This is a genomic window from Chryseobacterium metallicongregator (genome assembly GCF_031324065.1).
GTDB lineage: Bacteria > Bacteroidota > Bacteroidia > Flavobacteriales > Weeksellaceae > Chryseobacterium > Chryseobacterium metallicongregator.
This window is the reverse complement of record NZ_JAVIXS010000009.1, coordinates 1-115,343: the sequence shown is the minus strand read 5'-3', so window position 1 is coordinate 115,343 and position 115,343 is coordinate 1. Positions and strand designations below refer to the sequence as shown.

Annotated in this window: 102 protein-coding genes and 2 riboswitches (1 of these 104 running past the window's edge); of the genes, 63 read left to right on the top strand and 39 right to left on the bottom strand. The window is 36.1% G+C overall.

Translation table 11 applies throughout. The annotated features are described in order from the left end of the window. The 9 genes from REB14_RS12870 to REB14_RS12830 all read left to right on the top strand — a co-directional run. A protein-coding gene (locus REB14_RS12870; RefSeq protein WP_309522374.1) for a hypothetical protein crosses the window boundary here: on the top strand, nucleotides 1–60 show its 3' end. It extends 783 nt beyond the left edge of the window; the window shows 60 of its 843 coding nt (coding positions 784–843); its start codon lies beyond the left edge, outside the window; its stop codon occupies nucleotides 58–60. 105 nt (nucleotides 61–165) lie between these two features. After that, nucleotides 166–261, top strand: a riboswitch (TPP riboswitch). 57 nt (nucleotides 262–318) lie between these two features. Further along, a complete protein-coding gene (gene thiS, locus REB14_RS12865; protein ID WP_309522373.1) occupies nucleotides 319–525 on the top strand; it encodes a sulfur carrier protein ThiS in 207 nt (68 codons plus the stop codon). 24 nt (nucleotides 526–549) lie between these two features. Continuing rightward, nucleotides 550–2,361: a phosphomethylpyrimidine synthase ThiC gene (gene thiC / locus REB14_RS12860; RefSeq protein ID WP_309522372.1), complete on the top strand. Its 1,812-nt coding sequence runs from the start codon at nucleotides 550–552 to the stop codon at nucleotides 2,359–2,361. Next, a complete protein-coding gene (locus REB14_RS12855; RefSeq protein WP_079243479.1) occupies nucleotides 2,358–2,945 on the top strand; it encodes a thiamine phosphate synthase in 588 nt (195 codons plus the stop codon). The genes thiC and REB14_RS12855 overlap by 4 nt, the downstream gene beginning before the upstream one ends. After that, nucleotides 2,921–3,658 carry a hydroxymethylpyrimidine/phosphomethylpyrimidine kinase gene (locus REB14_RS12850; RefSeq protein WP_079243478.1) on the top strand — a complete coding sequence of 246 codons (738 nt, stop codon included), beginning with the start codon at nucleotides 2,921–2,923 and terminating at the stop codon, nucleotides 3,656–3,658. Before REB14_RS12855 ends, REB14_RS12850 begins: the two co-directional genes overlap by 25 nt. Before the next feature lie 5 nt (nucleotides 3,659–3,663). Then, complete coding sequence (locus tag REB14_RS12845; RefSeq protein ID WP_309522371.1) at nucleotides 3,664–4,278, top strand: thiamine phosphate synthase; 615 nt, start codon at nucleotides 3,664–3,666, stop codon at nucleotides 4,276–4,278. After that, complete coding sequence (locus REB14_RS12840) at nucleotides 4,275–5,051, top strand: thiazole synthase (protein WP_309522370.1); 777 nt, start codon at nucleotides 4,275–4,277, stop codon at nucleotides 5,049–5,051. The genes REB14_RS12845 and REB14_RS12840 overlap by 4 nt, the downstream gene beginning before the upstream one ends. A 9-nt stretch (nucleotides 5,052–5,060) precedes the next feature. Continuing rightward, the gene (gene thiH / locus REB14_RS12835; RefSeq protein ID WP_309522369.1) at nucleotides 5,061–6,179 is read left to right on the top strand and encodes a 2-iminoacetate synthase ThiH; all 1,119 of its coding nucleotides are present in this window, start codon (nucleotides 5,061–5,063) and stop codon (nucleotides 6,177–6,179) included. A gap of 137 nt (nucleotides 6,180–6,316) precedes the next feature. Next, on the top strand, nucleotides 6,317–7,027 hold the full coding sequence (locus REB14_RS12830; protein WP_079243474.1) for a HesA/MoeB/ThiF family protein: 711 nt from the start codon (nucleotides 6,317–6,319) through the stop codon (nucleotides 7,025–7,027). A gap of 207 nt (nucleotides 7,028–7,234) precedes the next feature. On the opposite strand, the gene REB14_RS12825 is transcribed toward REB14_RS12830, so the two are convergent. After that, complete coding sequence (locus REB14_RS12825; RefSeq protein WP_079243473.1) at nucleotides 7,235–9,463, bottom strand: TonB-dependent receptor domain-containing protein; 2,229 nt, start codon at nucleotides 9,461–9,463, stop codon at nucleotides 7,235–7,237. Nucleotides 9,464–9,582: 119 nt separating this feature from the next. Beyond that, nucleotides 9,583–9,680: riboswitch (SAM-I-IV-variant riboswitch) on the top strand. Nucleotides 9,681–9,977: 297 nt separating this feature from the next. Here REB14_RS12825 and REB14_RS12820 point away from each other — a divergent pair. Continuing rightward, the gene (locus REB14_RS12820; protein WP_309522368.1) at nucleotides 9,978–12,722 is read left to right on the top strand and encodes a TonB-dependent receptor plug domain-containing protein; all 2,745 of its coding nucleotides are present in this window, start codon (nucleotides 9,978–9,980) and stop codon (nucleotides 12,720–12,722) included. A 100-nt stretch (nucleotides 12,723–12,822) separates the two neighbouring features. Here the strand turns inward: REB14_RS12820 and REB14_RS12815 are convergent, their stop codons facing one another. Then, entirely contained in the window at nucleotides 12,823–13,038 is a 216-nt protein-coding gene (locus tag REB14_RS12815; protein WP_309522367.1) for an outer membrane beta-barrel protein, read from the bottom strand. A gap of 148 nt (nucleotides 13,039–13,186) precedes the next feature. Between REB14_RS12815 and REB14_RS12810 the strand changes: the two genes are divergently transcribed. Further along, a complete protein-coding gene (locus REB14_RS12810) occupies nucleotides 13,187–13,474 on the top strand; it encodes a LytR/AlgR family response regulator transcription factor (protein WP_309522366.1) in 288 nt (95 codons plus the stop codon). A gap of 157 nt (nucleotides 13,475–13,631) precedes the next feature. On the opposite strand, the gene REB14_RS12805 is transcribed toward REB14_RS12810, so the two are convergent. Then, nucleotides 13,632–15,899 carry an aconitate hydratase gene (locus tag REB14_RS12805; RefSeq protein ID WP_079244008.1) on the bottom strand — a complete coding sequence of 756 codons (2,268 nt, stop codon included), beginning with the start codon at nucleotides 15,897–15,899 and terminating at the stop codon, nucleotides 13,632–13,634. Between the two features lie 319 nt (nucleotides 15,900–16,218). Continuing rightward, nucleotides 16,219–19,002: a bifunctional aconitate hydratase 2/2-methylisocitrate dehydratase gene (locus REB14_RS12800; protein WP_309522365.1), complete on the bottom strand. Its 2,784-nt coding sequence runs from the start codon at nucleotides 19,000–19,002 to the stop codon at nucleotides 16,219–16,221. A 287-nt stretch (nucleotides 19,003–19,289) separates the two neighbouring features. Between REB14_RS12800 and REB14_RS12795 the strand changes: the two genes are divergently transcribed. The 10 genes from REB14_RS12795 (at nucleotide 19,290) to REB14_RS12750 (ending at nucleotide 29,642) form a co-directional block, all read left to right on the top strand. Next, nucleotides 19,290–20,060, top strand: a complete 771-nt coding sequence (locus REB14_RS12795; protein ID WP_309522364.1) for a WG repeat-containing protein — start codon at nucleotides 19,290–19,292, stop codon at nucleotides 20,058–20,060. A 359-nt stretch (nucleotides 20,061–20,419) separates the two neighbouring features. Then, a complete protein-coding gene (locus tag REB14_RS12790; RefSeq protein ID WP_309522363.1) occupies nucleotides 20,420–22,537 on the top strand; it encodes a TonB-dependent receptor in 2,118 nt (705 codons plus the stop codon). Between the two features lie 222 nt (nucleotides 22,538–22,759). Beyond that, complete coding sequence (locus REB14_RS12785; protein ID WP_079243469.1) at nucleotides 22,760–23,512, top strand: hypothetical protein; 753 nt, start codon at nucleotides 22,760–22,762, stop codon at nucleotides 23,510–23,512. Beyond that, complete coding sequence (locus tag REB14_RS12780; RefSeq protein WP_034692538.1) at nucleotides 23,500–24,042, top strand: acyl-CoA thioesterase; 543 nt, start codon at nucleotides 23,500–23,502, stop codon at nucleotides 24,040–24,042. The genes REB14_RS12785 and REB14_RS12780 overlap by 13 nt, the downstream gene beginning before the upstream one ends. Before the next feature lie 76 nt (nucleotides 24,043–24,118). Next, entirely contained in the window at nucleotides 24,119–24,505 is a 387-nt protein-coding gene (locus tag REB14_RS12775; protein WP_079244006.1) for a GxxExxY protein, read from the top strand. 45 nt (nucleotides 24,506–24,550) lie between these two features. Then, nucleotides 24,551–25,480, top strand: coding sequence for a 2-hydroxyacid dehydrogenase (locus tag REB14_RS12770; RefSeq protein WP_309522362.1), 930 nt, complete (start codon nucleotides 24,551–24,553; stop codon nucleotides 25,478–25,480). Between the two features lie 92 nt (nucleotides 25,481–25,572). After that, a complete protein-coding gene (locus tag REB14_RS12765; protein WP_079243467.1) occupies nucleotides 25,573–25,929 on the top strand; it encodes a hypothetical protein in 357 nt (118 codons plus the stop codon). Between the two features lie 180 nt (nucleotides 25,930–26,109). Next, entirely contained in the window at nucleotides 26,110–27,372 is a 1,263-nt protein-coding gene (locus REB14_RS12760; RefSeq protein WP_309522361.1) for a serine hydrolase domain-containing protein, read from the top strand. Between the two features lie 25 nt (nucleotides 27,373–27,397). Continuing rightward, nucleotides 27,398–29,179 carry an Ig-like domain-containing domain gene (locus REB14_RS12755; RefSeq protein WP_309522360.1) on the top strand — a complete coding sequence of 594 codons (1,782 nt, stop codon included), beginning with the start codon at nucleotides 27,398–27,400 and terminating at the stop codon, nucleotides 29,177–29,179. A 4-nt stretch (nucleotides 29,180–29,183) separates the two neighbouring features. Next, on the top strand, nucleotides 29,184–29,642 hold the full coding sequence (locus REB14_RS12750; RefSeq protein ID WP_309522359.1) for a heme-binding domain-containing protein: 459 nt from the start codon (nucleotides 29,184–29,186) through the stop codon (nucleotides 29,640–29,642). 103 nt (nucleotides 29,643–29,745) lie between these two features. On the opposite strand, the gene REB14_RS12745 is transcribed toward REB14_RS12750, so the two are convergent. From REB14_RS12745 to REB14_RS12725, 5 genes are all read right to left on the bottom strand, one after another. Then, complete coding sequence (locus tag REB14_RS12745; RefSeq protein WP_309522358.1) at nucleotides 29,746–30,258, bottom strand: NUDIX hydrolase; 513 nt, start codon at nucleotides 30,256–30,258, stop codon at nucleotides 29,746–29,748. Next, nucleotides 30,255–31,169, bottom strand: a complete 915-nt coding sequence (gene xerD / locus REB14_RS12740) for a site-specific tyrosine recombinase XerD (protein WP_034692523.1) — start codon at nucleotides 31,167–31,169, stop codon at nucleotides 30,255–30,257. The genes REB14_RS12745 and xerD overlap by 4 nt, the downstream gene beginning before the upstream one ends. A 6-nt stretch (nucleotides 31,170–31,175) precedes the next feature. Continuing rightward, nucleotides 31,176–31,598: a deoxycytidylate deaminase gene (locus REB14_RS12735; RefSeq protein WP_034692520.1), complete on the bottom strand. Its 423-nt coding sequence runs from the start codon at nucleotides 31,596–31,598 to the stop codon at nucleotides 31,176–31,178. Between the two features lie 54 nt (nucleotides 31,599–31,652). After that, nucleotides 31,653–32,420 (bottom strand): enoyl-CoA hydratase/isomerase family protein, encoded by a 768-nt coding sequence (locus REB14_RS12730; protein ID WP_079243462.1) that lies wholly within the window; start codon nucleotides 32,418–32,420, stop codon nucleotides 31,653–31,655. Nucleotides 32,421–32,525: 105 nt separating this feature from the next. Next, a complete protein-coding gene (locus REB14_RS12725) occupies nucleotides 32,526–34,013 on the bottom strand; it encodes a catalase (protein ID WP_079244005.1) in 1,488 nt (495 codons plus the stop codon). 134 nt (nucleotides 34,014–34,147) lie between these two features. Between REB14_RS12725 and REB14_RS12720 the strand changes: the two genes are divergently transcribed. From REB14_RS12720 to REB14_RS12680, 9 genes are all read left to right on the top strand, one after another. Then, nucleotides 34,148–35,098, top strand: coding sequence for a LysR substrate-binding domain-containing protein (locus REB14_RS12720; protein WP_034692517.1), 951 nt, complete (start codon nucleotides 34,148–34,150; stop codon nucleotides 35,096–35,098). A 237-nt stretch (nucleotides 35,099–35,335) separates the two neighbouring features. Further along, complete coding sequence (gene metK, locus REB14_RS12715) at nucleotides 35,336–36,616, top strand: methionine adenosyltransferase (protein ID WP_034692515.1); 1,281 nt, start codon at nucleotides 35,336–35,338, stop codon at nucleotides 36,614–36,616. An 84-nt stretch (nucleotides 36,617–36,700) separates the two neighbouring features. Continuing rightward, nucleotides 36,701–37,192 carry a hypothetical protein gene (locus REB14_RS12710; RefSeq protein ID WP_079243461.1) on the top strand — a complete coding sequence of 164 codons (492 nt, stop codon included), beginning with the start codon at nucleotides 36,701–36,703 and terminating at the stop codon, nucleotides 37,190–37,192. 195 nt (nucleotides 37,193–37,387) lie between these two features. Next, entirely contained in the window at nucleotides 37,388–37,978 is a 591-nt protein-coding gene (locus tag REB14_RS12705; RefSeq protein WP_034692511.1) for an RNA polymerase sigma factor, read from the top strand. Nucleotides 37,979–38,180: 202 nt separating this feature from the next. After that, a complete protein-coding gene (locus tag REB14_RS12700) occupies nucleotides 38,181–38,876 on the top strand; it encodes a YjjG family noncanonical pyrimidine nucleotidase (protein WP_034692509.1) in 696 nt (231 codons plus the stop codon). A 214-nt stretch (nucleotides 38,877–39,090) separates the two neighbouring features. After that, a complete protein-coding gene (locus tag REB14_RS12695) occupies nucleotides 39,091–39,540 on the top strand; it encodes a PepSY-like domain-containing protein (protein ID WP_079243460.1) in 450 nt (149 codons plus the stop codon). 35 nt (nucleotides 39,541–39,575) lie between these two features. Further along, entirely contained in the window at nucleotides 39,576–39,782 is a 207-nt protein-coding gene (locus tag REB14_RS12690) for a PepSY-like domain-containing protein (protein ID WP_079243459.1), read from the top strand. A gap of 163 nt (nucleotides 39,783–39,945) precedes the next feature. Further along, nucleotides 39,946–40,617 carry a response regulator transcription factor gene (locus REB14_RS12685; protein ID WP_079243458.1) on the top strand — a complete coding sequence of 224 codons (672 nt, stop codon included), beginning with the start codon at nucleotides 39,946–39,948 and terminating at the stop codon, nucleotides 40,615–40,617. Beyond that, nucleotides 40,617–41,903, top strand: coding sequence for a sensor histidine kinase (locus REB14_RS12680; protein ID WP_309522357.1), 1,287 nt, complete (start codon nucleotides 40,617–40,619; stop codon nucleotides 41,901–41,903). The genes REB14_RS12685 and REB14_RS12680 overlap by 1 nt, the downstream gene beginning before the upstream one ends. 64 nt (nucleotides 41,904–41,967) lie before the next feature. On the opposite strand, the gene trpS is transcribed toward REB14_RS12680, so the two are convergent. The 7 genes from trpS to ileS form a co-directional block, all read right to left on the bottom strand. Continuing rightward, nucleotides 41,968–42,936, bottom strand: coding sequence for a tryptophan--tRNA ligase (gene trpS / locus REB14_RS12675; protein ID WP_309522356.1), 969 nt, complete (start codon nucleotides 42,934–42,936; stop codon nucleotides 41,968–41,970). Between the two features lie 287 nt (nucleotides 42,937–43,223). Further along, nucleotides 43,224–43,868, bottom strand: coding sequence for a SanA/YdcF family protein (locus REB14_RS12670; protein ID WP_079243455.1), 645 nt, complete (start codon nucleotides 43,866–43,868; stop codon nucleotides 43,224–43,226). Between the two features lie 15 nt (nucleotides 43,869–43,883). After that, nucleotides 43,884–44,525 carry a lipoprotein signal peptidase gene (locus REB14_RS12665; protein ID WP_079243453.1) on the bottom strand — a complete coding sequence of 214 codons (642 nt, stop codon included), beginning with the start codon at nucleotides 44,523–44,525 and terminating at the stop codon, nucleotides 43,884–43,886. Then, on the bottom strand, nucleotides 44,525–44,719 hold the full coding sequence (locus REB14_RS12660; protein WP_062675973.1) for a DUF2683 family protein: 195 nt from the start codon (nucleotides 44,717–44,719) through the stop codon (nucleotides 44,525–44,527). Before REB14_RS12660 ends, REB14_RS12665 begins: the two co-directional genes overlap by 1 nt. A 16-nt stretch (nucleotides 44,720–44,735) precedes the next feature. Further along, nucleotides 44,736–44,981, bottom strand: a complete 246-nt coding sequence (locus REB14_RS12655; protein ID WP_079243452.1) for a DUF6576 domain-containing protein — start codon at nucleotides 44,979–44,981, stop codon at nucleotides 44,736–44,738. A gap of 78 nt (nucleotides 44,982–45,059) precedes the next feature. After that, the gene (locus tag REB14_RS12650; RefSeq protein WP_002983772.1) at nucleotides 45,060–45,440 is read right to left on the bottom strand and encodes a TraR/DksA family transcriptional regulator; all 381 of its coding nucleotides are present in this window, start codon (nucleotides 45,438–45,440) and stop codon (nucleotides 45,060–45,062) included. A 58-nt stretch (nucleotides 45,441–45,498) separates the two neighbouring features. Then, complete coding sequence (gene ileS / locus REB14_RS12645; RefSeq protein WP_309522355.1) at nucleotides 45,499–48,894, bottom strand: isoleucine--tRNA ligase; 3,396 nt, start codon at nucleotides 48,892–48,894, stop codon at nucleotides 45,499–45,501. A gap of 479 nt (nucleotides 48,895–49,373) precedes the next feature. On the opposite strand from ileS, the gene REB14_RS12640 reads away from it, so the two are divergent. From REB14_RS12640 to REB14_RS12630, 3 genes are all read left to right on the top strand, one after another. After that, entirely contained in the window at nucleotides 49,374–51,035 is a 1,662-nt protein-coding gene (locus tag REB14_RS12640; protein WP_309522354.1) for a M23 family metallopeptidase, read from the top strand. 91 nt (nucleotides 51,036–51,126) lie between these two features. Then, complete coding sequence (gene flxY, locus REB14_RS12635; protein ID WP_079243449.1) at nucleotides 51,127–52,419, top strand: flexirubin biosynthesis putative acyl-CoA ligase FlxY; 1,293 nt, start codon at nucleotides 51,127–51,129, stop codon at nucleotides 52,417–52,419. 75 nt (nucleotides 52,420–52,494) lie between these two features. After that, complete coding sequence (locus tag REB14_RS12630) at nucleotides 52,495–53,094, top strand: hypothetical protein (RefSeq protein ID WP_079243448.1); 600 nt, start codon at nucleotides 52,495–52,497, stop codon at nucleotides 53,092–53,094. Between the two features lie 34 nt (nucleotides 53,095–53,128). On the opposite strand, the gene REB14_RS12625 is transcribed toward REB14_RS12630, so the two are convergent. Further along, nucleotides 53,129–54,385 carry an NAD(P)/FAD-dependent oxidoreductase gene (locus REB14_RS12625; protein WP_309522353.1) on the bottom strand — a complete coding sequence of 419 codons (1,257 nt, stop codon included), beginning with the start codon at nucleotides 54,383–54,385 and terminating at the stop codon, nucleotides 53,129–53,131. A gap of 98 nt (nucleotides 54,386–54,483) precedes the next feature. Here REB14_RS12625 and flxA point away from each other — a divergent pair, with 98 nt between their 5' ends. The 9 genes from flxA (at nucleotide 54,484) to REB14_RS12580 (ending at nucleotide 64,318) form a co-directional block, all read left to right on the top strand. Then, nucleotides 54,484–56,004, top strand: coding sequence for a flexirubin biosynthesis tyrosine ammonia-lyase FlxA (gene flxA / locus REB14_RS12620; protein WP_079243446.1), 1,521 nt, complete (start codon nucleotides 54,484–54,486; stop codon nucleotides 56,002–56,004). Nucleotides 56,005–56,087: 83 nt separating this feature from the next. After that, complete coding sequence (gene flxB / locus REB14_RS12615; protein ID WP_079243445.1) at nucleotides 56,088–56,819, top strand: flexirubin biosynthesis SDR family reductase FlxB; 732 nt, start codon at nucleotides 56,088–56,090, stop codon at nucleotides 56,817–56,819. Between the two features lies 1 nt (nucleotide 56,820). After that, entirely contained in the window at nucleotides 56,821–58,041 is a 1,221-nt protein-coding gene (locus REB14_RS12610) for a beta-ketoacyl-[acyl-carrier-protein] synthase family protein (protein ID WP_309522352.1), read from the top strand. 4 nt (nucleotides 58,042–58,045) lie between these two features. Continuing rightward, nucleotides 58,046–58,300: an acyl carrier protein gene (locus tag REB14_RS12605; protein ID WP_047377388.1), complete on the top strand. Its 255-nt coding sequence runs from the start codon at nucleotides 58,046–58,048 to the stop codon at nucleotides 58,298–58,300. 119 nt (nucleotides 58,301–58,419) lie between these two features. Further along, nucleotides 58,420–59,304: an LpxL/LpxP family acyltransferase gene (locus REB14_RS12600; protein WP_309522351.1), complete on the top strand. Its 885-nt coding sequence runs from the start codon at nucleotides 58,420–58,422 to the stop codon at nucleotides 59,302–59,304. 175 nt (nucleotides 59,305–59,479) lie between these two features. Beyond that, nucleotides 59,480–61,006, top strand: coding sequence for a phytoene desaturase family protein (locus REB14_RS12595; RefSeq protein ID WP_309522350.1), 1,527 nt, complete (start codon nucleotides 59,480–59,482; stop codon nucleotides 61,004–61,006). Nucleotide 61,007: 1 nt separating this feature from the next. Continuing rightward, entirely contained in the window at nucleotides 61,008–62,696 is a 1,689-nt protein-coding gene (locus REB14_RS12590) for a C45 family peptidase (RefSeq protein ID WP_309522349.1), read from the top strand. Further along, on the top strand, nucleotides 62,693–63,058 hold the full coding sequence (locus tag REB14_RS12585) for a hypothetical protein (RefSeq protein ID WP_079243441.1): 366 nt from the start codon (nucleotides 62,693–62,695) through the stop codon (nucleotides 63,056–63,058). Before REB14_RS12590 ends, REB14_RS12585 begins: the two co-directional genes overlap by 4 nt. A 6-nt stretch (nucleotides 63,059–63,064) precedes the next feature. After that, nucleotides 63,065–64,318, top strand: a complete 1,254-nt coding sequence (locus tag REB14_RS12580) for an alpha/beta hydrolase (protein ID WP_309522348.1) — start codon at nucleotides 63,065–63,067, stop codon at nucleotides 64,316–64,318. Between the two features lie 52 nt (nucleotides 64,319–64,370). Here REB14_RS12580 and REB14_RS12575 read toward each other — a convergent pair whose 3' ends face one another. The 11 genes from REB14_RS12575 to REB14_RS12525 all read right to left on the bottom strand — a co-directional run bounded on the left by REB14_RS12575 (nucleotide 64,371) and on the right by REB14_RS12525 (nucleotide 72,208). Beyond that, nucleotides 64,371–65,543: a DUF2062 domain-containing protein gene (locus REB14_RS12575; protein WP_309522347.1), complete on the bottom strand. Its 1,173-nt coding sequence runs from the start codon at nucleotides 65,541–65,543 to the stop codon at nucleotides 64,371–64,373. Between the two features lie 4 nt (nucleotides 65,544–65,547). Then, nucleotides 65,548–66,024: a hypothetical protein gene (locus REB14_RS12570; RefSeq protein ID WP_309522346.1), complete on the bottom strand. Its 477-nt coding sequence runs from the start codon at nucleotides 66,022–66,024 to the stop codon at nucleotides 65,548–65,550. Continuing rightward, complete coding sequence (locus REB14_RS12565; RefSeq protein WP_079243437.1) at nucleotides 66,021–66,401, bottom strand: ApeI family dehydratase; 381 nt, start codon at nucleotides 66,399–66,401, stop codon at nucleotides 66,021–66,023. The genes REB14_RS12570 and REB14_RS12565 overlap by 4 nt, the downstream gene beginning before the upstream one ends. Nucleotides 66,402–66,483: 82 nt before the next feature. Beyond that, the gene (gene lolB2 / locus REB14_RS12560; protein ID WP_309522345.1) at nucleotides 66,484–67,119 is read right to left on the bottom strand and encodes a flexirubin biosynthesis protein LolB2; all 636 of its coding nucleotides are present in this window, start codon (nucleotides 67,117–67,119) and stop codon (nucleotides 66,484–66,486) included. Continuing rightward, nucleotides 67,085–67,711: a flexirubin biosynthesis/transport protein LolA2 gene (gene lolA2 / locus REB14_RS12555; protein WP_309522344.1), complete on the bottom strand. Its 627-nt coding sequence runs from the start codon at nucleotides 67,709–67,711 to the stop codon at nucleotides 67,085–67,087. The genes lolB2 and lolA2 overlap by 35 nt, the downstream gene beginning before the upstream one ends. Further along, nucleotides 67,704–68,459, bottom strand: a complete 756-nt coding sequence (locus tag REB14_RS12550; RefSeq protein ID WP_309522343.1) for a polysaccharide deacetylase family protein — start codon at nucleotides 68,457–68,459, stop codon at nucleotides 67,704–67,706. Before REB14_RS12550 ends, lolA2 begins: the two co-directional genes overlap by 8 nt. Nucleotides 68,460–68,611: 152 nt before the next feature. Then, nucleotides 68,612–69,673 (bottom strand): beta-ketoacyl synthase N-terminal-like domain-containing protein, encoded by a 1,062-nt coding sequence (locus REB14_RS12545; protein ID WP_309522342.1) that lies wholly within the window; start codon nucleotides 69,671–69,673, stop codon nucleotides 68,612–68,614. Further along, nucleotides 69,670–70,869, bottom strand: a complete 1,200-nt coding sequence (locus REB14_RS12540) for a beta-ketoacyl-[acyl-carrier-protein] synthase family protein (RefSeq protein ID WP_309522341.1) — start codon at nucleotides 70,867–70,869, stop codon at nucleotides 69,670–69,672. The genes REB14_RS12545 and REB14_RS12540 overlap by 4 nt, the downstream gene beginning before the upstream one ends. Nucleotides 70,870–70,949: 80 nt before the next feature. Further along, the gene (locus REB14_RS12535) at nucleotides 70,950–71,207 is read right to left on the bottom strand and encodes a phosphopantetheine-binding protein (RefSeq protein WP_034692439.1); all 258 of its coding nucleotides are present in this window, start codon (nucleotides 71,205–71,207) and stop codon (nucleotides 70,950–70,952) included. Between the two features lie 75 nt (nucleotides 71,208–71,282). Then, nucleotides 71,283–71,822, bottom strand: coding sequence for a 3-oxoacyl-ACP synthase (locus REB14_RS12530; protein WP_309522340.1), 540 nt, complete (start codon nucleotides 71,820–71,822; stop codon nucleotides 71,283–71,285). A gap of 14 nt (nucleotides 71,823–71,836) precedes the next feature. Continuing rightward, nucleotides 71,837–72,208, bottom strand: coding sequence for a helix-turn-helix domain-containing protein (locus REB14_RS12525; RefSeq protein ID WP_309522339.1), 372 nt, complete (start codon nucleotides 72,206–72,208; stop codon nucleotides 71,837–71,839). A 167-nt stretch (nucleotides 72,209–72,375) separates the two neighbouring features. Here REB14_RS12525 and REB14_RS12520 point away from each other — a divergent pair, with 167 nt between their 5' ends. Next, nucleotides 72,376–73,779, top strand: a complete 1,404-nt coding sequence (locus tag REB14_RS12520) for a hypothetical protein (RefSeq protein WP_309522338.1) — start codon at nucleotides 72,376–72,378, stop codon at nucleotides 73,777–73,779. Nucleotides 73,780–73,801: 22 nt separating this feature from the next. Then, nucleotides 73,802–74,302, top strand: coding sequence for a hypothetical protein (locus tag REB14_RS12515; protein WP_156121371.1), 501 nt, complete (start codon nucleotides 73,802–73,804; stop codon nucleotides 74,300–74,302). Between the two features lie 58 nt (nucleotides 74,303–74,360). Here the strand turns inward: REB14_RS12515 and REB14_RS12510 are convergent, their stop codons facing one another. From REB14_RS12510 to DarG, 6 genes are read right to left on the bottom strand one after another with little or no spacing between them, the layout of a single operon-like run. Further along, on the bottom strand, nucleotides 74,361–75,509 hold the full coding sequence (locus REB14_RS12510) for a beta-ketoacyl synthase N-terminal-like domain-containing protein (RefSeq protein WP_309522337.1): 1,149 nt from the start codon (nucleotides 75,507–75,509) through the stop codon (nucleotides 74,361–74,363). Next, on the bottom strand, nucleotides 75,506–75,934 hold the full coding sequence (locus tag REB14_RS12505; protein ID WP_309522336.1) for an acyl-CoA thioesterase: 429 nt from the start codon (nucleotides 75,932–75,934) through the stop codon (nucleotides 75,506–75,508). The genes REB14_RS12510 and REB14_RS12505 overlap by 4 nt, the downstream gene beginning before the upstream one ends. After that, the gene (locus REB14_RS12500) at nucleotides 75,924–77,192 is read right to left on the bottom strand and encodes an ABC transporter permease (protein WP_079243429.1); all 1,269 of its coding nucleotides are present in this window, start codon (nucleotides 77,190–77,192) and stop codon (nucleotides 75,924–75,926) included. Before REB14_RS12500 ends, REB14_RS12505 begins: the two co-directional genes overlap by 11 nt. Continuing rightward, complete coding sequence (locus REB14_RS12495) at nucleotides 77,179–77,937, bottom strand: ABC transporter ATP-binding protein (RefSeq protein WP_079243428.1); 759 nt, start codon at nucleotides 77,935–77,937, stop codon at nucleotides 77,179–77,181. Before REB14_RS12495 ends, REB14_RS12500 begins: the two co-directional genes overlap by 14 nt. Before the next feature lies 1 nt (nucleotide 77,938). Next, nucleotides 77,939–78,934 carry a BtrH-related acyltransferase DarH gene (gene darH, locus REB14_RS12490; RefSeq protein ID WP_079244002.1) on the bottom strand — a complete coding sequence of 332 codons (996 nt, stop codon included), beginning with the start codon at nucleotides 78,932–78,934 and terminating at the stop codon, nucleotides 77,939–77,941. A gap of 60 nt (nucleotides 78,935–78,994) precedes the next feature. Next, complete coding sequence (gene DarG, locus REB14_RS12485) at nucleotides 78,995–79,399, bottom strand: flexirubin biosynthesis protein DarG (protein ID WP_129040648.1); 405 nt, start codon at nucleotides 79,397–79,399, stop codon at nucleotides 78,995–78,997. A 359-nt stretch (nucleotides 79,400–79,758) separates the two neighbouring features. Here DarG and REB14_RS12480 point away from each other — a divergent pair, with 359 nt between their 5' ends. Continuing rightward, nucleotides 79,759–82,671: a M16 family metallopeptidase gene (locus REB14_RS12480; protein WP_309522335.1), complete on the top strand. Its 2,913-nt coding sequence runs from the start codon at nucleotides 79,759–79,761 to the stop codon at nucleotides 82,669–82,671. A 461-nt stretch (nucleotides 82,672–83,132) separates the two neighbouring features. Here the strand turns inward: REB14_RS12480 and REB14_RS12475 are convergent, their stop codons facing one another. From REB14_RS12475 to REB14_RS12455, 5 genes are read right to left on the bottom strand one after another with little or no spacing between them, the layout of a single operon-like run. After that, nucleotides 83,133–83,576: a hotdog family protein gene (locus REB14_RS12475; protein ID WP_079243425.1), complete on the bottom strand. Its 444-nt coding sequence runs from the start codon at nucleotides 83,574–83,576 to the stop codon at nucleotides 83,133–83,135. Nucleotides 83,577–83,583: 7 nt separating this feature from the next. Further along, entirely contained in the window at nucleotides 83,584–84,015 is a 432-nt protein-coding gene (locus REB14_RS12470) for a hotdog family protein (RefSeq protein WP_079243424.1), read from the bottom strand. Further along, entirely contained in the window at nucleotides 84,015–85,154 is a 1,140-nt protein-coding gene (darB, locus tag REB14_RS12465; protein ID WP_079243423.1) for a dialkylresorcinol biosynthesis protein DarB, read from the bottom strand. The genes REB14_RS12470 and darB overlap by 1 nt, the downstream gene beginning before the upstream one ends. A gap of 1 nt (nucleotide 85,155) precedes the next feature. Further along, nucleotides 85,156–86,070 (bottom strand): hypothetical protein, encoded by a 915-nt coding sequence (locus REB14_RS12460; RefSeq protein ID WP_079243422.1) that lies wholly within the window; start codon nucleotides 86,068–86,070, stop codon nucleotides 85,156–85,158. Between the two features lie 42 nt (nucleotides 86,071–86,112). Then, nucleotides 86,113–89,709: an MMPL family transporter gene (locus REB14_RS12455; RefSeq protein WP_309522334.1), complete on the bottom strand. Its 3,597-nt coding sequence runs from the start codon at nucleotides 89,707–89,709 to the stop codon at nucleotides 86,113–86,115. 250 nt (nucleotides 89,710–89,959) lie between these two features. Between REB14_RS12455 and REB14_RS12450 the strand changes: the two genes are divergently transcribed. The 18 genes from REB14_RS12450 (at nucleotide 89,960) to REB14_RS12365 (ending at nucleotide 114,724) form a co-directional block, all read left to right on the top strand. After that, entirely contained in the window at nucleotides 89,960–90,967 is a 1,008-nt protein-coding gene (locus tag REB14_RS12450) for a hypothetical protein (protein ID WP_079243420.1), read from the top strand. Nucleotide 90,968: 1 nt separating this feature from the next. Next, complete coding sequence (locus tag REB14_RS12445) at nucleotides 90,969–92,108, top strand: EpsG family protein (protein ID WP_238594306.1); 1,140 nt, start codon at nucleotides 90,969–90,971, stop codon at nucleotides 92,106–92,108. A 205-nt stretch (nucleotides 92,109–92,313) separates the two neighbouring features. Next, the gene (locus REB14_RS12440; RefSeq protein WP_309522333.1) at nucleotides 92,314–95,706 is read left to right on the top strand and encodes a T9SS type A sorting domain-containing protein; all 3,393 of its coding nucleotides are present in this window, start codon (nucleotides 92,314–92,316) and stop codon (nucleotides 95,704–95,706) included. A gap of 274 nt (nucleotides 95,707–95,980) precedes the next feature. Then, nucleotides 95,981–98,542 carry a type I DNA topoisomerase gene (gene topA, locus REB14_RS12435; RefSeq protein ID WP_309522332.1) on the top strand — a complete coding sequence of 854 codons (2,562 nt, stop codon included), beginning with the start codon at nucleotides 95,981–95,983 and terminating at the stop codon, nucleotides 98,540–98,542. 167 nt (nucleotides 98,543–98,709) lie between these two features. Next, entirely contained in the window at nucleotides 98,710–100,170 is a 1,461-nt protein-coding gene (locus REB14_RS12430) for a T9SS type A sorting domain-containing protein (protein ID WP_309522331.1), read from the top strand. 106 nt (nucleotides 100,171–100,276) lie between these two features. Further along, nucleotides 100,277–101,347 carry a formimidoylglutamase gene (locus tag REB14_RS12425; protein ID WP_079243415.1) on the top strand — a complete coding sequence of 357 codons (1,071 nt, stop codon included), beginning with the start codon at nucleotides 100,277–100,279 and terminating at the stop codon, nucleotides 101,345–101,347. 3 nt (nucleotides 101,348–101,350) lie between these two features. After that, nucleotides 101,351–102,352: a glycosyltransferase family 2 protein gene (locus REB14_RS12420; RefSeq protein ID WP_079243414.1), complete on the top strand. Its 1,002-nt coding sequence runs from the start codon at nucleotides 101,351–101,353 to the stop codon at nucleotides 102,350–102,352. Between the two features lie 116 nt (nucleotides 102,353–102,468). Continuing rightward, on the top strand, nucleotides 102,469–103,587 hold the full coding sequence (locus tag REB14_RS12415; RefSeq protein WP_079243413.1) for a glycosyltransferase family 4 protein: 1,119 nt from the start codon (nucleotides 102,469–102,471) through the stop codon (nucleotides 103,585–103,587). Nucleotides 103,588–103,621: 34 nt separating this feature from the next. Next, on the top strand, nucleotides 103,622–104,512 hold the full coding sequence (locus tag REB14_RS12410) for a polysaccharide biosynthesis/export family protein (RefSeq protein ID WP_079243412.1): 891 nt from the start codon (nucleotides 103,622–103,624) through the stop codon (nucleotides 104,510–104,512). A gap of 2 nt (nucleotides 104,513–104,514) precedes the next feature. Further along, on the top strand, nucleotides 104,515–107,019 hold the full coding sequence (locus tag REB14_RS12405; protein WP_079243411.1) for an exopolysaccharide transport family protein: 2,505 nt from the start codon (nucleotides 104,515–104,517) through the stop codon (nucleotides 107,017–107,019). A gap of 213 nt (nucleotides 107,020–107,232) precedes the next feature. Further along, the gene (gene porG, locus REB14_RS12400; protein ID WP_062675931.1) at nucleotides 107,233–108,123 is read left to right on the top strand and encodes a type IX secretion system protein PorG; all 891 of its coding nucleotides are present in this window, start codon (nucleotides 107,233–107,235) and stop codon (nucleotides 108,121–108,123) included. A gap of 1 nt (nucleotide 108,124) precedes the next feature. Next, complete coding sequence (locus REB14_RS12395) at nucleotides 108,125–108,874, top strand: isoprenyl transferase (RefSeq protein WP_034692407.1); 750 nt, start codon at nucleotides 108,125–108,127, stop codon at nucleotides 108,872–108,874. Nucleotides 108,875–108,902: 28 nt separating this feature from the next. After that, on the top strand, nucleotides 108,903–111,437 hold the full coding sequence (gene bamA, locus REB14_RS12390; RefSeq protein WP_079243410.1) for an outer membrane protein assembly factor BamA: 2,535 nt from the start codon (nucleotides 108,903–108,905) through the stop codon (nucleotides 111,435–111,437). Between the two features lie 8 nt (nucleotides 111,438–111,445). Then, the gene (locus REB14_RS12385; RefSeq protein ID WP_079244001.1) at nucleotides 111,446–112,000 is read left to right on the top strand and encodes an OmpH/Skp family outer membrane protein; all 555 of its coding nucleotides are present in this window, start codon (nucleotides 111,446–111,448) and stop codon (nucleotides 111,998–112,000) included. Nucleotides 112,001–112,065: 65 nt separating this feature from the next. Then, a complete protein-coding gene (locus REB14_RS12380; RefSeq protein ID WP_034692403.1) occupies nucleotides 112,066–112,569 on the top strand; it encodes an OmpH/Skp family outer membrane protein in 504 nt (167 codons plus the stop codon). A gap of 70 nt (nucleotides 112,570–112,639) precedes the next feature. Then, nucleotides 112,640–113,125, top strand: a complete 486-nt coding sequence (locus REB14_RS12375) for an acyl-CoA thioesterase (RefSeq protein ID WP_062675928.1) — start codon at nucleotides 112,640–112,642, stop codon at nucleotides 113,123–113,125. Between the two features lie 47 nt (nucleotides 113,126–113,172). Then, the gene (gene rfbD, locus REB14_RS12370; RefSeq protein ID WP_309522330.1) at nucleotides 113,173–114,033 is read left to right on the top strand and encodes a dTDP-4-dehydrorhamnose reductase; all 861 of its coding nucleotides are present in this window, start codon (nucleotides 113,173–113,175) and stop codon (nucleotides 114,031–114,033) included. Between the two features lie 10 nt (nucleotides 114,034–114,043). Then, nucleotides 114,044–114,724 (top strand): hypothetical protein, encoded by a 681-nt coding sequence (locus REB14_RS12365; RefSeq protein ID WP_309522329.1) that lies wholly within the window; start codon nucleotides 114,044–114,046, stop codon nucleotides 114,722–114,724. Nucleotides 114,725–115,343 lie beyond the last annotated feature (619 nt).

The following is a 115,343-nucleotide window of genomic DNA, read 5'->3' as shown; positions in this document are numbered from 1 at the left end:
AGCCAATCAAATTGGACTAATCAATATAATTCTGATGGAAGCCTGAAGCTTTTTTACTAAAGAACTATTTAGAATAAAAATGAAGACTGTCTCAAAATTGAGATGGTCTTTTTTCTTTCATGTCATTTAAGATTTTGCTCATTCTAAAAAAATGTCTAACTTCGTTGCAAACTTTAGGGGTGTCTGTACCAACAGACTGAGACTTTACCCTTTGAACCTGATCTGGATCATACCAGCGTAGGGAAAAGTAGATGACTTTTGCTGTACATTCTATTGTACAATAATGGCCATTCCTAAAGTATATTAAAAATATTAGGAATGGAACTTATAATCAACCACACCCGAAAAACATTTGATGTACTTCCTGAAAATCTGGAAGCATTACTGGCTATTGAGTTACCTGGAAAAAAGAAAGGTATTGCTGTAGCTCTTAACAATCGCATTATTCCCCTGTCAATCTGGGAGGAAACCATCCTTAACAACAACGATTCAGTTTTAATCATTACTGCCACTCAGGGCGGTTAATTCTCATATTTAATACCAATACTTATGGCTCACTCCATTACATGTTCGCCATTTCCGAACTCAAAGAAAATCTATGTTGAAGGAACATTACATCCGATCAATGTAGCAATGCGTGAAATACAGCTTAGCCCAACCAAACTTAGCAATGGTGGCTTTGAACATAATGCTCCGGTAACGATCTACGATACTTCAGGACCTTATACCGATGAAAATGCAGTTATTGACATTCAGAAAGGGCTTCCAAGAATCAGAGAACAATGGATTCTGGACAGAAATGATGTGAATATCCTGGACGGAATTACTTCTGAATACGGAAAAGCCCGTCTGGCAGATCAACGTTTGGATGAATTGAGGTTTTCTTACGATCATAAACCTAAAGTTGCACAGGAAGGAAAAGAAGTTACACAGCTTTACTATGCCAAGCAGGGAATCATTACTCCGGAAATGGAATATGTGGCGATCCGGGAAAACCAAAGAATAGAACAGCTTGATTCTGTGTCTAAAGAAATGGCTTTTCAACATCCGGGACATAGTTTTGGTGCCAATACTCCAAAAAGCAAGATCACTCCGGAATTTGTAAGAGACGAAATTGCAGCGGGAAGAGCTATCATCCCTAATAATATCAACCACCCGGAAAGTGAGCCGATGATCATCGGAAGAAATTTCCTTGTGAAAATCAATGCCAATATCGGAAACAGTGCTGTTTCATCCAGTATTGAAGAAGAAGTAGAAAAAGCAGTATGGGCTTGCCGATGGGGAGGCGATACTATTATGGATCTTTCTACCGGGAAAAATATTCATGAAACAAGAGAATGGATCATCAGAAACAGCCCGGTTCCTATTGGTACTGTTCCCATCTATCAGGCATTGGAAAAAGTAAAAGGAGTTCCTGAAGATCTTACATGGGAAATTTTCAGAGATACGCTGATTGAACAGGCTGAACAAGGTGTTTCCTATTTCACTATTCACGCAGGAGTTTTACTAAGATACATTCATTTAACAGCGAAAAGAGTCACTGGAATTGTTTCCAGAGGAGGATCCATCATGGCAAAATGGTGTTTGTTCCATCATAAAGAAAGTTTCCTGTATACTCATTTTGAGGAGATTTGTGAGATCATGAAGAAATACGACGTTGCTTTCTCTCTGGGAGATGGTCTTCGTCCGGGATCTATTGCAGATGCCAATGATGCCGCTCAGTTTGCAGAACTGGAAACTTTAGGTGAACTGACCAAAATTGCCTGGAAGCACAATGTACAGGTAATGATTGAAGGTCCCGGACACGTTCCGATGCATATGATCAAAGAAAACATGGAAAAGCAACTGGAAGAATGCCATGAAGCTCCATTCTATACTTTAGGTCCTTTAACTACAGATATTGCACCAGGTTATGATCACATTACTTCCGGAATCGGTGCAGCAATGATCGGATGGTTTGGTTGTGCGATGCTTTGCTATGTAACACCAAAGGAACACTTAGGACTTCCAAATAAAGATGATGTAAAAGTTGGGGTAATTACTTATAAACTGGCAGCTCACGCAGCAGATTTGGCAAAAGGGCATCCGGGAGCACAATATAGAGACAATGCATTAAGTAAGGCAAGATTTGAATTCAGATGGGAAGACCAGTTCAATCTTTCATTAGACCCAGAGACAGCAAGAGCTTATCACGATGAAACACTTCCGGCAGAAGGAGCAAAAATTGCTCATTTCTGTTCTATGTGCGGTCCGAAATTCTGTTCCATGAAAATTACTCAGGAAATTCGTGAATCTGCAGAACAGGGAATGCTGGATAAATCACAGGAGTTTATTGAAAAAGGAAAAGAAATCTATATATGATCATTGTCATCACTCCTGAATTGATTGTCCCGAATGAAACAGATACTATTCATCAGATGTTTCAGGAAGGACTTGATTTGCTTCATATCCGTAAACCGTGGATCAGCCGGAATGAAATGATTGAATTCATCACTCAGATTGATGAAACTTTCTATACACAGCTGGTTTTGCATACGCATTACGATCTTGGGAAAGAATTTAATATTTCAAGGTTTCATTTCAGGGAAGTTGACAGGAAAGAAGAAGTATATAAATCTTTTGCAAAAGAAAATACCATTTCAACATCGGTACATGATATTAAGACATACAATACTTTGGAAAAAGAATGGGAATATGCTTTCATAAGCCCGTTCTTTCCCAGTATATCCAAAAAAGGCTATGGACTGAATTCTACTATTAAGCACGAAATGGCACAGCGGAACAATCCGGATGTAAAATTGATTGCTCTTGGTGGAATTGACCAGAATAATATTCATGAAGTTTTCGAATCAGAAGCAGATGGAGCAGCACTACTGGGTGCGATCTGGGAAAGTGAAGAACCTTTAAAAGTATTCAAAAAATGCAGAAACGTCCTTATGTTATAAGCATTGCAGGCTTCGATCCCAGTGGCGGAGCAGGCTTATTATCAGATAGTAAAACCTTTGAAAAATCAAAAGTAATGGGACTTGGAGTATGTACAGCATTAACATTGCAAACTGCTTCAAAATGTCTGAGTTTAGAATGGCGTCCTATAAACGAAGTAACTGAAGCCATTCAGGTGATGATGGAAAGTTATCCCGTTTCAGCCGTGAAAATCGGGATAGTGAAGGATGCCGAATTTCTGGGTAATATTGTGGAAACAGTTCAAAAAGGAAATCCTGAAGTGAAAATCGTATGGGATCCCGTTCTTAAAAGCACTTCCGAATTCAGTTTTTTTGACCTTGAAACACTTCATCAATTAAAAAGTATGGTTGATAAACTTAGTTTAATAACTCCTAATTATAACGAATACAGTGTTTTAAAAGAAAATCATCTTTTGCCGGATACGAATCAATGCTCTTTACTGATTAAAGGAGGACATCGGAAAGATCATCTGGGAACGGATGTTTTAGTTGAAAGTGAAAAAGAAACGCTTTTAGCTCCGGTCGAAGGTAGTACAACCTATTTTCCCAAACACGGTTCCGGCTGTGTTTTATCCTCAGCAATTACGGCAGAGCTTGCAAAAGGAGAAAATATGGAAAATGCCTGCCGAACTGGAAAACGATACATCGAAAAATTTTTAAAAAGCAATCCCTCTTTACTGGGAACGCATTCATAGAAAACATGGAAAAATTACAATACATATCACAGGGAAATACCCGACAAGAGCAGGAACTTTACATCCGGAAAGCACTGGATAACGGCATCAAATGGGTACAGGTTCGATGGAAAAATGCTCCTGAAAACGAATTGATCCAACTCTGTGAAATTTCAAAACAACTTTGTTCAGAATATCAGGCGGTTTGTATCATCAATGACCATGTACAAATAGCTAAAGAAATAGATGCAGATGGCGTTCATTTAGGATTAAACGACAGTGCTATTGAAGAAGCAAGACTGATCTTAGGTGAAAATAAGATGATTGGTGGAACCGCTAATACCTTTTCAGATGTTATTCAGAGAATCAAAGAATCTTGTGATTATATCGGTCTAGGACCATTAAGATTTACTATAACCAAAGAAAAATTAAGCCCGATTCTTGGGTTTGAAGGCTATCAGTCTATCATTGATGGATTAAAAGAGAAATCAATAGATATTCCTAGAATATTTGCCATCGGAAGTGTTACGCTTGAAGATATTTTACCGTTACAGGAGATCGGGATTTATGGTGTTGCTGTATCCGGACTTATTACCAGACAGCCGACAATTATTAACGAACTAAAAAAAGTAATGATATGAACAATCAGAAATTAGAAATAGCAGGAAGAACTTTTGAATCAAGATTGTTCCTAGGAACAGGAAAATTCGGAAGCATGAGTGATATGGTACAATCTGTCATCGCATCCGAAACAAACATGGTGACCATGGCTTTGAAAAGAATTGATGCCCGGTCTCATGAAGATAATCTGCTTGATTCATTAAGGGAAACCAATGTTCATCTTCTGCCTAATAGTTCCGGAGCACGAACTGCCAAAGAAGCTGTATTGGCTGCACAATTAGCCAGAGAAGCATTGGAAACAAACTGGGTAAAGCTCGAAATTCATCCGGATCCTAAATATTTACTGCCGGATCCTATTGAAACATTATATGCCACTGAAGAATTGGCAAAATTAGGATTTATTGTAATGCCTTACATTCATGCCGATCCTGTTTTATGTAAACGTCTTGAAGATGCAGGAACAGCTGTAGTAATGCCTTTGGGAGCACCTATCGGAACGAATAAAGGATTAAGAACACAGGATTTCCTGGAAATAATCATCAGCCAGAGTAATGTTCCTGTAGTGGTAGATGCGGGAATCGGGGCACCGTCAGATGCTGCAAAAGCAATGGAAATGGGAGCAGATGCCGTTTTGGTGAATACTGCCATTGCTGTTGCCGGAAATCCACTGAAAATGGCTTTGGCTTTTAAAGAAGGGGTGATTGCCGGAAGAAGAGCCTTTGAATCAGGGCTAGGTGCTATTGCCAACCATGCTGAAGCTTCAAGCCCACTCACTTCGTTTTTATTTGAATAAGTCAGACTCATGAAAAGCTTTAAAGATGTTTTTGAAAACTACCAGTGGGATGAGGTAAAGAATAAGCTTGAAAAAGTAAGTCTGGCCGATGTAAGATGCAGTCTTCAGAAAAAGAATAAAACTCTTGACGATTTTTTGAATCTCTTGTCGCCAGCCGCTTCTCAGGAACTGGAGCTGATGGCAAGAATGACGCAAATGCTCACTCAAAAACGGTTTGGAAAAACCATTCAGCTGTATGCACCGCTGTATCTCAGCAATGAATGTCAGAATATCTGCACTTATTGCGGATTCAGTCTTGATAATAATTTGAAAAGGAAAACCCTTTCTGATATGGAGCTGATGATTGAAGCCTCAGTACTGAAATCTATGGGAGTGAATCATGTCTTGCTGGTAAGTGGAGAAGCCAATAAAATAGTAGGTGTGCCTTATTTTCAGAATGCTGTGCGTAAGCTAAAACCTCATTTTTCCAATATTTCCATTGAAGTTCAGCCATTGATGGAAGAAGAATACAAACTGCTTCATGAAGAAGGGGTACATTCTGTTTTGGTGTATCAGGAAACTTATCATCAGGATGTATACAGAGAATATCACCCGAAGGGTAAAAAATCTAATTTCCATTTCCGTCTCGAAACTCCCGACAGGATAGGAAGAGCAGGCATTCATAAAATTGGACTCGGAGTTCTCCTTGGACTTGAAGATTGGAGGGTGGATAGTTTTTTCAATGCATTACACATCGATTATCTTCAGAAGCATTACTGGAAAAGTAAATTTTCCGTTTCCTTTCCAAGACTCAGACCTGCTGAAGGAATCATCGAACCTAATTTTATTATGGAAGACAAGGACCTTCTTCAATTGATCTGTGCCTACAGAATCTGGAATGAAGACCTTGAAATCTCCATTTCTACCAGGGAAAATGAAGTCTTCAGAAATAATATTGTATCTCTGGGAGCCACTGCCATGAGTGCTGGTTCAAAAACCAATCCGGGAGGGTATGCGGTGGATAAAGAATCTCTGGAACAGTTTGAAACCAGTGACGAGAGAAGTATGGATGAAATCAGAGTCATGATCAAAAAAGCAGGCTATGATCCTGTAATGAAAGACTGGGATTCTGTATACAGTGGATTTTAAATTTTTAAACCATTAAGGATTTTGAAGAAGTGAAGGTTATTTAAGAAAAATTGAAGATATTATCTTTTTTGAAGCGAAGCTCAACTTAACTTTCCTTACAAACTTAAAAGAATCTTAATGGTTAATTATCATAAAATATGAAAAAAGAAGATCATTTTTCACGGTACAGCCGGCAGATATTTATTGAAGAAATAGGATTGGAAGGACAAAAGAAAATAAGGTCTTCCAAAGTTCTTGTCATTGGGGCAGGAGGTTTGGGAAGTCCGGTTATTCAATATCTGACTGCAGCAGGAATAGGAACTTTAGGTGTTATCGATTTTGATCATGTAGAAATTCATAATCTGAACCGGCAGATCATTCATACTGAAAACAGAGTAGGACTATCCAAAGTGAAAAGTGCTGAAATATTTGTAGAAGAACTCAATCATCAGGTTAAATTGACAGGAATTGAGGAAAGACTCAATGAAAACAATGCCGAAGAAATCATTTCCCACTACGATGTTATTGTTGACGGTTCAGACAACTTTTCCACAAGATATCTGGTGAACGATACCTGTGTAAAACTGAATAAAACTTTAGTTTACGGGAGTATTTTAGGGTTTTCAGGACAGGTTGCAGTATTTAATCGTAACGGAAGCAAAAACTTAAGAGATCTATTCCCTGAACCACCTTTCGATGAGGATGTACCGGATTGTGACAGTCTTGGCGTATTGGGAGCTCTTCCCGGAATCATAGGCAGCATGATGGCTCTTCAGGCATTAAAAATTATCACAGATCTTCCGGTTATTGTTAATCAACTGACATTGGCAGATACGCTGAATTGGAGATTTCAAACGATTGATTTTTGATGTAAATGTAAACACAAATGTCACCCATATTTTCACGAATAACACGAATTCAATATCAATAGGAACGGGCTCTGATCCTGAGCGTAGACGAAGGAAGCCCGTTTTACTTTTATAAAACCATCCACTGGCTTCAGCCAAAACTTACCAACAAATAAAAAATAGGCGCAAATCATTTTACGCCTATTTTTATTTTATTGTCAAGAAGAATTATTGTGCCTGTTGCATTACTCCTCCGTTATCTTCTTTTTTAGTCTGGTTTAGGATATTCGGATCCTCTTTTGCCAGTTTATTTCTTGTCGGAATTTTATAATTGATAGAAAATCCGAAATTTCTCGTGTCATATTTGCTACTGATCAACACCGGCGTTCCTGATGGTGGATTAGAACGTACCTGCATCATCTGTCCGTTGAAAATATCATTCGCAAAAACAGAAAGTGTCAGGCGGTTGTTCATAAACTTTTTCGTCAACGTAATATCAAGAGAGTTGTTGAATGGTTTCTCTGCTGTAAAGTAGAAATATCCCGCCTTTGGAGTCAGATAGCTATAGTTAGCTGTCAGTTTGATATCCTTAGGTAAAATAACCTGGGTCATGATATTGAAAATCCAGAAGCCTTTATTATTCAGGTTATCGATTTCATGTTTCTGATATCCTGCATATAAGTACATGAAATTAATTTTATCAGGATTGAAATTAAATTTCATGATTTCACTAAATGGCTTACTGAAAATCATAAAAGGAATCGGTAATCCCACATTGAAATTGTGAATTTTCATATTCGAAATATTCACCTGCTCGTTGTAAAGCTTTCTTCCGTCCTTTCGGATGATCTGTGCCACCTGGTTGCTTGCCGAACTTACACTATATCCGATAAATGCATAATCAAAAGCTGAAATTTTCAATTCATAATTATCAAAAATAGTAGGCTGTAGGTTAGGATTACCATTTACTTCGGTACTTGGCCCGGAGAAAGTTACGTTATTTGGGTTCAAAGCAGAAATACTCGGTAAGCTGATTTTTCTGTTGTAATTTGCCGCAATATTAACCTGGTTCATCATATTATATTGTACGCTTGCATTCGGGAAAAATTTAAACTTATTGAAAGGAATCAAATTAGCCTCCACCAGTTTCGCATCTTTATCAAAATATCTTGTTACCCCGGAAATATCATAGTTTTCAGCACGGGAACCCAATGTGAAGTCAAACTTTTTCAGTTTAGCCTGAAACTCCAAATAGGTAGAAGCGGTTTGTCTTTGATACTCTAAGTTAGTCAGTCCAAAACTTTCTGTATCATAATCCTGTCTTTCATATAATCCTCCAAAACTTACCTTTCCACCATCAAGAAGTTTGATAGGTTGGGCATAATCTACTTTGAAGTTGGCAATATTCATTACAGATTTATTGTTCAGAATATCTTTTAAACCATTGGTAGGACTGTTGATTGGTAGGTTTGGAGCGGCTGCAAATGTACCATCCTGAAAGAAATTGTCTTGAGAAAATTTACTGTCTGATCTTGTATAGCCAAACTGGAAGTCTAATTTTTGAGATTTATCTGCAAAACGTTTCTGATAGGTTACAACTGCTTCCTGTCTGAGACTATTGGTATGGGCAACATCTGAAGATGTATAAAAAGCTTCCCTTAAATCTTTTGGATTATTCTGGAAAGGCAAATCACCATGACCATTACTTAAAGTATAGTTGTCATTATTATTGTGATAAATATCGTAGTTTAATAATAATCTGTCCTGCCCCAAATCAAAAGTCAATCCGGATTTTGCAAAATATCCACGTGCGTATCTATCGGTATGGCTGCTCAAAAGTTCATCTTGTTGACCATTCAGCATACTTTCACGGTAGTTTTGACCTACGTTCAGCTGCCATCCGAAATATTTATTCCTTGCATTTAAATTAACAGAATTGGTTGTCCTGTTTCTGTATTTATCATAATTCGTGAAAGAATAATTTCCTGAATACGTAGCAGTTAAATATTTGTTGGCATTTTTATTAGTGATGATGTTCATGATGGCACCTCCGGAAGTAGCCGGAAACTCAGCACCGGGCTGGGTAATTACTTCAATTCTTTCTACAGAATTGGCAGGCATTCCTTCAAGGAAAGAGTTCAATTCATTGGACGTAATATTCAGGGGTCTTCCGTTAAGATACACTTCCAGCATTTTCCCCTGATACATCATCCCCGCGATATCGGTAGAAACAAGTCCAGGAAGTTTTTTAATTCCTTCCAGAACGTTTCCGTTATTCAGCTGAGGTTGTTCAGAAAAGTCAAAAATGGTACGGTCTGCCTTTTGCTCAACGGCTTTTTTAGTTTTGGTGATGACTACACCTTCTATTTGTTTTTCTTTAGCACCCGTAGTATTCTTTTCTTGTGAGAAAACAAAAACAGAACTTACCAGTGATAAAGCGAAAATCGTTTTTTTCATAATGTTTTAATGATATCCGGTTAGACGCTGAAAAACAGAATTTGTTACGGTAAAATGTTGAAAATCGAAAATTTAGGCTGAATTTTTTTTTTATTTATGAAATAATTATATCTTTGCCAGGTAATTATCAAGAATCTCTAGATGGGATAGCAACCTGCAAAAACAAGCAAGGTGCTGCAATCGATAAGCCGGATCTTCCGGAAAAAATGTTTATCATTCTATCATTATCCCCATCTTGAATTTTTGTTTTAAAGTTAAAATCAATGTTTAAAGACAAGGGAAATCACATTCCATCAGTAATTTTTTATTCTTCAGATCATGAAGTGAGTCTTCATTATTCTGATATGTTTTCATGCCATTTCTATATGCGCATGTGTTGTTGCTGCTAGCATTTTCTATTTCTAAAAAATAATACAAACATTCCGAACATCAATGGTAACCTTACATTTTAGGGTTACAGGATTTGTATTGCTCAAAAACAATTTTTTAATAACAAAAAGTAACAACAAACAACATGCATAATTTCAAAACAAAAATATTTGTTCCTTCTATTGCGCTTATTTCTACATTTTACTACGCCCAGACGGATACTTTACAATCAAAAAAAATAGATGATGTAGTCATCCTTGGTTCAAGAGGCTCAGGAAGATCACTGACAGATACGCCTGTTCCGGTAGATATTATTAACATATCAAAAATTTTAAAACAAAGCCCCACTAACAATATCAGTCAGGCTTTAAATTATATTGTCCCTTCGTTTTCATCCACCTCACACACCGTTAATGATGGAACTGATTTTGTAGATCCTGCTCTTTTAAGAGGGTTGGGCCCGGATCAGGTTTTGGTTTTACTCAATGGAAAAAGAAGATATCAGTCTTCATTGATTAATGTTACCCTTACACCGGGAAGAGGATCTGTAGGAACTGATCTAAATGCTATTCCGGCATTTGCTTTAGAAAAAATTGAGGTTTTAAGAGACGGTGCTTCCGCTCAATATGGTTCTGATGCCATTGCAGGAGTCGTTAACCTTGGGTTGAAAAAAAGGCTGGGACTTTCGGGACAGGTATTTTTAGGTGGATACGCTTCCTCCGTTGCCAATAATTTCTCCGGTGGAGTAGATGGACAGACTATTTCCGTAGATCTCAATTATGGAGCTAAAATAGGAAAAACAGGATTTATTAATATTACAGGTTCTACACAATATCGTGATCCCTATTCCAGAGCCGGAGTAAGAGAAGGTGATATTTTCAATGCTTATAATGCAATTAATTACAGAGCATTGCAGGATGGTATTAATATCGATGGTTTGTATAAAAATATTACGAATACGTCAAACACTCAACAGATTATTAGTACCATTAAACAATATGCAGCCAAGGTAAATTATTTCGGAACTGATTTTCAATCTCAAATTTCAGGAGCCAACAGCATTTCCGATCTTCAAAAATTATTAGGTAAAGATTTTACATCCCAGGAGCTTAATTACAGAGGATTAGAGAGAAAAGATTTCAGTTTGAGAGCCGGACAGTCTAAATTACAAGCCGGGCAGCTATTTTTCAACTCTGAAATTCCTGTGAATGATGATTGGAAATTCTACTCATTTGGTGGTTATAGTTACCGTCTTGGAAATGCCGGAGGATTTTACAGGCTGCCGAATACTGAAAGAAATATCAATGCAGTGACTCCCAATGGATATCTCCCTCAGATTGAAGCAACTGTAAATGATTATTCTCTTGCTGCCGGAATTAAAGGAAAATGGAATGGCTGGAATGTGGATTTCAGTAATACATTTGGGAAAAATACCTTTGGTTTTGGGGTTGTAAATACATTTAATACATCGCTTACAGACGGATCTCCAAGAACTTTTGATGCCGGAGGATCTGAGTTTTCACAAAATACTGTCAACCTTGATTTCTCCAAAAAGTATGATGTGCTGAAAGGATTAAATGTTGCATTCGGAGCTGAATACCGACACGAAAATTATAAAGTGAATGCAGGAAAAGAAAATTCTTACGCTTCTTACGATATCTATGGGCGTTTAGTAACTGCTAAAACTCCTGAAAATGAAAAAGTAACCGACTTCTTCGGATCTATAAGGCCAGCCGGAGCACAGGTTTTTCCAGGCTTTAGTCCGGAAAATGCCGTTTCAGGAAATAGAAACAGTATTGCTGCTTATGCTGATGCAGAGCTGGAAGTTACCGACGGCTGGCTGCTGGAAGGGGCGTTACGATATGAGAATTATTCAGACTTCGGATCTACATTCAATTATAAACTGGCAACCAATGTAAAGCTGGCTTCTAATCTGAACTGGAGAGGTGCTGTTTCTACAGGATTTAGAGCTCCTTCATTAGCTCAAATCTATTATAGCTCTACATCTACGTTGATTCAGCAGGGAAAAACTACACAGGTTGGTACTTTTAGAAATAATTCTGAAGCAGCACAAGCATTGGGGATTCCAAAACTGAAACAGGAAACTTCACAATCTTACAGCACAGGAATTACCTGGAAGATTCCGGCATTAAGCCTTACTTTCACTGCTGATGCTTATTTAATAAAGATTAAAGACAGAGTAGTGCTGACTGATCTTTTCTTCCGTCCTAATGGTAATTTTACTCCAGGTTCTGATCAGGCCGTTCTTCAGGATGCGTTTGATCTGGCAAGAGCTAGCGCTGCCAACTTTTTTGCCAATGCGGTGGACTCTCAGACAAAAGGTTTGGATATTACAATTTCTCAGAATTCAAAGATTTCATCAGGAGTTTCTTTGGAAAATAATTTTGGACTTAACCTTAATCAGACCAAAAGAATTGGAGATATCCATGTATCACCTAAATTGGTAAGTCAGATCGATAATTATTTCTCAGAGCCTAATAGAGTGTATTTTGAAGAAGCTGTACCGCGTGTAAAAGCTACCTTATCCAATACGTTAAGAGTTTCCGGTTTTACTTTCCTGCTGCGTAATTCATTCTTTGGTAAAGTGACAGATGCAGATGTTTTAGATGCTAATTTTGATGGAGTAACGGGAAGTACAGAGCATTTCGTCCTTAATAACCGTTTGATAACAGATTTATCTGTAGGATATGATTTTAATAAAAATATTTCAGCAACCATCGGGAGCAATAACATTCTGAATATTCTGCCTTCTAAGAGTCCCAATATAAGCTCATTAACCGCTGATAATCAATTTGTGTATTCCAGACAGGTGTCCCAGTACGGTATAGGAGGAAGATTCTTGTTTGCAAGAATTGAATTCAGGTTCTAAATATTAGTTACTTAAATAAAAAAACAGAGTTATACGCTCTGTTTTTTTATATATGTTGATGGTCTCTCAGGAAAAATTCCCTGAGTTTAGTTTTTTGCAGTTATTGTGCTCGATCTTTTTCTTCAAAATTGATAGCTCTTTTATTCGATTTTACTTTTTGATTCCCAAAATTGTAGGTGATGCTGAGTGTCATTCTTCGTGCATCCCAATAGTTGTTGAATGATTGTGTATTATCTGTAAAATACATATCAGCCTTCAATCCGGATTGTTTAAAAATATCACTCACTGAAAGATTGACCTGCAGGGCTTTTTCCACAAAACTCATTTATACACCCGCATCAAAACTTGCTCTACCTTTGATGGAAGCGGAGCCGTCTCTCGAGGGAAGATTGTGCAGTAGTTGACAAATAGCATAAAGTCTTAACGGTTTTCTTTTCCTCAGGGGGGAAAATACATATTTCTTTGTGAAATCCTCAGGGCAAAGACATCGTATTGATTTTAATGAGATTTTGTACGTTGAAAGTATCAAAGACTATGTCAATATCCGGACGGAAAATGAGGAATTTATTGTTCTGGATACACTTAAATCAATGGAAATTCAGCTTTCTGAGAGGTTTGTACGTGTTCATAAGTTCTTTATTGTCAATTTGGATAAAATTAAAAGTATTGGTGCTAAAAAAGTGAACTTTCCCGGGTACGAAATTCCTATTGGAGAAAGTTATAGAGCAGGTCTTCTGGATAGATTAAAGTAAAATTGTAAGTTTTGGCTAAAGCCAGATGTATTTTATAATTTTAATGCGGACTAAAGTCCGCTCCTATTGAATTGATTAGCAGTGATTTTTGGTGTGATAATAAAAAAGACGACTTCAATTGAAGCCGCCTTTCTATTAATTAATCTAACAATTAATCTTATTTTTCCTGTTGTTTGATCAGGTTTAGCGCTGAACCAGCCTTAAACCAATCAATTTGCTGATCGTTGTAAGTATGGTTGGCCATAATGATATCTTTAGTTCCGTCAGCATGAACGAATTCTAAAGTCAATTGTTTTCCCGGAGCAAACTGATCAAGATCTAAGAAGTTAACTGTGTCATCTTCCAGGATTTTATCATAGTCAGCTTCATTAGCGAAAGTGATTCCCAACATCCCTTGTTTTTTAAGGTTCGTTTCGTGGATTCTCGCGAATGATTTTACCAATACCGCTTTTACACCAAGGTGTCTAGGTTCCATTGCAGCGTGCTCTCTTGAAGAACCTTCACCATAGTTCTGGTCTCCTACAACGATGGTTGGAACGCCTGCTGCTTTGTAAGCTCTTTGTACAGCCGGAACTTCACCGTATTCACCGGTTAATTCGTTTTTAACTTTATTGGTTTCCATGTTGTAAGCATTCACCGCTCCAATCAACATGTTGTTTGAAATATTGTCTAAGTGACCTCTGTATTTCAACCATGGTCCAGCCATTGAAATGTGGTCGGTAGTACATTTTCCGAAAGCTTTGATCAATACTTTAGCACCTTCAATATTTTTACCATCCCAAGCCGGGAATTCTTCTAATAACTGAAGTCTGTCTGAAGTAGGGCTTACGTTGACAACAACACTGGAACCATCTTCTGAAGGGGCCTGGTATCCGTTATCGTCTACCGCAAATCCTTTTGCAGGAAGTTCGAAACCTTTAGGCTCGTTAAGTTTTACCTGTTCACCTGATTCGTTAGTTAAAGTATCCGTAATTGGGTTGAAGTCCAGTCTACCAGAGATTGCTACAGCAGCTACCATTTCTGGAGAAGCTACAAATGCGTGGGTATTCGGGTTACCATCTGCTCTTTTCGCGAAATTTCGGTTGAAAGAGTGGATGATAGAGTTTTTCTCTCCTTTTTCCGCACCTTCTCTGTCCCATTGCCCGATACATGGTCCACAAGCATTGGTAAAGATTCTTGCATTTTCAAATTTTCTGAAAGAATCTAAGAAACCATCTCTTTCTGCTGTGAACTTCACTTGCTCAGAACCAGGGTTGATTCCAAGGATTGCTTTAGGTTTTACCCCTTTTGATACCGCATCCTCTACAATGGAAGCAGCTCTTGATAAATCTTCATAAGAAGAGTTGGTACAAGAACCGATAAGCGCCCATTCAACTTCTAAAGGCCATCCGTTAGCTTCAGCTTTAGCTCTGAATTCAGCAACTGGAGTCGCTAAATCTGGAGTGAAAGGTCCGTTTAAGTGAGGAGTCAGCTCAGAAAGGTTGATTTCTATTAATTGATCAAAATATTGTTCAGGGTTAGCATATACCTCAGCATCACCTGTTAAGTGTTCTGCAATTGTATCAGCAGCATTTACTACATCCTGTCTTCCTGTAGCGGAAAGATATCTTCTCATTGAATCATCATATCCGAAAGTAGAAGTTGTAGCTCCGATTTCAGCACCCATGTTACAGATAGTCCCTTTACCGGTTGCGGAAAGAGATTCAGCACCTTCACCGAAATATTCTACGATACATCCTGTACCTCCTTTTACAGTAAGGATTCCTGCTACTTTTAAGATCACATCTTTTGCAGAGGTCCATCCATTCATTTTACCGGTTAATTTTACCCCGATAAGTTTAGGCATTTTAAGCTCCCAGGCCATTCCTGCCATTACGTCTACCGCATCAGCACCACCTACACCGATTGCTACCATTCCTAATCCTCCTGCGTTTACTGTGTGAGAATCGGTACCGATCATCATTCCTCCAGGGAAGGCATAATTTTCCAATACAACCTGGTGAATGATACCTGCTCCCGGTTTCCAGAACCCGATTCCGTATTTATCACATACAGAACTCAGGAAGTTGAATACCTCGGAATTTTTGTTGATACCTTCCTGTAAATCTTTGTCTGCACCTACTTTCGCCTGGATCAGGTGATCCGCATGAGCAGTAGAAGGAACCGCTACTTTAGCTTTTCCTGCCTGCATGAATTGTAAAAGAGCCATCTGTGCTGTGGCATCCTGCATTGCTACTCTGTCTGGTGCGAAGTCTACATAAGAGTTTCCTCGTTCATATGATTGTGTAGCATTTCCTTCCCAAAGGTGGGTGTAAAGAATTTTTTCTGAAAGGGTAAGAGGTTTTCCCACGATTTGTCTTGCCGCAGCAATTCTTTCCGGGTAACGCTCGTACACCTTTTTGATCATATCAATATCAAAAGTCATATCGTATTTTAGTTTTGTTCTTTTTTCCGTTAAAGCTTCTTTTTCTATTGGATGAAAAAGAAAAATTACTCTTTTGTACATCAAAAAACGTTCCTATAATCCATAAATAGGTTGTTTTAGGCTTTAAAATCAATAGATTTTATAACTTTCAATTTAAGAAAAATTAGAATTTATTTTCCTGATTTTATCGAAAAAAAAACGTAACTATATTAAAATAGAAACGTTCTAAACAAAAAAATGGAAGATTTTAAATCCTAAAAGGACCAAAATCTTCCATTTCTATAGTTTTTAATAGGTCTTTCGACGTATTTATAATCTCTTAGTGAGCGCTTGTACTTGTTAATTCTTTAATAGAAGGAACAAAAGTAGTAAGGTCAATTCCCTCAACAGCAGCTTTATACTCATCAATGCTAGGGATTCTTCCGATAATTGCAGAAAGAACAACAACCGGAGTTGAAGCCAATAGAGATTCTCCTTTTTTACGTTCAGAATCTTCCACTACTCTTCCCTGGAAAAGGCGGGTAGATGTAGCTAAAACAGTATCTCCTTTAGCAGCTTTTTCCTGGTTACCCATACAAAGGTTACATCCAGGACGCTCAAGGTACATTACGTTTTTGTACTCCACACGGGCTTCTCCTTTTGGAGCGTTATCATCAAATTCAAAAGCTGAATATTTTTCTAATAATTCCCAGTCACCTTCCGCTTTTAACTCATCAATGATGTTGTAAGTAGGGGCTGCTACTACAAGAGGAGCACTGAATTCTACCTTACCTTGTTGCTTTTCAATGTTTCTAAGCATTTGAGAAACGATCTTAAGGTCTCCTTTGTGAACCATACAAGATCCTACGAAACCAAGATCTACTTTTTTCTCACCTCCATAGTAAGAAAGATCTCTAATGGTATCGTGAGTATATCTTTTGGATACATCATCGTTGTTTACATCCGGGTCAGCAATCATTGGTTCAACAATTACGTCAAGATCTACAACTACTTCAGCGTAATATTTAGCATTTGAATCCGGAGTTAAAGCAGGTTTTTCTCCTGATCTGATCTCTTCAATTCTCTTGTTTGCTTTATCAATTAATCCCTGAAGAACTTTATTGTGGTTATCCATACCCTTGTCGATCATGATCTGGATTCTGCCTTTTGCAATTTCCAGTGATTCGATCAGAGTATTATCTTCAGAAATGTTGATAGAAGCTTTTGCCTTCATCTCAGCAGTCCAGTCTGTAAATGTAAATGCCTGGTCAGCAGGAAGCGTTCCGATGTGAACCTCAATGATTCTACCCTGGAATACGTTTTCTCCTCCAAACTGCTTCAGCATCTGAGCCTGCGTTGCATGAACCACATCACGGAAATCCATGTGTTCTTTCATGTTTCCTTTGAAGGTTACTTTCACAGATTCCGGAATTGGCATAGAAGCTTCACCAGTAGCTAATGCAAGAGCAACAGTTCCTGAGTCAGCACCGAAAGCTACCCCTTTAGACATTCTTGTGTGAGAGTCACCACCAATGATGATGGCCCATTCGTCTACAGTGATATCGTTAAGAACTTTATGGATAACGTCAGTCATTGCGTGGTATTCACCTTTCGGGTCACGGGCTGTAATCAAACCGAACTCGTTCATGAACTTCATCAGTTTCGGAATGTTAGCCTGAGCTTTTTTATCCCAAACGGAAGCAGTGTGACATCCTGACTGGTAAGCACCGTCAACAATTGGAGAAATCACAGTTGCTGCCATAGATTCAAGCTCCTGAGAAGTCATAAGACCTGTCGTATCCTGAGATCCAACGATATTTACCTGTACACGAACGTCAGAGCCTGCGTGTAATACTTTTCCTGGAGTAGTTCCCACAGCATTTCTGTTGAAAATCTTTTCTACCGCTGTAAGTCCTTGTCCTTCGTGAGAAATTTCTTTTGATGGAGCAAAAACAACCGGAGCTTCAACTCCTAAAAGCTGAGCGGCAAATGTCTGTAACTTCTTACCAAATACGATAGCATAAGATCCTCCTGCTTTGATGAATTCCATCTTTTGAGGAGTGAAAGATTTGGTAAGGTCGATCAATTCCTGATCTCCGTTATATAATTTCTTTTCTTTTGTATTGATTGTTAAAACAGTTCCTGTTGCTACTGAATAGGCCTCTTCAAGAACGATGTCTCCATTTTCGTTACGAACAGGGTTTCCGTTTTCGTCTACTTTCTTCACCCAGTTTTTAAGGTCGATACCAATACCTCCGGTAACGTCTACTGTGGTAAGGAAGATCGGAGAAATACCGTTGGTTCCTCCTACAATAGGAGCAATGTTTACGAATGGTACATAAGGGCTAGCCTGTTTTCCTGTCCAAAGAGCAACGTTGTTTACTCCGGACATTCTTGATGAACCTACACCCATTGTTCCTTTTTCAGCAATAAGCATCACGCTTGCATCAGGATGTTGTGCCTGTAAAGCTTTGATTTCTTCCTGAGCTTCAGGAGTGATCATACATTTACCGTGAAGTTCACGGTCTGATCTTGAGTGAGCCTGGTTACCCGGAGAAAGTAAATCTGTAGAGATATCTCCTTCACCAGCGATAAATGTTACTACTTTGATTTCTTCTGCAACTTCAGGAAGTTTAGTGAAGAATTCAGCTTTTGCGTAGCTTTCAAGAATTTCTTTTGCAATTTCGTTTCCGCTGTTGAATGCTTCCTTCAGACGGTTAGTATCTGCTTCATAAAGGAAAACCTGAGTTTTAAGAACGTTAGCCGCTTCTTTAGCAGTAGTAGGATCGTTATCTAGAGCAAGATCCAGCAATACTTCAATAGAAGGTCCACCTTTCATGTGAGATAACAATTCAAAGGCATATGCAGGGGAAATTTCTTCTACTACGGATTCACCTAGAATAATTTCTTTTAAAAATTTTGCTTTCACTCCCGCTGCACTTGTTGTTCCGGGTAGTGTGTTATAAATGAAAAATTTAAGAGAATCTGATCGGTCAGCATTACCTGAATCTTTAATTTGTGTAATGATTTCGCTTAGTAATTCAGCCCCATCAATTGGCTTTGGATGAAGCCCTTGGGTTTTTCTTTCTTCAATCTCTTTGATGTAATCCTTATAAATACTCATAATAGAAGGTCTTTCAAAATTAAAGGTAGGCCTGCTTTTTCTTTACCGGTGTGTATAAATACAATTAATGACATTTTGAGTTCTCGCATTTTGATGCAACATTAACCGAATAAAGTCAGCATAATCTACACTTTTTCAAAAGTTTTTTAAAATTATCAAACAATTCAAAATGTTCCCAAAATTACGAAATTTTACTATTTTATGAGAGTGAAATTATTTAGATTCTTTATAAATATGAATTTTATAATATCTATTTTTGGTCGTATTTTTGTAAACAAATGGAGAATATGAAAAATATCCTGAATGTTTTATGTGTTTTTATTTCGATTTTCGTTTTCTCACAGACAAAATCTGTGAAGAAAATTCCTGTGAAGAAAGGCACAAAAATCACGGTTAAAAAAGCGGAAGCAGCCCATAAACCTAATGCTGATCTGGTCGTGATCAACAAAGATCTTCCTGTTTTGATTCCCAAGAAAAAGGGAGATCAGTTCGGGTATGTCAATCAAAACGGGAAATTTATTATTCAGCCGGAATATCATATTGCTGTATTTTTTTACGAAGACTGTAACCTTCTGAATTCACCTAACGAAAAAGTGAGAAAATTTGGAACAAAAGACTATGCTACGGTTGAGAAAAATATGATTTCTTACCGTGTCGATCAGTCTGGTAAGAGAGTATATCAGTTCAAAGAAGCTGATTTTGGAAAATGTAAATTCGAAGAATATAAACAACAGCTATTTCAGGCTTATATCCTCAATGGTTTCTACGGAATCATTGAAAAATCAAAATTTGTGAACGCAGCTGATTACAGACAATATCAGATCTATCCTCAATACCAGTATCTGTTCATTCTTGAAGGGGATGATGTGGCTAATCCGATGATTGTTGCTTCCAATAATGATAAATTTGGAATCATCGATGTTAATAATAAGATTATCATTCCGTTTGAATATTCCAATATTAAGCGAAACTTCAGCTGGAAACTGGGTAAGATGTTTGAAGTGACAAAAGATGGCTCGAATTACTACTATATCGACGACAACAACAAAACTTACTAGAGAATTATAAATGATGAATGATTTATTTCATAACTCCTATTTTTCGTAGTATTTTTTCCTTTGCGTAACCCGCAATCTAACACCCCGAATCCCGCACTTCGTAACCCGCTATCCCGCATCTCGCAACCCGAATTCCAATTCATATATTTTTTGTAATTTTGCGGCTGAAATAAAGGGGTGCTTTAACAGGCTGAGATTATACCCAATGAACCTGGAACAGGTAATGCTGTTTAGGGAACCATTTAAATAATTGATAGATGGCTAGCGATAAATGATCGGTAAACATCAATGATTATTCTCTATTTATCAATTGTATCATAATCACCCCTTTTATTCATTAAATGTTAAAGATTTATAGAATGAAAGGATTATTTTTTTTAGGGCTTAGTGTAGGCTCTGTAGCTTTTATCCAGGCTCAGAATAAAGATTCCCTAAAGGTCAGGGAAATTGAGGCAGTCAACTTTACCAAAAGGCTGCCGGTTGCAAAGGAAATTATCAATGTACAGAAAGATCTGGACAGTAAGAATCTGGGACAGGATCTTCCTATTCTTTTGAAAAATCAAACCTCCATTATTTCTACTTCTGATGCCGGAAATGGAGTAGGATATACCGGCTTCAGAATCCGTGGAGTTTCAGGAAGTGCTATCAATGTCATGATGAATGGTGTTCCATACAACGATTCTGAAAGCCAGGGAACATTTTTTGTAAACGTTCCGGATTTAACAAGTTCTGCCTCACAGATTGTTATCCAGAGAGGAGTTGGAACTTCCAATAACGGGGTTTCTGCCTTCGGAGCGAGCATTAATGTACTTTCCAAAGATCCGGAAGAGAAGTTTTATTTTAAAACAGATGACAGCTACGGATCATTTAATACCTATAAATATTCAGCAGAAATAGGCTCCGGAAAGTTCTGGAAAAACCGTCTTTCCGTGATGGGAAGATATACCCATATTCATTCTGACGGATATATTGACAGAGCTTCATCCAATTTACATTCTTATAATTTCACTGCTTTATTTGAAGAAGGGAATACGAAATTGCGTTTAATGGCTTTTGGTGGAAAAGAGAAAACGTATCAGGCATGGAATGGTATTGACCGTAAAACCTGGGAAACTGATCCTAAATTCAATATTTCAGGAGGGATCTACGATGCCAATTGGGAAAATATTGTAAGTTTCTATGATAATGAAACGGATAATTACAGACAGAACCATTATCAGTTGCTTTGGGAACAGAAATTCAGTGATCGCTGGAATCTGGAAACCACATTCCACTATACAAAAGGAAAAGGGTATTACGAAAACTATAAACAGGGAAATCTTTTCTCAAGGTACAATCTGCCTAATATCATTGAAGGTGGGCAAACGATAAAATATTCAGATTTTATCAGAAAAAAATGGCTGAATAATGATTTCTACGGAATGGTTTCTACCTTGTACGGGAAGTTTGAAAACCTGGATCTGAACTTTGGTGCCGTTGTGAATCAGTATTATGGAAGGCATTATGGAAATGTGACGGGAGTATTTTTTCCTCAGATTGATGAAAGTGAATATTACAGAAACCGCTCTGTAAAAAATGAAGTGTCTGGTTTTGCAAAAGCTTTATTAAGAGTGGATAATTTTGAATTCTTTGGTGATTTACAGCTTAGAAAAATTAATTATAATACGAAGATCCTGATGGCTGGTGATGGTGAAGGAGCAGATTTAAGTAAAAACTGGCTGTTCTTTAATCCTAAAGCCGGAGTGAATTACAGGATTGACGGAGGTAAAATATTCCTTTCATACGCTCATGCTCACCGTGAACCCAACAGAGATGATCTGATGGCCAACAATGATGTGAAAGCAGAAAAACTTCACGACATTGAAGCAGGTTTTGAAAAACAGTTCGGGATTGTGTCTTTTACAGCCAATGTTTACTATATGTATTATGTGAACCAGCTGGTGTTGAATGGAGAACTGAATAACGTAGGAGCATTTATCAGAACAAACTCAGGGAAGAGCTACAGAAGAGGTGTCGAAGTTGGTGGTTTAGCCAAATTATCCAAGCAATGGGAGGTTTCAGGAAACGTAACGTTAAGTCAGAACAGAAATCAGGATTTCAATATTCAAAATGGAGATGTGCCTAAGAGCCTTGGAAATACCCAGATTTCATTCTCTCCGAATGTAATTGCCAATGTAAGCCTGAAATTCAATCCTACAAAGAATTTCCAGTTTGCTTTAATGAATCAGTATGTTGGAAAACAATATCTGGACAATACTGAAGATGAAAATCTTCAGCTTAAAGATTATTTCCTGACAGATTTCAATGCTCAGTATCAGTTTAAAATTGCTAATAATGAAATTGCATTAAAGCTATTGGTGAATAACCTGTTCAACAAGAAATATGTGAACAACGGATCTGTATATGAAGGCCAACCGTATTATTTTTCACAGGCAGGAACGAACTTTATGTTTGGAGTAAGCTGGAAGATTCAGTAATCAGGAAAAAAGTTTAAGAAATAGATCTATGGAATCACAAATCTGTTCTTTTATTTTTTAGCTTTTTTCTCTTAAAACCATAATAGTAAAGCTTTTAAAAAAGGATTTGAATAATGGTATTCCTGTTTTAATACAGAATAATTAAAAGGCTGCTCCGGCAGTCTTTTTTATATCCATTAAATATTACAAAAAGTCCCGAAAAAGTTATAAATTTGCTGCCAAATGAATATTTCAGCATATATTTTAGAATACTTAAAACAATTTGGAACTGCCACAGTTCCAGGCTTTGGGGTGTTTTCACTGAAAAATTCTAAGGCAATTATTAATTCTGAAAACGGAAGCATTCTGCCTCCGGCCAGTCAGATTGAATTTACAATAGATTACGAAGTACAGACTGAAGATCTTGCTGCTTTTATTGCAGAACAAAAACAGATGTCTCTGGAAGCTTCAAAAAGTGATCTTAAAATTCAGACTGATTTTTGGAAGAAAAAACTTCAGGCCGAACAGGTTCTTGAAATTCAAAACCTTGGAACAGTCTTCATTGAAGAAGGGCACACTCATTTCAAGGGAAAAAGAATAGAATCCGGACGTCCGGACTTTTACGGATTGGAAGAAATCAGATTCTCAGATATCAATAATGGAGAGAAAGTAAATGCCACAGTGAATCGCGAAAAGGATTTTAAATTCAAAAAAACAATTCTTTGGATTTTCCTTCTGGTTATTCCGGTTCTTGGAATTTTATACCTGGCGTTTACCCAGCAGGAACTTCTTTTTGGAAAAAAATCGTTCAATAATGTTTCTGTACAAACCTCTACCCATAGAATCGTAAAAGATACGGTAAAAGTAATGGTACATACCCCGGAAACACCTGTTTCAGATTCTTTGAAAAAAGACTCATTAGTAAAACCTGTCGGAAAAGGAATGAAACCTGCTCCGGCTGTCCCAAACAACACTAAGACTAGATGGCAAAAATAAAAAAAGCGTCAGAATCTCTGACCATTATGACCAATATCGTTCTTCCGAACGAAACCAACTCTTTAAGAAACCTTTTCGGTGGTGAACTTCTGGCAAAAATGGACCGTTGTGCGTCTATTTCTGCAGCAAGACACTGTGAAAGAAGAGTAGTAACAGCTTCTGTAAACCACGTATCTTTCAACCATCCGATTCCGGAAGGAGGAGTAGTGGTATTGGAATCTAAAGTTTCCAGAGCATTCTCTACTTCTATGGAAGTGTATGTAGATGTATGGTTGGATGATCCAATCAATCAGAAGAAAATTCATACGAATGCAGGGATTTATACCTTCGTTGCGGTGGATGAATTTAACCGTCCTATTCCTATTCCGGAAATGATTCCTGAAACAGAGGAAGAAAAAGAAAGATTTGCAGCAGCATTCCGTAGAAAAGAACTTTCATTAATTCTTTCCGGAAGAATGAAACCTCTGGAATCTGTAGAGCTTAAAAAACTATTCCAGGAACCACAGGAGTCTAAGAAAGACAAGAAATAAAACACCAAAAACACAAATGGTTGGCACAAGTTTTCACAAATGGTTTGTGCTCAGTCAGATGAAAAAAATAATCAAAATGGATATTTCAGAAAATGATATATCAAAAATTGTTTATGAAGCAGGGTATATAGTTCATAAAGCATTAGGGCCAGGACTTTTGGAAAGTGCTTATGAAGAATGCTTGTTTTATGAATTGAATAAACATGATATTCTTGTAGAAAGACAAAAACCGATGCCATTAATATATGATGAGGTTAAAATGGATGTTGGCTATAGACTTGACTTTTTGATTGAAAAAAAAATTGTGCTGGAAATAAAATCTGTAGAATCATTACAGGATATTCATTTAGCACAAATACTTACTTACCTTCGTCTAAGTAATTGCAAGCTTGGGATGTTGATCAACTTCAATACCATCCAGTTTAAAAACGGAGTAAAAAGAGTTATTAACGGTACCTTGTGATTTGTGTTATTTGTGAAATAAATTAGTGTCATTTGTGTTTAAACTATGAAAATACTTCTTTTAGATAAAAATCATCCTCTTATTACTGAACAGCTTTTGGCTCAGAATTTTATTTTGGAAGAGGATTTTACATCGTCTTATGATGAGGTTTGTGATAAAATTGAGAACTACGACGGAATTATTATCAGAAGCCGTATTCCACTAGATAAAAACTTTCTGGAAAGAGGGAAGAATCTGAAGTTCATCGCAAGAGTAGGAGCCGGAATGGAAAATATTGATATTCCTGTTGCCGAAAAACTGGGAATTCAGCTGATCAATTCTCCGGAAGGAAACAGAGATTCTGTGGCGGAGCATGTAGTGGGAATGCTATTGGTGATCATGAACAGACTTTTTATTGCTTCTCAGGAAGTGAAAAACGGGATCTGGAAGCGTGAAGAAAACAGAGGAGATGAACTATTAGGAAAAACTGTAGGGCTTATCGGATATGGAAATATGGGAAAAGCTACTGCGAAAAGACTTTCAGGATTCGGATGTAAGGTGATTTTCCATGATATTCTTCCTGATCTTTCTGATGAATATGCCACACAGGTTTCATTAGAAGAATTGAAACAATTTGCAGAGGTTGTAAGTTTGCACATTCCTCTGACGTCAGAAACGCATTACCTTATTGATAAAACATTCATCACGGAAATGAAAAATGATTTCTATTTCGTGAATACAGCAAGAGGAAAGAATGTTGAAACTAAAAGTTTAGTAGAAGGGTTGAAATCAGGAAAGGTAAAAGGGACTTGTCTGGATGTTTTGGAATATGAAAAGTCTTCTTTCGAGAACATTGAATCCGAAAATGAAGATTTAAGATACCTTCTGGAATCAGAAAAAGCGATTGTCACACCCCATATTGCAGGCTGGACGCATCAGAGCAAAGAAAAACTGGCGCAGTTTATTGTAGATAAAATAGTAGCTTCGCATTGTTAAGCTAGGCAATATAAAAAAGATAAAAAGACGAATTTACAAAAAGTGAATTCGTCTTTTTTTATTAATTTCGGAATAATAACTTTTATATAATCATGATCTGGACACCAATATCCATTGAAGAAATTTTTGAAAAGATTTACTCGACAGAAAAAGATTTAAATGGAAATCTTTTAAACTTCTGGGATTTAATCAAAATTTACCCTGAAAAATGGTATGAAGAAGAATATGGACAAGAAGGAGGAGGTTTTTGGGTAGTAGGATTAATAGGTAGAAGGGTAATTTATTATAACGACATTGAAGAAGGGTTTAATATTTCAGAGTATTCAGCATATGGAACCATTGATAATTATTATTGCAACCAGGATGATTTGAATATTGCAATTTTAAATCTGTATAGTCTTATTACATTTGGAGGAAGAATAATAGGACAAGCAGGTCCTCCTATTTGATAAGGTTTAGATTCTAAGGAAGAGAATTTATTTTCTCTGCTTTTTACTTCCTCATTTTCCGGATTTTGCCTTTTCACATTTTTAATTCTCTATTCATTTATGTTAAATAATTCATAATATCCACCTCATATTTATTATTTATTTTGAGTTTTATTAAATTGCCGCTCATTTTTGAATCTCATGAAGACGCGTAATTTTGTACTTATCCTAACTGTTTTATTATCGATATTTTCCTGTAAAAAAAAGTCTGAAGCCAAAGAAGCTTCGGCTGAAAATACAACCAATCTGCCCAACTATGGAAATGTAGATCTGGGTGATATTTTTACAAAAGGGGACGGACAGCTGCTGAACAGACAGACTACCGTAAGTTATATCGATCAGTACTACAAGAAGATATGGGAAGGAGGAGACCTTAGCGGTGGGATTCTTGTTGCCAAAGGTGATGAAATCCTGTATGAAAATTACAGAGGTTTCGGAAGAGAAGGAAATCAAATGCCAATCGATAAAAATACACCTTTGCACGTTGCTTCAGTTTCGAAAACTTTAACGGCAATGGCCATGATGAAACTGATAGAGGCAGGCAAAATAAAATTTACGGATCACCTTACTCAGTTTTTCCCAGGATTTCCCTATCCGAATGTTACCGTTCAGACTTTATTGGATCAAAGAAGCGGGCTTCCGAAATATGAATACTTTATTACCAAGATACAGCCAGTTCCGGCAGAACTTTCCAAACCATTTATTACGAATGAAGATGTATTGAACATGATCATTAAATATAAACCTGATCTGGCAAGAGATACGGATACAGGATTTATGTATTGCAATACAAACTTTGCTTTATTGGCTTTATTAATTGAAAAAGTGACCAAAACTCCTTTTCCTCAGGCGATGAAAGAAATGGTTTTCACACCGTTGAAAATGAATAATACCTATATCTTTCAGGAAAAAGATATTCCAACAGCAGCACAGTCTTTTTATTATGGAGGAAATAAGCTGTATCCTTTAGACAGGCTTGATCTGATTTATGGAGATAAAAATGTGTACACTACGCCAAGAGATTTGTACAATTTCTCAAAAGCCATGTTTTCGAAAAATTTCCTGAAGCCTGAACTGATGCAGATGGTATTCACTCCTTACAGCAATGAAAAAGCAGGAATGAATAATTATGGCCTAGGATTCAGAATGAAAATATTTGATAACGGTGAAAAGCTTACTTATCACAATGGATGGTGGCATGGTACCAACTCAGTATTTGCCCATCTTTTAAAATCTAAGGTTACCATTGTAGCTATTGGAAACAAATATTCAAACAAAATATATACAGCTCTTGCATTATCCGGATTATTCGAGGATTTCCCTTTGCAGAAGGATAAGCTTCATACAGTGATGCATGACAATAAAGATACTTTAAATTCCGGACAGGAAGTTTTTGGAGAATAATGTTTACTTTTGCCTAAACATTTTCATGAAAAGGTTTCTTTTATTATTCGTTATCTGTTTTCTTGTACATTCATGTGCAAGAGTAGGATCTCCTGTTGGAGGGCCTAAAGATACTCTGGCACCAAAGTTTTTAAGTTCAAACATTGATACTACAAGGATTAATGTCAAAAGAGATATTCACCAGCTCCGTCTGGATTTTGATGAATATGTGACGTTGAAAGATATCAATAAAAACCTGATTATTTCACCTCCTATCAAAGGAATAACGAGGATTCTTCCTTCCAATATTGCCAACAAATTTGTTCTGATTCAATGGTCAGATACTCTTCAGGCTAATACTACTTATAACTTTAATTTTGGTAACTCAATTGTTGATAATAATGAATCCAATATATTAAGGTATTTCAATTTTGCTTTTTCTACAGGAGATAAATTGGATGATCTTTATATCAGTGGTGAAATAAAAGATGCCCTGGATACTAAAAAGAAAACAGGAACTACAACAGCTGAAAATAAACTTGTGGTTGGATTGTATCAGGTAAAGGATACAATGGATTACAAGAAAAAGCCTTACTATATCACTAAGGTAGATGAAGATGGATATTACGAATTAAACTATCTGACTCCCGGAAAATATAAAATTATTGCTTTTGAAGATGAGAACGGGAATTCTATGTATGATCCGGGGAAAGAAAAAGTAGGATTCCAGAAAGATCCAATCAATTTTGAGAAATCTATTTCAGGATTAAACTTAAAAGTATATCCTTCCAAAAAGGCTGTAAAGTATGTAGAAATGAAAGAAATCTCAGGAGGTGTTCTGATGACTTTTGAAGGAAATCCTGATGAAGTAAAAGTTCAGTCTCTGAATGAGAAGCTGAAAGATGTAAAAATAACCCATACTCCGAAATCGGACTCTGTAAGAATCTGGTTTGATGCGCCAAAAGATAATGTAGGACAGGATGCCAATGAAAAACTGATATTCACTCATAATAAAGGTCCGAAAAAAGACAGTGCCTACAGTGTATCTTTATTTTACAGATACAATAAAAAGAATGTCATGGATCTCAATAGTGATAATGGAGGTGAATCATTAGCTCCAAAGTCAGATTTTAAGATATCTTCCAATTATATCGTTGATAAAATAGATCCTTCAAAATGGACATTGAGAGTAAAAGGAGACAGTTTAACAACGTTACCGTTTACTGCTAAAGTTTCAGAAACAAATCCTTATCAGATTCAGGTACAGTCAGATTTTGTGATGGGAAAAAGTTATGAGCTTACTGTTCCTAAGGAAACCGTATCCTCATTCTATGCAAAAAATACTCAGTCTAAGCGTTTCGATTTTGATGTTGACAAAATAGACCAGTTTGGAAGCGTTGAATTCTCCATTTCTAATGCACCTACGACAAATTATTGGATTCAGCTGCTGGATTCTTCAGACAAAATAGCCTATCAGAGGTATATAAAAGGAGATAAAATAAAATTTGATATCCTGAAACCTGGAGAATATGTTGTGAGAATTCTGGTGGATAATAACGGGAATAAATATTGGGATGAAGCAGATTTTGCGAATGATGTTTTTGCTGAAGATGCTTATATTTTCTATAAAAAAGTGATCATTAGAGGTCTGTGGGAAACAAGAGAAGAATGGGATCTGAAGGATACTAAAACACTTGATAATCCTAAAGGAGCTACACCCGCTGTAGCAGCTCCTGCAGTGGAAACACCACCTGCTCCTACTGAAGTGAAACAGGAAGCTAAAAAAGAATTGAAATCTCAAAATGCTGTTTTAACGCCAGTAAAGTAAGCTGATGAAGATTGCTAAGAAAATAATATTCTGGACATTGGTGGCATTTGCTCTGATTCAGTTCTTTCCTATCGATAGAACCAATCAGCCTGTGGATACGAAGGTAAACTTTGTTGATGCAAGGAAATCACCGGAAAAGATCAGAACACTGCTTAAAAATGCTTGTTACGACTGTCATTCCAATGAAACAGTCTACCCGAAATATGCTTTTATTGCGCCCGTTTCCTGGTCTGTAAAAAGCCATGTGAATGAAGGCAGGGAACATCTTAATTTTTCTGCCTGGCAAACTTATAATAAGGATCTGAAGGAGAATATGCTTAATAAATCTATTCAGACCATTCAGAACAAGACAATGCCGATGCCTGGCTATATTGTGTACCATAAAGAGGCTAATCTTTCAGAAGCAGAAAGAGCATTGCTGATTCAGTATTTTGAAGAAATGCTGAAGTCTAAAACCTATTAATTTCTACCATAAAAAACTCCCGCAGATTTTACAAACTGAGCAGATTGTTTAAAACAAATATCTGTCCGGTCTGTAAAATCTACGGGAGCATATATTACAAAAATTATTTCTTTAAAAAGCTCTCAAAAAATCTCTTCTGAGAATCAAAAGCAAGATCTTCAAGATCCAGATCCTGTAAAGGAATCCAGACTGCTTCCGAAATTTCAGAGAGCTCAAGATTTACCTCAAACTTTTCCGAAACATTGTATTCATAAAAGAGATCGATCGTATTATAATCAATTTCCTTGTATTGATAGATGTTGGGAAGACTGGTAAGGTATTTCAGGTTAGAAATATTGATTTCAAGCTGAAGTTCTTCAAAAAGTTCTCTTTTACAGGTTTCCTCTGCACTTTCTTTAGGATCAACAAATCCTCCTGCAAGATCGAGTTTCCCTTTTTTAGGATCTCTGTTTCTTCTGGTAAGATAAATTTCGTCTCCACATCTGATGACAACCGCTACAGCACCTGCCACATTATTATACAAAGTAAAACCACATTCCGGGCAGCTCCATTTTTTTTCACCATCCCAGTGTAAGGACTCCTTGCCACAGCTTGGGCAATATTTCAATAGTTTCATTGAGCAATATTAATATTTCTCGGGTGATAACTCAAAATAACATCCCTTAATTCTTCTGTTTTCAGATGCGTATAGATTTCAGTTGTTGTAATACTGGAATGTCCCAACATTTCCTGAATATAACGCAAATCTGCTCCATTCTGTAATAAATGGGTCGCAAATGAATGTCTGAATGTGTGTGGAGATATTTTTTTGTTAACTCCTGCTTTATCTGTAAGTTCTTTGATAATAAGAAATACGATTACTCTGGACATAGATGTCCCTCGGCTGTTTAAAAACAGAGTATCTTCATATTTCTTATTGACTTTTCCTTTAGAACGTACCTCTTTGATATAACTTTCAAGCAAATCAGCGGTATAGTCGGCTAAAGGAACAAAACGGGTTTTATTTCCTTTTCCGTGTACCTTGATGTACTGTTCTTTGAAGTTGATATTGGAAATCTTCAGATCGATCAGTTCAGAAACACGAAGTCCGCATCCATATAGTACCTCTATGATGCAGTGGTTTCTTTTTCCTAGATCTGTATTGACTTCAATAGCAGCTATAATTTTGTTGATATCAGGCAGGCTTAAAGTATCAGGTAGATATAATCCCAGTTTAGGGCCTTCAAGTAACGCCGCAGGATTGTCTTCACGATATTCATCCTCAAGCAGAAATTTGAAGAAAGCTTTAATGGAAGATATCCATCTTGCTTGTGATCTCTCACTGAATTTCTGTTTGGAAAGATTGAAAATGTATTCCTGCAGGTTTTCGTAACCGATGGAGTCTGGACCGACGTTTTCCAGATCCTCTTCTGCGTAATCTTTTAATTTCTTAATGTCCCGAACGTAAGCGTCGAGCGTGTTTTCTGAAAAATTTCTTTCGAAACGAAGAAATATTTCAAAATCTTTGATCTTTTCATCCCAAGTCATTTGTGCTTATTTTTTTAGTTCACAGTCCGATATTTGTTCTATTTCAATGTTATGGTTTCTCAGGAACGATATTCCATCGTCATCCGAATACTCATTAATGTACACCAGTCTCGTAATCCCTGCCTGCAGAATCAGCTTGCTGCATTCTTTACAGGGAGACAGCGTTAAATATAACGTTGCTCCTTTCGCAGATTGGGTAGAGGCAGCCAGCTTTAATATAGCGTTGGCTTCCGCATGCAATACGTACCAGTGTGTTTTTCCTTCTCCATCTTCACAGCAGTTTTCGAATCCCGAAGGAGTCCCGTTGTAACCATCTGAAATAATCATCCTATCTTTTACGATAAGAGCTCCCACCTGTTTTCTCTTACAGTAGGAGAGTTTTGCCCATTCCTGAGCCATTTTTAGATAAGCTTTATCAAACTTATTCATACCGCAGCATTGTTTTTTTTCGAAATAATTTGGATTAAAATCTTTTAGAAAGATTTAGAAGTTAGGCTTTCTCTTCTCTAGAAACGCAGTAACTCCTTCTTTCTTATCTTCCATTTCAAAAAGTTCTCCGAAATATTTGATTTCAGTTTCAAAACCTTTCTCCGTATCAGATAAATTCACGGCATTTATAGCCTTCGATATTGCCATTGGTGAATTGTAGGCAATCGTGTTTGCTAATTCTTTCGTTTTGGTTAATAATTCTTCAATAGGGTATACTTCATTAACCAATCCGATCTCTTTTGCTTTTTGAGCTGGGATCATTTTGGCAGAGAAGATCATTTCATTGGCAATACCTTTTCCTACAAGCTTTGGAAGCCTCTGAGTTCCTCCGTATCCTGGGATTAATCCAAGAGTTACTTCAGGAAGCCCTAATCTGGCGTTTTCCGAAGCGTATCTGATGTGGCATGCCATGGCAAGCTCTAAACCTCCTCCTAATGCAAAACCGTTTACGGCTGCAATGACAGGTTTAGACATATTTTCAATTTTGTTGAACAATGTATTTTGTCCGTTTCTTGCAAGTTCTTCAGCTCTTTCCTGTCCGAAATCACTGAATTCCTTGATGTCAGCTCCCGCTACAAAAGATTTTTCTCCACTTCCTGTAAGAATAATTACTCTACATGAAGTGTCAGCGTTAAGCTCATCCATTGCGGTACTGATTTCCTGAATTGTTTTAGCATTTAAAGCATTTAAACTCTCAGGTCTGTTTATGGTAATAATAGATAATTTATCTTCTTTTTTTAATAATATGTTCTCGTAACTCATTTTTCCACTTTAAAATATCATCCTTTGCAAATTATGAATTTTTTACAAAAAAAAGGAAAAAATATTATTTTTTTTTCCTTTTTTTTAATTTATCCTTCCAAATAATTATTTGGAATGATTCATCATATTTGCATCAATATTGACATTTAGCTGAGAAGCCACTTTCATGCCAAGTTCAATATTAGCACGGAAAAAGTGACATAGTTGTCTGTTGATAATCTCATCTTTTTTAGGCCCGGTAATACCATTCATACTGCCTACAATATTTTTGATCAAATGATCTCTGTCTTCTGCATTCATTGCTTTTGAATACAAAAGTCCAGGTTGAGTATAGTGATCACTGTCGTTGTCATTTCTGTTGTAGGTGGCAACATGAGCGCTGTCTAACTCATATTCATAGTTTTTATAAGATGAATCTGCTTTGATGTCATCAAAACTGTTTGGGTGATAATTAGGTTTGTCCTGATACTGGCTTGAATCTGCCATATAACCATCTCTTTGATAATTGTTGACTTCAAATGGACATCTGTTCACTTCCAGTTGATGAGAGTTTACCCCTACTCTGTAACGGTGAGCATCAGGATATGAGAATAATCTTCCCTGAAGCATTTTGTCCGGAGAGAAGCTAATTCCGTTAATCAGGTTACTGGGTGAAAAAGTAGATTGTTCCACATGGGCGAAATAATTAACAGGAACTTCGTTCAGCTCCATTTCTCCTACCTCAATCAATGGGAAATCATCATGGAACCATACTTTAGTCACATCAAACGGATTCCATCTGAAATCTTTTGCCTGTTCCTCAGTCATTACCTGTATAAATAAGGTCCATTTCGGGAAATCTCCATTTTCAATAGCGTTGCAAAGATCTTCCTGCGCAAAGTCCGGGTTTTCTCCGGCCATTTTTACTGCTTCTTCATCCGTGAAGTTTTTTACGCCTTGTTTTGTTTTAAAATGGAATTTTACCCATACTCTTTCGTTTTTATCATTAATCATTGAGAAAGTATGAGATCCGAAACCATGCATATGTCTGTAACCATGTGGAGTTCCTCTGTCTGACATCAATATAAGAACCTGATGAAGTGATTCCGGGTTTAAACTCCAGAAATCCCACATCATGGTGGCACTTTTTAAATTGGTTTTTGGTACTCTTTTCTGAGTATGAATAAAATCCGGGAATTTTTTTGCATCCTTAATAAAGAATACGGGAGTATTATTTCCTACAAGATCCCAGTTTCCGTCTTCAGTATAAAATTTTAATGCAAATCCTCTTGGGTCTCTTGCCGTATCTGCACTTCCTTTTTCACCTCCTACAGTAGAAAATCTGGCAAACATTCTGCATGAGTTTCCTACTTTTGAAAACAGTTTTGCTTTTGTGTACTGGCTGATATCATGCGTTACGGTGAAAGTTCCGTAAGCTCCGCTTCCTTTGGCGTGCACAATCCTTTCAGGAATCCTTTCCCTAACGAAATGTGCAAGATTTTCCTGAAGAATAAAGTCCTGCAGCAATACCGGGCCTCTTGGTCCTACCGTCTGTGAATCCTGATGTTCAAAATAAGGTGCGCCGCTACTTAACGTTAATTTTTTAGAATCCATATCATTAATGATTTGTATAAATGTTTTTTGTTTTTCTAAATCCAAGTGTAAAGGTAATGAATATCAAATTTACTTGAATTTTTAATTGGTAATAGCAAAAACGTTATATCTTTGTAATAGATAATATTAATCAAATGAACATTCAGCAACTGGAGTATCTTATCGCTGTAGATAAGTATAAACATTTTGGTAAAGCCGCTCAGGCGTGTTTTATTACCCAACCTACGTTAAGTGCCATGATACAGAAATTTGAGGATGAACTGGATGTAAAGGTGTTCGACAGGACTACCCATCCGATTCGTACCACGGATGTAGGTCTTCAGATTATTGATCAGGCAAAGGTAATTATCGAGTCTGTCAATGAGCTGAAAAACAAAGCCAATCTTTTGAATAATATTTTAGGAGGAACCATCAATCTGGGGATTATTCCTACAGTGTCTTCTTTCATTCTGCCAACAGAGATTTTCAAATTCCTGGAGGAAAATCCGAAGATTCAGATGAATGTGAAAGAAATGACAACAGATAATATTATTAAAGCTTTAAAAGCAGGAGAACTGGATGCGGGAATTATCTCTACTCCTTATGATACTGCTGATGAGTTTTATCAGGATTTCCTATTCAATGAGGAGCTGATGATTTACAGTTCCAATACAGAAGCGAACAAAAAGAATTCTTATATCATTCCGGAAGATCTGAATGTAGAGAAAGTATGGCTGCTTGAAGAAGGAAACTGTCTGAGAAATCAGTTTGAAAATATCTGTCACCTGAAAGAAAATACCCTTAAGCCTAAAAATTTAGACTTCCTGGCTTCCAATATTCAGACTTTGGTGCATATGGTAGATAAAGTGGGAGGAATCAGTATTCTGCCGGAATTAGCTCTGAGCCAGCTTTCAGAAGAGCAGAAGAAAAATGTTTTCAGATTCAAAAAACCTTTCCCTTATCGAGAAATCAGTATTATTTATTATAAACCAACCTTTAAGCAAAAAATTATTGATGAATTATCACATTCTATCAAAACTTCTTTAGAACTTAAGTTGAATTACCACGAAAGTCCGAAAGAATTTGTAAGCATTAAGCCTCAGTAATGGAAATGCTTTAAAGTGATAGAAATCATCAATTTAAATAAAATAATAATTAATAAACAAAATTTTTGAGTATTACGAAAATAGTACTTAAATTTGCTGACGTTTATTACGAGGAAAAATTTGACCTGATTGCAACCTCTATAAAAAAATGCTAAAACAGTATTCTTTTTTCTGGGCAATTATATTTCATATTTTCTTCAAAACTATTTTTTAAATCTTTAAAAACAAAAGAATTATATGTCTTATTTATTTACATCTGAATCAGTTTCAGAAGGACATCCGGATAAAATTGCCGATCAAATTTCCGATGCATTAATCGACCATTTCTTAGCCTATGATAAAGATTCAAAAGTAGCATGTGAAACTCTTGTAACTACCGGACAGGTAGTATTGGCAGGAGAAGTGAAATCAGATGCTTACCTTGATGTACAGACCATTGCCAGAGAAGTAATCAATGGAATCGGGTATACGAAAGGTGAATATATGTTCAACGGAGACTCTTGCGGAGTTATTTCTGCTATCCATGAGCAGTCACCTGATATCAACCAGGGAGTTGACAGAGCGGTAAATGATGAATCTTTCGAAGCTAAAGCAAATGCACAGGGAGCTGGAGATCAGGGAATGATGTTCGGGTATGCTACCAATGAAACGGCTAATTATATGCCTCTAGCATTGGATCTTGCTCACACGATTCTGAAAGAACTTTCTGCCATCAGAAGAGAAAATAAGGAAATCACTTACCTTCGTCCTGATGCAAAAAGCCAGGTAACGATTGAATATTCTGATGATCATAAACCAATCAGAATAGATTCTATCGTAGTTTCTACTCAGCATGATGATTTCGGAAGTGAAGAAGAAATGTTGAATAAAATCCGTGAGGATATCAAAAATATTCTGGTTCCAAGAGTGGTTGCACAGCAAACTGAAGAAATCAAAGCTTTATTCAACGATCAGATTAAATATCACATCAATCCTACAGGAAAATTTGTAATCGGAGGACCTCACGGAGATACAGGTCTTACAGGTAGAAAAATCATCGTTGATACATACGGTGGTAAAGGAGCTCACGGTGGTGGTGCTTTCTCTGGAAAAGATCCTTCTAAAGTTGACAGAAGTGCTGCATATGCTACAAGACATATTGCTAAAAACTTAGTGGCTGCAGGCGTAGCGGATGAAGTTTTGGTACAGGTTTCTTATGCAATTGGAGTAGCTGAACCTTGTGGTTTATACATCAACACTTATGGAACTGCAAAAGTGGATCTTCATGATGGGGATATCGCTAAAAAAGTTTCTGCTATTTTTGATTTAAGACCTTATGCTATCGAGCAGAACTTAAAATTAAGAAACCCTATTTATCAGGAAACAGCTTCTTACGGGCACATGGGTAAAGAGCATTATGTAGCTGATAAAACATTCAATAAAGGACATAAAAATGAGCTTACATTGAAAGGACTTGAGTTTTTTACTTGGGAGAAACTAGACAAAGTTGAAGAAATTAAAGCCGCTTTTGGAATTTAATTTCTTTTAAAGAATAATAAATGAACTGCTTTATCTTTGGATAAGGCAGTTTTTTTTAATTTTACACCTTAATAATATAGAAAGATGATGAATTTTCGAACTGTAGTTGCTGCCCTGTCCCTGTTTTTGCTAAGTACATTAGTAAAAGCTCAATATACCATGCATAAAATGATCAGTGTAGGGTATACTTATCAGAATCAAAGTTTTGGTGAAGTAGGAGGTAAATTACTTTTTCTTAAAAATGATGATGTGATTTACAGATTGGGAGGATCTGCAATGATGGGATCTGTGGGTTCTAAATTTGCTATTATGCCAAAACTGCAGGCTGACGTGCTTCTTAATTTTGAAAAGAATGTAGACTTCTATCACTCGTATTACTTTTTAGCAGGTGTGGAAGGTACCAATAAATACATTGCCCCTAAGATAGGAGTTACCTTATTTGGGATGCTTGATCTTACGGGAGGCTATGCTTTTCCTATCGGAGATACCCGACTGAACGGTAAAGAGATGAAAGGACTGAATATTAATTTAACATTAAATATACCCACAGTCTTTATTCATGACATGTTTAAATGATTTTTTTTAGATTTTTCTCTATAAAATTTAATAATAGGTTAACAGTTATTAAAAAATTATTATATTTACATCATAATAATTGTACTACCGCCTATAGAAGAGACTCTACTCTAGAACTGTTTTGTTTATACAGCAAAGACCAGAAGAAATATCTGGTAGAATGCCTGTCTGCAAATATTTATATTGAGAAGAGTTATGAAATCAAAATCGGATAGTTTACTAATTTCCCTTTACCAGAAAGGTGATGAGAGCGCATTATCAACCCTCATTCACCGTCATCAGAGAGAACTTTTTACATTCATTTTTTACAAAATTAATGATGAAGATTTAGCCAACGATATCTTCCAGGATACATTCATGAAGATTATTGTAATGCTGAAAGAAGGACGCTATAACGAAGAAGGCAAATTTATTCTTTGGGCGAAAAGAATTTCTCACAATTTAATCATCGATCATTTCAGGTCAAAAGCGAAGAATATCAAAGTTTCGGAAACTACTTTTGAAACAGATGAATATTCTATCTTTGATCTGATCAGAGAGCCTTCGGAAAACATTGAAGATCAATTGGTTACCAACCAAATTCAAGAGGATCTTCTGAGAATGTTACAGTTTTTACCACAAAATCAGCAGGAGGTAATCAAACTGAGGTTTTTTGATGGTTTGAGTTTCAAAGAAATTGCAGATCATACAGAGATGAGCATTAATACCACCTTAGGAAGAGTAAGATATGCACTGATAAACCTGAGAAAAATCATGGATGAAAATAATATAATATTAACAAGATAGATAATATTTCCGGAAAATTCACGTTTTAAAGAAAACATACTTCGCCTATGAAAAAAAATGATTCTTTAAAAGTGAAAACTTTGAAACCTAAGAAACAAACAATTGATTTTTTGCTGAATTTTTCCAAAAGCCTTGAGATTGTGAAGAGCAAGAGCAAAAATTATCCTATTACAAAAAATTAAAATTATTAACTTTGTGCTGTATGAAAATGCAGCACGTTTTTTTTGACCTGGATAATACACTCTGGGATCATCGCAGAAATGCCTATCTTACCATCAAAGATCTTTTTGAAAAACAGGAAATTACTTCGAAGTATTCTATTGACTTTGAAGAGTTTCACTCTGTATATCACGATATCAACGAAGAATTGTGGGAAAAGATCAGAGACGGAATTATTGGCAAAGAGTACTTGAGAGAGCACCGTTTTTATGATTCATTTAAACATTTTGGAGTAGATAATAAAGAGCTTGCCCTTTATTTTGAAGAAAACTTCCTTGATAATATTGTGAGTCATAATGAATTGGTAGAAGGCGCTGAAGATGTTTTGGAATATCTGAAAGCTAAGAATTATACACTACACATTATTTCCAATGGTTTTCAGGAGGTCACAGAAAGGAAGTGTACCCTGTCTGGAATTGCACCATATTTTAAAACAATTACCAGTGCAGATGCAGTAGGAGTAAGAAAACCCAATCCAAGGATTTTTGAATATTCATTAGGACTTTCTGAAGCCAGAAAAGAAGAAAGTATACTGATTGGAGACGATTGGATTGCAGATGCAATGGGTGCTACGGATTTCGGAATGGATGCAATCTTCTTTGATGTCTATAAAGAAGATAAACAGAAAGAAGGTTTAAAAGCCATTACCCATCTTCAGCAGATTAAAGAATATTTATAGAATGTTAGACTATAAAATCTGATAAAAAGCCACTAAGACCACCTTAGTGGCTTTTCTGTTTTCAAAACACTGCAGAAATCAATACAAGCATCTGTAATCATCTGTGTCAATCTGTGGTTGAATTAAATATTCTCTATCAAAATCATTTTTCCCAATTCTTTCCCAAATTGATTGAGAACTTTGCTCCATAATAATAACAGAAAAATGTAATAGTATGAAAAATGTAAAGAAAATCACGGGAGTATTAATGGTCTTATTTTTATTGATTGGAGGCTTTGTTTCTGCACAGGACAGAGCAATCAATGCTAATCAGTTACCGAAAACAGCTAAAAACTTTCTGGCTGGTCATTTTAAAGGAATACCGGTAAGCTCAGCAATAGAAGACAGAGAAATCTATGGTGTAGATGAATATAAAGTATATCTGACCAATGGAATGAAAATGGAGTTCGACAGCAATGGAAACTGGAAAGAAGTGGATGGGAAACATCAGAAAATTCCTTACGGTTTTATTCCTGTATCCATCAGAAATTACAGTACAAAGAATTTTCCTAATACTTACATCATTAAGATTGAAAAGAAAAGATGGTCTTATAAAGCAGAACTTTCCAATGGATTGGAGCTTGAATTTGACAGGAATGGGAATTTTAAAAGAATCGATGATTAACACTTAACCGAATACAAACACTAAATATTAATACTATGGTCAATTGGAATTTAATAAACAGCAACGGAAGAAAGGGTTCTTCTGCTAAGATTAGAAAAAGTATGGTGTCTTTTATGACAAAGCACCATCCCGGTAGCGTGATTGATTCTATTGAGAAAAAATATAATGCCTATAAAATCAATCTCATGAATGGTATCAGCCTCGTTTTTGATGCAGACGGCCGATATGTCAAATCGAATTAATTGTAAGGATAGAAGAAGGAGGCTGGAAGAGGTAAATGATAGAAAATTTCAAAGATTGATGGAGTCTGAATAACTTCCAGCTTCCCACTTCAATTCTTCCAGCTTTTAATTTCATATATTTGATATACATTAATGAAGTAGCAGAATATACAGATCCAGAAATATGAAGATTTTAATAGTAGAAGATGAACCCGAACTGAAAGATACCGTACAGAAGTTTCTGGAAGCAGAGCATTTCATTGTAGAATATGCGGAAAATTACAGTGGCGGGCTGGAGAAAATTATTTCTTACGAATACGACTGTATTTTGCTTGATATTATGCTGCCTGACGGAAACGGAATAGACCTTCTGAAAGAGATCAAAAAAATGCATAAGAAAGATCCTGTGATCATTCTTTCTGCCAAAGACTCTGTGGACGATAAGGTGGCCGGACTGGAAATAGGAGCAGATGATTATCTTGCAAAACCTTTCCACCTTGCAGAACTGATGGCGAGAATCAAATCTGTCATCAGAAGAAAAAATCAGGATGGTGAAAATATCATCCGATACAAAAATATAATCATTGATCCGGAGAACAGAACGGTGAAAGTAGGCGATGAAGAGCTTGTTCTTAACCGAAAAGAATATGATCTTCTGTATTATTTTGTAATTCATCCGGAAAAAACCTTACAGAAAACAACACTTGCCGAAGCAATCTGGGGAGATTATATCGATCAGGCAGACAGTCTGGATTTTATTTATTCCCAGATTAAAAACCTTCGTAAAAAACTGAAAACCCTCAATGCAGAAGCTGATTTTCAGGCTGTATACGGAATAGGATATAAATTCATCTGATGAAGACTTCATTAAAATATTACACGATAAAATATCTGATCATGATTCTGCTGCTGATTATAGCAGTGTGGGCAGGTCTTTTTTATGCCTATATCCTGGATGAAGTACATGATAATGTAGATGATGGATTGAGAGATAGAAAAATACAGATTATTAAAGCGGTCTATCTTAATCCTCAGCTTTTGAAGAATAATGAATTTGGATTCAATGAATTTAAAATCAACCCGATCAAAGCTGCAGACTATCAAAATAAAAGCAGGCTGTACAACAAGATGTACTATATGGAGTACGATGACAAAGACCAGCCCTACAGGGTTTTGGAGGCCGACTTTATTGATCAGTTCATAGGTCATCAGCGGCTTGTCATCAGAACATCTACGGTAGAAGAAGATGAGCTGATATACGACCTTACAACGGCCTTAATTGTGCTTTATATCCTTTTGGTGATAAGTATCGTAGCTGTTAACGGATATCTGCTTAATAAAGCTATGAGGCCGTTCTATCTGATTTTGGATAAACTTAAAAAATATCAGTTTGGAATTCCTTTTTCTCAGGAAAAACAGAACTATAAGATCACCGAGTTTGAAGAATTAAATGTGGAAATCAATGAAATGATTGAACGTAATGAACTGGTTTTCTATCAGCAGAAACAGTTTATTGAAAACGCCTCGCATGAACTTCAAACTCCTTTGGCTATCGTGATTAATAAAATTGATCTGATGATCCAGAATGATGATCTTGATAAAAAGAATCTGACTTTTCTTACTGAAGTGAAGAATGACCTGAGAAGAATGGTAGGTTTAAACAAATCTTTATTAATGCTTTCCAAGATTGAAAACAGCCAGTTTAATAAAACTTCAGATGTTGATTTTAATGGAATGATCACCCAGCTTGTTCAGAATTATGAAGATTTTATTGCATTCAAAAAAGTAGAGGTTAGTATTATTGAGAAAGGAAAATTTGTTGCTGATTTCAATCAGGATCTTGCAGATATTCTTTTGTCTAATCTTCTTAAAAATGCAGTAAAATATAACAACGAAGAAGGAACGCTGAACATTATTATTGAAAATAACAGGATTGCATTTCAAAACAGTGGAAATCCTGTGGCTTTAGATCAATCGAGGATCTTTAACCGCTTTTATAAACAAGGTTCAGATCATACGTCTACCGGACTGGGATTGTCTATCATTAAGACTATTATCAAACAATATCCGGGCTGGGAGATTAACTATGAATATGGAGATCAGATGCATTACTTTATCCTGACAAAGAATAATGCTCATTAGTAGTATTTATATCAAAAGAAAAAGCCTTTCAAACGAAAGGCTTTCTTATGTGTAAAACTCAGCATTAAAATCCTAAGCTTGTTCTTACTCTTTTCAGCGTTTCCAGCGCGATAGGTCTTGTTTTTTCAGCTCCTTGCTGAAGTTTTGCTTCCAATTCATCAAGATTGTTCATGTAATAAGCGAACGTTTCTCTTTCTTTCTCAAAACGTACCAGGATAAGATCCAATAATTCTTTCTTAGCATGTCCGTATCCGAAGTTTCCTGCAAGGTATTTTGCTCTTAATTCTTCAGTCTGTTCTGACGTAGCAATAAGCTGATAAATCTGGAATGTTTTATCTGTTTCAGGATCCTTAGGCTCTTCTAAAGATTTCGAATCCGATTCAATACTCATCACCTGTTTTTTCAATTCCTTTTCAGGTAAGAAAATATTGATGATATTTCCTCTTGATTTAGACATTTTCTGACCGTCCGTTCCAGGAACATATTTTGTGTCTTCCTGAAGTTCAGATTGTGGAAGAACAAGAATTTCACCCATTTGGTTATTGAACCTTGAAGCGACATCTCTTGCAAATTCCAGATGCTGAAGCTGATCTTTTCCTACAGGAACGATTTCCGCATCATACAGTAAAATATCTGCAGCCATTAAAATAGGGTAAGTAAACAAACCGGCGTTTACATCCTGAAGTCTGTCTGCTTTATCCTTAAATGAATGGGCCAATGTTAATCTTTGATAAGGGAAAAAACATGATAAATGCCAAGAAAGTTCACAGGTTTCAGCGATATCACTTTGTCTGTAGAAATATGTTTTTTCAGTATCTAATCCACAAGCAAGCCAAGCCGCAGCAATCTCGTAGGTGTTTTGTCTTAAAGTCTTCGCATCCTTAATCTGTGTAAGCGTGTGAAGATTCGCAATAAATAAAAATGATTCATTTCCTTCCTGCTTGGATAGTTCGATAGCAGGAATAATAGCTCCCAATAAATTTCCAAGATGGGGCGTTCCGGTGGCTTGTATGCCGGTAAGAATTCTTGACATTTGTTTAAAATTTATATTTAAAAATTAATGAATAGCAAATTTACGAGGTTTGTCGGGAATAACGAAAGATAAAAGATAAAAGATAAAAGATAAAAGATAAAAGATAAAAGATAAAAGATAAAAGATAAAAGATGTTGTTATTAAAATTCAATAGGGGTGGGCTTTAGCCCAGCCAGCTTAAAATTCAACATCCATCCATTGGCTTTAGTCAAAACATATCAACCTTTAATAATTTACATATCTTTACGCATCATCTGTGAAAATCTGTGCAATCCGTGGGAAAAATATTAAGGAATTACAATTTTTTCTCCTCCAAATTTAGGTTCCACACCAAAAAGAAGATCCCAATAGGCTTTAGCTTTCGCAAAATATTCTCTCAAATTGGTCTTTAAACCTGCATACTTATTCACATCCGCTGCATTATACCCAAAGGCTTCCATGCCATTTTTTCTGGCCAGGAAAACCGCTCTTTCATTATGGAATTTCTGAGAGATAATAACCAGTTTTGTCTGGCTGAAAATATCTTTTGCTCTTACCACAGAATCCAGTGTCCTGAATCCGGCATGGTCTAAAATAATTTTATCCTGTGGAATTCCTTCCTGCATCAGTGCCAGCTGCATATCTTCAGGTTCGTTATAATCCTTGGTACTGTTATCACCACTAACGATGATGTATTGTATTTTCCCGCTTTTGTATAAATTACTTGCGGCCTTAATTCTGTTGTAGAAATAAGCATTTGGGGTTCCGTTGCTCAAAAGCTTTCCGGTTCCCAATAAGAGTGCAGCTTTTGCTTCCGGTACATCAGCAATATTGTAGGAAACAAATGGTGCGCTGTCACTTTTAATGCTGTAATTCGCCCAGGCAATAAAAATAATTCCTGCAACGAAAAGAAGCAGGAAAAATTTAAAAATATTTTTGATTATTTTTTTCATCCGAAAATATATCTTTTAAAACTCCAGACCGTTCGGGAAAGCTTTTTTTCTAAATATTAATAAGAATGCAGCTCCTACCGTGATTGCGGAATCGGCAACATTGAAAATATATTTGAAGAACTCAATATGTTTTCCACCTATTAAAGGCCAGCTTTCAGGAACGTACCAGTCTACTACAGGGAAATGAAGCATGTCTACTACGCATCCTTTCATAAATGTGGAATATCCATGCCCGAAAGGAACAAGCTTAGAAATTCCGCCATAGCCAATCCATCGGTCAGTGCTTGCGTCATAAACAGTTCCGCTGTCAAAGATCATTCCATAGAACATTCCATCAATAAGATTGCCGATAGCACCTGCAAAAATGATTGCCATAGGAACTAAAAGATAATTAGATGCTCCTTCTTTCAACCATTTTTTGAACATATAGATCATCCCTCCGATCAGGAAAACTCGTAGGATGACCAGAAAATATTTCCCGATAATTCCTCCGAAGTGGAATCCATAGGCCATTCCCGGGTTTTCAACAAAAGTCTTGTTAAAGAAACCATTGATGACAGGAATACTCTCATTCAGTTCAAAATGAGTTTTGATATAAATTTTTGAAGCCTGGTCAATGAACAAAACCAAAAATGTTATCGCTAAGATCTTTTTCATTACTGTCCTTTAGGTTTTGAAGGCTTTGATGCCGGCTTTACATTTTTGTTATCGCTTGCTTTCTTGACCACTTTCTGTCCATTGAAAGAGCTCTTAACATGAGCTTTTTCAAATTTAATGCCCATTTCTTTCAGTACGCTTTTCAGTGCGCTCAGCTCCATAGAATTCTTAGGATGTACTATGATAGATTCCATTTCTTATATTTAATTTTTACATTTTGGACAGTTCATCAAGTCTTTTCCTGTCTTTCTCAGACAGATCATTGACTCCATTTTTGCCCATCTTACTCAAAAGTCTGTCGATCTCTTTCTCCCTTTCACGTTTATCAGAATTGAATTGATCATCAATGGTATAGTTTTTCTGCGGTTCAGGAAAGAATCTGCTTTTGATCCATTCTCTGTTGAAAAACAGCAGCACTAGTGAGACAATCAATCCCAAAATTAATAATTCGCTCATGGGTATACATTAAAAATTAGGTTTATAAAGTATCCGTGAATACGATATAAACCCAATATTATTTTTCAAACCTTTCGGTTATTTTTGCATGTTTTTCGCTTCGATGCTCAGCGTAGCGTGAGGAACAGCTAAAAGTCTTTCCTTAGGAATCAGCTTTCCTGTTACTCTGCAAACACCATACGTTTTATTTTCGATTCTGATCAAAGCATTTTTAAGGTCACGCACGAATTTTTCCTGTCTTCCTGCCAAAATAGAATTCTGTTCTTTGCTTAACGTTTCTGCTCCTTCTTCAAAAGCTTTGAAAGTAGGAGACGTATCATCAGTACCATTATTCTGGTCATTGATAAAACTTTCTCTGATAAGCTGAAGATCCTTTTCTGCTTTTTCTATTTTTTCTTTAATGATCGCTTTAAATTCCTGTAAATCAGCATCGCTGTATCTAACTCTTTCGTCTGACATATTCTTTCTCTTTTTTAATAAAATTATGAAATGGAATTTGAAATATAATAACTACATGTTAATTTTTTTCAACATTTATCTTAAAATTAACCTCATCTATTTCGATTTCGTTAAAATTTGAAAGTGAAGATACAATTTCTATTTTATTTGACAAGACTTCGGAAGAAATATATTCCTCATTTTTCTTAATCTCATTCAAGAAAGGAGAACTTTCTTCTAATGTGATTGAAATTCTGTCTGTCAGATCAAAGTCTTTATCTTTTCGCAGGTTTTGAATTCTGTTGATGAATTCTCTTGCGATACCTTCAGATTTTAGCTCATCGGTTAACGTCAAATCTAATGCCACAGTTGTTTTTCCATCAGAAGTAACAGTCCATCCAGGGATATCCTTTGTAGAGATTTCCACATCATCAAGAGTAATCTCGTATCCTTGAACGTCTATTCTTCCTTCTTTTTCAAGACCGGCAATCTGTTCTGTAGTAAGATTTGCAATCTCGCCACCTACCACTTTCATGTCTTTTCCTAATTTAGGACCAAGAGCTTTGAAGTTAGGTTTTATCTGTTTTACAATTAAGTGAGATGCTTCTTCAGCATTAATTAACTGTAATTCTTTCACGTTTACTTCCTGTTTGATCAGGTCTGCTACAGCAAGAATCTGCTCTTCTGCTTTAGAATCCAATACAGGAACCAATACTTTTTGTAATGGCTGACGAACTTTTACATTTTCTTTCTTTCTCAAAGAGAAAACCATACTTGTAATGTTCTGTGCCAAATGTGTTTTTTCAACCAGATCCTGATCGATTAAGCTTTCATCAGCTACCGGGAAGTCTGTAAGGTGCACAGATTCACAGTTTTCTTTACCTGTTACTTTATTAAGATCCTGATACAACTGATCCATAAAGAATGGTGCAATTGGAGCAGAAAGTTTCGCCACTGTTTCAAGACAAGTGTATAAAGTCTGGTAAGCAGAAATTTTATCATCAGAATAATCTCCTTTCCAGAAACGTCTTCTGCACAGTCTTACATACCAGTTACTTAAGTTATCATTTACAAAGTTGCTGATTGCTCTTGCTACTCTTGTTGGCTCATAGTCTTCATAGAAAGCTTTTACTTCCTTGATGAGAAGATTAAGTTCCGAAAGGATCCATCTGTCGATTTCCGGACGGTTTTCCACTTCTTTTTCTGAATAGTTGAAGCCATCTACATTTGCATATAAAGCAAAGAATGAATAGGTATTGTAAAGTGTTCCGAAGAACTTTCTTCTTACTTCGTCAATTCCTTCAATATCAAACTTCAGGTTTTCCCATGGGTTTGCATTGGAGATCATATACCAACGGGTTGCATCCGGACCGTACACAGCAAGTGTTTCGAACGGATCTACTGCATTTCCTAAACGTTTTGACATCTTCTGTCCGTTCTTGTCCAGAACAAGACCATTACTCATTACATTTTTATAAGCAACAGAATCAAATACCGCAGTTCCGATAGCGTGAAGCGTATAGAACCATCCACGTGTCTGGTCAACACCTTCTGCGATGAAATCAGCTGGGAATGCTTTATTATTGTCGATTAACTCTTTGTTTTCAAAAGGATAATGCAACTGTGCATAAGGCATAGAACCTGAATCGAACCAAACGTCAATCAGGTCGCTTTCACGTCTCATTGCTTTTCCTGAATCAGAAACCAATACCACTTTGTCTACTACATTTTTGTGAAGATCTACAAGTTCATAGTTAGACTCAGACATATTCCCGATGATGAAACCTTTGAAAGGGTTTTCAGTCATCAGTCCTGCTGCAATTGATTTTTCGATCTCATTATATAATTCTTCTACAGAACCGATGATTTTTTCTTCTTTCAGATCATCTGTTCTCCAGATCGGTAACGGAATTCCCCAATATCTAGAACGGGAAAGGTTCCAGTCGTTTACATTTTCCAGCCAGTTCGCAAAACGTCCTTCTCCGGTAGCTTTTGGCTTCCAGTTGATTTCTTTGTTTAAATTAACCAGTCTGTCTTTTACAGCTGTCATTTTCACAAACCAGGAATCCAAAGGATAATACAATACCGGTTTGTCTGTTCTCCAGCAGTGTGGATACGAGTGGACATATTTTTCTACTTTGAAGGCCTTGTTCTCTGTTTTCAACAGGATCGCAAGTTCTACATCCCATGATTTCTCAGGAGCAGTTCCTTCATCGTAGTATTCGTTTTTGATATAAGTTCCGGAAAATACCTCAGGAACATTTTCTCCTTTGATGAATTTCCCTTGTAAATCTACCAATGGTACAAGATTGTCATTTTCATCTTTTACCAACATTGGTGGGATTTCTGGCTGAGCCATTTTAGCTACTCTCGCATCATCAGCACCAAAAGTAGGCGCAGTGTGAACGATACCTGTACCATCCTCAGTCGTTACGAAATCTCCTAAGATTACTCTGAATGCATTCTCAGGATTATCATTTGGTGTAAACCAAGGAACTAATTGCTCATATCTTGTATCAACAAGTTTTTCTCCTGTAAATTCTTTTAGTATTCTGAAAGGAATTATTTTCGTTTCCGGAGTATAGTTGGCAAAATCTTCATCTGAACCTTCTGCATATTTTTTACCGAAAACCTTAGGTAAAAGAACACTTGATAACACTACTGTTACAGGTTCAAATGTATATGGATTGAAGGTTTTAACTACAACATATTCAATATCTCTCCCTACGGTAAGAGCAGTGTTGGATGGAAGCGTCCATGGAGTCGTCGTCCATGCAAGGATATGTACATCTCCGTCAACATCATTAAACAATGCTGAAGAGTCTTTCTTTACTTTAAACTGAGCCACAACCGTTGTGTCCGAAACATCACGATAGGTTCCAGGCTGATTCAGCTCGTGAGAAGAAAGTCCTGTTCCTGCTTTTGGAGAGTAAGGCTGGATCGTGTAGCCTTTGTACAACAAATCTTTGCTATACAACTGCTTCAACAACCACCAAACGGTTTCCATATATTTAGACTTGTATGTGATGTACGGATCATCAAGGTCTACCCAATATCCGATTTTCTCCGTAAGGTTATTCCATACGTCGGTATAACGCATTACTGCTTCGCGGCAAGCTTTGTTATAGTCTTCAATAGAGATTTTTTTGCCAATATCTTCTTTCGTGATTCCTAACTCTTTTTCTACACCCAGTTCCACAGGAAGACCATGCGTATCCCAGCCTGCTTTACGGAAAACCTGCTTTCCGTTTTGAGTCTGGTAACGGCAGAAAATATCTTTCAATGCTCTTGCCATTACGTGGTGAATTCCAGGCATACCGTTTGCTGAAGGCGGACCTTCATAAAAAACAAACTCAGGATTTCCCTGACGAATCTCAACACTCTTATTGAAAGTTTTATTTTGTTTCCAAAATTCCGCTACATTGTCTGCTACGTCAATAAGGTTGAGGTTTTTGTATTCTTTAAATTGGCTCATTGTAAATATCTCAATATCGTTGATTAATTAAGTCTGCAAATTTACTAAAATTTGTCGGTTTATAATATATGTTTTATTTTGATATCTTCTATTAAAAAGTTCAATTTCAGAAATATAATAAAGAAAATTGTGAAAAGTGAATGGTGAATGGTCAATAAGTGAATTTTTCTGGGTGTTTTTTATATAAAATTTAATGCAATTTATTCAATAGCAGTGGGCTTTAGCTCACTTAAATAATAAAACCAATCCTATTGCTTTAGCCAAAACCTAATGATTGCGCAAAGTTCACAAAGGTCTTATAAATGAGTTAAAATTGTTCGCAAAGGCGTTTCACTCAGCAAAGGAAATCTGTGGTTAAGAAAACAAAGGTGATTCTAAAAATGAATATCTTAATAAGCGCTTATTGGCCGGAATTTTGTACATTTAAGTAGACCTAAAAACCCAAATGCTGTATGAAAATCTTTCCCCAACTGATATTTATGATTTGTTTAATCAGCAGTATCATCACTCAGGCTCAAAATAATTATCCCCAAAATTATTTCAGAAACCCACTCAATATTCCCATGCAGTTGGCTGCCAATTTCGGGGCTATCAGGACTAATCACTTTCATATGGGGCTGGATTTAAGAACCAATAGCCAGGAAAATCTTCCTGTTCTTGCAGCTGCAGCTGGCTATGTGAGCAGAATAAAAGTAGAGCGATATGGATTTGGAAATGCAGTGTACATCACTCATCCTAACGGCTATACCACAGTATATGCGCACCTGAACAAATATTTTAATACACTTGATGAATATGTAAAAGAAAGGCAGTATAAAGATGAGAAGTGGGAACAGGATATTACCTTTCAACCCGGACAGTTTCCTGTGGAAAAGGGACAACAGATTGCCTTGAGTGGAAATACCGGAGGATCTGCAGGCCCACATTTGCATTTTGAAATAAGAGATGCCCAAACAGAAGAATGTTTAAATCCGTTACTTTTTGGCTTTGCCATTCCTGATAATATTGCGCCCATCATCAGTGGATTATATTGGTATGACCGACGGTTCAGTACTTATGAACCAGGAGCCAACAGTATTGCTGTAAAAAAAGCAGGAAGTATTTATACGGCTAACCTCGTTCAGGTGAATTCTCCTGAAATAAGTTTTGCCATTAAAGCAGTTGATAAAGCTAATCAGGGTTTTAATCTAGGAATTTATAATGCTGACCTATTGATGGATGGTAAGCTGATTTACAGTTTTAAAATTGATAAGATCCACTATGATGATACTCGTTACCTCAACGGCTGTATAGATTATACCAAATTCATCAGAGATAAAGTGGGAATTCAGCACTTATCTAATTTGCCAGGAATGAAATTGCAGAGCTACAGCCTTTCGAATGAAAATGGGATTATTAAGCTTCAGGATGAGAATATTCATACCATTGAAATTGTTCTGAAAGACGTCAAAGGAAACACAAGCCGTCTGACAACCAAATTTCAGTTAAACAAAACATCAGACAAAATACCTTCTACGGCAAAAACGATAATGGCTAATCAAGGGAAAACCATTACCACAGAAAATACGGAGATTGCCTTCGGTAAAAATGCTATGTATGATGCGGTAAATTTCAATGCTTATGAAAAACCGGATACAGATCCGAATGCGGTTTCAAACAGTATTGTTTTACAAAGTCCTTACATTCCAGTTCAGGATGAATATACTTTAAAAATAAAACCGAATAGAAAATTACCCAATACAGAAAAAGACAAAGCTGTTATCCTCCTTGATTATGGCAGCGATAAAACCGTTGTCAAGGTAAAATGGAATGGTGATTGGGCAGAAGGGAAATTCAACAGATTGGGTACAGCGAAATTGTTGATTGACAATAATCTTCCATCCGTTTCATCAGGCTGGGCAGAAGGTGCATTGGTTAATAGCAGTTCTTTACTCTTAAAAGGAGCAACGAAAGTGGGAGATATTATTTCATTCCGTGCCGAACTGGATGGCAAATGGTTGAGGTTTGCCCGTGTAAAAGATAATTTTGTCTACACTTTTGATGAAAAATGTCCTAAAGGATCAGGTTCTCATACTTTAAAAGTAACAACCATCAATACTTCCGGAAATACCAATACCCAAACTTTTACGTTTCAAAGATAAAACTGTAGCTGCAATCATGAATACATTTTACATGAATACCTCCTACAATCTTGTAATTTTAAATAAATTTGCCTTTTAAAAATTAAAATCATTGGAATTTCATCCGTTAATCGAGAAAGCAGGGATTCAGGAAATCAAAATATTTCAGGAAGAAAAACTTCATGAGCTTTTGACTTATCTTGAAACTCATTCCCCTTTTTACCAGAAACTGTTCAAAGAAAATAATATCAATATTGCTGACATTCGTACGTTGGAAGATCTTCAGAAGATTCCTACCACTACAAAGAATGATCTCCAGCAGTATAATCATGATTTTTTCTGCATAACACCAGATAAAATTGTGGATTACAGCACCACTTCCGGAACATTGGGAGATCCGGTAACTTTTGGACTATCTGATAATGACCTGGAAAGGCTTGCTTATAATGAGGCGATATCATTTGCCTGTGCAGGAATTCAGAAAGGAGATGTTGTTCAGATGATCACGACCATAGATAAACGGTTTATGGCGGGTCTTGCTTATTTTCTTGGTTTAAGAAAAATGGGAGCGAGTGTGGTGAGAATGGGGCCTGGAATTCCGGAACTGCAGTGGGATTCTATTTTCAGATACAAGCCAAAATATTTGATTACCGTACCTTCTTTTCTACTGAAAATGATTGATTACGCTGAAAAACATGGGCTAGATTATAAAAACTCCAATGTGTATGGGGCTGTATGTATTGGCGAAAGCATCAAAAATCAGGATTTTACAGATAATATTCTTTCACAGAAGATCAAGGAGAAATGGGATATTAAACTCTTTTCAACGTATGCTTCTACCGAAATGAGTACCGCTTTTACAGAATGTGAATATCAGCTTGGAGGCCATCACCATCCGGAATTAATTATTACAGAAATCCTGGATGATGAAGGAAATCCTGTAAAAGAAGGAGAAAGTGGTGAACTTACCATTACAACATTGGGTGTTGAAGCTATTCCTTTATTGAGATTTAAAACCGGAGATCTTGTAAAAGCGCATGATGAGCCATGCCAATGCGGAAGAAATACAATGAGATTAGGACCTGTAGTAGGAAGAAAGCAGCAGATGATCAAATACAAAGGAACGACATTGTATCCACCTGCTATGAATGATATTTTGAATGATTTCAACAATATCTTATGCTATCAGATTGTTATTCAGGCTAACGAAATCGGACTTGACGAAATTATCATTAAACTAAGTACAGAAGCATATCATGAAGGGTTTGTCAATGAAGTAAGAGACCACTTCCGTGCTAAATTAAGAGTGAGTCCGAAAATTGAAATTATAGATTTTGATGTTCTTTCTAAAACCGTTTTTAATCCAAACAGCAGAAAACCAATCACTTTTATTGACTTAAGATAAAATTAAAATAAAGAGTGGGTAAAGATTTCCTTTTTATAATATCTTTGGAATCTTAAATAGTAAAACTAATACACTATGAAAAAATTATTTCTGCTGCTTTTTGTAGCTATTACCACAGCAACTTTTGCCCAAAATCAAATTAATATTGAATCTGGAAATTTTGACTTTCTGAGAGATCAGACTGAGGTAAATGTTCAGTTTAAATTTGAAAGTCCTCTTTTCCAGGCAGATAATTATACTGAAGCCCAATATCTTGAAAGAAGAAAGACAGAGACGCTGGCTAAGAAAGGCGATGAATCATGGAAAGAATGGGATGAAGAGTGGAAAAAGCATAAAGAATCTGTTTTTTTTGATAAGTTTCTTGAAGGAGTAAATGGGAAATCGAAAAAAATAAAATTCAGTAAAGGGGCTTCGGCAAAGTACACCTTAATACTAGTTACAAAGTGGATCTATGCCGGATGGACAGGATTTGTAACACAGCCTGCTAAGTTATCCTCAGAAATGATATTTGTTGAAACTGAAAATCCATCTAAAGTGTTAACTAAAGTTCAGGGTGATAAGATTGAAGGGATAGGAAGTAAAGGTAGCTATCGTATGGAATACGGAAGAATATCTGCAGCCTATGAAAAAACAGGAAAAGAATTAGGGAAAGCTATTAAGAATGCTTTAAAATAAAACAAAAAACGGTCTGAATTTTCAGACCGTTTTTTTATGCTTGATTTTGCTGTTCCTGTTTTTCCAGCTTGATCAGGTTGGCAAGGTTTTTAATTACTGTATCGTGCTTTCTTACAAAAGGATTGTCTTTATTCCAGACATAGCCTGCTAAAACAGCACAGATCTTTTTCTTTACATCCGGATTTTCCGGTTGATGGAAGAATAATTCCTGAAGATTTCCGGTATACCATTCTTTTACATACGTTGTGAAAACATCTACTCCGTATAAAATATAATCTGTGTACTCTTTCTGCCAGTCAATTTTTTCTCCTTTCAACTGTCTTAACGCCAGTTTTGCGGCCAGCATTCCGGATTCTGTGGCAAAAGCCATTCCCGAAGAGAAAACAGGATCAAGGAATTCAGAAGCATTACCTGTTAAAGCAAATCCGTCTCCGAATAAACTTTTTACTGAACAGGAATAATCTTTAAGATGTCTTGGTTCAAAAAGAAATTCTACATCGCCAAAACGTTTTACATAATAATCAGAAAGAGAAATGGCTTTTCTCAAAGCTTCTGTTGTATCTCCGTTTTCAGATAATTTGTCGATATATTCAGTAGGACCTACGATTCCTAAACTTGTGTTTCCGTTGGAAAAAGGAATTACCCAAAGCCATACTTCTGTTTCAATAATGTCAAAAGAAATCAAAGTTCCTTCTTCTCCGGGTTCTCTGTTGATATCATTTACATGAGAGAAAATAGCAGAGTGAGGTGATAATTTTGAAGGTTTCTCCAAATCAAGAAGACGAGGCAGTACTCTTCCGTAGCCACTGGAATCGATCACAAACTTAGCATGAATCTCTTTTGTTGCTCCATCCTTGTTTCTTACCGTAGTTATGGAATCTGTTCCGTCAAATTTGATGTCTATAACCTCAGTTTCAAATTCAAGATCAATCCCCTTATTCATTACTTCCTGAGCAAGAGTATTATCAAAATCAGCTCTCGGAACCTGCCAGGTCCAGTCCCAGCCTTCCCCGAATTTGTTGCTGAAATCAAAAATGCAGACTTCGTCACCACGAAGAAAACGAGCTCCAAGCTTTTTTTCAAAGCCTATTTTATCTAATGCAGGGAAAAGTCCGGCCTCCTCAAAGTGGTCCATTACCCTTGGAATTAAGCTTTCACCCACTACGAGTCTGGGGAATTTTGTCTTTTCGACTACTTTTACGCTGACATTATTGTTCTTCAGGTACGAAGAAGACACGCATCCGGAGGGTCCGGCTCCGATTACAAGAACGTCAACAAATTCTTTGCTCATCTTTGATTTTTTATTTTAATAATAACTTTTATCTTTGCCGCAAAATTAGTGACAAATAATTAATATTTTACAAAATTATCAACTATTACTTTTAATTGATGAAAATAAATAACTTTTTAGAACTGAAAGACTTTCAAAAAATTATCATTGAGAATGAAAAAATAGAACTGGATGAATCACTTTTATCGAGAGTGGATAAAAGTTTTCAGTTTTTAAAAGAATTTTCAAAAAATAAAGTAATATATGGTGTCAACACTGGTTTTGGGCCTATGGCTCAGTTTAAAATCAGTGATGAAGATACCCACCAGCTTCAGTATAACCTGATCAGAAGCCATTCTTCAGGAATTGGAAATCCTTTACCTGCCGAAGAAGTAAAAGCCTGTATGCTGGCAAGGTTGAATACCTTATCATTAGGGAATTCAGGAGTGCACCAGTCCGTTATTTATCTTCTTCAGGAGCTGATCAACAGAGATATTACTCCACTGATCTTTGAACATGGAGGAGTAGGAGCAAGTGGTGACCTTGTTCAGCTGGCTCACCTGGCTTTGGTATTAATTGGAGAAGGAGAAGTATTTTATAAGGGAGAAAGAAAATCTACCAAAGAGGTTTTTGAAACTGAAGGATTAGAACCGATAAAAGTTGAGATCCGTGAAGGTCTTGCTTTGATGAACGGAACTTCCGTAATGTCAGGAATCGGTATTGTGAATGCTTATAAAGCGAATCAGCTTACAGATATTTCCCTTAGACTTTCTTGTGCCATCAATGAAATTGTACAGGCTTATGATGATCATTTATCAGCAGCATTGAATGGAACTAAGAAACATTACGGTCAGCAGAAAGTGGCAGAAAGAATGCGTGCTCACCTGGCAGACAGTAAACTGATCAGAAAAAGAGAAGAACATCTTTATACCCATTTTGAAGAACAGGAAAAAGTATTCAAGGAAAAAGTTCAGGAATATTATTCTTTAAGATGTGTTCCTCAGATTTTAGGTCCGGTACTGGATACGTTGGAATACACAGAAAAAGTTCTTGAAAATGAGATCAATTCTGCGAATGATAACCCAATTATCAACGTTGAAGACCAGCATGTGTATCACGGAGGAAACTTCCACGGAGATTATATATCTCTGGAAATGGACAAACTTAAAATTGTAGTTACCAAACTTACCATGCTTGCAGAAAGACAGCTAAACTATCTTCTGAATGCTAAAATCAACGAAATTTTACCTCCTTTTGTCAATTTAGGTAAATTAGGTTTCAATTTCGGGATGCAGGGGGTACAGTTTACAGCAACTTCTACTACTGCAGAAAGCCAGATGCTGTCAAACTCTATGTATGTTCACAGTATTCCAAACAATAATGATAATCAGGATATCGTTAGTATGGGAACAAATGCTGCTGTAATCTGCAGAAAAGTCATTGAAAATGCCTTTGAGGTATTGGCTATTGAAGCTATTACCATCATTCAGGCGGTTGAATATCTTGGATTCCAGGATAAGGTTTCATCCTCTACAAAAGAACTGTATGACGAAATCAGAAAAATTATTCCTGCTTTCTCAGACGATATGGTCATGTATCCGTATCTGGAGGAAGTAAAGAAATATCTGAAAGGAATGTAACTATTGGTTGCCATCAATTGTCTTTTAAAAAAAGGCTTCCAACATCAACTTAAAAAAACTAAAAACGATATAAACACTAACGCATGAAATGTGCAATTGTAACAGGAGGCTCCAGAGGAATCGGGAGAGCAATCTGTATAAAACTGGCTGAAGAGAAAAACTATCACATCCTTATCAACTACGCTTCAAATGAAACGGCAGCCAAAGAAACATTGGCTAAAGTGGAAGAATTGGGTGCTACCGGAGAAATCCTTAAATTTGATGTAGGAAACACCGAAGAAACACAAGCTGTTTTAACGGAGTGGCAGGAGAAAAACCCTGATGCCGTGGTAGAAGTGATCGTCAATAATGCCGGAATCACAAGAGACGGTCTTTTTATGTGGATGCAAAAGGAAGACTGGAACAGTGTAATCAATACAAGTCTGGACGGATTCTTCAATGTGACCAATTTCTTTATTCAAAAGCTGCTTCGTAACAAATACGGAAGAATCATCAATATGGTTTCTGTATCGGGAGTAAAAGGAACAGCTGGTCAAACGAATTATTCTGCAGCAAAAGGAGCTTTAGTAGGAGCTACAAAAGCCCTTGCTCAGGAAGTTGCCAAAAGAAATGTTACCGTAAATGCAGTAGCCCCTGGTTTCATCAAAACAGATATGACTCAGGAATTCAATGAAGAAGAACTGAAAGCAATGATTCCTGCCAACAGATTCGGAGAAGCAGAAGAAGTGGCGGATCTTGTAGCATTTTTAGCATCTAGAAAATCTTCCTACATTACAGGAGAAGTGATTAATATTAACGGAGGAATTTATTCATAACATGGAAAATAGGGTTGTAATTACCGGAATGGGAATTTATTCCTGCATCGGGACGTCTTTAGAAGAGGTCAGGGAATCCCTATATCAAGGAAAATCCGGTATTGTTTTAGATCAGGACAGAAAAGAATTTGGTTTCAGGTCCGGCCTTACAGGAGTAGTTCCGAAACCTGATCTGAAAAATCTTTTAAACAGACGCCAGCGTGTCAGCATGGGAGAAGAAAGCGAATATGCTTATCTTGCTACTATGGATGCTTTAAAACAGGCGAATCTGGACGAAGAATTCTTAGATGCTCATGAAGTGGGGATCTTATACGGAAATGACAGTGTTTCCCAGGCAGTCGTAGAATCTATCGATATTGCAAGGGAAAAGAAAGATACTACATTGATGGGATCGGGAGCGATCTTTAAATCAATGAACTCAACAGTGACGATGAACCTTTCAACCATTTTTAAACTGAAAGGAATTAATCTTACCATCAGTGCAGCATGTGCAAGCGGTTCCCATTCTTTGGGACTGGCTTATATGATGATCAAAAACGGATTTCAGGATATGATTATCTGTGGTGGTGCTCAGGAAACCAACAAATATTCCATGGCGAGTTTTGATGGATTGGGAGTATTCTCAGCCAGAGAAGATGAGCCTACAAAAGCATCCAGACCTTTCGATGCAGAAAGAGACGGACTGATTCCCAGTGGCGGAGCAGCCAGCCTGATTGTTGAAAGCTTAGAATCTGCCCAAAGAAGAGGAGCTCCGATTATTGCCGAAATTATCGGGTATGGTTTCTCTTCAAACGGAGGTCATATTTCAACACCCAATGTGGACGGGCCGGCTTTAGCAATGGACAGAGCGTTAAAACAATCAGGATTAAAAGCTTCAGACATCGATTATATCAATGCTCATGCAACGTCTACTCCAATTGGGGATGCCAATGAGGCAAAAGCCATTTATGAGATCTTCGGGAGTGAAGTTCCGGTAAGTTCTACCAAATCTATGACGGGACATGAGTGCTGGATGGCAGGTGCAAGTGAAGTTATCTACTCCATTCTGATGATGCAGAATAATTTTGTTGCTCCGAATATTAATCTGGAAAACCCTGATAATGAAGCACAAAAGATAAATTTAGTGGCAAAAACAAAAAATCAAAAAATTGATGTATTTTTGTCGAATTCTTTTGGGTTTGGGGGAACCAATTCTGCATTAATAGTTAAAAAATTTGATTAAAAACATGGAAAGGGAAAAAATTGTTGCTATTGTTAATGATTTTCTTGTCAACGAATTCGAGGTAGACGGAGACGAAATCAGTAACGATGCCAACCTTAAAAATACACTGGGCTTAGACAGCTTAGATTATATCGACATGGTAGTCGTGATCGAATCCAATTTCGGGGTGAAATTAGGAGAAGCAGATTTCAAAAAAATGGTAACATTTGATGATTTCTATACAACGATTGAAAATAAGATTGCTGAAAAAAACGCTTAGTTATTGAGTAAATCTTTATTCTATAAAATGTGCCAATGTAACAATATCACAGTGATCCGGTAACGGACACTTCAAAAAGGTATTATTACATTGGCTCTCTGTTATATTAAATTCTAGATATGAACAAGTGGAAAGGTAAATCTAAAGGAACAGTACTCGGATACAGAATATTCGTCTGGTGTATTAGAAATATCGGGATCAGAAGTTCATATGGTGTGCTGTATTTTGTAGCAGCATATTATTCACTGTTTCAGAAGAAAAGCAACCAATACATTCTTTATTATTTTCAGAAAAGACTGAACTATGGATACTGGAAATCCAAAACCTCCATATTTAAAAGTTATTTTACCTTCGGAAAAGTTCTGATCGATAAAACAGCTATTTCTGCCGGACTTAGAGAAAAATACACCTATGAGTTTGACGGTATTGAAAACCTCAGAAATCTTTTAGCCGCTAAAAAAGGAGGTGTACTGATCAGCGCTCATATCGGTAATTTTGAAATTGCAGAGCATTTTTTTGCCGATATTGATTTCGACTGTCAGATCAATCTGGTGACTACAGATCAGGAAGTTACCGTCATCAAGGAATATCTTGAAAGTGTTGCTGTAAAAGAGAGTAATATCAAGTTCATCTATGTAAAAGAAGACATGTCTCATATCTTTGAGATCAATCAGGCTTTGTCCAATAATGAGCTTATCTGCTTTACCGGAGACCGTTATTTTGAAGGATCCAAATATCTGGAAGCAGACTTATTGGGAAAGAGCGCAAAGTTTCCGGCTGGCCCGTTTTTGATTGCCTCAAGATTGGGAGTTCCCGTAGTCTATGTGTATGTGATGAAGGAAAATAATCTTCATTACCACTTGTATGCAAGAGTGGCTCAGAATATCAAAAACCGTGATTCACAGGGGCTTTTACAGTCATATGTTCAGAATCTGGAAACCATGGTGAAAAAATATCCCCTTCAATGGTTTAATTATTTTGATTTTTGGGATGATGTTGATTAATTTTTCTATTTTTATCCCGTAAAAACAAACGAAAAACTAAAAACCATTAAGATGTACTAAGAATTAAGATCATTAAATAGTATTTTCCAAATAAAATTTCTTTGTTTACTGTACCAAAGTAATCTTTAAATATCTTAAATTCCCTGTTTCTTAATTATTAAAAGCACATTCTCTTTTGAAGAAAGCATATGACATACTTGTAATCGGCAGCGGATTGGGAGGTCTTGTTTCGGCTCTTATTTTGGCGAAAGAAGGTATGAAAGTGTGCGTTCTTGAGAAAAATAATCAATATGGAGGAAATCTGCAGACCTTTTCAAGAGATAAACTTATTTTTGATACCGGAGTGCATTATCTGGGAGGCTTATCCAAAGGGCAGAATCTGAACCAGTTCTTTTCCTATCTTGAAATCATGGATGATCTTGAACTTCAAATAATGGATGAAGACGGCTATGACAGGATTAGCTTTGGAGATGATGAAATAGAATATCCACATGCACAAGGCTATCAGAATTTTGTAGAACAGCTTTCCAAATACTTCCCCGAAGAAAAAGAAAATCTTGAAAACTATTGTGAAGAAATTCAGTATGTATGCAGCCAGTTTCCCAGATATCATGTGGTAGGAAAAGACAACTACAACGAAGAAATCCTGCACCTTAATACCAAAAGATTCATCGAATCTGTTACCCAGAATAAAAGACTTCAGTCGGTTTTACTGGGTTCTAACTTTTTATATGCCGGAGATTCTGAGAATGTTCCCTTTTATGTACATGCTTTGACGGTAAATTCTTATATCCAAAGTGCTTACAAATGTGTGAAAGGAGGAAGTCAGATCTCTAAACTTCTGATCAGAAAACTTCGGGAATATGGAGCCGAAGTACACAAGCATTCGGAAGTGTCAGAATTTGTTTTTAATGAAAATAATATACTGACCTCTGTCAAAACAAAAACAGGAAAAGAATACACGGCAAAACAATTTATTTCAAATATAGAAATCCGTTCCACTATTAAGCTTATTGGTGAAGAAAGACTTAAGAAATCTTTTCTGAACAGGGTTTTAAGCTGGAAGCCGGTTTCATCATGCTTTAGTATTTACCTTGTTTTAAAACCTCACTGTCTTCCGAATTTTAATTATAACAGATATCATTACTCCTCTGAAGAACAGGTTTGGAACGCATTCCAATACCGGAAAGAATCATGGCCGGAAACGTATATGCTTTCTTCCACACCGTCGAAACGTCATCCTGAATTCGCAGAAAGTCTGACGGTGATATCTTATATGGATTTTGATGAGGTTAAAGAATGGGAAAATACCTTCAATACTGTTGCTGATGAGCATGAAAGAGGAAATTCTTATGAAAGATTTAAGCTTGAAAAAACAGAAAAAATGCTTGACGCTCTGGAAAAGAAAATTCCAAATGTAAGGCATGCCATTGAAACACTCTATACTTCCTCTCCTTTGTCTTATCGGGACTATATCGGGAATTGTGAAGGAAATATGTATGGATACATGAAAAGCTCGGAGAATCCCCTTAAAACGATGGTTTCTCCCCGTACCAAAATTGACAATCTTTTTCTGACCGGACAATCCGTGAATATGCATGGGATCTTAGGCGTTACTATCGGAGCTTTTAATACCTGTGCTGAAATTATCGGAAAAGAAGCGATAGATATGCGGCTGACCCAAATGATTAATAAAAACTAAAGTGAAAAAAACTAAAACCATTTATTCATCTTACAAAAGAATTTTTCTTTATTTCACTTTTTGTGTTTTACTCACATCTTGCGGAATCTCAAAGTCCATCAAACATATTCCCGAGGTAAAACAATATGCTCTGGAAGTTCCGAAAGTAAACCAGATCAATGACAGTACATTCAGCTACAATCAGAATTATCTTACCAAAAATAGACAGCAGCTCTGGGAACTTTATATCAAAGGAAATCCTTTGCAGCTTGGATATAATAACGGAGCATTGACTCAAAGCTTAATGCAGAAACAGGAAGGTATTTTCTTTTCAAAAGTGGAAGGGTTTGTGCCCTCAAAATTCAGACAAAGGCTGTTAAGAGGCTTTTTAAAATGGTATAACAGAAAAATGTACCTCAACGTAAGAGAAGATTATCAGGCAGAATTATTTGGCTTGTCACAATATTCATCCAATCAGTATGATTTTATTGCACCCAAATATTTAAGAAATCTTTACCTGCATGGAGCGCATGATATAGGACACGCTATGCAGGATCTTGCTATGGTGGGCTGTACATCTCTTGCTGTATGGAATGAAAATACTGAAGATGGAGACTTGTTGATTGGAAGAAATTTCGATTTTTATGTGGGAGATGATTTTGCTAAAAATAAATTGGTAGAATTTGTGCAACCCGAAGAAGGCATTCCCTACATGTCGGTAAGCTGGCCGGGAATGATTGGTGTGGTTTCCGGAATGAATAAAGAAGGAATTACAGTGACCATTAACGCTGGAAAATCAAAAATTCCTTTAACGGCAAAGACTCCGATTTCCCTTGTTACAAGAGAGATTCTGCAATATGCAAAAAATATAGAAGAAGCTATTGCCATTGCCCAAAAAAGAAAAGTTTTCGTTTCAGAGTCCATTCTTGTGGGAAGTGCGGCAGATAAAAATGCAGTCATTATTGAAGTTTCACCTAAGAATTTCGGAGTGTACAGAGTGCAGAATACCAGCAGAGTTCTTTGTACCAATCATTTCCAGTCTGAAGCTTACAAAGATGACAAAAGAAATCAGACACAGATTGAAGAAAGCCATTCCGAATATCGTTATGAAAAACTTCAGGAGCTTTTGCAGGAAGAAAAAAAGATCACTCCGGAAAAGATGGCTTCTATTTTAAGAAATAGATCCGGATTGAAAGATAAAAATATAGGTTATGGAAATGAAAAAGCACTTAATCAGCTATTGGCTCACCATGCCGTTATATTTTCGCCTCAGAAAAAGCTGGTTTGGGTTTCTTCTAATCCGTATCAGCTGGGAGAATTTGTATGTTATGATCTGAATGAGATTTTTTCCGGGAAGCAGTTGTCGCAAAGTTTACAGGCAAAAACAGGATTGAATATTGCGAGAGATCCGTTTGCTGATTCTGAAGAGTTTGAGCATTATGAACAGTCTAAAATGTTGGGCAAAGAAATCAATGAGGCAGCTGATGACAAAAAGATGCTGTTGACAGATGATATAATTCCATCCTACCAAGCCATGAACCCTGATTTTTGGCAGGTCTATTATCAGTCGGGAAAATATTATTTTAGCAAAAAAGAATATTCAAAGGCAAAAATGGAGTTTGAAAAAGCATTGACGAAAGAAATTACAACAGTTCCGGACAGAAAAAATGTTGAAAAATACCTGAAGAAAACTTTAAAGAAACTGAAATGATCCCTAAATATATAAAACTGCTGTTCTGCATTCCTTTTGTCATTATCATCTGTTATTCTGTGTATTTGTGTACCGTTTACAGTTCAATACCAGACACCATCACTATTCACGGTTACGGAAGTATGAAAGACAATTATGGAAGCAAAATCTTTCTTGTGTTTCCTGTACTTATGAATCTCGCTGTTCTTGTGTTTATTTGGCTGATCATCAGAAGACCTGATAAAATAAAATTTACTTTTGAAATCAAAGACGATGAAAAAGAAAAAACCTACCATATCACACAGTTAGCTCTGGTAATTATTGCGATATTTGTCACCATAATGATGACGCCATTATCATTCGCTGATGTGGTTTATAAATAATTGATTATGAAAAAACTTTTAACCCTATTCTTTTCCGTATCTGCTATTTTATTCTTTTCTCAGGATAGAAAAGAGATCGGAAATACTTTCATTAAAGCTTTGCTAGTAGATAAAAATGCGGAAAAAGCACACTCTTATTTTGATTCTTCCGTGGCAGGACAAATTCCGGTAGATCAGCTTAAAGCTATACCGGAACAGCTTCAGAGCCAGGTTGGAGGATTGAAAAATATCCTTGAAGTAAATAATGAAGGAAACACCTATTATTACTATTCCGAATTTGAAAAAACAAAACTTGATATTCAAATTACTTTCGGAGAAAATAATAAAATGCTGGGTTTCTTTTTAGTCCCGCATAAAACATTTGAAAAACCCGATGAGAAAACCACACTTAAAATAAAAAGTGATGGAATTGAACTGAATGGAACTTTATTGCTTCCTCCTTCCAACAATAAAAAGAAACTGGTTATTTTCGTTCATGGATCAGGAGCACATGACAGAGACGAAACCATTGGGGAAAATAAGCCGTTTAAAGATATTGCAGAATATCTTTTAGCCAACGGAATTGCTTCTTACCGATATGATAAAAGAACCTATTCCTACCCTGAAACATTTAATGAAAAATCTACTGTAGAACAGGAAACCATCAATGATGCTGTAAACGCAGCTCTTTATTTTAAAAATAATGCTGATTACAAAGGATATCAGATTATCATTCTTGGGCATAGCCAGGGAGCGTATATGATGCCAAAAATTGCAGAAAAGGCTCAGGTTTCAAAATATGTTTTTATGGCTGGAAATGCAAGACCATTACAGGATTTATTAGTGGAACAGTATGATTATTTTCATGCTATAGATCCAACTAAAGTTCCTGCAGAGGCGGTTCAGGAAGTAAAAAAGCAAGTAGCATTTTTAAATTCATCTAAATTTAAGCTAAGTTCACCCTCGTCAGAGCTTCCTTTGGGACAATCTGCACCCTATTGGAAATATATAAAGGATTACAATCAGCTTAATGAGGTTAAAAAAGTAAAAGCTCCCATGTTTTTTGCACAAGGGGGAAGAGATTATCAGGTAACTGAGAAAGACTTTAACCTTTGGAAAGAAACATTGAAAAATGATAAGACAGCCGTATTTAAGTTTTATCCTGCATTAAGTCACTTATTTATTTCCGGTACCGGAAAACCATCTCCAAAAGATTACGAAACAAAAGGCAAGGTAGATGAGCAGTTTTTGAAAGACCTTACCCAATTTATTTTGAAATAGTTGAAAATATATATTCAATTTTGATAAGCCTGGAACATTGTTCCGGGCTTTTTTAATTATTTTCCGGGCTTACTTTATTCAAAAATAAAAAAGCAGTTATTCCTGAAAGAGCAGAAAGGGTAGTACTTAATATAAAACTGCCAATAACATATTGCAGCAGGTTGTTTTTAATCAATTCAAAATTTAAATCCTGACTTAATAGATCACTGTCACCACTTACAAAAGGGGCACCCAGAAACAGGGAAGCCGCTATAATAAAAGGAATAAAAGGAGGAAGACTCACATTGGACGCTACAAATGCAAGTACTTTATTAAGTTTAAAAAGTACAGATAAACTGATTACCAAAAGAGTCTGAAATCCCCAGAAAGGTGAAAGTCCTATAAACACTCCCAGTGCTATAGAAAATGCTTTCGTACGGTTACTTCCGTCACTTTCTAAGACATCTTCCTGTATGAATCTTTTAAAGCTTTTTTTTTTGAAATTATTCACGAAATTTCTCGGAATAATATAAAGCAGGGTAATCGTCACCAAAATCGTATTCAGAATACTGATTCTGGTGAAATCTTTGAAGGGTCTGAAATGCGAAACCCGCTCTGCAGGATCATATAAAACCTTGATCGGAACATTCTTTACCGGAACATGCCTCCATGCAGTTCTTACAATAATTTCGATTTCGAATTCAAACTTTGGAGTAAAGTATTTTTTTGGAATTTTATGCAAAGGATAAAGCCTGTAACCGGACTGTGTATCTTCCAGCCTGATACCGGTTTCAAACCAGAACCAGAAATTGGAAAAACGGTTTCCGAAGCTGCTTTTCTTAGGAATACCATCCTGAGACATATTTCTGTTCCCGATCAGGAGAACATCTTCTTTTTCCTGAAGAAGAGCTTCTACAAATACCGGAATATCATCCGGATAATGCTGTCCATCCGAATCAATCGTGATGGCGTAATCATAGCCTGACTTCTTAGCTGCTCTGAAGCCTGTTTTAAGACCATTTCCTTTTCCTTTGTTCTCCGGAAGGGAAATAACCGTAATCTGAGGATATTGAGAAAGAATCTGTACCGTAGAATCTGTGGAACCATCATTGACCACGATAATGCTTTCGGTGTAGTCCAGAACGCCGTCAATAACCCTCTTCAGGGTTTTTTCATTATTGTAGGTAGGTATTAAAACACATATCTTCTTTTCGGAAATAGCGTCTTGTACTTCAGCAAGCAACATTTTTTTATTTTAAAGTGGCTCTTTCAGCCTCTGTCATGGTTTTAGATTGCATTGCAAACCTTTTGATATAGCTTTTTAATGCTGTATTCTGTTTGCTGTAATTGTTCAACAGGAAAGCTTTATCATCCTTCAAACTTCCACGATATCCTACAATTTTCGGAATATTTTCCTGAACGCTCATTCTGATCAGACGTAATTCCGCATTATTAGGATTGTTTTTGATAACAGCTTCAAGGCTTGTAGCTCCTGTTTTTACCAGTGATTTTCTGTTACTTTTAGCAATTTTTGCTTCCATAATCTTTGCTGCTGCCTTGTATCCTACAGTGACTGCATCAGAACCGGATTGTTTGTCCGCTGTTTCAATGAAGTTTTGTGTATTAGTATTAGATTCATTGGCTTTAGCATAGCTGTTTCTCAATGCTTCAAGATCAGACTGAAAGAAAAAAGCAAATGCTGCAAAGAATGATAAGATTAGTTTCATGATGGTAATTTTTTATAGCTTACAGACAATTTCAATGCAATAGTCTCGCCAAAAGAAGTCGTGTTTTTTACTTTAACATCTTCTTCATTTTCAGCAATATCCAGTTGAAGTACCAGATCAGGTGTTTCAAAAGGATTGATAATCGCCATGAACTTTACATTGGAAGCTGTTTTCAGAAATAACTTTGAACCTGTAAATTCCTCAGTCAGTTCCTTAATAATTTGCATCATACAAACACCGGGAGTTACCGGATTTCCAGGAAAATGTCCTTTAAAAATCTCGTGGTCTTTATTAAGGTTGATATGAGCGGTAAACTTTCCGTCTTCTGTCTTATCGTATGAGGTTAATGTGTAAAAGTCTGTAAGAATGGTTTGCATGATCTTATTTTTTAAGATTAAATGTACAATACAATCTGATCTGAAAAGAACTCAAATATTGTACAATTTTTCCTGTTGGAACTTATTCTGTTTCGGTTATTTGAACTAGTTTTATATTGATCTTAAAGTCTTTGTGCTGTAGATTTAAGCTATCCGCGAAGATATGCTTTTTTGCATCAAAAGTAAAATTGATTTTTTCCTTGTTATTTTTCGTGTAAATGATCTGTTTCAATAAATTGTTTTCTTTACTGAAGAATAAGTAATACCTTTTATTCTCAATTTTAGAAAGATAAATTTTCGCATTTTCATTCTCAAAACTTTCGCTTACCGGATATTGTTTTTTCAGAAGCTGCTGAAAATCATTCTTCAGGAAATTGATCACGATTTTTTTATCCAGATCAGGAAGTACATAATTCAGTTTAAAATTCTTATCAGAAACCTCAAAATCAATCAATTTATTTCCAAAATCTGATGTTAAAGCAACACGATGGGTTGTTTCATTCAATTTCTTAATGATCAGAATTCCGCTCACATGGTTTTTATAAATGTCCATCTGGCATTTGTATACATAATCTTCGGTGGAAGAAAAGTATAAATTTTCAACCATCTTTTCAGAAGAAGAGACAGGTTTTGCTTCTGTTAACTGATACGTCTTACAGGAAACAACCAGGATTAGAATCAGACTATAAAGAAAACTCTGACGCAGGAATGGAAGCATTGATCTTTGTATTTTTGAAAACAATATTCGTAGTATCTCCGGAAGCTTCAGTCATATTCACCTGGGAAACTGTCGATTGGTTCTTGGGGAAATACAGCTCAATCTGCTTGATATATTTCAACAGCTGCGAAGTCTTAGGAATAAACTTAGCTACATTGTAATTTCCGTTCTTAAAATAGGTTACCGTAAATTCCGGATCATTGAACATGGTTCCGTTTGAGCTTCCCACAATCAGTTTATTGATTTTTTCAAATGTTTTGCTCTTTGCATCTACAGAAGATTTTTTCCCCTGATCATTGATGAAGATTTTATTGCTTTTAAAAACAATGCTGTACTGATAGGGTTTCGTATACTTCCAGCTCAGCATATTGGGTGTCTGCAAAGACATTTTCCCATAGGTAACAATGCTTTTATCCAGGAAATCCATTTTTTTGGTCTGGGTAAAATCACTCTGCAGCGTTTTAATTTCTTTCGTTTCTGAAGAAACCTTCGATACAAATGTTTTGGCTTCAGCTCCTGACATTGCGGTGTTTTGTGCAAAAAAGAAACCGGAAACCAGTAAGAATGCTCCGAAAGCAATATTTTTAATCATTTCTATTTGAATTTATCACTGTATCAACAGTAAAGGTTGAATATTTTTTATCCTTCAAAAATACTAATAAATTGGTCAGAACCCGAAAGGTCTTTTCCGAAGTGTCATGAAGGAGGATAATACTTCCTTTTTTCAGTCCTTTGGTTACCCGGCTGTAGATTTTATTTTCATCATCAATAATGGTATCCAATGACCGGACATTCCACCCGATGCTCTTTTTATTTGTCTTTTTGATTGCTTTTGCAATATTGGGATTTGTCACTCCAAAAGGTGGTCTGTAAAGATTGGTTTGGATATTTCCCACATTTTTCATGATTTTATCACACTTTTCAATCTCCTCAATCATCTTTGAAGTGGATAAAAATCCGGTAGAATTAGAATGTGATAAGGTATGATTACCAATTGTATGCCCTTCTGCAATGATTCTCTGAAATGTTTCAGGATATTTATCAATCTGTTTCCCGATACAGAAAAAGGTTGCCCTTATCTGATGCTCTTTAAGCAGGTCCAAAAACTTTGGAGTAAATTCGGTGGGGCCGTCATCAAACGTAAGAGCCACTTCTTTAATTCTGGTGCGTTTATGAGTAAGGCTGTTGACAAAATATCCCAGTTCAATATCAAAAGAACCCCAAACTACAATTGCAGAAAAAGCAAAAAAACAAAACAGGTATACCCAAAAACTTCCGTGAAACGCATAGATAAAAACGTTACAGAAAAGATAGAACAGGATGAAGGGATAATGTTTCATTGCTGATTGCTTTTTATTGTTAAACTTCCTGAATTTATACCCATTTTGTCATTCTGAGTGTAGCGAAGCGAAATGAAGGATCTATCATATAAAAGCACAGATTCTTCCTTCGTGAGAATGACAGCAGCACTTTTTTTAATGCTTCTCTTTCATTAAGCTTTTTCCAGTAACACCAAACTATGATCATCACCTCCCAGATGATTGTAAAGAAGTATATTTTTCACGTTCTCTTTTTTCACAGAATTGATCAGCATCATTTCCGGAATCTGCTGTTCTTTTAGAATATGACAGGCTATGAAAGTTGAGAATCCGCTTGCCGTGTTGAATTCTCCACTTAAATGTTTATAGTACAGCTGTGCGGAATCCGGAAAGATATCCATTGTTTTTTTATAATACATATCTGATTGTGCATCTCCACTGAATCCTAAAATAACCCCATCAATATCATGAGTGGAAAGATTGTTTTGAACCAAGAAATTCTGGATGAAATTCTTTACTTCACTCAATTCAACCTTATTGCTGATTTGGATATTCTTAAGTTTTGCATAGGAGTTTTCAGTCTTATCTTTTCCCAGAACAAAAAAGCTGGCTCCTTCACCCCAGATTACTCCGTTGGTATTGGAATTCAAATAATCAGCAGGAACATCTGGTTCTTTTTTGATTGTGTTATTCAGGCAATAAAGTTCCATGGTTCTGTCCGTCTGCTCATCTGTAGAACCTACCAGAACATTTTCTGCTTCTCCGTCATTGATCTGAAGCTGGGCGTCCAATAATGAAAACTCCAGGGAAGACGAAGTATTTACATAGGTGAAGTTGTAAGCATGGCATTGTAATCCCAGTGCGATTTGTCCTGCTACCGTGTTGTGGGTAGACTGGATAAAAAAGGTAGGTGTAAGGAACTCTTCATGATTATCAATCACATTTTTCAGAAACTTTTCAGAGTCCTGGGAGCAACCCATTCCTGTTCCTACAATAATAGCGTCAGGTTTTTCAATTCCTGCTTCTTTTAATGCATAATGTGATGCGACGGAGCTCATTTTAACCGTTTTGGACATTCTTCTGATCATGGCTGGTGGAATGAACTCTTTGTAATTGGGTTCTATCGCTTTAATGATGTTTGAAGAATTTCCAGGAGTAAGGTTCTGAAGAATATTTTCGTTTAAAGTGTCCTGAACTGAGATACAGGATGCACTGTTGATGTATACTGCACTCATGATTTTGAGAAAATTAAGGTAGAACAGTTTCCTCCAAATCCAAATGAGTTAGAAAGTACATTATCAATGTTTTTCTCTTTCAGTTCGGTAACAGGAGTAAGGTCGAACTCTTCCATTTTTGTTTTGAAATTCAGGTTCGGGAAAATCACACTGTTTTGCATGGCTAGAATTGAAAATACGGCTTCAATTCCTGCAGCAGCAGCTAAAGTATGTCCTGTAAATGCTTTTGTAGAGCTGAATTCAGGTACCTGATTTTCACCGAAAATTCTGATCATGGCAATTCCCTCAGATAAATCGTTATTGGGAGTAGCCGTTCCGTGAACGTTGATATAATCTATATTTTCTTTTTCCAATCCGGAGACTTTCAGGGCTTGCTGCATGGCTAGAAATGCACCCTGTCCGTTGTCTGACGATGCAGTCTGATGGTGTGCATCATTAGCATTTCCATATCCGGAAAGATAAGCGAGAACCTTTTTGTTTTCTTTTTTGACCATTTCTTCAGATTCAAGGACTAAGAAAGCCGCAGCTTCCCCAAGATTCAGCCCTTTTCTGTCGTTGTCAAAAGGAGTATTGTAAGAATCTGTAAGAATCATCAGCGTATTGAAACCATTCAAAGTAAATTTTGAAAGAGAATCTGTTCCTCCGACAATCACACGATCCAAAACTCCGTTTTTAATCAGTTTAGCGCCCATCATAATGGCATTGGCTGCTGATGAACAGGCTGTACTGATGGTAGAAACAATGCCTTTTAATCCCAGATAACCGGCAATAGCCAATGAAGAATTTCCGGCATCATGGGCGTCAATATATTTTTGCTTTTCAGGAAAGTCTTCGTAAGAGTAGAAGTATTTTTCAGTGATATCCATTCCTCCTACACTGGTAGAAGAGATCAGTCCGGTTCTGTACCCATTGATATCTGAAATTCCTGCACTTTCTACAGCTTCTTTTGCAGCAATCATTCCTAATAAAGAAGTTCTTGTCACATTATTGTCTTCATCAAGCTGAAGTTTTTCTACAAGTTCTTCGTTGGATAATTTTATTTCACCCGTTTTAATGGCTCCTGTATGACGGGTTTCAAACATTTCGATATCTGAAATTCCATGTTTTCCGGATTGTAATGAAATAAAATTTTCCTCCACATTGTTACCGATGGAGGAAATGATGCCCATTCCCGTTATGGCAATTTTTTGACTCATGGTATTAAATCATAAAACAGTGCAGCAATGTGATGGTTGTTCAATAATTGTCACATTGCTATACTGTTAGATTGTTGTATTTATTTTGTTCTGTTATCCTCGATGAATTTTGCCATCGTATCGATAGACTGGAAAATCTCTTTTCCTTTTTTAGGATCAGCTAACTTTATTCCATAGTCTTTATCCAAAAGAACGATCAATTCCAAAGCATCGATAGAATCTAATCCTAATCCTCCTCCGAACAATGGATCAGTATCTTTGATTTCTTCTACAGATACGTCTTCAAGATTAAGAACTTCAATAATTTTGTGTTTCAATTCTGTTTTTAAGTTTTCCATAATTAAGTTGGTTTATCAGTGCTTCGGCATATCATAAAGATCATTACATCATTGCACTGTTATATTGTTACATTTTTATAAGGTTAGCAAATATACAAAAGCTTTATAATTTTCCTGATACAATTCTACCCAGCCACACAATACTTTATCAGCCTTCCCGGAGAGCAGGATTTGTTCAGAATAATCGTTTAAAAAATTTTCATCAAATTCATCTAAAACAAAAAAAGCATTTTCGGTCTGCATTTTGTGCTTAATGCTGATTTCGCCTACACAGATGTTGGGTAGAGTATAGACAAAAACGGCAGGACTCGGATAAAAGTTATCCTGATCGTTGATACTTTCCTGATATTTGAAATCTGTGTCCAGACTGGAAGATCTGTTGGCAAAAACAATAGCTGTTCTGTTGTGATCATCATCTTTCAGAATGGTTTCAGCGGAAAGAAAAGCCAGTTTACTCAAATGATCCATTTTATGAAATTTAGGATAGCTGAGATCTAAACTTTTATAAGCTTCTTTGGCAAATTCCTGAAAGGTTTCGGCAGGGCTTTCAAAAATAAGATTTCCGTCAACGGTTATTTTTGAATGTTCTATGGTGCAGGTGTTTGTTTTCTTCATTAATGGTATTTCCATTATTTCTTCAGCAGGCTTTCTATTAATTTATTTTGAGATTCAATGAGTTTCGAAATCTGCTCCTGATTTTTTAGAATACTTTCAATAAGTTCAGGCGATTGCATATTGATAGTTGATTCAGCAGAAACAACATAAGAAGTGCCCTCAAAATTTGCATTTGGAAAATTAATAGTAGATATATTTTCTAATAACTCATAGATGTCTGTTTCAAAAACCTCTGCAATTTTTCCCAGCTTATCTATATTGGGTTTTGTCTGATCTGTTTCCCATTTGTTATAAGGCGGTTGTGAAATATCTAATCGGTAAGCAGCATCAGCCTGTGACCAGTTTTTATCTTGTCTTAGCTGTTTTAGTTTGGTTCCTAAGCTCATGGAGGTATTTTTTACAAATATAAAATAATTTGAAATGATAACTGTTGGTTATTGATTTTATAACCAACAGTTGTTGTACAGATATTAAATTCTAAATAATATTGCATCTGTTATCACATCAATGTGATAAAAAAGTTTATATTTAACACATTAAAAAACAAATGTCTATGAAAAAAACTATTTTCCAGCTTTGCTTTCTTCTTGCCATTCTGTCTACCTTATGGTGTTGCCGGAATGAAGAATTCTCTACAGAAGATTCTGCTCAGCAACGCTCTTATAATTCTTCAGCCAGATTTTCATCAAAAAGTTTCTGGAAGGAAGACGAAGTGTACATCAGTAAAGTACATCAGGTATTTATGAAAGTAGCCAATATGGAACACGTAAAAAGCAAATATGGTGATCTGTATTGGGATTATGCCATGACTTTCGGCCAGTTTGGAGAAAGTTATCTTTTGGTACCTGTAGTAAAAGACAACAGAGTGGTTTTGCTGATGGAAGCTGTAAGAGAAGGAAATAAAGTCTATTTCTTTGAAAAAGATGACAAAAGAATAATTGATTTTTTCCATGCCGTTATCTTTTCCAATATCACCGATTATGGGGAGAAAACAGATTCTCAAACCTCAACTTCGTCAAGAAACACACCCGTTTTTCAGTGCAGTACCAGATGGATTACCATAGGATGTACTGATAAAGACCCTAATTGCACCCCGTATACAACGTCAGAAACAATTTGCAAGTGGGTACCTGGTACAACCCCCAAAACATTTGATCCTATAGGAATGGATGACGGAGGAGGAGGAGGTGATGGTTATGAGTACCCGGATCCACCGGAAATGGACGATCCTTGTAAGAAAGCAGAAAGCTCAATGACGAGTGCCAATACTATTTTAAAAAATAGTGAAGTAAAACAAAAAATGGATGTAGCTTTAAAAGGAAAAATTCAGGCTCCTAATGAATGGGCGGTAGCGATAGGTCAGAAGCCTAATGGTGAGTATGAAATAACACCACCTGTAGAACAAAATATTTCTAATGGAACCATTCCCAGTGCTCAGTTAACAAGTCCCTATATTGGTGATGGGCATTCTCACTCTGGCGATAGAGGTAATCCTTCGGGAGGAGATTTATATAATATGATTACTTCCCTTGCTGGTAACCCTGCCCTTAAATATCGTTTTGTGTATGGCAATTCTGGCGAAGGAACTGCGGAGACCTATGCCTTAGTCATTAATAATGCTTCTTTGGCTCAGCAATTTCTTAGCCAATACCCAAAAGATGAAAATTATAATTCTCAAGATCATTCAATTAAAGAAAAAAGTATGTTGGGAATAGAATTTTATAAGGCCGACGTATATTATCAATCTGGGGCATCTGAAAATAGTTCGGGAGAAGATTATGATAGTAGGGCTGTTGCAATGGCTTATATTTTGGATAAATTTAATGCGGGTATTAGTATTGCTAAAGCGGATGCGAATGGAAATCTTAAAAAGATAAATGCAGAGGTAACACAAATAACAGTGCCGTACAGCGGTGGTAAAATTAAAGATGGTGTGAAAGTATCAAAATGTCCATAATTTAATTATTAAAAAAAATAATATGAAATCTATCTTTTTAAAAAGTTTATTTGTAATAAATATATTTTTAATGTATAACTGCAATGCTCAGCATGCGTCTGTAAATGAATATATTGCATTTTATAATGGAGTTGTTCCAAAATTGAATTCTGTTGCCGCTAATAAAACACAGTTTTATGGGCATAATTTCTCTGAATTTTATAATGAATTATTAAGTAAAAATGTAAGTATTGTAAATTTAGGGTATGGCGGCAAAACAGATACTGGTATAAAATATTATAAACTAAGATTGTTTTTTTGTGATTCTAATATGGATAAGCCCGCATTGGACAATAAATTTCAAATTCCCTGGATAACAATTACCTTTCAGGATGAAATTCCTTCTCAAATTAAAAGTATGGTACTGCAATATCATGGAGAATGGAATAACACTTTTGTCCAATTTTTTTCTAATATGAAAATAGAAAGTATAGAGTTTATCGGTGTTAACGGTTATAACAGCAATGATTGGTCTGGGAAATAATTCGTTTTCCAGGAGAGAATAAAGATATATATGCCCTTCAGAATTGAAGGGCATAATTTTAACATTTTTCAAGTACAACGGCCGCGTTACATCCTCCAAAACCAGAAGCGGTCTTTAGAATATATTTAATTTCTGTAGTTTGATTTTCTTTGATGATATTCAAAGGCTGGGTTACTCCCATTTCTTCAAAATTCTTTGAGGGAAGCAAAGTGTTGTGAAGAGCACTTTCCATAGAAATAATGCTTTCCAAAAGCCCGGATGCACCCAGGCAATGTCCGTAATATCCTTTCATACTGTTGAGAGGAATATGCTGAAGATCCATTCTGTTGAAGGCAATGGCTTCCATTTCATCGTTATATAAAGTAGCTGTTCCATGAGCAGAAATAAAATTAATTTGCTCAGGAGAAACCTTAGCTTCAGTCATGGCATTTTTGATACTGGCATATAGACCATCTCCCGTTCTTGATGGACCGGAAATGTGATTGGCATCATTGACAGCAGAGTCTCCCAGAACCTTGAATCTGAATTTTTCGTTTCCCGTTGGGGCTGAAGTGACATAAGCAGCCGCAGCCGCTTCACCAATGTTGATGCCGTCTCTGTTTTTATCATAAGGTTGGCAAGGTCCGGAGCCAATCGCCTGAAATGAGTTGAATCCTGAAATAACAAATTCAGAAAGCTCATCACCGGCAATCACAAAAGCATCTTTATATTTTCCTGCCTGAATCATATTTTTAGCAACAGAAATCGCCATTACCCCTGAAACGCAGGCATTGGAAACAATGATCGGTTTGGTTTTAAATCCAAAGAAATCAGCAATTTTTTCGGCTAATTTTGATAAATAAACACCTTCCGGTAATTCGGACTGATTTTTTAACAGGCTGATATTTCCTTTTGTGGTGGAAAGGATGAAAGCGGTGTCTTCTGATATAGTATTTTTTTCAACAAGTGGCTGTAAGCTTAAAAGAAGCATCTTTTCCAGTCTTGTGAAATTAGGAATGTCATTCTGAGCGGAGTCGAAGAATCTGTTGAATTCTTCATTCAGTTTATCAGAATCAATCATAGAAGCGTAAAAAGCATCCTGATTACCTATGATTTTATGCAAAGCGACTCCCGATTTTCCTTCCAAAAGAGCGTTCCAGTTGGAATCAACATTGAAACCTAGCGTAGTTACACAATTGTAGTCTGTGATATAAATTTCCTTACTCATGATAATCCCATTTTATTTTTCCAGTTTTGAAAAAACTCCGGATTGTACAGGCATAAGCTTCCGTTACTATCCAGAAATACCTGAATGGTTTCTCCACTGCATACCAATTGGTCTTCCTGATTGAAAAGCTCATATCTGTAAATAAGTTTGGCAGAAACAGAATTGATAAAAGTTGTCACAATTCTGAATGTTTCTCCATATTTTAAAGGAAGAAAATGTTCACAGGTACTTTTTACGATAGGCGTTACATATCCTGCATTCTGAATATCCAGATAGGTAAGACCGTGCAGACGTCCGAAAGCTTCTCTTCCGTCTTCAAAATACACGATATAATGTCCATGCCAGACAATTCCCAATGGATCTGTTTCATTGAAGCGTACTCTTACTTCTTCAGTACAGGTTAATATATTTTCTTTAGACTGCATTTTGTTTTTTTTCGTAAAAAATAGAAATAGCTACAGTGGCAATATAGAATAAGAAAAGGAAAACCAGTTCTTTGGCAATTCCGCCAATTCCGCTGTTTCTTAAAATAATATCATAATAGGCATTCAGTCCCCAGTTCATAGGAGAGAATTTGGCTACGGTCTGCATGAATTCCGGCATTAAAAATACAGGAACCCAGATTCCTCCAATAGCCGCCAAAACAACCACAGAGGTTGCTCCGAATGGTGCAGACTGTTCCTGTGTATCAGCAATAGTTCCTAATAAAACTCCAAATCCAATAGCTGCCAATCCTGCAAACAGTGTTACTGTCACAAGCTGGAACATTTTTCCGGATACATCAAAAGCTGGAAGGTCCATATAGGGGAAAAGGTAAATTCCTACTGCAACCATCAGTAAAAACTGAATAAGACAGATGATAAGATACGTAAATGTTTTTCCTAAAATATGTACAAAATAAGGCGTAGGGCTTATTCGTGCTCTTACACTTGTGCCCTGGCTTTTTTCTTTTACCAGGTTGATGGATAAAGGGACTACAATAAAGAAGATGGCAAAAAGTGTCCATGCAGGAACATTATGCTGAACGGAATTCGGCATCACGTCCATTTCTCCTTTCTTGGGAGTAATTTCTTTAAAGCTGATCAGATTTTTATTTTCGTCAAGATTTTCCGTAGTTCCCAGCTGATCCTGAAATGCTTTGTAGATCTTTTTATTTTCAATTTCAAAAACCATTTTATTCACAGAATTCATCACAGAGTTCTTGAATCCGGCATTGGTAGCAGGGTCGAAATACAGATGGATTTCTTTAGCTTTTGGCGCAGCTGTTTTTACTTTTGCAGAATCTCCTTCCAGCCCGAATGAACTTACAATGGTCTGAACTTTAGAATCAATATTGGAATTTAAATCTTTCGTTAAATTTTCCGGAATGACAATCGCCATCTGATAATCTCCTGAAAAAACTGCATCCTGAGCCGATTTTTCATTGAAGTTAGTCAGCAATTGGAATGTTTTGCTGTTTTCCAGTTCTGCTTTTATATTTTTTGAAACCTCAGATTTATCCTGATCAATAAAAATAATAGGAATCTTTGAACCTTCAAGGTTTTTAAAGGTAGAATCCTGAATAAGGGTAATGGTTACAATCAAAAGCAAAGGCATCACAAAGATGATGACAATTCCTCCGATATCTCTTTTCAACAGAAGAATTTCCTTAATGAAACTTCTCCACAGTTTATACAACAACATCTCTTAATTCTTTTCCGGTTAATGAAATGAAAACGTCTTCCAGGTTTTCGGCATTGGCAATCTGTGAAACAAGTTCTTCCGGTGTTCCTACCGCATGAATTTTTCCATGATCGATGATGGCAATTTTTGTACAGAACTCTTCTGCTTCCGAAAGGTGATGGGAAGTATAAATAATGCAGGTTCCCTGTTTGTTTAAATCTAAAAGATAGTCAATAATTGCTTTTTTGGACTGAACATCCACACCTACTGTCGGTTCATCCAGAAAGAGAACTTTAGGATTGTGAAGAGTGCCGGCGATGAGGTTGCAGCGGCGTTTCATCCCTCCTGAAAACTGTCCTACCTGCTTGTTAGCAAATTTTGAAAGTCCCATGATTTCCAGAGATTCGTCAATTGCTTTTTTAAGCTCATTATGCTTTAAACCATACAGGCTTCCAAAAAACATCAGGTTTTCTTTTGCAGTAAGCGTTGGGTATAAAGCATATTCCTGAGGAACAATTCCGATAATCTGTCTGATTTTGAAACCATCCTTTTGCGGAGACAAATCATTGATGGTAAATTGTCCGGAAGTAGGTTTTATCAATCCTGAAAGCATGGAAATCAATGTAGTTTTCCCAGCTCCATTGGGACCAAGAATTCCATAGATTTCATTTTTGCTGATGCTCAAAGAAATATCATTTACAGAAAACTCATCAGAATTTTTGTATTTCTTGTATAAGTTTTTGATCTCAATCATATTTTCTGCCATATCAGATCGCTTTTCTTAGTTTTTTATAGAAAGCTTCTTCCAGATCTGCAATGTGCAGCATCGTTTTTGAAAGTTCGTTATAGATATTGCTTTTTGAGTTTCTGTTTTTATAAACACGGGCAATATCCACGGCAAAGTCTCTCCAAAGGTCACCAATAGACGTAATTTCTTTTGATAATTCTTTAAGCTCATCGTTTTTAAGAATAACTGCTGCTTCCTGAAGAAATGCACCATAGATAAATCTGAAGCCTCCGCCTCCGGTTCCAATTTCTTCCTGCATCCTGATCAATTGTCCCAAATAATGGTTGGTCACTTTTGTCCCTTTCTTTTCTGCCCATTTCGGGATGCTCTTTGCTACCCATCTCATAGCTTTTACGCCAATAAGGGGTACGGGTGCCAGCATATTTTTACAGGTATCCTTGATCCCTTTTTTAATGGCTTCTTCAAGATTTACATTTTCCGGGACATAAACAGGGTAGTACATATGCCCTTTAGGAGGAAGTGCTCCTTTGGCATATCTTACTTTTTCCAGTTCTGCTTCGGAAAGGGAAGTGGTATAATCCATTACCGGATCACTGATCAGGAATTTTCCGTCTTCTTTTCCGTACACCACAAGGTTGTGGGCATTGAAGTGGAATTTGTATTCTTCGGGGAAATAGGTAAGGTTGAAAACGCCCACCTGAAGTCCTGTAGGAATATTTTGTTCCAGATTTCTTTCAAGAGCTTTTTGGGCATCCTGCGGATTTGAGAATTTTTCTCTTTTGATTTTAATTCCTAATCTTTTGGCTGCTTTACTGAAAATAGCACCCGGCATCGGACGATAGCTGAAGCCCGGAGCAAAATTCACCTTTAAAAAAGGAAGGTAGACAAAAAACAGTCCGGAACCGATCCCGAAGATCATGGGTTCGCTTAGTTTAAGTCCTTTATTAAGCAGTAGATTAGAAGCAACACCGTTTTCGCAATGCGCAGTCTGATGGTGTTCAAAGTTTAATTTCATTTGCTGATTGTATCTTTTCATTGGTCAAATGAAACGAGCATTGTTTCTTGCCCATTTCATTTATTTTCCGTTGAAGTTTTTTAATTCATCCACTGAAATACCGAATGCATCGGCATATTTTTTCAATGCATTTTCGCTTAGTGTTTTAAATACTTTGGGTTTAAAATGTCTTTTCACCCTCCATTGCCACATTCCTACATAAGAAGCAAGGACTCCCAGATCCATTTTGTTCAGTTCCATATAATAAGCAATAGGGCTTGCTATATTGTTGGCTACATTTTGCTTCGCTTCCTCAATTCTCTCGTAAATAAGTTCCATAGATTCGTCCAGAGCAGCTTTCTTGGCGTCCCAGCCTGTACTGTTTGCTGTCGTGTAGTTGTCGTTCTCATCCGTCACATACAGAACTTCAGTCATGTTGGCGGATTTCAGGTTACTTTCGTCTTGAGGCAGGTCTTGTTTTTTCATCTAAATAATGTTCATTTTTTTAGATTTCAGGTGAAATAGGGTTCACCTGTTTCTGATTCTTTTAATCAGGTGGCTAAAATAGTGAAAATACATTATATGTAAATCATATTAAATCTGAGGGAGTTATTACAGTGAAATAGAGACGGTATCATCAATAAACTTCCAAAATTGTAATATAAACCATTTTTTATTTTTCCCTGTTGGGAAGGTTCCTTTTAACTAATCTTCTATAAAAGAATCTTAAAAGAATCCTTTAAGCTTATTGTTTCTGCTTGTAACAGTTCTTTTGTAACAAGTGTTTATATAAATAAGACTAATGGGTGGAAATTTGGATTGAAAAATAATATTAAATAACTACTATGAAAAAGATTTTTATTTCGGTTTCGCTTTTCTGTATGATCAGCGCAATGGCACAAAAATTTGAGACTCAAAAGCAGACTGATGCTCAAGGGTATTCTTATGAAACGGTAAAGAATGACCAGGCCGGAGTGCGTGTCTATACACTGAAAAACGGTTTGAAGGTTTATCTGGCAAAAAATGATGATGCTCCGAGAATCCAGACTTACATTCCGGTAAGAACAGGATCAAATAATGACCCGAGTGATAACACCGGATTAGCTCACTACCTGGAACATATGGTTTTCAAAGGAACTTCGCATCTGGGAACTCAGGACTGGGCAAAAGAAAAAGTTTTGCTACAGCAGATCTCTGATCTTTATGAGCAGCATAAAGCAGAAAAAGATCCTGAAAAAAAGAAAGAACTTTATAAAAAGATTGACGAAGTTTCTCAGGAAGCCTCCAAATATGCTATCGCTAACGAATATGATAAAGCAATTTCTTCATTAGGAGCTACAGGAACGAATGCTCATACATCCCTGGATGAAACGGTTTATAAAAACAATATTCCTTCCAACGAATTGGAAAAATGGCTAAGAGTAGAGAAAGAACGTTTTTCAGAACTGGTGCTACGTCTTTTTCACACTGAGCTTGAAGCGGTATATGAGGAGTATAACAGAGCACAGGATAATGACAGCCGTCTTGTATTCTATTCATTGATGCAGGCTCTTTTCCCAAAACACCCGAACGGGCAGCAGACAACAATCGGAACTTCAGAACATTTGAAGAGCCCTTCTATGGAAGCGATCCACAAGTATTTTGACACCTATTATGTGCCTAATAACATGGCCGTAGTATTGGTTGGAGATCTGGATTATGACAAAACTATAAAATTAGTTGACCAGTATTTCGGAGCGTTCAAATACAAAGAGCTTCCGATGAAAAAGATGGTTACGGAAGAACCAATGACCAGCATTGTTACCAGAACCGTAAAAAGTCCTACAACGCCAAGAATGACCATTGCATGGAGAACAGATTCTTATGGAACTCAGGAAGCAAGACTTGCAGACGTAGTATCTGAAATCTTAAGCAACAGAGGAGATGCCGGATTAATTGACCTTAATATCAACCAGAAGCAAAAAACGCTTGGAGCAGGAGCGTATGAATCACCTTACAAAATGTACGGAACCTTCGGACTGGTAGTAACTCCTAAAGAAGGACAAAGCTTTGATGAAGCTAAAAAACTGCTGATGGATCAGCTGGATCTTGTGAAAAAAGGACAGTTCCCGGACTGGATACTGAAAGCTATCGTAAATGATAAAAAAGTTCAGCGTATGAAGAGCTGGGAAACAGCTGACGGATTAGCTACTGAGTTGTATGATTCTTATATCAATGTAAGAACATGGGAACAGGAGCTTGATGAGATCAATCAGTATGATAAGATCACAAAAGCTGACGTAGTGAAGTTTGCCAACGATTTCTTTAAAGATAATTATGTTGTTATTTATAAAGAAAAAGGAGTGAATGATAAGCTAGTACGTGTACAGAACCCTGGAATTACCCCGATTAAACTGAACAGAGAAGCCCAGTCTCCTTTCCTTAAAGATATTCTGAATACAAAAGTGCCGGAAAGTAAGCCTGAATTTATTGATTTTAAAACAGCAATTCAGACTTCAAAGATCAAAGATAAGACGGTAAGCTTTGTGAAGAACAAATATAATGAGGTGGCTCAGATCAGTTATGTTTTCCCTTTCGGAACAGATAATGACAAGGAACTCGCTGTTGCAGGAACTCTTTTTGAATATCTTGGAACGGATAAGTATACTCCGGAGCAGCTGAAAGAAGAATTTTTTAAACTGGGAGTAAGCTATAGCCTGAGAACTTCCAACGATCAAATGATCATTACACTGAGTGGTCTTGAAAGTAATATGAAGAAAGCTGCAGAGCTGATGAACCACTGGATGACGAATGTAAAAGCTGATAAAGCGGTTTATGCTCAAACGGTAAAAACAATCTTGGAATCAAGAGCTACAGCCAAGAAAGACAAAGTGAGAATTATGGCAGCACTTTCAAACTATGCTAAATATGGTAAAAACTCAAGAATGACAGACGTCGTTTCGAAAGAACGTCTTGAGAGCATTGATGCCGTAGAACTAATGAAGAAAGTGAAAACGCTGAACCAGTATCCTTATCAGGTGCTTCTTTACGGACAGGATCAGGCAGGTTTGGAAAAAGCGGTGAAGCCATTTATCATCAATACAAGCCTTCAGCCAGCACAGGCAAAAGAGTATGCTGAACCGGCTACTGAAGGAAAGGTATACTTCACAAATTATGACATGGTACAGATGGAAATGTCAAAAGTAGCAAAAGCCAGCACCGTAAACCTTGGTAACTTCGGGAAAGCAAATGTTTTCAATGAATACTTCGGAAGAGGATTGTCTTCTATCGTTTTCCAGGAGATCAGAGAAAGTAAGTCATTGGCTTACACAGCCTATGTTTCTTATGGAAATGCTTCAGAAAAGGGGAAAGCAAACTATGTGACGAACTACATCGGAACACAGTCCAACAAGCTTCCTTTAGCTGTAAATGCAATGAATGAATTAATGGTATCTTTACCACAAATCCCTGCCCAGTTCGAGAATGCAAGAGGTTCTGCCTTAAAACAGATTGCTTCTAACAGAATCAACAGAACAAATATTTTCTTCAATCAGTTAGCATTGAAAAAATTAGGGGTTGACTATGATATCAGAAAAGATATTTACGCTGAGATTCAAGGGCTGACATTACCACAGCTTACAGGATTCTACAACACTGAAGTAAAACCTGTAAAATACAATACAGCCATCATTGGTAAGAAAGAAAACCTGAATATGGAATCTATCAACAAAATGGGAGAATTCCAGGAAGTATCTCTGGAAGAGATCTTCGGATACTAATCCTTTTGTTTAAAATAATGATAAAAGCAGGACAGAAATGTTCTGCTTTTTTTGTTGTTTAAAACTCTTTCTTCCTGACCATCAGAGTTTCACGGATTTATAAAATGTTTCACGTGAAATAATTCATCTACTGATGAGGTTTTTAAGTCTGTAATATGTTGTTTATCAGTTGTTTTGGAAGTTTGTGATGAATATCTAAATAAACAAAAAACGGACGTTTTTATGTAAGGTTTTTATAATTAGTTCAATAGGAGTGGGTTATGATTCTGAGCATAACCTGAAAGGTTACGAACGTCAGTTCACGGAGGATCTCAAATGGCTTTAGCCAAAACTTTTTATTTTAAACACAAAGATCACAAATGAATTTCACAAATATTCACAAATCCATTTAAGGTTACTCTTTAGAATGAAAAAAGCTGTACAAAATGCACAGCTTTTTATATTCTATGTTGAATTGATCTTTACGACTTTACTTCCTGAATAAACAGGTTGATCTCCGCTCTGATCAATAATTCATCATTATTAAATGTTTCACAGAAAATGTGGCAGATATTCTCAAACTGTGAAATAAGTGAAGCTTTGGAAATAATTTTGTCATTCACTTTTGGAAGAGCAAAAATCTCAATCTTCTTGATATTGGTAATGAACCCGATCACTTTAGTATCGGCTTCAGGATTTTCAAAGAAGCTTTGCCCCAGAATAGATGAACAGGTTTGAGCCAGATTTTCGATTAAACCGGCCTCTGCGAATTCATTGTTGTGAACGAATATATTATCTTCTTTGATTTCAAAGGAAGTTACTACTTTTTCTTTGGTCAGCTCCAGAATGTAGTCTGCCATCAACATCGGTTCACGATGCGGTAAAAAGTTGTGTATATTGATGATATTCTCTTCCTTTATTTCCATTTCCAGTTTATTTTACAGCGGTTTTCATTTGAGATTTTGCAATCACTTCACCGTTCAGTTTGGTAACGATATCCACGAGGGTTACTCCCATTACTTCATTCAGAATGGTTACCTCAGATTTCAGCTGATCTCCTACTTTAGGTAGTATTTCGGCTTCAAAAGACTTGATAGCTCCAATATATCCTGTAGGTGCATCTTTCCCCAGCAGATAATATTTGTATCCTGTATGCAGAGCAACGCTTTGTGCCTGGTGCTCAATCAAACCGGAAGCCTGAAATAATCCGTCCTGGATGAAAAGGTTATCTTCTTTTATTTCAAAGCCAGACAGAAGATGATTCTCAGAATATTCTGACAATTCATGCACCATCACAAAAGGAAACCTTTGCGGGATAAGATTTTCTACAAAATCTTTATCGGATGTTGGCAGTCTGTGTTCCATTAGCAAACGGTTAATAGAGCACATGAGTAAGCGAATCTTCCACTTTCAGGAACGCAAAGAAGTACTTTTTCTCCTTTTTTCAATGTTCCGGAGTTCATCAGCTCTTCAAGGGCGATAAATATAGATCCTGCACCGATGTTTCCAACTTCAGAAAGGTTGTAGAACCATTTTTCTGCAGGGAAGTCCATTCCTTTTTTAGCAAATTCTTCTTTCAGCCCATCTTTAAAGTATCCTGAAGAGATATGAGCCAATACGTGGTCAATTTTTTCCGGATCCAGATTATGTTTGTCAAAAGATGATCTTAGACTTTCAGCTCCTTTAACAAGGATGTATTTATCAAGGATTTTAGTATCCTGTTTGATGGCAAAAATAGATTGCTTCAACCATTCGTCAGAAGGATAGTCTGCCCATGATTTCAGGGTTCCGTCTTCCAGCTTGTCACATCCTGCATACATACATGCCTCAATTTCGTGGGCATAAGAATAGAAATCAATGAATTCTACTTTTAAGGAAGTACTGTTTTCTCTCGGTTTATTTTCCAAAAGGAAAGCTCCGGCTCCATCAGAAAGCATCCATCTCAGGAATTCTCTTTTGAAAGCAATGATAGGTCTTTCTTCCAGTAATTTTAAATTTTCAGCTTCGTGGTTGAATTTATCTGCAGTCATCCATGCAGACATTCTTTCAGAACCTGCACATACTGCGTTGTCCTGTACACCGGCTTTTACAGAAAGAAATCCATAGTTGAGCGCATTCATTCCTGAGTTGCAAAGCCCTGTTGAAGTATTAATTTCAATAGATTTTCCGATGTTCAGTTCACCATGTACCATAGAAGCGTGAGAAGGCTGGATCTGATCCGGTGAAGTAGTTCCTACAGATAGTAATTTCATATCTTCCTTTTTGAAATTTTCGTCAAAAAGTCCTTCAATTGCTTTGGCAGTAAGCTGCGCATTAGAGTGTGTAGGGTTTCCTTCTTTGTCTAAGGCGTAGTATCTTGTCGTGATTTTATTATTTCTTAGGATAAGTGATTTTGCTTTAGATGGCGCATCATTGATAAGCCCAAGATAAGTCTCCATTTCATCATTCGCTACCGGCTCATTGGGTAAGTATTTTGATGCTTTTGTTATAAATACGTCGTACATTCTATTTTAAATTAATTCCTTGTAAATATCTTTTTTGTTTTTGTCTTTTAAACCAAAATATAGGGGTTGTAAGCAGGTGTAAAACCAAAACGACAGGTGAGATAATCCATATCGCTGCCATCAAATATACCTTAAAGAATTTTATCAGCAATGGACGTTTCTCTTTTTTCTTGATAATCAGGTTAGACCATACTGTAAAAATTTTGTTTCCTACCTTTTCTACGCGCACTAAAAACGCACGGATTTCAATCGCTCCGTTTTTCACAAGATCTGGTTGTAAACTGCTAAGGTCATTATTATTAAAATGTCTTTCAATAATCTCGCCATACTTTACAGAACCTGTGATTTCTTCATCGGAAACTCCTGCAGCAGGAAGCATTCCTGATTTTTCTTTCTGACCTGTGGTGAGCCATCGAAGAATTGTCAATACGCTGGTGTAATTGTCGTGCCTGTCTACCAGTGCAATATTCCCTACAAGCTTAGCCTGTAAATCTCTTAAGTATACTTTTAATTTTTCCTGGGAAAGCATCCACATATTTCTGGTTCCTGAGATCGTAACCACAGGAGTATCTTTAAGGATTTGTTTTGCATAATCACTCTTTAAGAAAGAAATAATAGGAATGGATGGTGTGAGATACCATACCTGATACCCGAATAGGATAAGGTCGTACTTTTTTTTAAGAATTTCTTCTGAAGGAGGAAGAATTTCTTTTGGAATCTGCAGATAAGATTCAGGAAAAGTGTTGAAAAAGACATCGCCTGGCCAGGGAAAAGGAAAATCTTCTTTTAGCTGAATGTTGTAATACGTAACATCATAAGCCTCCTTTTTAGCTTCAAAAGGTTGGGCTATATTTCTCACGATATCTTCGAGTTGTCCGGTTTGTGAATAATATATGACAAGTATATTTTTCTTCATTAGTTTTCTTTAGCGTTTACAAAAATATGTTTTTCATATTTATTATTTGGTTTTAAATACTTTTAATGATTCAGAACTAAATTTTAGTGCATAATTATCACTTTCAAAAGAATCACTTTTTGTATTTACAAAAATGATCGTTTCCGGCAGCTCCTGAATATCATTCCATGAAAAACGATCATGGGAGACCAGGAGTACATCAATCTTTTTGTTTACCTCAGAAAAGTCTTTTATATACTGTATTTTTCTTCTTTTTACCAGATAGCTGTGTGCTGCTGTTGCTCTTTTTTCATCATTCTGAATTAGAGAAAAAACTCTTCGGCTGGCCTGGTATAAAGTTAATAATACATCCTTCTGTCCAAAATCATCAGCTAAATGAAGAATATTGGCAACATTTGAAATATGCTTGTTCAGTTCGAAATATACTGATTTATTGGCATTAAAATCTTCTTTTACTGCTTTTACCACTTCACTGTCTTTATACAGATAGCTCAGGAATAATTTCTTTTTAAAATAATTCTCATCCTCAATCTCTTCACGCAGTTTGGCAAATTCTTCTCTGAAATAGACGTTGATCTTCTTTGTTCTCTCAGAATAGTTTTTACCAAAACTCATGTCGTCTTTGCTGATTCTGTTGCCCACTTTTACCGTAATGCTTCCGTCATAGATAATGAAGTCTCCTTTTGGTAATACTTCAGAGTTTCCGTGGATGTAAAGTGGAAGAATATCCAGACCGAACTGCTCGGCAAGATAAAATGCTCCTTTATGGAATCTTTTCACATCATTGGTGTAAGAACGCTCTGCTTCAGGGAAAACAACCAATGAATATCCTTGTTCAACTTTTTCTTTCAGTTTGTCCATTCCATTCTCGATTCCCTGTGAAACAGGATAAAAGCCTAACGCTCTTACCAGTTTTCCAAAAACAGGAGACTCGTATACCCAGTCATTCACAAGATAAATAATTTTGTGGGTAGCCATTGCAATAGCCAGTGTATCCAGAAAAGATGTATGGTTGGCAATAATGACAGCAGGTTTTCTGAAATCTTCGGACAGATTTTTAATCACTCTTTTCTTTACAAAAGGAGTAATATAAAGTACAGATGTTAAAAACTTAGCAAGAATTAATTTGATAATATCTAATGTCCTTCCCTTTGAGTTTTTAATAAATAAGCTTCCGACAGCAGAAAATACCAATCCGCCTAAACCATAATATAAAAAGGAGAATACTGCCCGAAGAAATAACCTGAAAGTAATCGGAGAAAGTCCTTTTTTTGCCCTGTTGGTAATAAATAATCTGAACCAGAAAGGATATAGAGTAGAAGTGATAATAATGACTGAGAACATTCCGATCAGGGCAACTAACGCTAAGGAGTGTAATGCAGGATGCTTAGCGAAGATTAATGATCCAATGGAAAGTATTGTGGTGAAAACCGCAAGAATAATGGATGTTCTATACGTTGGTAATTCATTTTTACCTGTTGTATGTTCTTTTTGCATCGCCTGCGTGAGGAAAATACTGAAGTCATCTCCTACTCCAAATACCAGCGTACAAACTACGGTACTGAAAATATTTAATTCCAATCCTAAGAAATAAAGAATTCCGGCTGTCACCACTCCTGTTAAAACAATCGGAAACATTGTGAGAATTGTTAATTCAAAATTTCTGAAGAATACAATAATCGTCAGGACAATAGCTAAAAGTGAATAATTGATGAGCGTATTAAAATCTCTCTTCAGCAGGCCCAGAAAATTTTCGTTCATCTGCTGGCGGTCAATGGCAATGGCATCATGCTTCTTCTCAATATCCTTGATGAAAGTATCCCGTTTTTTTTCATCTACTTTTACCACATTGGAAACCGTGTAGAAGCCATTTTCGTTGCTCATGAATTCTGATATCTGAAGTGCTTTTACTTTTTGATAATCTTTCAGACTCAATGCGGAATAATTTTTATGCAAAACTTCATTGAAGCCATCAAAAGCGGAACGGTTGAAACCGAATTTATTCCCATTGTTGACCAGTTCGGAAATAGTCTGAATTTTCTTCTGGTCATTCCAGAATCGATTCCATTCCTCAATTTTTTTCTGTTGGTCCTTTTCTGAAAGCACAACGCTTCCTATAGAGTTATAGCTTAAAATTTTGCCTTCTTTTTTCTCTTTTTCAAGGAAGCTGCTCAGTTCAGAATTTCTGCTTAAAGCCTGTTCTTTAGAATCACCATAAGAGATAGTATAGATTGATTTTGAAGTAATGTCAGAAAGTTTCTGAAGTTTTGCTTCACTGATTTTTAATTCTTTTGGAATATAATTCAGATCGCCGATGTCTTCATTAAAGCCTACATGCCTGAATCCAAACAGACAGGCAAGAATAATAATAGAACATCCGATAATCAAAGGTTTGTTTTTCTCGTACGGATAAGATCCGATCTTGTCAATAAAATTGGTATTGGGCTGTTCACTCTTCTCTTTTGGTTTGTAAAGCTGAGGAACAATAATCAATGCAGTGATTGAAGACAGAATCACGGTAATGGCTGCAAAAAGTCCTAAATCCTTCAATGCTTCAGAACGAACAAAAACCAGACATAAGAATGAAACAGCTGTTGTTGCACTACTCAATATAATAGGCTGCGTAATTTCTTTGTAAAGCTCTTCAATATTATTGTTGTGCTTATAATGGGTAAGAATATGCAGGGCATAATCAATGGTAATTCCAATCAGAATAGCTCCCACACTTAGTGAAATTGCCGAAATCTTATCTTTAATAAAATAAAGAACCAATAAAGCAAGCAGTACAGAAAATACTGTCGGTAAAAAAACAATGATGGGAGTAAAGACATTCCTGAAATAATAGATCAGTAGAACCAGAAGAACCGCCATGGAAATGACTACTGTGTTCTGAATATCTTTTTTGATCTGCTTTGCATTGGCTACAGCAATCACCGGAGAACCGAAATAGCTGATCTCTGTTTTTCCTTTGAACTGTTTGTTGATACCGTCTTTGATGGAATTAAGCTGATCTACAAAAGCTTCATTAGCCTTCGTGTCATTACTTTTGTTTTTAGGATCAATGAAAAGTAAGAGGTTTTGACCGTCTTTGGTGACAATATAACTGTCTTCCAGTTTAAAGTCTTTACTGATGTTTAAAGCATTAAGTTTCTTGATTCCTAAAAAAGTAAGCCCCAGAGGATCTTTTTTTATAAACTCTTTAGTGACAAGGCTTGTGGGAGAAACCAATGATATATAATTATCCTCTACCTGCTTGGCAATGCTGTCTTTCTGAAGTTTCCGGTCTATTTCCTTATAATCATTCTCATTAAGAAATAAAGGTAAATTCTGATTGACAAAATCAAAGGTTTCGGAGATTTCATTATCATTCACTTTGCCCTGAACAGAGCCGATGTATTTTTGTAAAGGCTCAATTTTTTTCAGAAAAGTATCTGCTGTTTCCGAAAGCTGGAAGCTGTCTTCTCTGGATTTATTTTCTATAATAACAATGATCTTATCCGAAAAATTAAGCTGCTTAAGAACCTTTGCGGTAAGATCAGATTTTTCATTTTTAGGAATGATCTGGTTAATATCTTCCTCAAAATTGATCTTTGATGCAAAGAACATGCATAAGACGGCAATTCCTAAAGCTGTAAACACAGATAGGATTTTATTTTTGGAAATCAGATAATATAAAAATATAAAAAAGCGATGCATTGCATTTAAATCAAGTCTGCAAATTTAATTTTTTAAGCATTAGTTCAAAATAGTTAGTGATAAGTTTTAATTGAAAATCAATAAAATATTCTAGGAAGAATGAAAAAATATTCTACTTTTGCAAAAGTTCCCTTTTGAAAAAATGTATTTTAAACCACCATTATTATTAAAAAAATAAGAATCTGTTTTAGATATGTTGAAAAGAAATGATGAAAAAATAAACGGATTTCTATTTGTAATAGTACTTCCGCTTCTGTTGTTTGCCATGTCTTATTACGGATTTGAATCTTCGTATACAAGACTGAAAACATCAGAGACAACCCCTGATTTTTTATTTTCCTCGGTATATGCTTACAGAGTGATTCCCAATTATCTGAGTGTACAGATGACAGATTTGATGTATATTCTGATCAACGGACCTCTTTCTTTCTTCAAAGATTTTTTGTCAAAAAACGGAACCCCTTTTTATCATGGGCTTTTCCTGATGAACAGTGTGTTCTTTGTTTTGTGTTCTTTGATTTTGAATGCTATTTTCCGGATGAAATCAATAGGACTTCTTCTGAATCTTAAGGCAAGGAGGATTATTCATCTCTTATCTGTATTTTTTATTGTGATCACACAGTATGCACCTACAAATTGTGACACCATTGCACTCTTCTGTTATTTGGCAGGTGTATTTTTGACCCTGAAATATTTAGATACCCAAAAAAATATTTTCTTTTTTATTCTCATTGGTCTTATTGGAGTCTCTACTTTGGTAAGAGAAACAGCCTGCCTGAATATTGCTTTTTTTGCAGCAGTATTTTTCAATATAGATGAATTGAAAAAAGGAAATTATCAGGTAATCTGGAAAATTATGCCGTTGGTTATTGCTTTTCTGATTCCCTATCTGGGATTAAGGGCTCTGCTTGTTCAGGATGAAACTACTTTTGTGGAAGGGTTTTATATTAACAGGAACTTTTCCAGTCCTTTCAATCTTGCAGGATTGGTCTTTGCACTAATTGTGATTTATTTTATATATGGTCTTTGTACAGAAGAAGAAAACAGAAGTGTTTTTGGAAAGTATTTTTTCTTTTCCATTCCTTATCTTCTTATGATTACTTTGGTAGGGCTTTTCTGGGAAGTAAGGCTTTTCCTGCCTTTAATTCTCACTGGAATAATCACGTCATATCATCAGTTTAAAAAAACATCAGAGATCTAGCATGAGTTTACTACATCCATATTATATAATTGCAATCGTCTATATGCTGTTCTTCAGTGTTCAGGAAGTATATGGAAAGAAGGTTGATAAAAAGTGGTTCTGGTTCCTTGCTGTTTATTTTATTATAATTGTTGGTTTTAGAGATAGTGTAGGTCCGGATTACGGAAGTTACAAAGGAATTTATATTTACTCTGATACCAAAAGCTATTACAGTATCTTTATGAAGATGCTCCATATGGAAGGAACAGAAACTCTGGATGTGGAATGGCTGTATACTTTGATTAATAAAGTTCTTCTCAACTTTTTTGATGCACCTTTTTATATGGTAACATTCGTCATTGCTGTTTTTGCAATGATCTTTAAAGTAGAATATACAGAAGATAATACTTTTTATCCTTTTACTTTTACTCTTTTCATGTTTATCCCCAACTTCTTTATTGGGGAAAGTGGACAGATCAGACAAAACTTGGGAACTTTTATCGTTTATTTTGCAATACGGTATATTAAAGAACGAAAACTCTGGCATTACCTGTTTTTTATATTCATAGGATCGGGCATACACAGTGTTTGTTATTTATTCCTGCCGATGTATTGGCTGGCTCGCGTTCCGTTGAATAGAACGGTGATGTTGATTATGATTGTAGGTTCTGTCTTTTTATCTCCGTTCGAAATCTATAGGAGTTTTGGAGGTTTCTTAGATGGTATGGCCTCTAACAGTACACTTGTAGAGGGTTTTAACGGGTATATGGATGAAACGGTACAGCGACTTAACGGGGGAATTGGGATTCCGGAGGTCATGATGGCTATCCTTACCTTTTTCCTTTTTGTTTTTGATAACAAGATGAAAGAACTCTATCCCTACTATGAATACCATAGAAGCTATGCTGTAGTTGGTATATGTCTTTATTTTATTTTTAGAAATAACCCAATCTTCTCATCCAGACTTGCAGGAGCGTTTATTGGGTTCTCATATATCATTATTCCGAATGCGATGTATGTTGTTTCCGGAAGGGTTAAAAATATGATTTACGCCTTTATCATTGCACTTGTAGTCTTCAATTTTGTTATTTTCTCTATGTTTAATAATATCAAAGCCGGACGATTCTCGATTGATCGTTATCAAAATCATATTCTTCCATAGAATAATGATGGCTAAAATATAAAGACAGCTTAAGGCTGTCTTTTTTTGTGTGAAAATTTCATTAGATTTTGTTTTGTTTGTTGGGTTTTATGTTGAATTATTAATAATGTAATTCAAATATGATCTTGTTATTTATAAAATAAATCACATTTTATTGAAGTAGGCTTAAAAATTGCATTCCGCTAATGACACTAAAACCTAAGGTATGAAAAGATTAGCTGGAAAATTAGCGGCAGTCATCTGCCTGATATTATTTGGAGTCAGTTCCAAAGGTAATATCAACAGAAATCTATGGCTCAATGAGAGTAAGGACTCATTGAAAAGGCCACTGAATGAATTGATCCCATTATTTCTTCCCGACTGGAAAAAAGCACCCAACAGTTACATCTTCGATCCCAATCAGAATAGCGAAGGATTGTTGGTTCCTGTAAAAAAAGCTTATGCGATGTGGGAAGGAGGCGGATATCTTAACGGAAGCGGTATTCCGGCAGGAACGGTAACTGCAGATGTTTTGTGGGAAGATGTTCATGGACTTATAAAATCCGGAGTAAATTATACTCTTGAAATAATAGGAACCGGTCAGGATGCTAAGATAAAAGTCCCTGTCAATAAGGTAAAAAAAGGAAATGCTGTGGTAGCTCTCAAAGTAAACGGAGAGATTTATTGGAGCTGGCATATCTGGGTAACAGATGATCCTACCAATGGAGTTGTCTATAAAAGTTTCAACAATGTCAAAAGAATGAAGTCGGATGGGACAACAGAAGTTATCCCGGATTCTGATTGGAAATGGATGGATAGAAATCTTGGAGCCATCACAAGTTCTATCACAGCATCAGACTGGAATAAGAGTATTGGGCTTCTTTATCAGTGGGGAAGAAAAGATCCTATACCACCTTTAGTAACCAGAGGAAATGATTTCTATGAAGCTTCAGGATCCATAGGCAGAGTGAGGCATAGAGGAGCAAAAAATATGACCAATGCTGTAAGTATTGATGACCTCAGAAAGTTTGTTTTGCTTTCCGCTGCAGAGGTTACCAATAATATAAGACTTTCTGTAAAAAATCCTTTGAGTCTTATTTATGTGAATAAAGATGATAACTCAGGTCAGGCTTACTACAACAATAATCTCAATCTTCCCGTCAATTGGTTTGGTAAGTCCACAACCTTGCCCAATAACAGGCTTTCAGAACTCAATCTGTGGTCTGATAATGCACAAGGGAAAATTGAAACCGTCTACAATACCGATGATAAGACAAAACCTTATAGAGATAAATCTCCTTATGATCCTTGTCCCAATGGATGGCGTATCCCTTCTATGTTGGTTGCAAATCTGGCTTCTCCCTCTTATGTGGATGATATCAGAATAGATTTTTCGCCTTTTGGAGTCAAAACCAATATGGCAAAAAATGTTTTTGAAACCAATAAGTATCATATTATAAAGCCTACTGATGCAGGAGTTCCTGCCTTCATGACGGGATTTAGAATTTATCCTAATCTTGGCTTTGATCTTTCGTCCATCGGTGGGTATAATATGGGAGTTTTTCCTGGAAACGGGCAGCTTATCAGAGGAGCTCATTTAGGACAATATAGTGATCAGCATCACATTGCATTGTGGACAGCAACTTTAACCCGGTTGTTCGATGCTTCTCCTGCTGTTACTGTAAGAGGGCTTTCCATGATTCCAGATAAAGGACAGCCAGATATTCCGGATGCTAATTACCCTAATATTAAAGGACGTTATTACTACTTTCCTATGTCCGGAATGTATACTTCGGATGCCAATGGCTGCAGATGTATAAAAGATCCATTATATACAATTAATGATTATGATTTTCCAACAGAATATCTGCCTGCAGCTACAGAATACAAAGAAGGTTTCAATAATCCGAATACTTACCAGATTGTTAAAAGCCCAACGGTTACTACCATTGACATTCCAATCAGTAAAGCATTCTCTGTGCAAAGTCAATTATTGGATAATGCTGAGATATTAAATCCTTCCAGTTTTAATAATTTAAAAGCTAATGTTCTCTGGGTAACCAATACAGCTCTTATCAGTAGAGTTTCAATGGTAAATCCTTCACCTTCGTCATTGCAGGATATTGGTAACTCTAAAATATCTGTAGAAATTGGCCCCAATGAAAGCGGAAATGCTGTTATAACATTACATAATGGGAGTATATCTTCACCGGTATATTGGAGCTGGCATATCTGGGTTACGGATTCTCCATTAGGATCTTATACTTATACTACAGAAACTCCTGTAGCTGTTGCAAATTACGTGAACTATGTTAATAAAGCTGATGCCGTATTGCAGACCACTTTCATGGATCGTAATCTTGGAGCAACAGATGCCTTTCCCAATGTTGCCAATCCTCAGACACCTACAACTGATGAGCTGTTGAAAATACGTGCTTCTACAGGATTACATTATCAATGGGGAAGGAAAGATCCTATTCCTCCATTCCAGTATGCGGATAACAGAAGTTTTTATAATGTGTTTTTGGGAACAGTGGCTGCTAATGGAACAGTGACTTACAGTACACTTAATCAGTCGGATTATAATAATCTTACAGGAAACTATATTGTACCTTATGACACATATGCGGGAAAATCAAATGTACAGGTAACGGATAAACCGGCAGACAGAATCTCCAAAATAGTATCCTATTCTATAAAGAACCCTCTGGTATATATGATTCCAAGTACTTTTGCTCCTTACAACAGTACAACTCCTAATTATACCAATGGTACAGATTGGTTGGCGCAAGAACCTAATTTGGCTTCTGACAGATGGGGAAGAGGAGGTAAGAAATCCCCTTTTGATCCTTGTCCTGAAGGATGGAGAGTTCCCGATCTGACAAGTGTAGCGCTGGTTTCAGGCGCGGATTTCGGACAGACGCCATGGTATAAAAAAGATAAAAATATAGCAACATCATATAGTATTGCTACAGATTATTCAGGAACAAGGGTGAGAAACTCTGTCAATGCTACAGTGGGGTATGTCTTTAATAATCCGGCATACCTTGTAGGAAATTATCCTGATTCCGGGTCAAGAGGATTCAGAAGTGTAACAACCAATCAGACTGCTCAGGGAACATTTAATGTGCTCAATTTTCAGTATCCGGCAGTATGGACCGCTGCTTTAAATTCAAATTATATTGGAAGATCTATTAATGTATTGTTGGATGTAGCCTCTACAACCAATAGAATAATGGTCTTTCATGATAATAATGATCCGTACTTCGGAACAGGATGCCGATGTGTAAAAATTAAGTATGATGCGAATGGTAATGAAGAAGGGCCCGCATCAGGACTTTCGGTTATATCTAATAGACCTGCATCGATGAAAGAAAATGCGAAATCTAAGGTGGTCAACAATAGGATATCTCTCTATCCGAGTCCTTTTTCCAATATTCTTTACATCAGAGCCACGGAAAATAAAGAATATAATTTTCAGATTTTTAATGTTCTGGGTCAGCTTGTAAGGTCCGGACAGTTCATCAACAATCAGACAGACCTTTCGTCTTTAAGCGCAGGAGTATATGTCATAAGAATAAACAACTCCGAAGCGGTTGTGAAAATTATAAAACAATAAATTTTAAAATAAGGGATTAAAAGCAGAATGAGGCTTCTTGTTCTGCTTTTTATGAGATAGCATATTTCTTACATCTATTATGGCTGATGAAAAATTCTATATCAATGAATGCTGATAATTGTATATCAGTCTAAAACCTATACTGCAAAGGGTTTGTTTCTCCAAAAAATGAGTATTGAAAGATGCTGTAAAGCGGCCTGATTATTAAATTAAACCCGTTTAACAAAAAGTATATAATAAAAAAGCTTTACTTTTGCAAAAATTTTTAGTTAGAATGTCGAAAAATTTAGTAATCGTAGAGTCCCCGGCAAAAGCAAAAACTATTCAGAAATATCTAGGAAAGGATTTTGAAGTGAAATCCAGTTTCGGACATATCCGTGACCTTCCTAAAAAAGGAATGGGGATAGACCTTGCCACATTCAGTCCTGATTACGAAGTTTCAGCAGACAAAAAGAAATTGGTAACCGAATTAAAGGCTGCTGTAAAGAAAGCTGATATGGTATGGCTTGCTTCCGATGAGGACCGCGAAGGAGAAGCTATTGCATGGCATCTTGCGGATGAATTGAAACTAAAGCCTGAAAATAGAAAAAGAATTGTTTTCCACGAGATTACCAAAAATGCCATTCTAAAAGCAATCGACAATCCAAGAGATATTGATCAGAACTTAGTGAATGCACAGCAGGCGAGAAGAGTGCTGGACAGAATTGTAGGTTTTGAAATGTCTCCCGTTTTATGGAAAAAAGTAAAACCGGGACTATCTGCAGGTAGAGTACAGTCTGTAGCAGTTAGGTTAATTGTTGAAAGAGAAAAAGAGATCCGTGAGTTTAAACCAAAAGCAAGCTTTAAACTGGATGGAATCTTCTTAAATAAAACAGAGCAGGAAATTGCTGCCAAGTTGAAAAAAGACTTTGAAAAGGAAGAAGAGGCAGAGAAATTCCTGGAGCAGTCAAAAACTACAGAATTTAAAGTTCTCAATGTTGAAACCAAGCCAGGTACCCGTTCAGCTTCAGCACCGTTTACAACTTCTACATTGCAGCAGGAAGCTTCCTCAAGACTTGGTTATAATGTAACCAACACCATGCGTCTCGCACAGAGGCTATACGAAGAAGGGTTTATTACTTATATGAGAACAGACTCTGTAAACCTTTCTCAGGAAGCTATTGAAGGCGCTAAAAAACAAATTATATCAGAATATGGAGCAGAATATTCTTCTCCAAGAAACTATACTACAAAATCAGCTTCAGCACAGGAAGCTCACGAAGCGATCCGACCTACAGATTTTGGAGTGAAAACTGTAGCTGATGCACAATTAAACAGACTATATCAATTAATCTATAAAAGAACACTGGCTTCTCAGATGGCTAATGCTAAAATTGAAAAGACAGTGATTGAAATAGGTAATGCATCATTGCCACATCATTTTGAAGCACAAGGAGAGGTTATTATATTTGATGGTTTCCTGAAGGCTTACGGAATTGTAAAGGCAGAAGATGATGATGAGGAAAACAATGATAAATTGTTGCCGAAAGTAACTGTAGGAGAAATATTGAACTATAAAACAATTACTGCTACTGAAAAATTCACAAGACCAAGTGCAAGATATACGGAAGCCGGATTGGTGAGGAAACTTGAAGAATTAGGGATTGGTAGACCATCTACTTATGCTCCTACAATTCAGACGATTCAGAACAGAGAGTATGTAGATAAAAGAGAAATTGAACCGCATACCCGTGAAGTGATCAAAATGTCTTTAGCAAAAGATAAGATCAAAAAAGTAGTTCTTGAAGAGAAATTTGGTGGGGATAAAAATAAATTCATTCCTACAGACATCGGTGAAGTGGTCAATGATTTCTTAACAGATAATTTCAGAGAAATCCTTGATTACGGTTTCACAGCAAGAGTAGAAGAAAGTTTTGACGAAATTGCGAGCGGTGATCAGAAATGGAAAGAAATGATGACCAATTTCTACTCAAAATTCCATCCGAGAATTGAAGATGTAGAAGAAAATGCAGACCGTGCAACCGGAGACAGGTTATTAGGAGTAGATCCAAAGACTGGTAAAAATGTTCATGCAAGAATCGGAAGATTTGGAGCAATGATCCAGATTGGAGAAACGGATGATGAAGAGAAACCAATCTTTGCATCATTAATGTCAGGACAGAATATCGCAACCATTACTTTCGAAGAAGCACTGGAATTATTCAAATTGCCTTTCGATTTAAGCGAAGTTGACGGACAGTCAGTTTCTGTAGGTGTTGGCAGATTTGGTCCTTATGTGAAATGGGGAGAAACGTATATCAGTATTCCGAAAGGGGAAGATCCGCTTTCTGTAGATCAGAAACGTGCAGAGGAGATTATCAATGAAAAGAAGATTGCTGATGCTCCTATTGCTACTTATAAAGGAGAGCCGGTAACCAAAGGATCCGGAAGATTCGGACCGTTTATCAAGTACAAAGATATTTTCGTTAATGTTCCAAAGAGATACGATTTTGAAAATCTTTCACAAAGCGATATCAATGAATTGATTGATGCTAAACTTGAAAAAGAAGCCAACCGATACATCCAGCAGTGGGAAAAAGAAAAGATTTCCATTGAAAACGGAAGATGGGGACCTTTCATCAAGTTCGGAAAAGCTATGTTCAAAATTCCTAAAAAAGCAGACGATACAAAATATGATGCAGAGGAATTAAAAGAACTTTCTTTAGATGAGGTTAAAAAATGGATTACAGATCAGGATCCTAAAGCTTTTGCAGAAAAGAAAAAACCTGCAGCTAAAAAAGCTACTACTGCAAAGAAAACAACAGCAGCAAAGAAACCAGCTGCCAAAAAGAAATAATATTTTATTAAATAAAAAGCCGTTGACAGACCATGTTAACGGCTTTTTTTATTAAATCCTATGGTAAAGAGGATATTTCTCTCCTTATTATTTCTCCTTAAATTTTTAACTTTGGGAGCTTAAAAACTAATATAACAACCTGAAACATCATTTTAAAATTGAGTCTTATGTATAAAATTCTATCTATTTTAGGGCTTTTCGTCACTTTGAATGCCTTTGCCCAGGAAAACCTACTGGATACATCGTATGGTTTAAGCAGCGGATCTACTGATTTTGCATTTTATAATGGCAGTCAAATGTCCGGTGGACTGCAGATACAATCCACAACCCAACTTCCGGATGGAAAAGTTTTAGCGGTAGGCAGTAATTTTATTGCCCGCTTTACCGCTAATGGAGTATTAGACACTTCTTTTTCCAATGGGGCTGGATATAAACTTTTCTCTCAGGGATACTATGGTAAGATAAAACCTGCAGGAGATGGCAATTATATTATCATGGATGCTGGGTATGGCGCTGTTCAGAAAATAGATGAAAATGGAAATTTTGTAAATAGCTTTACTCCGTTTAATCTGTCGGAATCCTATGCTGACATAGATATTGATCAGAATGGCAAAATTTATCTTCTGAAATATACCACTTCCAATGCTGGCTCAGATTTTAGCCTTGTACGTCTTTTACCAAACGGAACTCCGGACACTTCTTTTGGAAACGGAGGAACGCTTGCTTTAGGTCTTGCTTATAAATACAGGAGAATAATTGTAAAAAACAACAATGAAATATTTATAGCAGGTCAGAAAATGGTGGCGGTGAGCGATCAGAGAATCGTTATTACAAAACTTCAGTCTGACGGAAGCCTCGATACTTCTTTTGGAAATGCAGGAACTTTCCTGTACTCTTATGGTCAGAATATAGATGGGAGTGCTCACCTTATGTTTCTGGATAATGGGAAAATCTTAGGATTTACTTCCGGGAGTATTTGTAATGGGAATAATTGTTTTGGGCTTGTTACGTATCGTTTGAATGCAGATGGAACTTTAGATACTACATTTAAAAATACAGGAATAATCGTTACTCCTGTTCAGTCTGATTCAACCCCGATAAAGGTGGCGCGTCTTGCAGACAATACATTTATGGTTTCAGGAACAGGCTGGTACAATACCTATGCTTTGAAGATGGATGAAAATGGCGATCTGGATACTTCCTTTGGGCTAAACGGTAAAATTATTACTCCGCAGATGCTGAACAAGAATGTATACAATAAAGGATTTGAATTGTATGGGAACTCCATTGTACTATTTGGGATCTATTCTATCTGGTATGGATCGCAAACCAAATATGTAGGGACAGCCCGTAAATATTTTTTTAATACAAGCAGTCTGAAAACTTCAGAAGTACCATTGAATAATGTGAAGTTATATCCAAATCCGGTTAAGGATTTTCTACATATTACCTCCAGTGAAAAAATAATAAGCTATGACATCTATGATACAAATGGACGAATTATATTGCACATGGAACCTAATCAATTACAGGATAAAATTAATTTAAGTTATCTGTTGTCGGGTGTTTATTTTATTGATATTCAAATGGTAAAAGAAAGAATAGTGTCGAAATTTATAAAAAATTAATTAAGAAATAATTCTATATCTTACTAAAAGTCTTCTTCAAGGAAGGCTTTTTTTGTATGTTTGTTACATCAAGCAATTAATCAATTATTACATTTCAAATTAAAATATGGATTTCGAAGACTTTATCATTTCACCAAGAAATTTCAAAACAGAAAGCTGGCAGATAGGAAATCGGATTACAAAAGATATCAGAGAAGACAGTATTGTTCTCTTATTTGTATCAGACTACAGAGGCGCAGGCGGTGATGCAGAAGTACAGGATTTTACGGCAGTAAGAAAAGAATTTTATAAGCTTTCGCAGATGGACTTCGAAATTCCTGTTGTAGATCTTGGGGATCTGGTGTCCGGAAAATCTGTTCAGGATACACATTATATCTTACAGGAAGTGTTGTCAGCATGTCACTATAAAAGAGCTATTCCAGTGATTATTGGAGGTTCCAATGATTTTGCTTTCTCATTATTTTCAGCATTGAATTTCCATAAGAAAAGCCTCAATTATACCCAGATCAGTAATATTATTTCTCTTCAGCAAGGAGAAACCATCAATGAACATACTTTTTTAAGTAAAATTTTCGGAGCCAAGAATTTCTCCATTAAAAATTATCATCATCTGGGGTATCAGAAACATTTGAATGAAATGGATTCTGTAAGACTCATCAAAGAAGTGGAGTTTGATATTATCAGACTGGCTGAAATGATGAATTCTACAGAAAAAACAGAACCTTTCTTCAGAAAAGCAGATCTGGTGACCGTAAATTGTGATGCTATTGAAAGTTTTAGTGAACCTTTTTCAATGAATCCACAGGTAAATGGTTTGAACAGAAGAGAAATCTGTGCCTATATGAAGGAGATCGGACTCAGTGAAAATCTGAAATCTGTTGGGATTTTTAATTATAATATTTATTCAGAGAACCAGCTGAATCATCAGCTGTTAGCACAGATGCTGTGGTATCTGATCGAAGGAATCAATATCCAGCATTCCCATCCGAAAGAAAGACATTATGAGCTGTTCTATGTTTTGATAGATGACAGACAATATGCATTCAGGCGTGATACTTTCAGTAATTTATGGTATTTTGGTGATGACGAAAATATAGAAAACTGCATTCCGTGTTCCAGAAAAGATTTTGATGAAGCTAAAAAAGGCTGGCTGAATGCAAGACTGACGAAAATTTAATGTATGACAAATGTTCCCTCAAGAGTATCTATTATTGTTCCCGTTTATAATGTCGAAAATTATTTGACAAAATGCCTTGACTCTCTGGTGAAGCAGAGTCTCTCTGATATTGAGATTGTTGTCGTGAACGATGGAAGTATGGATAACTCTGAAAAAATAATTAGAGAATTCGCACACAAATATCCTGAAAAAATAAAAGCTTTTACCAAAGAAAACGGGGGGTTAAGTGATGCCCGTAATTTTGGAATTGATAGGGCTACCGGTGATTACATCGGTTTTGTAGACAGTGATGATTATGTCACCGAAACCATGTTCGAGGAAATGTTCCTTTTAGCAGAAAAACACCGTGCGAAGATGGTGATCTGTAATATTCAGAAAGTAGACGAAAATGGAAAAATTATCCAAAAACTGACTCAGCTTCCCAATATGCCTGAAAAAATAACACTTGAAGATTATTTTTCTGTTTTTTCGGATATCAGTTATTTCGCATGCAATAAGCTGTTTAAAAAAGAACTTTTTAATCAGAAAAGATTTAAAAAAGGAGTTCATTTTGAAGATATTCAGCTTATTCCACAGCTTTTGCTGGAATGTGAAACCATTGCGCAGACTCAGAACTACCATTATCAGTATCTCGAACGTACCGATTCTATTACAAAAACGCACACAGAAAAAGGACTTGATATGCTAAAAGCGGTGTCTGATGTGGAACAAATATTCAGTAAATCCCCATATTCCCACAAAAAAGAAGAGCTGAAAAATTTTCAGATTTTCGAAGGGGTCTACTCATTTTTGGCCTATCTGGCCTTTGTGAAAAAAGAAGAAATATTTTATAGTATGTCGGATCAATTAGTTCTTTTTATGAAGGAAAGACAAATAAAAATTCAAGATATATTGAAGTATAGTCGTTTTGGTAAGAATTATCTTTTATCTTTGCCTTTGAAGAAAAAGATTTTTTATCTGTTGTTTTTTGCAGGACAGAAAAGATTGATAAGAAAATTGATTTAGTAAACACAAATGTAAGTACTATTGTTTCGGTCAATAGAAAATGATAATGACGAGATCTTGTAAGTTCTGTATTATGATTTTTTATTTAGGAGATACAAGTGCTGAATAAGAAAAGAATGAAAAATTTTGAATTGTTCTTAAGCGGATCGGGAATACCTATTTTCTATATAAAAATAGGACTAGGCTTCGTGTTCTCCTTTTTAATTACATTTTTCTCTATTCCTACCATTGTCAAGATTTCAAGAAGAAAGAATCTGATGGATGAGCCTGGGATAAGAAGTTCGCATCTTAGAGAAATTCCCAACCTGGGAGGTATTGCCATCTTTTATTCCATAGGAATCTGTGCCTCTATTTTTGCCTATGAATTATTTGATCTCTACAAATTTTTATTTGCTTCATTAATTATCCTGCTCTATGTGGGTGTGATGGATGATATTGTTGTAATGAGGGCTTACAAAAAACTTGTTGCCCAAATTGTTGTGTCTTCCCTGATTGTTATTGGTTCCGATATCAGAATCAGAAGTTTATTCGGAATCTTCGGAGTATACGAGCTGGAGTATTTCGTAAGTGTGATATTCAGTATCGTAACATTTATTATTCTGATTAATGCATTTAACCTGATTGACGGAATAGACGGGCTGGCAGGTGGTTATTCTGTGATCTGCAGTGCTTTATTTGGAATCAGTTATTATCGCTTAGGAGAGTATAACTACCCACTGGTTGTGTTATCCGTTGTTATTATTGGAACTGTACTGGCATTTTTGTATTATAATTTGTCAAATTACCGTACTCACAAAATATTTATGGGAGATACAGGATCTATGCTTCTTGGCTTTTTGTTAGCTTTTACATCCATTTGTTTTATAGATATTTTTATAGATAAGAAACTCATTGATGTTCCAAGATATCACCTTCAGTCTGCTCCTGTAGTGGCGGTAGCCATTTTGATTCTTCCAATCGTGGATACTTTAAATGTAATTATGATCAGGCTTTACAATAAAAAATCCCCATTTGATGCCGATAAAAACCATATTCATCATAAACTGTTGAAATTGAACCTTACCCATAGGAGATCAACTTTTTATATTATCATTTACTATTTGATGATTGTTGGAATAGCTTATTATTTAAGACATATTAATGTCAATCTTTTATTATTGGTGATTCTTTCAATAGGTTTTTTTGGTGCTTATCTGCCAGATTTGCTATATCGATTAAGAAATAACAAAAATTAACAATTAAATATTACTTTTGTAAACAATATTATATATGATGAAAAACTTTAAATATTTATTTTTAATATTCCCTCTTTTAGTTACCTCATGTATTACAACAAAGGATGTAAGATACTTACAGCCAAGTGAGAGTCTCGTAATTAATGAAGAAGGTCTCGTTCCCTACAATATTCCTGTATACAGGATTACCAAAAATGATATCCTTAATCTTAACATTGTAACAACTCCCAAAGGAGATGCCGCACAGTTTTATTCCTCTTATAATTCCTCAGGAGGAATAGGAACTGGAGCTGGAACAGCAACAAGCCCTGCTATATCAGGTGGAGGTTCTGTTGGAGGAGGAATTGGTACTACCTCTGGAGCAAGCAGAGGAGGAAACATGAATTTTTATTTTAATGGGCTCAAGGTTGACTCCAACGGAGATATCAATGTTTTTGGAATTGGCTATGTAAAAGCCGAAGGGAGAACATTAGAGGATATTAGAAAAGAAATTCAGGAAAAAGTAAATGAAAACTTTCAGGAAGGTAAGTCTGAAGTACGTTTGAATACAGATGGTATTACTTATTATATTCTTGGTGACGTAGAAACTACAGGCCTTTCAGGAGAGAAAGTAGCTCATAAAAATACCCTTACCATTACTGAGGCTTTGGCTATTAATGGCGGGCTAAACAGAACGATCGACAAAAAAGAGATCGTTATCCACAGAAAACTCCCTGAAGGAATCAAAATTGCAAAAATAGATCTTACCCGCGAAGATCTTATGAACTCTCCTTTCTATTATGTGCAGAATGGTGATGAAATCTATTTGAACACAAGAGCAAAAAGCTTGAATGGATTCGGAAAAGATCCTATTCAGACTTTAACAACAGGAGTTTCGGTGATTACTACAGCATTGTCTATTTATTTACTTCTTAAAAATCTTTAGTCATGATTCCAGAAAGAGTAAACGCTGCGGAGAAGAATAATTCTCAGAAAGAAAAGTATGGATCATTTGCATTATTTGATTTAGAGCACTTTTTAAGAAGGATCCTTAAGAACTGGTATTGGTTTGTATTCATGTTTTTTATTGGCTATGGGCTTGCATGGGGATACACTCATTACTATGCACAAAATATTTATGCATCAGACTTGTCATTAAGTACTTCCAGCAAAGGGTCTGAGTTTTTACCAACACAGGCTAATCAATCGATCAACTTCATTTGGGGAGATACCGGAAATCAGGATGGGCTTTATCTGAAGAAAATGCTTTTATCCAGATCACATAACGAATTTTTGGTAAAAGAACTGGATCTTTTTGTTAATTATTCTACCAAAGGACTGATAAAATCTACTTACCTGGATAAAGATGATTCACCTGTTTTTCTTCAGATTGATAAAAAACATCTTCAACAGATTAATTACGCTATTACCCTGATGCCAAAAGGAGAGGGGGCATACCAAGTAGTTTTACCCGAAGAAGGAGAATCTACAAACTTATACAATTATGAAGTTGAAGGCTTTCAGAGCATCAACTCATATGGAAGACCCGCTGATAAAATCATTAAAATCAATGAATGGTATAATTCTCCTAACCTGAGATTCAGACTTCTTAGAAATCCTGTTCCTACTAAAATCAAGCTGGATAATATCATTGTAAACCTGAGTTCGGTAAATGAGAGTGTGAATGAAATTGTTTCGACTACAGGTGTTGACTTTGATAAAGAAATCAGGTCTATTATGATTATTACTAAAACGGGTTACAACCTTAATAGTACAGTTAATTTCCTTAATAAATCTGTTGCAGAATTACAGAAAAAGAGATTGGCTGATAAAAATGTGGTTAATAAGAACACAGACATCTTTTTAAAAGACAATCTGGATAATATCCGCAAAAAGCTTGATTCAAGTGCTAATGTGTTGAATTATTTAAAAACCTCTGAAAAACTTTATAACATTAAAGACAGAGATGAAAAATCTCTTGAAAAAATAAAAGAACTGGAGGCTAGAAAAGCAGATATCATAAGCAAAATCAATTCTCTTAACAATATAAAAAACACGCTGCAGTCCCAGAATTTTGATAAAATGATTGGAACCAATGCCGCAGGTTTTGAAGATGGAGTATTTTCAGCAACAGTCTCTGAACTTAAAGCTTTATATACTAAAAGAGCAGAAATGGCTTCCATTTATAAGCCTTCATCAGAGCCAATGAGAGAAATCAACAGGCTTATTGATGAAGCAAGAACGGGATCATCAAACAGCTTAAGAGGATATTATAGCAGATATTATGATGAGATCAATAAAATTGATCGTGATATTTCAGGTGCCAACTCAGATTTAGCTTCTTATCCTGAAAAAGAAAGAAGATATTTGGATGCAGAGAGAGGATATAATATGATTGAGGCTACTTATAATAGTCTTTTGGGAAGACAGAGTGATACGAAGATGAGAATGGCTACCAACCAATCTGATATTACAGTGATTGACCCTGCTAAAAACCTGGGGCAAAGAGCTATCGGACCTAATGTAAAGCTAGCAAAGACTGCTATTATCTCTGGATTACTGTTACTTCCATTACTGTTTATCTTTGTGGGTGAAGTATTAGACAGTAAAATCAGAAATATTAAAGAGCTGTTAAGTGCTACGAAAATTCCACTTCTTGGAGTAATAGGAAATAACAGCAATGAAAATATGCTTACCGTTCTGGAACAGCCAAAATCATCTGTATCTGAGGCTTTCAGGGGAATAAGAGCAAATATGAGATTCTTAATGGATAATGAAAGTGAAAAAGGTAAAGTTATTTTGATCACATCATCCATTGGGGGAGAAGGGAAAACTTATATTTCTATCAACTTGGCATCGGTAATAGGATTGAGTGATAAAAAAACAATCTTATTAGGAATGGATCTTAGAAAACCAAAAATCTTTGGAGACTTTAAGATTGATAATAAATATGGGATCTCAAATTATCTTACAGGAGAAGTAGATATTGACCAGATTATTAACAAAACCAAGATTCCTAATCTTGATGTTGCTACTTCAGGTCCTATCCCACCAAACCCATCTGAGCTTTTAATGAGCCAGAAAAATATCAGATTTATAGAAGAACTTAAAGAAAAATATGATTTCATTATTATAGATTCACCACCTGTAGGTCTTGTGGCTGACTCATATGAGCTGATGAAGTATTCTGATACTAATATTTATGTAGTACGCCATGAATATACAGAAAAGTATATGCTGAAAATGATTACTGAAAAGTATCATAATGATGAAGTTAATAATTTAGGACTTGTTTATAATGACTATAACACCAAACAAGGCTACGGATATGGCTACGGTTACGGCTACGGATATGGTTATGGTTACGGATATTTTGATGAAGATAAAAATTATAAAGAACCTTTATTAATAAGGATCAGAAATAAAGTACAGGTATTATTCAATAAAAAATAAAGCATTAAACCCTCATTTAATGGGGGTTTTTTCATATTTAAAGTATTTTCATTCTATGAAAAAAAGAATATTTTTGCCACTTTGCCGTTTACTTTATAACAAATTATGTTTTTTTGTTTATTTTTAACTAAACATTAAGATTATCATTAATATAAAAATGTTTTATATTTGCAAAAATTAAATTTTAAAATAACCATAAATCCATATTCTTTTATGAATAAAAAATTATTGTTTAGCTTCCTTGCCTTCCTTGGAGTGGTAAGTGTTAAAGCACAAAGAAACGAATTGGGAGTTCGTCTAGGTATGAGTAACCTAGTGGGAGATGTAGGAAGGACAAATTATATTTTACAGAAGCCGTTGGATTTAAGCAGAGCGTCAGATTGGGGCATCCCATTTTATGGTGGTTTATTATACAGATTTAATTTTAACCCGCATCAGACCGTTAGATTGGATTTGGGATACAATCAAATTCAGTTTAGTGATAAAGCGGCGAAAGAGGATTATAGAAGAAATAGAAACTCATACGGAAAAAACAATGTGTATGAGGCGAGTTTAATGTTTGAATATAACTTTTTCCCTGTAAATAACGAGCAGATCAGCATGCTGAGCCCTTACATCTTCGGAGGTATCGGTGCTTTGATGTTTGATGCTCCTAAAGCTACTCTTGTGAATGATTTCAGGAGAGATGCTGATGGTGTGGCACAGGCTCCGATCAACGAATTGGATTTTACCACCACCACAGATTATTCATTAGGGAAAAAAGTAACAATGCATATTCCTTTTGGGGTGGGTTTGAAGTATAAATTCAACCATTCTTGGGCTATATTTGCAGAAGCTACATTCAGATATACATTGACGGATCAGCTGGATCATAGTAAGATCCTTTCCAAAGATGTAAAAACTTCTTTTAATGCTGATATTTTGGATCCCGCTACAGGTGGTTCATTATTACAGTCAGGAAATTATTATGCGGTTTCTAAAGAAAGAGAAGCAGAGTTTATTAAAAAGAGAAATATTGGAGATGGAAGATCCAACGACTGGATAAATACTTTCAGTTTAGGACTTACATATTCGTTCGGAAGACCTCCATGTTATTGTGAATAATATGTCGTTGATTAAAGAAAAAATAAATTCTGAGAATTTACCAAAACACGTAGCCATCATTATGGATGGTAATGGAAGATGGGCAAAATCTCGTGGCGAAGAAAGAACTTTCGGTCACAAAAATGCCATTAATGCAGTAAGAAATGCTATTAATGCATGTAATGAGATTAATATCCCTTATTTAACACTGTATACATTTTCTTCAGAAAATTGGAATCGTCCAAGTGAAGAAGTGAATACCCTTATGAATCTGTTAGTAGAGACCTTACTGCTGGAAGCAGAAGAGATCTTCAGCAAAGGATTGAGAATGCATGTTATAGGGAATCTTGAGAAACTGCCTACATTAGTAAAAGAGCAGTTGGAACGTGTGGTAGAGCTTACAAAAGAAAACACAAAAGGAAACCTTGTATTGGCTATTAGCTATGGCTCACAAAATGAAATACTGGAAGCCGTAAAAAATATAAGTTCTGATGTAAAAGAAGGAAAAGTAGAGATAGAAAATATAAACGAAAGTTTATTCGAAAACTATCTATATACAAAAGATTTTCCTCCTGTAGATTTACTGATCAGAACCAGCGGCGAAATAAGGATAAGCAACTTCCTGCTTTGGCAGATTGCTTATGCAGAATTACAGTTTTTAAATGTGCTGTGGCCGGATTTCACCAAAGATATTTTCTTCCAATGTATTGTTGATTATCAAAACAAGGAAAGAAGATATGGTTTAACCGGTGAACAGGTAAAAGGCCAATAAAATTTTAAGAAAAGAAAGACTCGATAAAATGAAGTTTAGACTATTACCCATCATTATGTTTGCTGCTTCTGCACATTTTTATGGACAAGTAACTCCACAAGACAGCACAAAAGTAAATAATGCTGTACATGCAGAAAATGAGGCAGGAACTTATACACTTAAAGACATCGTTGTAGATGGGGTAAAAAAATATACACCAGCTCAGATCTTAAGATTTACGGGCCTTACAAAAGGAGAAAGTGTAGACATTCCGGGACAGAAAATCAGCAATGCTGTAAAAAAGCTTTGGGATACCCAATCTTTTTCTGAAGTGGAAGTTTATGTTCAAAGTATTGAAGGACAAACGATTGTCCTGAAATTTCATCTGCAGGATCTGAAAGAACTTGGAGAAGTGAAATTTGCAGGAAAAGGAATCGGTAAATCTAAAAGTGAAAAACTGGCAAAGGATAACAACCTTAAACCAGGAACTAAGATTACTCAGAACTTAGTTTCAAGCCTTAAAACCCATGTCCCTAAAGACTATATCAAAAAAGGTTTTGCAGATGCTAAAATCACTATTCAGGATAAAGTAAATGCAGGTGATCCTTCTTTGGTAGACTGGACAATCAATGTAGATAAAGGTAAAAGAATCAAAATTGATCATATTGAATTTGAAGGAAACGAGAATGTAACCGATAGAAAACTTAGAAATAAAGCTTTCAAAGAAACTAAGCAAAAACGTTTCGGTATTGGTGGAATATTGAAGTCCTCAAAATTCATTGAAGATAAATATCAGGAAGACAAGCAAAGTCTTATCAGTTATTATAATTCCCTTGGATACAGAGACGCTAAAATTGTTTCAGATTCAGTATGGAGAAACAAAAGAAATAACTACGAAATCAATGTAAAACTTAGCGAGGGTAAAAAATATTATATTGGGGATGTTACATTCACGGGTAATACTGTATACTCTACAGAATACTTACAGAGATTATTAGGATATAAGAAAGGTGATATTTACGATGCTGTAGGTTTCAACAAAAAAGTTGGTGAAGACGGAGGTAAAGAGGATGATTCAGATATTAAATCTGTTTACATGAACAATGGTTACCTTTTCTCCAACGTAACACCTGTTGAAAAATCAGTAACAGGAGATGCCGTAAACCTTGAAGTAAGAATTAATGAAGGAGAGCAGGCTACTTGGAATAAAGTAACATGGCAGGGGAATACAACAACCCATGACCACGTAATTCTTAGAGCACTAAGAACAAAACCAGGAGAGCTATTCAAGAAAACAGAAATTAAGAGAACCTATTTCGATTTAGCAGGAATGTCATTCTTTGACCCTCAGCAAATCGGACAGGATATCCAGCCAAACCAGGTGGATAATACCGTAGATATCAACTGGAAACTTGTAGAAAAAGGATCTTCTCAGGTTCAGTTACAGGCAGGTTACGGTGGTAATAGCTTCATCGGTACTTTAGGATTGACATTTAATAACTTCTCATTAAAGAATTTCCTTAAGTTTAAAGATTTCAAACCAGTACCTCAGGGAGACGGACAAACGTTCTCGGTTCAGGTGCAGGCAGGACAGTACTTCCAGAACTATGGAGTATCATTCACAGAACCTTGGCTATTTGGTACAAGACCAACAGCTCTTTCTGTAAGTTTGAACAACTCAAGAGTAAGATATACAGATCAATATGGAGACGCTCAGAAATTGAACATCTTCTCTGCTTCAGTAGGTCTGAACAGACTATTGAACTGGCCGGATGACTATTTCTCTCTTTATACTGGGTTACAGTTCCAGAAGTATGACTTCAAAAACTATCCATTCCAGTTTGGAGATTCCACTGAAAATAATGGTACTGCCAATAACTTCAGTGTCAACTTAGGACTGAGCAGAAACTCTGCTGGTATTGACCCGATTTTCCCAACAACTGGATCCAATATCGAGCTTTCAGCAAAACTGACTCCTCCATATTCATTGTTTAAGAAAAAGGATTACTCTACAATGTCAGCTATTGACAAATATAAGTGGATGGAATTCTATAAAATCAAGTTTAAAGCAGATGTCTACAATGAAATCATTGGAAAATTGGTCTTGAGATCTTCTGCAGAAATGGGATTCATGGATGGATATAACAGCCAATTGGGTGCTCCGCCATTCGAAAGATTCTATATGGGAGGAACAGGTCTTTTCGGAGGTCGATATGACGGTAGAGAATTGATTCCTTTAAGAGGTTATGAAAATGCTACCACAGAAGGAGGTCAGGCAGAAGATATTACACAGAAAGGAGGAGGTACAATCTATAACAGATTTACTTTAGAATTAAGATACCCGATCTCAATGAGCCAGACTGCGAAAATCTACGCTTTGACATTCGCGGAAGGTGGTAACGTATGGAATTCATGGAGTTCTTACAGCCCATTCCAGTTGAAAAGATCTGTCGGGATTGGTGTAAGAGTTTATATGGGAGCATTTGGATTGATCGGATTCGACTTCGCATTAGGTCTTGATAAGACTATTTCTGGTGATAAGTCTGGATGGAGAAACCACTTCTTGATGAACCAAACATTATAATTACAAATATGAAGCACTTTAAAATAATTTTCACGTTCGCATTACTCTTGCTTTTCGGGTTGAACAATGCCCAAAAAATAGGAGTAGTAGATACTAATGAAATTTTAAATAAATTACCTCAGTATAAAGAAGCTGAAGCTAGGTTGAATTCTCAGATCGATACCTGGGAATCTGAACTTCAAAGTCTTCAGTCTGAATATGAAAGGAAAAAAGCTGCTTTTGAAAGTGAGAAAGTTTTATTGATAGGTGACCAGCTTAAACTTAGAGAAAAAGAAGTTACCGATCTTGATAAAAATATTAAAACAACAACAAGCTTACGTTTTGGAGCTAACGGTGAAATTACAAAACTGAGAACAAATCTTGTTCAGCCTTTTCAGGATCAGATTTGGGGAGCCATCAAAACAATGTCCGAAAAAAATGGCTTGGGCATAGTTCTTGATAAAAGCAATAACATTAGTGTTATTTTCCTTCAGTCAAAATATGATTACACCGAAAAAGTATTGTCTATTCTACTAAAAGGGACAGACAAGAAGGAAAAAACAAATAGCAAAGGCAAAAAATAATCAGAGAATTAACTTTTGCTATATTTTAAAATCTAAAAACAAATTAAATTATTTATTTACCAGTTATGAAAAAATTAAGTGTATTATTTGCAGCAGTAATGATGGTTGTATCTGTAGGTATGGCAAAAGCTCAAAAAATTGCTACTTTAGATGTAATGGGAGTTCTTAACGCAATGCCGGAGAAAAAGAAAGCAGATGCTGATCTTAAAACATTCTTAGATACTAAACAAGCTGAGATTAAGAAAAAAGCTGACGCAGCTCAAACTAAATATCAGCAATATCAAACTGAAGCTCCTAAGAAAACAGCTGACGAAAACAACGCTAGAGAAGCAGAAATGAAAAAATTAGCTGAAGAAATCCAGCAAATGCAGGAAAAAGCTCAAAAAGATCTTCAGTCTAAGCAAGACTTAGCTTTCGCTCCTATTGAGAAAAAGCTAAACGATGCAGTAGAAAAAGTAGCTAAAGCTAGCGGATACGATTATATTATGGATGCAAACTCAACAGCATTCCTTTATAAAGCAGGACCAGACGCAACTGCAGCTGTGAAGAAAGAACTAGGAATTCAATAATTTCAGCAAATTAACAAAGATTTATAAAACTAACCACCTCTTTTAGAGGTGGTTTTTTTATTTTTGCGGAATGGAAAAAGAAGTATCAACTACGGTCAAAGTTAGGTTTAGTGACTGTGATCCAATCGGACATTTGAATAATGTAAAATACCTTGAGTATATGTTCAATGCCCGAGAAGATCATGTAGAAACATTTTATGGATTTACCTATGAAGAATATACCAAACAAACCGGCTGTACCTGGATTGCTATTCAAAATGAAATAGCTTATCTGAAAGAAGTAAGATATAATACACAGGTAGTAATCAGCAGCAAGACCATCGATGTACAGGATAGAACGGCAAAAGTCGAAATTCTGATGAAAAGCCTTGATGAAAAAACGATTCATGCTGTACTTTGGGTAACTGTTATTTATTTTAATGTCAAAACAAGAAAATCTGAAGTTCATCCCGAAGATATCAAAGAAATCTTTGATAAATTTTATGTAGATCTTATCCAAAAAGACTTCCAGTCAAGAGTGAAGTTCTTAAGATCTCAGAATGCCAAGAACTCTTAACCCCATTTCTTATTGAAGGTTCCAATTTAAAAATTAATAATAAACAAATGAAAAAAATAGCAGTAATAGGGAGTAACGGACAATTAGGAAACTGCATAAAAAAGATCGCCCCGGATTTTGAACATCTATATGAATTCTTATTTACAGACTCATCCACTTTAGATGTTACCAATGATGAGCAGGTGAATGATTTCTTTTATGATAACAAACCTGATTATTGTATCAATGCCTCCGCTTACACCGCAGTTGATCTGGCGGAAAAGGAAAAAGAAAAAGCCTTTGCCGTAAATGCTGATGGAGTAGCTCATCTTGCTCAGGCATGTGCAGATTATAAATCTGTTCTGATCCATGTTTCTACAGATTATGTTTTTGATGGTACCACAAACCTTCCTTACTCTGAAGATGACTTTACAAACCCGATTGGAGTATATGGAGCATCAAAAAGAGAAGGAGAAGAACTTGCTCTGGAAATCAATCCAAAAACAATCATTCTAAGAACTTCATGGCTATATTCTGAATTTAATAAGAACTTTGTGAAAACAATGTTAAACCTTTTCTCTCAAAAAGAAGAGCTGGGAATCGTTGCTGATCAGTTTGGCCAGCCTACTAACGCAAATGATTTGGCAGAAGCTATTATGAGGATTATTAAAGCACCGCAGAAAACCTATGGAATTTTCCACTTCTCAAACTATCCGGAGACAACCTGGTTTGAATTTGCGAAAAAAATTGCAGAATTTTCAAAGTCATCAATACAATTAAATCCATTAACAACCGAACAGTACCCAACTCCAGCCAAAAGACCTGTAAGAAGTACCATGTCTTTGGACAAAATAGAGGAAGTTTACAAAATAGAACCCAAACATTGGGAAAACAGCCTTGAAGAATGTGTTGAGATCCTTTCACACTAATACTATATATATGAAGAATATTGCAATCCTCTTTTCAGTGTTATGTATCCAGCTGTGGAATGCACAAAATGTTTATATGACCAGAGTTGAAAAAACAAATGACAACTCAGATAAATTCTTATTAAGAAAAGAAGCTGCTACTACAGATGCTATTTATTTAGGAGAAGTAGAAGTACAGGGTTTTTCAAAAGATGATGCACTCGTATTTTCCTTGGTATATAAAAAAGCAAAAGAGATTGGTGCCAATACATTCGAATTAAAACCTTTCGAAAATGTTGATGGTACACCTCAGGCATTCAATGCTGCCAATTATAAAATCGCTTTATATTATACACCCAAAGAAAAATTAACGGCTGAACATGGTGAGATGTATATATTTGCCTCTTCTGAAAAAGATCAAAAGATAAGTATTAACCGTAAAGACTATACCATCTCTCCCAGATCATTTTTGAAATTAAAAGTTGTTCCGGGGGAAATCTATAGCATCTCAACCAAAAAGCTTTTAGGTTCTACGGTGAAAGTTCAGCCAAAAGCTAATGATGATAACCTCTATTTTCAGGTTTCTTCTCTAAAAGTAAAACCAGATAATTCAGGAGTAGGAGGTTTGAATCTGAAATCCGGAGATATTATTGGCCTGGAGAAATCCTATGCTGAATTTTTGAGCGTAATATATAAAGAGAATAATCCATAAAACTCTATTATAGTTACCTTATTTCGGATTGAACTTCAAATACACTTAATATAAGAGCTATTTATTTAAAATTTTTCTCCCTGCCTTCCAGTCGTTTAGAGCTGAATATTACGAAACGGTAAAATTTATGTTAAATAAAGTTGCGTAGTGTATGGGAAGTTTCTATCTTTGCCCCACTGAAAAACGAAATACATTCAGTAGCGCAGAAGCGCCTTTATAAAGGCAGAAACATAAACTACTTCATAAGATAAGGACGAAAAAAAACTTTAATTTTTTTTACAAAAAAAGTTGTCAGTTAAAAAATAGTTATTATCTTTGCAGTCCCAATTAGAGGGAGCGCAGGAGTAGATGGATTGAGGGTTTTGGAAGGATTAAGGTTACTTAAAAAACTTTAAAATTTTCTTCAAAAACATTTGGTCAATTAAAAATAAAGTTTTACTTTTGCACTCGCAAATACGGAGCAACACTGACAGAAAGATTGCTGCGTTAAAAAGCGAAAGATATAAAGATCATTGACATACAATATAACAACCAAGTAAGGAAAAACTAAAGCGTTAAAAACTTTGAGTGAGTCAGACAAACATACAATGGAGAGTTTGATCCTGGCTCAGGATGAACG

Bases quoted from the DNA above. Each gene is read 5' to 3' on its own strand.
- REB14_RS12720 (WP_034692517.1), top strand. From the start codon at position 34,148: ATGAACATTCAGCAACTGGAGTATCTTATCGCTGTAGATAAGTATAAA.
- xerD (WP_034692523.1), bottom strand. From the start codon at position 31,169: ATGACTTGGGATGAAAAGATCAAAGATTTTGAAATATTTCTTCGTTTC.
- REB14_RS12575 (WP_309522347.1), bottom strand. From the start codon at position 65,543: ATGTTGCTTGCTGAAGTACAAGACGCTATTTCCGAAAAGAAGATATGT.
- REB14_RS12495 (WP_079243428.1), bottom strand. From the start codon at position 77,937: ATGGCAGAAAATATGATTGAGATCAAAAACTTATACAAGAAATACAAA.
- REB14_RS12550 (WP_309522343.1), bottom strand. From the start codon at position 68,459: ATGAAACATTATCCCTTCATCCTGTTCTATCTTTTCTGTAACGTTTTT.
- REB14_RS12780 (WP_034692538.1), top strand. From the start codon at position 23,500: ATGGCAAAAATAAAAAAAGCGTCAGAATCTCTGACCATTATGACCAAT.
- ileS (WP_309522355.1), bottom strand. From the start codon at position 48,894: ATGAGCCAATTTAAAGAATACAAAAACCTCAACCTTATTGACGTAGCA.
- REB14_RS12745 (WP_309522358.1), bottom strand. From the start codon at position 30,258: ATGAAACTATTGAAATATTGCCCAAGCTGTGGCAAGGAGTCCTTACAC.
- REB14_RS12765 (WP_079243467.1), top strand. From the start codon at position 25,573: ATGATCTGGACACCAATATCCATTGAAGAAATTTTTGAAAAGATTTAC.
- lolB2 (WP_309522345.1), bottom strand. From the start codon at position 67,119: ATGCTTCCATTCCTGCGTCAGAGTTTTCTTTATAGTCTGATTCTAATC.
- REB14_RS12460 (WP_079243422.1), bottom strand. From the start codon at position 86,070: ATGAAGAAAAATATACTTGTCATATATTATTCACAAACCGGACAACTC.
- REB14_RS12430 (WP_309522331.1), top strand. From the start codon at position 98,710: ATGTATAAAATTCTATCTATTTTAGGGCTTTTCGTCACTTTGAATGCC.
- REB14_RS12770 (WP_309522362.1), top strand. From the start codon at position 24,551: ATGAAAATACTTCTTTTAGATAAAAATCATCCTCTTATTACTGAACAG.
- REB14_RS12795 (WP_309522364.1), top strand. From the start codon at position 19,290: ATGAAAAATATCCTGAATGTTTTATGTGTTTTTATTTCGATTTTCGTT.
- REB14_RS12830 (WP_079243474.1), top strand. From the start codon at position 6,317: ATGAAAAAAGAAGATCATTTTTCACGGTACAGCCGGCAGATATTTATT.
- darH (WP_079244002.1), bottom strand. From the start codon at position 78,934: ATGAAATTAAACTTTGAACACCATCAGACTGCGCATTGCGAAAACGGT.
- REB14_RS12640 (WP_309522354.1), top strand. From the start codon at position 49,374: ATGATTTGTTTAATCAGCAGTATCATCACTCAGGCTCAAAATAATTAT.
- REB14_RS12825 (WP_079243473.1), bottom strand. From the start codon at position 9,463: ATGAAAAAAACGATTTTCGCTTTATCACTGGTAAGTTCTGTTTTTGTT.
- REB14_RS12750 (WP_309522359.1), top strand. From the start codon at position 29,184: ATGAAGATTGCTAAGAAAATAATATTCTGGACATTGGTGGCATTTGCT.
- REB14_RS12570 (WP_309522346.1), bottom strand. From the start codon at position 66,024: ATGAAACTAATCTTATCATTCTTTGCAGCATTTGCTTTTTTCTTTCAG.
- REB14_RS12845 (WP_309522371.1), top strand. From the start codon at position 3,664: ATGGAAAAATTACAATACATATCACAGGGAAATACCCGACAAGAGCAG.
- REB14_RS12690 (WP_079243459.1), top strand. From the start codon at position 39,576: ATGGTCAATTGGAATTTAATAAACAGCAACGGAAGAAAGGGTTCTTCT.
- REB14_RS12730 (WP_079243462.1), bottom strand. From the start codon at position 32,420: ATGAGTTACGAGAACATATTATTAAAAAAAGAAGATAAATTATCTATT.
- REB14_RS12440 (WP_309522333.1), top strand. From the start codon at position 92,314: ATGAAAAGATTAGCTGGAAAATTAGCGGCAGTCATCTGCCTGATATTA.
- REB14_RS12630 (WP_079243448.1), top strand. From the start codon at position 52,495: ATGAAAAAATTATTTCTGCTGCTTTTTGTAGCTATTACCACAGCAACT.
- porG (WP_062675931.1), top strand. From the start codon at position 107,233: ATGAATAAAAAATTATTGTTTAGCTTCCTTGCCTTCCTTGGAGTGGTA.
- REB14_RS12395 (WP_034692407.1), top strand. From the start codon at position 108,125: ATGTCGTTGATTAAAGAAAAAATAAATTCTGAGAATTTACCAAAACAC.
- REB14_RS12445 (WP_238594306.1), top strand. From the start codon at position 90,969: ATGAGTTTACTACATCCATATTATATAATTGCAATCGTCTATATGCTG.
- REB14_RS12380 (WP_034692403.1), top strand. From the start codon at position 112,066: ATGAAAAAATTAAGTGTATTATTTGCAGCAGTAATGATGGTTGTATCT.
- REB14_RS12805 (WP_079244008.1), bottom strand. From the start codon at position 15,899: ATGACTTTTGATATTGATATGATCAAAAAGGTGTACGAGCGTTACCCG.
- REB14_RS12785 (WP_079243469.1), top strand. From the start codon at position 22,760: ATGAATATTTCAGCATATATTTTAGAATACTTAAAACAATTTGGAACT.
- REB14_RS12705 (WP_034692511.1), top strand. From the start codon at position 37,388: ATGAAATCAAAATCGGATAGTTTACTAATTTCCCTTTACCAGAAAGGT.
- REB14_RS12670 (WP_079243455.1), bottom strand. From the start codon at position 43,868: ATGAAAAAAATAATCAAAAATATTTTTAAATTTTTCCTGCTTCTTTTC.
- REB14_RS12510 (WP_309522337.1), bottom strand. From the start codon at position 75,509: ATGAGTAAGGAAATTTATATCACAGACTACAATTGTGTAACTACGCTA.
- REB14_RS12605 (WP_047377388.1), top strand. From the start codon at position 58,046: ATGGAAAGGGAAAAAATTGTTGCTATTGTTAATGATTTTCTTGTCAAC.
- thiC (WP_309522372.1), top strand. From the start codon at position 550: ATGGCTCACTCCATTACATGTTCGCCATTTCCGAACTCAAAGAAAATC.
- REB14_RS12800 (WP_309522365.1), bottom strand. From the start codon at position 19,002: ATGAGTATTTATAAGGATTACATCAAAGAGATTGAAGAAAGAAAAACC.
- thiH (WP_309522369.1), top strand. From the start codon at position 5,061: ATGAAAAGCTTTAAAGATGTTTTTGAAAACTACCAGTGGGATGAGGTA.
- REB14_RS12525 (WP_309522339.1), bottom strand. From the start codon at position 72,208: ATGAGCTTAGGAACCAAACTAAAACAGCTAAGACAAGATAAAAACTGG.
- REB14_RS12585 (WP_079243441.1), top strand. From the start codon at position 62,693: ATGATCCCTAAATATATAAAACTGCTGTTCTGCATTCCTTTTGTCATT.
- REB14_RS12850 (WP_079243478.1), top strand. From the start codon at position 2,921: ATGCAGAAACGTCCTTATGTTATAAGCATTGCAGGCTTCGATCCCAGT.
- REB14_RS12425 (WP_079243415.1), top strand. From the start codon at position 100,277: ATGGATTTCGAAGACTTTATCATTTCACCAAGAAATTTCAAAACAGAA.
- flxA (WP_079243446.1), top strand. From the start codon at position 54,484: ATGAAAATAAATAACTTTTTAGAACTGAAAGACTTTCAAAAAATTATC.
- DarG (WP_129040648.1), bottom strand. From the start codon at position 79,399: ATGAAAAAACAAGACCTGCCTCAAGACGAAAGTAACCTGAAATCCGCC.
- REB14_RS12680 (WP_309522357.1), top strand. From the start codon at position 40,617: ATGAAGACTTCATTAAAATATTACACGATAAAATATCTGATCATGATT.
- REB14_RS12375 (WP_062675928.1), top strand. From the start codon at position 112,640: ATGGAAAAAGAAGTATCAACTACGGTCAAAGTTAGGTTTAGTGACTGT.
- REB14_RS12540 (WP_309522341.1), bottom strand. From the start codon at position 70,869: ATGAGTCAAAAAATTGCCATAACGGGAATGGGCATCATTTCCTCCATC.
- REB14_RS12545 (WP_309522342.1), bottom strand. From the start codon at position 69,673: ATGAGTGCAGTATACATCAACAGTGCATCCTGTATCTCAGTTCAGGAC.
- REB14_RS12755 (WP_309522360.1), top strand. From the start codon at position 27,398: ATGAAAAGGTTTCTTTTATTATTCGTTATCTGTTTTCTTGTACATTCA.
- REB14_RS12610 (WP_309522352.1), top strand. From the start codon at position 56,821: ATGGAAAATAGGGTTGTAATTACCGGAATGGGAATTTATTCCTGCATC.
- REB14_RS12695 (WP_079243460.1), top strand. From the start codon at position 39,091: ATGAAAAATGTAAAGAAAATCACGGGAGTATTAATGGTCTTATTTTTA.
- thiS (WP_309522373.1), top strand. From the start codon at position 319: ATGGAACTTATAATCAACCACACCCGAAAAACATTTGATGTACTTCCT.
- REB14_RS12660 (WP_062675973.1), bottom strand. From the start codon at position 44,719: ATGGAATCTATCATAGTACATCCTAAGAATTCTATGGAGCTGAGCGCA.
- bamA (WP_079243410.1), top strand. From the start codon at position 108,903: ATGAAGTTTAGACTATTACCCATCATTATGTTTGCTGCTTCTGCACAT.
- REB14_RS12760 (WP_309522361.1), top strand. From the start codon at position 26,110: ATGAAGACGCGTAATTTTGTACTTATCCTAACTGTTTTATTATCGATA.
- rfbD (WP_309522330.1), top strand. From the start codon at position 113,173: ATGAAAAAAATAGCAGTAATAGGGAGTAACGGACAATTAGGAAACTGC.
- REB14_RS12410 (WP_079243412.1), top strand. From the start codon at position 103,622: ATGATGAAAAACTTTAAATATTTATTTTTAATATTCCCTCTTTTAGTT.
- REB14_RS12855 (WP_079243479.1), top strand. From the start codon at position 2,358: ATGATCATTGTCATCACTCCTGAATTGATTGTCCCGAATGAAACAGAT.
- REB14_RS12535 (WP_034692439.1), bottom strand. From the start codon at position 71,207: ATGGAAAACTTAAAAACAGAATTGAAACACAAAATTATTGAAGTTCTT.
- REB14_RS12600 (WP_309522351.1), top strand. From the start codon at position 58,420: ATGAACAAGTGGAAAGGTAAATCTAAAGGAACAGTACTCGGATACAGA.
- REB14_RS12625 (WP_309522353.1), bottom strand. From the start codon at position 54,385: ATGAGCAAAGAATTTGTTGACGTTCTTGTAATCGGAGCCGGACCCTCC.
- REB14_RS12530 (WP_309522340.1), bottom strand. From the start codon at position 71,822: ATGAAGAAAACAAACACCTGCACCATAGAACATTCAAAAATAACCGTT.
- REB14_RS12475 (WP_079243425.1), bottom strand. From the start codon at position 83,576: ATGGAAATAAAGGAAGAGAATATCATCAATATACACAACTTTTTACCG.
- metK (WP_034692515.1), top strand. From the start codon at position 35,336: ATGTCTTATTTATTTACATCTGAATCAGTTTCAGAAGGACATCCGGAT.
- REB14_RS12470 (WP_079243424.1), bottom strand. From the start codon at position 84,015: ATGGAACACAGACTGCCAACATCCGATAAAGATTTTGTAGAAAATCTT.
- darB (WP_079243423.1), bottom strand. From the start codon at position 85,154: ATGTACGACGTATTTATAACAAAAGCATCAAAATACTTACCCAATGAG.
- REB14_RS12415 (WP_079243413.1), top strand. From the start codon at position 102,469: ATGAAAAATTTTGAATTGTTCTTAAGCGGATCGGGAATACCTATTTTC.
- REB14_RS12725 (WP_079244005.1), bottom strand. From the start codon at position 34,013: ATGGATTCTAAAAAATTAACGTTAAGTAGCGGCGCACCTTATTTTGAA.
- REB14_RS12840 (WP_309522370.1), top strand. From the start codon at position 4,275: ATGAACAATCAGAAATTAGAAATAGCAGGAAGAACTTTTGAATCAAGA.
- topA (WP_309522332.1), top strand. From the start codon at position 95,981: ATGTCGAAAAATTTAGTAATCGTAGAGTCCCCGGCAAAAGCAAAAACT.
- REB14_RS12700 (WP_034692509.1), top strand. From the start codon at position 38,181: ATGAAAATGCAGCACGTTTTTTTTGACCTGGATAATACACTCTGGGAT.
- REB14_RS12365 (WP_309522329.1), top strand. From the start codon at position 114,044: ATGAAGAATATTGCAATCCTCTTTTCAGTGTTATGTATCCAGCTGTGG.
- REB14_RS12650 (WP_002983772.1), bottom strand. From the start codon at position 45,440: ATGTCAGACGAAAGAGTTAGATACAGCGATGCTGATTTACAGGAATTT.
- REB14_RS12405 (WP_079243411.1), top strand. From the start codon at position 104,515: ATGATTCCAGAAAGAGTAAACGCTGCGGAGAAGAATAATTCTCAGAAA.
- trpS (WP_309522356.1), bottom strand. From the start codon at position 42,936: ATGTCAAGAATTCTTACCGGCATACAAGCCACCGGAACGCCCCATCTT.
- REB14_RS12685 (WP_079243458.1), top strand. From the start codon at position 39,946: ATGAAGATTTTAATAGTAGAAGATGAACCCGAACTGAAAGATACCGTA.
- REB14_RS12565 (WP_079243437.1), bottom strand. From the start codon at position 66,401: ATGCAAACCATTCTTACAGACTTTTACACATTAACCTCATACGATAAG.
- REB14_RS12450 (WP_079243420.1), top strand. From the start codon at position 89,960: ATGTTGAAAAGAAATGATGAAAAAATAAACGGATTTCTATTTGTAATA.
- REB14_RS12505 (WP_309522336.1), bottom strand. From the start codon at position 75,934: ATGCAGTCTAAAGAAAATATATTAACCTGTACTGAAGAAGTAAGAGTA.
- REB14_RS12520 (WP_309522338.1), top strand. From the start codon at position 72,376: ATGAAAAAAACTATTTTCCAGCTTTGCTTTCTTCTTGCCATTCTGTCT.
- REB14_RS12775 (WP_079244006.1), top strand. From the start codon at position 24,119: ATGGATATTTCAGAAAATGATATATCAAAAATTGTTTATGAAGCAGGG.
- REB14_RS12710 (WP_079243461.1), top strand. From the start codon at position 36,701: ATGATGAATTTTCGAACTGTAGTTGCTGCCCTGTCCCTGTTTTTGCTA.
- lolA2 (WP_309522344.1), bottom strand. From the start codon at position 67,711: ATGATTAAAAATATTGCTTTCGGAGCATTCTTACTGGTTTCCGGTTTC.
- REB14_RS12790 (WP_309522363.1), top strand. From the start codon at position 20,420: ATGAAAGGATTATTTTTTTTAGGGCTTAGTGTAGGCTCTGTAGCTTTT.
- REB14_RS12665 (WP_079243453.1), bottom strand. From the start codon at position 44,525: ATGAAAAAGATCTTAGCGATAACATTTTTGGTTTTGTTCATTGACCAG.
- REB14_RS12385 (WP_079244001.1), top strand. From the start codon at position 111,446: ATGAAGCACTTTAAAATAATTTTCACGTTCGCATTACTCTTGCTTTTC.
- REB14_RS12480 (WP_309522335.1), top strand. From the start codon at position 79,759: ATGAAAAAGATTTTTATTTCGGTTTCGCTTTTCTGTATGATCAGCGCA.
- flxB (WP_079243445.1), top strand. From the start codon at position 56,088: ATGAAATGTGCAATTGTAACAGGAGGCTCCAGAGGAATCGGGAGAGCA.
- REB14_RS12820 (WP_309522368.1), top strand. From the start codon at position 9,978: ATGCATAATTTCAAAACAAAAATATTTGTTCCTTCTATTGCGCTTATT.
- REB14_RS12580 (WP_309522348.1), top strand. From the start codon at position 63,065: ATGAAAAAACTTTTAACCCTATTCTTTTCCGTATCTGCTATTTTATTC.
- REB14_RS12655 (WP_079243452.1), bottom strand. From the start codon at position 44,981: ATGAGCGAATTATTAATTTTGGGATTGATTGTCTCACTAGTGCTGCTG.
- REB14_RS12515 (WP_156121371.1), top strand. From the start codon at position 73,802: ATGAAATCTATCTTTTTAAAAAGTTTATTTGTAATAAATATATTTTTA.
- REB14_RS12735 (WP_034692520.1), bottom strand. From the start codon at position 31,598: ATGAATAAGTTTGATAAAGCTTATCTAAAAATGGCTCAGGAATGGGCA.
- REB14_RS12500 (WP_079243429.1), bottom strand. From the start codon at position 77,192: ATGTTGTTGTATAAACTGTGGAGAAGTTTCATTAAGGAAATTCTTCTG.
- REB14_RS12420 (WP_079243414.1), top strand. From the start codon at position 101,351: ATGACAAATGTTCCCTCAAGAGTATCTATTATTGTTCCCGTTTATAAT.